The sequence below is a fragment of the Streptomyces sp. NPDC052052 genome (assembly GCF_040680455.1).
Classification (GTDB): domain Bacteria; phylum Actinomycetota; class Actinomycetes; order Streptomycetales; family Streptomycetaceae; genus Streptomyces.
Genome location: NZ_JBFAWU010000009.1, coordinates 55547 through 170889 on the forward strand (window position 1 = coordinate 55547; position 115343 = coordinate 170889).

Annotated in this window: 96 protein-coding genes, 1 tRNA gene and 3 pseudogenes (2 of these 100 running past the window's edge); 33 read left to right on the forward strand and 67 right to left on the reverse strand. The window is 70.4% G+C overall.

The genetic code is table 11. The annotated features are described in order from the left end of the window. On the forward strand, positions 1–513 hold the 3' portion of the coding sequence (locus AB0L71_RS12950; protein WP_365241706.1) for a hypothetical protein. Its footprint begins 423 nt before the window's first position; the window shows 513 of its 936 coding nt (coding positions 424–936); the start codon falls outside the window, past its left edge; its stop codon occupies positions 511–513. Between the two features lie 275 nt (positions 514–788). Here AB0L71_RS12950 and AB0L71_RS12955 read toward each other — a convergent pair whose 3' ends face one another. The 4 genes from AB0L71_RS12955 to AB0L71_RS12970 all read right to left on the reverse strand — a co-directional run bounded on the left by AB0L71_RS12955 (position 789) and on the right by AB0L71_RS12970 (position 4898). After that, on the reverse strand, positions 789–1049 hold the full coding sequence (locus AB0L71_RS12955; protein WP_365241709.1) for a hypothetical protein: 261 nt from the start codon (positions 1047–1049) through the stop codon (positions 789–791). Between the two features lie 613 nt (positions 1050–1662). After that, positions 1663–3111, reverse strand: coding sequence for a DUF6801 domain-containing protein (locus tag AB0L71_RS12960; protein WP_365241712.1), 1449 nt, complete (start codon positions 3109–3111; stop codon positions 1663–1665). A gap of 196 nt (positions 3112–3307) precedes the next feature. After that, positions 3308–3916, reverse strand: a complete 609-nt coding sequence (locus AB0L71_RS12965) for a hypothetical protein (protein WP_365241715.1) — start codon at positions 3914–3916, stop codon at positions 3308–3310. Positions 3917–4310: 394 nt separating this feature from the next. Next, entirely contained in the window at positions 4311–4898 is a 588-nt protein-coding gene (locus AB0L71_RS12970; protein WP_365241718.1) for a hypothetical protein, read from the reverse strand. Positions 4899–5708: 810 nt separating this feature from the next. Between AB0L71_RS12970 and AB0L71_RS12975 the strand changes: the two genes are divergently transcribed. From AB0L71_RS12975 to AB0L71_RS12990, 4 genes are all read left to right on the forward strand, one after another. Next, positions 5709–6923 (forward strand): helix-turn-helix domain-containing protein, encoded by a 1215-nt coding sequence (locus AB0L71_RS12975; RefSeq protein WP_365241721.1) that lies wholly within the window; start codon positions 5709–5711, stop codon positions 6921–6923. A 220-nt stretch (positions 6924–7143) separates the two neighbouring features. Next, positions 7144–7407, forward strand: a complete 264-nt coding sequence (locus AB0L71_RS12980; RefSeq protein WP_365241724.1) for a hypothetical protein — start codon at positions 7144–7146, stop codon at positions 7405–7407. A gap of 94 nt (positions 7408–7501) precedes the next feature. Continuing rightward, positions 7502–7975, forward strand: a complete 474-nt coding sequence (locus AB0L71_RS12985) for an SCP2 sterol-binding domain-containing protein (RefSeq protein WP_365241726.1) — start codon at positions 7502–7504, stop codon at positions 7973–7975. A 4-nt stretch (positions 7976–7979) separates the two neighbouring features. Continuing rightward, positions 7980–9194, forward strand: a complete 1215-nt coding sequence (locus tag AB0L71_RS12990; protein WP_365241729.1) for an acyl-CoA dehydrogenase family protein — start codon at positions 7980–7982, stop codon at positions 9192–9194. 141 nt (positions 9195–9335) lie between these two features. On the opposite strand, the gene AB0L71_RS12995 is transcribed toward AB0L71_RS12990, so the two are convergent. The 4 genes from AB0L71_RS12995 to AB0L71_RS13010 all read right to left on the reverse strand — a co-directional run bounded on the left by AB0L71_RS12995 (position 9336) and on the right by AB0L71_RS13010 (position 12069). Further along, positions 9336–9782, reverse strand: coding sequence for a YchJ family metal-binding protein (locus tag AB0L71_RS12995; RefSeq protein WP_365241732.1), 447 nt, complete (start codon positions 9780–9782; stop codon positions 9336–9338). 120 nt (positions 9783–9902) lie between these two features. Further along, on the reverse strand, positions 9903–10712 hold the full coding sequence (locus AB0L71_RS13000) for an SAM-dependent methyltransferase (RefSeq protein WP_365241735.1): 810 nt from the start codon (positions 10710–10712) through the stop codon (positions 9903–9905). 260 nt (positions 10713–10972) lie between these two features. Next, positions 10973–11209, reverse strand: coding sequence for a DUF397 domain-containing protein (locus AB0L71_RS13005; RefSeq protein ID WP_365241738.1), 237 nt, complete (start codon positions 11207–11209; stop codon positions 10973–10975). Further along, entirely contained in the window at positions 11209–12069 is an 861-nt protein-coding gene (locus tag AB0L71_RS13010) for a helix-turn-helix transcriptional regulator (protein ID WP_365241741.1), read from the reverse strand. The genes AB0L71_RS13005 and AB0L71_RS13010 overlap by 1 nt, the downstream gene beginning before the upstream one ends. Before the next feature lie 208 nt (positions 12070–12277). On the opposite strand from AB0L71_RS13010, the gene AB0L71_RS13015 reads away from it, so the two are divergent. From AB0L71_RS13015 to AB0L71_RS13025, 3 genes are all read left to right on the forward strand, one after another. Continuing rightward, positions 12278–12736, forward strand: a complete 459-nt coding sequence (locus AB0L71_RS13015) for an ATP-binding protein (protein ID WP_365241744.1) — start codon at positions 12278–12280, stop codon at positions 12734–12736. Further along, positions 12730–13170, forward strand: coding sequence for a hypothetical protein (locus AB0L71_RS13020; protein ID WP_365241747.1), 441 nt, complete (start codon positions 12730–12732; stop codon positions 13168–13170). The genes AB0L71_RS13015 and AB0L71_RS13020 overlap by 7 nt, the downstream gene beginning before the upstream one ends. Positions 13171–13562: 392 nt before the next feature. Beyond that, the gene (locus tag AB0L71_RS13025; RefSeq protein WP_365241750.1) at positions 13563–13862 is read left to right on the forward strand and encodes a hypothetical protein; all 300 of its coding nucleotides are present in this window, start codon (positions 13563–13565) and stop codon (positions 13860–13862) included. A 14-nt stretch (positions 13863–13876) separates the two neighbouring features. Here AB0L71_RS13025 and AB0L71_RS13030 read toward each other — a convergent pair. From AB0L71_RS13030 to AB0L71_RS13080, 11 genes and pseudogenes are all read right to left on the reverse strand, one after another. Continuing rightward, positions 13877–13996 (reverse strand): annotated as a pseudogene (locus AB0L71_RS13030) (IS5/IS1182 family transposase); the annotation flags it as partial. A gap of 22 nt (positions 13997–14018) precedes the next feature. Further along, entirely contained in the window at positions 14019–15365 is a 1347-nt protein-coding gene (locus AB0L71_RS13035) for a 6-phospho-beta-glucosidase (RefSeq protein WP_365241753.1), read from the reverse strand. A gap of 142 nt (positions 15366–15507) precedes the next feature. Further along, entirely contained in the window at positions 15508–17067 is a 1560-nt protein-coding gene (locus AB0L71_RS13040; RefSeq protein WP_365241756.1) for a cytochrome P450, read from the reverse strand. Positions 17068–17131: 64 nt separating this feature from the next. Continuing rightward, complete coding sequence (locus tag AB0L71_RS13045) at positions 17132–17746, reverse strand: ATP/GTP-binding protein (RefSeq protein ID WP_365241759.1); 615 nt, start codon at positions 17744–17746, stop codon at positions 17132–17134. Then, on the reverse strand, positions 17727–18098 hold the full coding sequence (locus tag AB0L71_RS13050) for a DUF742 domain-containing protein (protein WP_365241762.1): 372 nt from the start codon (positions 18096–18098) through the stop codon (positions 17727–17729). The genes AB0L71_RS13045 and AB0L71_RS13050 overlap by 20 nt, the downstream gene beginning before the upstream one ends. After that, a complete protein-coding gene (locus tag AB0L71_RS13055; protein ID WP_365241765.1) occupies positions 18095–18502 on the reverse strand; it encodes a roadblock/LC7 domain-containing protein in 408 nt (135 codons plus the stop codon). The genes AB0L71_RS13050 and AB0L71_RS13055 overlap by 4 nt, the downstream gene beginning before the upstream one ends. Further along, positions 18499–20151, reverse strand: a complete 1653-nt coding sequence (locus AB0L71_RS13060; RefSeq protein WP_365241768.1) for an ATP-binding protein — start codon at positions 20149–20151, stop codon at positions 18499–18501. Before AB0L71_RS13060 ends, AB0L71_RS13055 begins: the two co-directional genes overlap by 4 nt. A gap of 521 nt (positions 20152–20672) precedes the next feature. Next, positions 20673–21179, reverse strand: coding sequence for a GNAT family N-acetyltransferase (locus AB0L71_RS13065; RefSeq protein WP_365241771.1), 507 nt, complete (start codon positions 21177–21179; stop codon positions 20673–20675). Between the two features lie 218 nt (positions 21180–21397). Continuing rightward, a complete protein-coding gene (thrS, locus tag AB0L71_RS13070) occupies positions 21398–22693 on the reverse strand; it encodes a threonine--tRNA ligase (RefSeq protein WP_365242077.1) in 1296 nt (431 codons plus the stop codon). 142 nt (positions 22694–22835) lie between these two features. Next, positions 22836–23342 (reverse strand): MarR family transcriptional regulator, encoded by a 507-nt coding sequence (locus tag AB0L71_RS13075; protein WP_365241774.1) that lies wholly within the window; start codon positions 23340–23342, stop codon positions 22836–22838. Next, positions 23339–25045: an FUSC family protein gene (locus AB0L71_RS13080; RefSeq protein ID WP_365241777.1), complete on the reverse strand. Its 1707-nt coding sequence runs from the start codon at positions 25043–25045 to the stop codon at positions 23339–23341. The genes AB0L71_RS13075 and AB0L71_RS13080 overlap by 4 nt, the downstream gene beginning before the upstream one ends. Before the next feature lie 187 nt (positions 25046–25232). On the opposite strand from AB0L71_RS13080, the gene pcaB reads away from it, so the two are divergent. Continuing rightward, positions 25233–26600: a 3-carboxy-cis,cis-muconate cycloisomerase gene (pcaB, locus tag AB0L71_RS13085; protein ID WP_365241780.1), complete on the forward strand. Its 1368-nt coding sequence runs from the start codon at positions 25233–25235 to the stop codon at positions 26598–26600. A gap of 60 nt (positions 26601–26660) precedes the next feature. Here pcaB and AB0L71_RS13090 read toward each other — a convergent pair whose 3' ends face one another. Then, positions 26661–27269 carry a GNAT family protein gene (locus tag AB0L71_RS13090; RefSeq protein ID WP_365241784.1) on the reverse strand — a complete coding sequence of 203 codons (609 nt, stop codon included), beginning with the start codon at positions 27267–27269 and terminating at the stop codon, positions 26661–26663. 71 nt (positions 27270–27340) lie between these two features. Beyond that, complete coding sequence (locus AB0L71_RS13095; RefSeq protein WP_365241787.1) at positions 27341–28234, reverse strand: phospholipid scramblase-related protein; 894 nt, start codon at positions 28232–28234, stop codon at positions 27341–27343. Positions 28235–28336: 102 nt separating this feature from the next. On the opposite strand from AB0L71_RS13095, the gene AB0L71_RS13100 reads away from it, so the two are divergent. From AB0L71_RS13100 to AB0L71_RS13110, 3 genes are all read left to right on the forward strand, one after another. After that, positions 28337–28795: a hypothetical protein gene (locus tag AB0L71_RS13100; RefSeq protein WP_365241790.1), complete on the forward strand. Its 459-nt coding sequence runs from the start codon at positions 28337–28339 to the stop codon at positions 28793–28795. An 84-nt stretch (positions 28796–28879) separates the two neighbouring features. Next, complete coding sequence (locus AB0L71_RS13105; protein ID WP_365241793.1) at positions 28880–29530, forward strand: DUF3105 domain-containing protein; 651 nt, start codon at positions 28880–28882, stop codon at positions 29528–29530. Next, positions 29527–30171 carry a DUF305 domain-containing protein gene (locus tag AB0L71_RS13110; protein WP_365241796.1) on the forward strand — a complete coding sequence of 215 codons (645 nt, stop codon included), beginning with the start codon at positions 29527–29529 and terminating at the stop codon, positions 30169–30171. Before AB0L71_RS13105 ends, AB0L71_RS13110 begins: the two co-directional genes overlap by 4 nt. 165 nt (positions 30172–30336) lie before the next feature. On the opposite strand, the gene AB0L71_RS13115 is transcribed toward AB0L71_RS13110, so the two are convergent. From AB0L71_RS13115 to AB0L71_RS13130, 4 genes are read right to left on the reverse strand one after another with little or no spacing between them, the layout of a single operon-like run. Continuing rightward, positions 30337–31368, reverse strand: a complete 1032-nt coding sequence (locus AB0L71_RS13115; RefSeq protein WP_365241799.1) for an aliphatic sulfonate ABC transporter substrate-binding protein — start codon at positions 31366–31368, stop codon at positions 30337–30339. Then, on the reverse strand, positions 31365–32147 hold the full coding sequence (locus tag AB0L71_RS13120) for an ABC transporter ATP-binding protein (protein WP_365241802.1): 783 nt from the start codon (positions 32145–32147) through the stop codon (positions 31365–31367). The genes AB0L71_RS13115 and AB0L71_RS13120 overlap by 4 nt, the downstream gene beginning before the upstream one ends. 2 nt (positions 32148–32149) lie before the next feature. Beyond that, the gene (locus AB0L71_RS13125) at positions 32150–32992 is read right to left on the reverse strand and encodes an ABC transporter permease (protein ID WP_365241805.1); all 843 of its coding nucleotides are present in this window, start codon (positions 32990–32992) and stop codon (positions 32150–32152) included. After that, positions 32989–34476 carry a sulfatase-like hydrolase/transferase gene (locus AB0L71_RS13130; protein ID WP_365241807.1) on the reverse strand — a complete coding sequence of 496 codons (1488 nt, stop codon included), beginning with the start codon at positions 34474–34476 and terminating at the stop codon, positions 32989–32991. The genes AB0L71_RS13125 and AB0L71_RS13130 overlap by 4 nt, the downstream gene beginning before the upstream one ends. 213 nt (positions 34477–34689) lie before the next feature. On the opposite strand from AB0L71_RS13130, the gene AB0L71_RS13135 reads away from it, so the two are divergent. The 3 genes from AB0L71_RS13135 (at position 34690) to AB0L71_RS13145 (ending at position 38264) form a co-directional block, all read left to right on the forward strand. After that, the gene (locus AB0L71_RS13135) at positions 34690–35934 is read left to right on the forward strand and encodes an ROK family transcriptional regulator (protein WP_365241809.1); all 1245 of its coding nucleotides are present in this window, start codon (positions 34690–34692) and stop codon (positions 35932–35934) included. Next, the gene (locus AB0L71_RS13140) at positions 35931–36914 is read left to right on the forward strand and encodes a formylglycine-generating enzyme family protein (protein ID WP_365241812.1); all 984 of its coding nucleotides are present in this window, start codon (positions 35931–35933) and stop codon (positions 36912–36914) included. Before AB0L71_RS13135 ends, AB0L71_RS13140 begins: the two co-directional genes overlap by 4 nt. A gap of 102 nt (positions 36915–37016) precedes the next feature. Next, positions 37017–38264: an ROK family protein gene (locus tag AB0L71_RS13145; RefSeq protein ID WP_365241815.1), complete on the forward strand. Its 1248-nt coding sequence runs from the start codon at positions 37017–37019 to the stop codon at positions 38262–38264. A 122-nt stretch (positions 38265–38386) separates the two neighbouring features. Here AB0L71_RS13145 and xylA read toward each other — a convergent pair whose 3' ends face one another. Then, positions 38387–39556 (reverse strand): xylose isomerase, encoded by a 1170-nt coding sequence (gene xylA, locus AB0L71_RS13150; protein WP_365241818.1) that lies wholly within the window; start codon positions 39554–39556, stop codon positions 38387–38389. A gap of 291 nt (positions 39557–39847) precedes the next feature. Between xylA and xylB the strand changes: the two genes are divergently transcribed. The 5 genes from xylB to AB0L71_RS13175 all read left to right on the forward strand — a co-directional run bounded on the left by xylB (position 39848) and on the right by AB0L71_RS13175 (position 46058). Beyond that, positions 39848–41329, forward strand: coding sequence for a xylulokinase (xylB, locus tag AB0L71_RS13155; RefSeq protein WP_365241821.1), 1482 nt, complete (start codon positions 39848–39850; stop codon positions 41327–41329). 157 nt (positions 41330–41486) lie between these two features. After that, on the forward strand, positions 41487–42764 hold the full coding sequence (locus AB0L71_RS13160) for a VWA domain-containing protein (RefSeq protein WP_365241824.1): 1278 nt from the start codon (positions 41487–41489) through the stop codon (positions 42762–42764). A gap of 1 nt (position 42765) precedes the next feature. Then, a complete protein-coding gene (locus AB0L71_RS13165) occupies positions 42766–43623 on the forward strand; it encodes a hypothetical protein (protein WP_365241827.1) in 858 nt (285 codons plus the stop codon). A gap of 245 nt (positions 43624–43868) precedes the next feature. Beyond that, on the forward strand, positions 43869–45236 hold the full coding sequence (locus tag AB0L71_RS13170; protein WP_365241830.1) for a cytochrome P450: 1368 nt from the start codon (positions 43869–43871) through the stop codon (positions 45234–45236). A gap of 291 nt (positions 45237–45527) precedes the next feature. Beyond that, positions 45528–46058: a DUF4232 domain-containing protein gene (locus tag AB0L71_RS13175; RefSeq protein ID WP_365241833.1), complete on the forward strand. Its 531-nt coding sequence runs from the start codon at positions 45528–45530 to the stop codon at positions 46056–46058. A 69-nt stretch (positions 46059–46127) separates the two neighbouring features. Here AB0L71_RS13175 and yicI read toward each other — a convergent pair whose 3' ends face one another. Together yicI and AB0L71_RS13185 are read right to left on the reverse strand one after the other, a co-directional pair. Further along, complete coding sequence (yicI, locus tag AB0L71_RS13180; RefSeq protein WP_365241836.1) at positions 46128–48407, reverse strand: alpha-xylosidase; 2280 nt, start codon at positions 48405–48407, stop codon at positions 46128–46130. A 61-nt stretch (positions 48408–48468) separates the two neighbouring features. Beyond that, positions 48469–51378, reverse strand: coding sequence for a glycoside hydrolase family 3 C-terminal domain-containing protein (locus tag AB0L71_RS13185; RefSeq protein WP_365241839.1), 2910 nt, complete (start codon positions 51376–51378; stop codon positions 48469–48471). Positions 51379–51864: 486 nt separating this feature from the next. Between AB0L71_RS13185 and AB0L71_RS13190 the strand changes: the two genes are divergently transcribed. From AB0L71_RS13190 to AB0L71_RS13210, 5 genes are all read left to right on the forward strand, one after another. Further along, complete coding sequence (locus tag AB0L71_RS13190) at positions 51865–53532, forward strand: extracellular solute-binding protein (RefSeq protein WP_365241842.1); 1668 nt, start codon at positions 51865–51867, stop codon at positions 53530–53532. A 101-nt stretch (positions 53533–53633) separates the two neighbouring features. Further along, positions 53634–54722 carry an ABC transporter permease subunit gene (locus AB0L71_RS13195; RefSeq protein ID WP_365241844.1) on the forward strand — a complete coding sequence of 363 codons (1089 nt, stop codon included), beginning with the start codon at positions 53634–53636 and terminating at the stop codon, positions 54720–54722. After that, entirely contained in the window at positions 54719–55699 is a 981-nt protein-coding gene (locus AB0L71_RS13200; RefSeq protein WP_365241847.1) for a carbohydrate ABC transporter permease, read from the forward strand. Before AB0L71_RS13195 ends, AB0L71_RS13200 begins: the two co-directional genes overlap by 4 nt. Before the next feature lie 50 nt (positions 55700–55749). Further along, positions 55750–57729, forward strand: a complete 1980-nt coding sequence (locus tag AB0L71_RS13205) for a beta-galactosidase (RefSeq protein WP_365241849.1) — start codon at positions 55750–55752, stop codon at positions 57727–57729. Continuing rightward, a complete protein-coding gene (locus tag AB0L71_RS13210; RefSeq protein ID WP_365241851.1) occupies positions 57726–60080 on the forward strand; it encodes a glycoside hydrolase N-terminal domain-containing protein in 2355 nt (784 codons plus the stop codon). Before AB0L71_RS13205 ends, AB0L71_RS13210 begins: the two co-directional genes overlap by 4 nt. Positions 60081–60159: 79 nt before the next feature. Here AB0L71_RS13210 and AB0L71_RS13215 read toward each other — a convergent pair whose 3' ends face one another. Together AB0L71_RS13215 and AB0L71_RS13220 are read right to left on the reverse strand one after the other, a co-directional pair. After that, positions 60160–60903: a response regulator transcription factor gene (locus AB0L71_RS13215; protein WP_365241853.1), complete on the reverse strand. Its 744-nt coding sequence runs from the start codon at positions 60901–60903 to the stop codon at positions 60160–60162. Further along, entirely contained in the window at positions 60900–62210 is a 1311-nt protein-coding gene (locus tag AB0L71_RS13220) for a histidine kinase (RefSeq protein ID WP_365241855.1), read from the reverse strand. The genes AB0L71_RS13215 and AB0L71_RS13220 overlap by 4 nt, the downstream gene beginning before the upstream one ends. A 216-nt stretch (positions 62211–62426) precedes the next feature. Here AB0L71_RS13220 and AB0L71_RS13225 point away from each other — a divergent pair, with 216 nt between their 5' ends. The 3 genes from AB0L71_RS13225 (at position 62427) to AB0L71_RS13235 (ending at position 66117) form a co-directional block, all read left to right on the forward strand. Continuing rightward, a complete protein-coding gene (locus AB0L71_RS13225; RefSeq protein ID WP_365241857.1) occupies positions 62427–63134 on the forward strand; it encodes an ABC transporter ATP-binding protein in 708 nt (235 codons plus the stop codon). Continuing rightward, on the forward strand, positions 63131–65479 hold the full coding sequence (locus AB0L71_RS13230) for an FtsX-like permease family protein (RefSeq protein WP_365241859.1): 2349 nt from the start codon (positions 63131–63133) through the stop codon (positions 65477–65479). Before AB0L71_RS13225 ends, AB0L71_RS13230 begins: the two co-directional genes overlap by 4 nt. Before the next feature lie 326 nt (positions 65480–65805). Next, positions 65806–66117, forward strand: coding sequence for a hypothetical protein (locus tag AB0L71_RS13235; RefSeq protein ID WP_365241861.1), 312 nt, complete (start codon positions 65806–65808; stop codon positions 66115–66117). A 112-nt stretch (positions 66118–66229) separates the two neighbouring features. On the opposite strand, the gene AB0L71_RS13240 is transcribed toward AB0L71_RS13235, so the two are convergent. From AB0L71_RS13240 to AB0L71_RS13250, 3 genes are all read right to left on the reverse strand, one after another. Continuing rightward, entirely contained in the window at positions 66230–67240 is a 1011-nt protein-coding gene (locus AB0L71_RS13240) for a LacI family DNA-binding transcriptional regulator (RefSeq protein ID WP_365241862.1), read from the reverse strand. Positions 67241–67604: 364 nt separating this feature from the next. Next, positions 67605–68867, reverse strand: a complete 1263-nt coding sequence (locus AB0L71_RS13245) for a cytochrome P450 (protein WP_365241864.1) — start codon at positions 68865–68867, stop codon at positions 67605–67607. Beyond that, the gene (locus tag AB0L71_RS13250) at positions 68864–70171 is read right to left on the reverse strand and encodes a cytochrome P450 (RefSeq protein ID WP_365241865.1); all 1308 of its coding nucleotides are present in this window, start codon (positions 70169–70171) and stop codon (positions 68864–68866) included. The genes AB0L71_RS13245 and AB0L71_RS13250 overlap by 4 nt, the downstream gene beginning before the upstream one ends. Positions 70172–70462: 291 nt before the next feature. On the opposite strand from AB0L71_RS13250, the gene AB0L71_RS13255 reads away from it, so the two are divergent. After that, positions 70463–71335, forward strand: coding sequence for a sulfurtransferase (locus tag AB0L71_RS13255; protein WP_365241867.1), 873 nt, complete (start codon positions 70463–70465; stop codon positions 71333–71335). A 48-nt stretch (positions 71336–71383) separates the two neighbouring features. On the opposite strand, the gene AB0L71_RS13260 is transcribed toward AB0L71_RS13255, so the two are convergent. From AB0L71_RS13260 to AB0L71_RS13270, 3 genes are all read right to left on the reverse strand, one after another. After that, positions 71384–71875 carry a PH domain-containing protein gene (locus AB0L71_RS13260; RefSeq protein WP_365241868.1) on the reverse strand — a complete coding sequence of 164 codons (492 nt, stop codon included), beginning with the start codon at positions 71873–71875 and terminating at the stop codon, positions 71384–71386. A 331-nt stretch (positions 71876–72206) separates the two neighbouring features. Beyond that, entirely contained in the window at positions 72207–72854 is a 648-nt protein-coding gene (locus AB0L71_RS13265; RefSeq protein WP_365241869.1) for a class I SAM-dependent methyltransferase, read from the reverse strand. 79 nt (positions 72855–72933) lie between these two features. After that, positions 72934–73164 carry a hypothetical protein gene (locus AB0L71_RS13270; RefSeq protein ID WP_365241871.1) on the reverse strand — a complete coding sequence of 77 codons (231 nt, stop codon included), beginning with the start codon at positions 73162–73164 and terminating at the stop codon, positions 72934–72936. A gap of 288 nt (positions 73165–73452) precedes the next feature. Here AB0L71_RS13270 and AB0L71_RS13275 point away from each other — a divergent pair. After that, positions 73453–73644 (forward strand): annotated as a pseudogene (locus tag AB0L71_RS13275) (transposase); the annotation flags it as partial. Between the two features lie 12 nt (positions 73645–73656). Here AB0L71_RS13275 and AB0L71_RS13280 read toward each other — a convergent pair. The 4 genes from AB0L71_RS13280 to AB0L71_RS13295 all read right to left on the reverse strand — a co-directional run bounded on the left by AB0L71_RS13280 (position 73657) and on the right by AB0L71_RS13295 (position 76767). Continuing rightward, on the reverse strand, positions 73657–73995 hold the full coding sequence (locus AB0L71_RS13280; protein ID WP_365241873.1) for a hypothetical protein: 339 nt from the start codon (positions 73993–73995) through the stop codon (positions 73657–73659). Beyond that, positions 73992–74651, reverse strand: coding sequence for a DUF6232 family protein (locus AB0L71_RS13285; RefSeq protein ID WP_365241875.1), 660 nt, complete (start codon positions 74649–74651; stop codon positions 73992–73994). The genes AB0L71_RS13280 and AB0L71_RS13285 overlap by 4 nt, the downstream gene beginning before the upstream one ends. 95 nt (positions 74652–74746) lie before the next feature. Further along, positions 74747–75835, reverse strand: a complete 1089-nt coding sequence (locus AB0L71_RS13290; protein WP_365241877.1) for a P1 family peptidase — start codon at positions 75833–75835, stop codon at positions 74747–74749. Positions 75836–76146: 311 nt separating this feature from the next. Beyond that, positions 76147–76767, reverse strand: coding sequence for a Scr1 family TA system antitoxin-like transcriptional regulator (locus AB0L71_RS13295; RefSeq protein WP_365241878.1), 621 nt, complete (start codon positions 76765–76767; stop codon positions 76147–76149). A 236-nt stretch (positions 76768–77003) separates the two neighbouring features. On the opposite strand from AB0L71_RS13295, the gene AB0L71_RS13300 reads away from it, so the two are divergent. Beyond that, on the forward strand, positions 77004–77447 hold the full coding sequence (locus AB0L71_RS13300; RefSeq protein ID WP_365241880.1) for an ATP-binding protein: 444 nt from the start codon (positions 77004–77006) through the stop codon (positions 77445–77447). Positions 77448–77490: 43 nt separating this feature from the next. Here the strand turns inward: AB0L71_RS13300 and AB0L71_RS13305 are convergent, their stop codons facing one another. From AB0L71_RS13305 to AB0L71_RS13430, 26 genes and pseudogenes are all read right to left on the reverse strand, one after another. Then, positions 77491–79620, reverse strand: coding sequence for a BTAD domain-containing putative transcriptional regulator (locus tag AB0L71_RS13305; RefSeq protein WP_365241882.1), 2130 nt, complete (start codon positions 79618–79620; stop codon positions 77491–77493). A gap of 187 nt (positions 79621–79807) precedes the next feature. Further along, the gene (locus tag AB0L71_RS13310; RefSeq protein WP_365241884.1) at positions 79808–80353 is read right to left on the reverse strand and encodes a DUF3558 family protein; all 546 of its coding nucleotides are present in this window, start codon (positions 80351–80353) and stop codon (positions 79808–79810) included. Between the two features lie 237 nt (positions 80354–80590). Continuing rightward, the gene (locus tag AB0L71_RS13315; RefSeq protein WP_365241886.1) at positions 80591–84007 is read right to left on the reverse strand and encodes a S8 family peptidase; all 3417 of its coding nucleotides are present in this window, start codon (positions 84005–84007) and stop codon (positions 80591–80593) included. Beyond that, a complete protein-coding gene (locus tag AB0L71_RS13320; RefSeq protein WP_365241888.1) occupies positions 84004–84285 on the reverse strand; it encodes a hypothetical protein in 282 nt (93 codons plus the stop codon). Before AB0L71_RS13320 ends, AB0L71_RS13315 begins: the two co-directional genes overlap by 4 nt. Positions 84286–84403: 118 nt before the next feature. After that, entirely contained in the window at positions 84404–87499 is a 3096-nt protein-coding gene (locus AB0L71_RS13325) for an AAA family ATPase (RefSeq protein WP_365241890.1), read from the reverse strand. A gap of 199 nt (positions 87500–87698) precedes the next feature. Further along, positions 87699–88547, reverse strand: coding sequence for a helix-turn-helix transcriptional regulator (locus AB0L71_RS13330; RefSeq protein ID WP_365241892.1), 849 nt, complete (start codon positions 88545–88547; stop codon positions 87699–87701). Between the two features lie 15 nt (positions 88548–88562). Next, positions 88563–89078: a DUF6879 family protein gene (locus AB0L71_RS13335; RefSeq protein ID WP_365241894.1), complete on the reverse strand. Its 516-nt coding sequence runs from the start codon at positions 89076–89078 to the stop codon at positions 88563–88565. Beyond that, positions 89050–89304, reverse strand: a complete 255-nt coding sequence (locus AB0L71_RS13340; protein ID WP_365241896.1) for a hypothetical protein — start codon at positions 89302–89304, stop codon at positions 89050–89052. Before AB0L71_RS13340 ends, AB0L71_RS13335 begins: the two co-directional genes overlap by 29 nt. 535 nt (positions 89305–89839) lie before the next feature. Beyond that, entirely contained in the window at positions 89840–90424 is a 585-nt protein-coding gene (locus AB0L71_RS13345) for a GNAT family N-acetyltransferase (RefSeq protein ID WP_365242078.1), read from the reverse strand. 763 nt (positions 90425–91187) lie between these two features. Further along, positions 91188–91275: transfer RNA gene (locus AB0L71_RS13350), tRNA-Leu, on the reverse strand. Between the two features lie 193 nt (positions 91276–91468). Beyond that, positions 91469–92620, reverse strand: a complete 1152-nt coding sequence (locus tag AB0L71_RS13355; protein ID WP_365241898.1) for a sugar phosphate isomerase/epimerase family protein — start codon at positions 92618–92620, stop codon at positions 91469–91471. Continuing rightward, the gene (locus AB0L71_RS13360) at positions 92617–94080 is read right to left on the reverse strand and encodes a nucleotide pyrophosphatase/phosphodiesterase family protein (RefSeq protein ID WP_365241900.1); all 1464 of its coding nucleotides are present in this window, start codon (positions 94078–94080) and stop codon (positions 92617–92619) included. Before AB0L71_RS13360 ends, AB0L71_RS13355 begins: the two co-directional genes overlap by 4 nt. Next, on the reverse strand, positions 94077–95252 hold the full coding sequence (gene eboE, locus AB0L71_RS13365; protein WP_365241902.1) for a metabolite traffic protein EboE: 1176 nt from the start codon (positions 95250–95252) through the stop codon (positions 94077–94079). The genes AB0L71_RS13360 and eboE overlap by 4 nt, the downstream gene beginning before the upstream one ends. Before the next feature lie 4 nt (positions 95253–95256). Next, positions 95257–96105 (reverse strand): TatD family hydrolase, encoded by an 849-nt coding sequence (locus tag AB0L71_RS13370; RefSeq protein ID WP_365241904.1) that lies wholly within the window; start codon positions 96103–96105, stop codon positions 95257–95259. Next, positions 96105–96746 carry an EboA domain-containing protein gene (locus tag AB0L71_RS13375; RefSeq protein WP_365242080.1) on the reverse strand — a complete coding sequence of 214 codons (642 nt, stop codon included), beginning with the start codon at positions 96744–96746 and terminating at the stop codon, positions 96105–96107. The genes AB0L71_RS13370 and AB0L71_RS13375 overlap by 1 nt, the downstream gene beginning before the upstream one ends. A gap of 37 nt (positions 96747–96783) precedes the next feature. After that, entirely contained in the window at positions 96784–97641 is an 858-nt protein-coding gene (locus AB0L71_RS13380; protein WP_365241906.1) for a sugar phosphate isomerase/epimerase family protein, read from the reverse strand. After that, positions 97638–98603 carry an SCO3242 family prenyltransferase gene (locus tag AB0L71_RS13385; RefSeq protein ID WP_365241908.1) on the reverse strand — a complete coding sequence of 322 codons (966 nt, stop codon included), beginning with the start codon at positions 98601–98603 and terminating at the stop codon, positions 97638–97640. Before AB0L71_RS13385 ends, AB0L71_RS13380 begins: the two co-directional genes overlap by 4 nt. Further along, entirely contained in the window at positions 98600–99718 is a 1119-nt protein-coding gene (locus AB0L71_RS13390) for an inositol-3-phosphate synthase (protein WP_365241910.1), read from the reverse strand. The genes AB0L71_RS13385 and AB0L71_RS13390 overlap by 4 nt, the downstream gene beginning before the upstream one ends. Positions 99719–99927: 209 nt before the next feature. Next, positions 99928–103110, reverse strand: a pseudogene (locus AB0L71_RS13395) (ThuA domain-containing protein); the annotation flags it as partial. 289 nt (positions 103111–103399) lie between these two features. Beyond that, a complete protein-coding gene (locus AB0L71_RS13400) occupies positions 103400–104404 on the reverse strand; it encodes a sugar phosphate isomerase/epimerase family protein (RefSeq protein ID WP_365241912.1) in 1005 nt (334 codons plus the stop codon). A gap of 176 nt (positions 104405–104580) precedes the next feature. Further along, on the reverse strand, positions 104581–105819 hold the full coding sequence (locus AB0L71_RS13405) for a Gfo/Idh/MocA family oxidoreductase (RefSeq protein WP_365241914.1): 1239 nt from the start codon (positions 105817–105819) through the stop codon (positions 104581–104583). A 68-nt stretch (positions 105820–105887) separates the two neighbouring features. Then, on the reverse strand, positions 105888–106925 hold the full coding sequence (locus AB0L71_RS13410) for a substrate-binding domain-containing protein (protein ID WP_365241916.1): 1038 nt from the start codon (positions 106923–106925) through the stop codon (positions 105888–105890). Positions 106926–107013: 88 nt separating this feature from the next. Beyond that, a complete protein-coding gene (locus AB0L71_RS13415) occupies positions 107014–108063 on the reverse strand; it encodes an ABC transporter permease (RefSeq protein WP_365241918.1) in 1050 nt (349 codons plus the stop codon). After that, positions 108060–109586, reverse strand: a complete 1527-nt coding sequence (locus tag AB0L71_RS13420; RefSeq protein WP_365241920.1) for a sugar ABC transporter ATP-binding protein — start codon at positions 109584–109586, stop codon at positions 108060–108062. Before AB0L71_RS13420 ends, AB0L71_RS13415 begins: the two co-directional genes overlap by 4 nt. Before the next feature lie 180 nt (positions 109587–109766). Continuing rightward, a complete protein-coding gene (locus AB0L71_RS13425; protein ID WP_365241922.1) occupies positions 109767–110948 on the reverse strand; it encodes an ROK family transcriptional regulator in 1182 nt (393 codons plus the stop codon). 248 nt (positions 110949–111196) lie between these two features. Further along, positions 111197–112147 (reverse strand): beta-ketoacyl-ACP synthase III, encoded by a 951-nt coding sequence (locus AB0L71_RS13430; protein ID WP_365241924.1) that lies wholly within the window; start codon positions 112145–112147, stop codon positions 111197–111199. Between the two features lie 328 nt (positions 112148–112475). On the opposite strand from AB0L71_RS13430, the gene fdhD reads away from it, so the two are divergent. Then, positions 112476–113324 (forward strand): formate dehydrogenase accessory sulfurtransferase FdhD, encoded by an 849-nt coding sequence (gene fdhD / locus AB0L71_RS13435; RefSeq protein WP_365241926.1) that lies wholly within the window; start codon positions 112476–112478, stop codon positions 113322–113324. 30 nt (positions 113325–113354) lie between these two features. Here fdhD and AB0L71_RS13440 read toward each other — a convergent pair whose 3' ends face one another. Further along, entirely contained in the window at positions 113355–114383 is a 1029-nt protein-coding gene (locus AB0L71_RS13440) for a bile acid:sodium symporter family protein (RefSeq protein WP_365241928.1), read from the reverse strand. A 390-nt stretch (positions 114384–114773) separates the two neighbouring features. Here AB0L71_RS13440 and AB0L71_RS13445 point away from each other — a divergent pair, with 390 nt between their 5' ends. After that, on the forward strand, positions 114774–115343 hold the beginning of the coding sequence (locus tag AB0L71_RS13445) for a long-chain fatty acid--CoA ligase (RefSeq protein WP_365241930.1). The gene runs 1230 nt beyond the window's last position; only the first 570 of its 1800 coding nucleotides appear in the window; the start codon lies at positions 114774–114776; its stop codon lies beyond the right edge, outside the window.

A 115343-nucleotide genomic window follows, 5' to 3' on the forward strand; every position in this document is an offset into this window, starting at 1 on the left:
GCCAAGCTGAACCGAGTGACGGCCACCATCGAGTCCGTCAACAACCCCAGCAGCTTCTCGCTCGTGGCCGGATTCAGCGTCGGAAAGCCGATCGTCACGCTGCCGGTCCGGATCCACCTGGAGAACTCGTTCCTCGGTGACTCCTGCTACATCGGATCTGCTTCGGACCCGATCCTGCTCAACCCGGCGAACCTGACGCGTCCGACCTCCGTCAGCACCCAGAGGTTCGCCGGTGACGGCACCACCGACTCGACCGGCCCCATGGGCCGCATCAGCCTCCTGGGCGCCACCCAGAGCGACACGACGTACGCGGTCCCCGGAGCCACTGGATGCGGGCTGGGCCTGCTCAACTGGGCGGTGAACCTGAAGACCGACCTGCCCTCGGCCTCGGGCAACAACTACGTGAACCTCGACAACGCCCAGACGTACGTCGCGACGATCAACAGCCCCGGCAGCGTCGCCCCTGACGCGGGCAAGCTGCTGTCGCAGTACTGGCACTCGGCGGCCCAGTAACCACTGGCCGTCCGCATCCGACGCCCCGGTGGGGCCACGCTCCTGCGGGAACGTGGCCTTGCCGGGGCGTACAGGCGTGTCGGGCGAGCATCATGAGCTCCTTCCGGGCACGGCACCTGAGCGGATGACGGAGGCCGGATGTGCAACACAAGGCTCCCGTGCCGTCGAGCGAGATACTTGGCATCTCACCCGCCGGCACGGGAGCTTCGGCGGTTCCCTGTCCTGCCTCACTCGGTCTGCCGGGCGCTTTGGCCGAGTGGTCAGGGTGCTCGTCGTCAGTCGTAGCCGCGTGCCAGGCCGTTGAGGCCCCGCGCGCACGCAGAAAGTACCGAGGACGGCCGGCCTACGGGATGATGGTGTACGTCCCCCTCGGACGGGATGACGTCACCGTTGTCGATGAGCCCCAGGCAGCTGGCGTTGGACGCGACCAGGTCGCTCGGACACACCGTGAAAACATGGGTGGAGCTGTCGTACACGCCGGCGACCGTCCCCGTGATATCCGCGGAGCAGCCTATGCCGCTGAAGGGCATGCTCACGCCGGAGACCGTCGCGTAGGTCAACGTAGAGGTCTGTGACGTAACGAAGACGAACCAGGCCCCCCAGGAGGACGTCCACGTCGAGTCCGCCCATGCCACAGCCGTCGAAGCCGAAGGCATCGACGTAACCAGCCGTTCCGGCGTCATTCACCGTTGCACTGACATCAGAGGAGTAGCAGGAGAATCCACCGATTACCGCGTCGTGGAGCGGGCAGTGACGGCGCACCTGCGACCGCCTCCTGGACGTCCCGGACGGGGGTCACGCAGGCCGAGGCCGGCGTTGGGACAACAGCACCACTCACACCGAGAACTGTCATGAGGCTATCGGCGTTCCGCCGAGCCGATGTCTCGTCCTGCGCAAGATTCGCCCATTATCACATCACGGCCAAACAACCTGACGGCACGTCGATCACCCCGCCACCCGTACCCGAGCAACCATGAACCTGTCCGTTGGGTCAACTGGCGGGCTTTACCTCTCCGGAAGTGCTGGGGCTCCGGGCGACGTCGGCATCCGAATCTCGCCGTGCAACGCCCGGTCGGCCGGCGAACGTCGGGCGGAACAAGTGTCCTGCCCGACGTTCGCCGGCTGGGGGGAACGTCCGTGACGTGGTCGCTACTGCGTGCCGGGCATTTTCGGCATGGTCGGCGGGCAGGAGGTGTTCTGCTGTGACGGAACACAGGTCGTCCCCTGGTTCATGTTGATCAAGTTCCCAGGGCCTGAGATGGATGCCGTGAACAAGGCGTCGAGGTCTTCACCACCTGTTCCGCAGCCGGAAAACGGCGGGATATCGACTTCCCCTGAAAGGGGGCCCCCAAAGAAGACATTGGTGTACCCCGCCCCGCCATTAAGAACCACCTTGAACGGGGTTGCGGTCCTGCAGTTACTTCCCACATCCAGGGGCGTTCCGTTGATCTTCACGTCGTGAATACGCAAGGACTGCTTGAAATACACCGTGGCAAAGTTAGTTCGGTTGGGGATCCTACCGATACTCCCTGTGGAGACGGTGATCGGGCCGTTCTCGAATTCGACTTTTGCACTCACCGGCTGGAATCCAAATGCCATAAACGTTGATTCAGCATCCGGAAGCTTCAGATTTGCCAGCGAGTCGATGCGACTGTAGTAGCCGCCCTTTTGATTGGCATTGCGACCAGCTGTGTGCTTGGATGCAATGACGCTGATCAACGCCGGGGTACCTGCGGGATCATTAATGATCATGGCCCCATTCAGCTTACGTACATTGGCGAGCCCGATCGCATAAGCACAACCGAAGGTTCCGGGAAAATTGCCCTCCTTGAGGGGATCACCTTCAGGCGCCTGCGGCGCCTCGCTCCAGTCCATCTCCCCCGTAGGCGGCTCGACCGGACACGGATCGGCATCTTCGGCCGCGGTGTCCTCCGCCTCGACCATGATGCTTCTGGCGGACTTCTCGCCCGACTCTCCGCGCTCCTCCGTACCAGATGTCCCGGGCGCTTCGGCACCCGAGCCGCCTGACACCGCTGACACCGAAACGGTCGCAAGGCGTCCGTCCTGGCCTTCCGAGGGCTCGCAGGTCAGTGTCACCGGAGCCGATTCGCTCTCCTGGTCCAGCGCCGCCGCGGCGCGGAGTACGACCGTCAACTCCCTTGCGGTGAAAACGACGTCACCCGCACTCCCTAGCGTCACCGACGGGACTTCGCCCGAGTGGGCCATCCTCACCGCGCCGTCGGACGGAACTGGGGAGCTCGGAGCGCCGAGGTCCGCCCACTGCGCCTCGACCGACTGGCCGTTCTGCGCCACCTCCACCGTGAGCGTCGCCGTGCTCACCACTCCATCGACACCGGCCGGGAGCAGCCCGACGAGATCAGGCCGTGACAGGGCCACGGCGACCGTCGCAGACCCTGGTTGCACGGGTTGACCGACCTCGCCCGTGGCCGGGACGTCCACTGAGACTTCGGCCGTGACCGTGACCGCCTCAGTGCTGTCCTCCAGGCCGCAGTCGTACGCAAGGGTGACCGACTTCGTACCTTCGTCCGCAGCCGATCCAGGTCCGGACAGCAGCCCGGCAAGGAGCGCGACGCTCACGATCGAGGCAAGCCGTATCGACCGCCTCCCGCCTCTCACGGGTGACTTCATGTTCATCCCGAACCTGTCCTCCACCTTGCGCGTGCCGCAACTGATCTACTGCGGCGCTGTCCCACACCGCACTGGAAACGAGAAGGCCGGGCCGACGGCGGGAGCATCTGTTCGCCGTCGGCCCGTACCCGTGCACTGCTCAGTACTACGGGGTGCTGATCACCGGCGACGTGCCCGTCGATGTCACGTTCACGAGGTACGCGGCATTGAAGCTCGCCACGTCACCGTTGCTGATGAGACCGAGGCAGCTGGCGTTGGACGCGACCAGGCCGTTGCCCGTGCCGTCGATGACAAGCTCACCGGAGCTGTTGTCGTAGTGTCCGTTGACCGTACCCGTGAAGTCGGCGTCACAGCCGACCCCGGAGATGTGGGCCGAGATGGAACTCACCGTTCCGTCAACCCAGTTCGAGTTGGAGGCGTTGATCTGGTTGGCGTTGATCACCCACGGCGTCGCGTTCATCGTGACGTCGAACTCGATGCCGGCGACCTCGCAGTCAGTGAAGGTGATGGCGTCGATGTCGGCAACGGGGTTGCCGCCTGTCGCTTGGAGGGTTCCGGCCGTCACATCGGAGGACACACACTCCAGACCAATCGCCGGCACGTCCAGCGTGGGGTAGTCGGCGTGCGCGGTGTAGGCCCCCGCCGGGGTGACCGTCCACGTCGTCGGGCCGGCCGAGGCCGTCGACACCGTCATTCCGATGGCCGCGCCGAGGGCGGCGGCTACAACTGCGGCTCTGCGTGCAAGGGTGTTCACGGATCTGTATCCCTTCATGGGTGTGTGCCCCGCACCGCAGTTCGCCTCCGGCCGGTTTCGGCGGAACTTACGGGATGGGGTCACAGGACAGAGAAGTGGCAGTCCAACCTGACTGACTGCACGACCGCTTGCGTTCGACGATGACGCTACGGGCGGGTAACGTTCAGCCGCAACACTCCGGACGAAGAATCTCCAAAAGCGCCCTTCCCGGCCAATTTCTTATTCCGGGGCGAGTACGGGATCATGAAAACTTGTCCAGAAGTGAGTAGCACCTCGGGACCGGCTGAGGCGAGGGTGGACGGCCGCCGGACCGATCGATCCACGGCCCGCATCCCATCAGCTCCGCACGCCCCCTGCCGGACAGGGCCACCCCCGGTCGGCGTGCTGGTCGGCACTACGGGGTGCTGATCACCGGTGACGTGCCCGTCAATGTCACGCCCAAGTGGTAGGAAATCGAAATGCTCACCACGTCACCGTCGTTGATGAGACCTAGACAACTGGTGTTGGACGCGACCAGATCGGTACCCGTCCCGTCAATGACGAGGTCACCGGAGCTGTTGTCATAGTGCCCGTAGACCGTACCCGTGTAGTCGGCGTCGCAGCCGACTCCGGAGACGTGGCCCGATATGGAACTCACACTGACATCAAGCCAGTTCGAGTTGGTGGCGTTCGGCTGGAGGACGTTGATCACCCAGGGGGTCGCGTTCATCGTGTGGTCGAAGGTAATGCCAGCGAGTTCACAGCCAGCGAAGGTGATTTCGTCGATGTCGGCAATAGCGTTTCCGGTGGAGCTGGTTGCCTGGAACTCTCCAGCCGTCACATCGGAGGAAACGCATTCCCATCCTATCAACGGCACGTCCCATACGGGGTATTCGGCGTGCGCGGTGTAGGCCCCCGACGGCGTGACCGTCCACGTCGTCGTGGTGCCTGCTGAGGCCGTCGACACCGTCATCCCGAAGGCCGCACCGAGGGCGGCGGCCACCACTGCGACTCTACGCGCGAGAGATTTCACGGATCCATATCCCTTCATGGGTGTGTGACCGAACCGCACCATTCGCCTCCCGCCAGTTTCAGCGGAACCTGCGTAATGAGGTCATAGGCCGAAGAACAGGCGGTCCGGCCTGACAGGCTGCGCGACCGCTCGCGTTCGGCGAAGACACTACGGCTGAGCAATGTTGCACCGCCACACTTGAGAAGATGAATCTCCAAAAACAATCCACCCGGCGAATTTTCTTATTTCCAGGCGAGCAGGAGACGGTGAACCTTATCCAGAAGTAAGCAGTTCCAGACCGCCGACAACGGGGCGCACGCCCACCAGATCACCCGCTCCACGGCCGACCACCCCGCCAACTCCCCGCGTCACACACCCTGCCGCCAGACGGACCCACCCCCGGCAGGGGCCCGGCACAATCCGCGGACCGCAAAGCCCTTGACCTCACCGAACCCGCATCGGCGAGCCCTCCAGGAACCAGGTCGCTCTTTCCCCCCTCACCAGCAACCACCCACACCACAACCCCCAGGCGGCGCAACGAAAATCACCAGCCAGCCCGCACCGAACCCGACCGCACCCCTCCCCACGCCCACCCCAAGGACCCCCTGCCGGGCCCGGACACGGGAGACCCATCCCAGCCATGACGATCCGTGCCCCGTACATCTCGTGCTGTCACGACTGTGTTCCCAGGACCCCTGCTTCGACTATCTTCAACAGCCACGTTGGTACGCACCTGACGGCCTGGGAGCGCTCCTCCCACGGCCCACCCCCATCGGGCGCCGGAGAGCAAGGGGTACAGGAATGCCGGGAGTTGCACAACCCTCGGAGCTCGGAGAACCGTTAGGACCACTGCCGCAGGAGTTCGCCGCGATCGTGCGGCCCGAAGTCCCCAGCCTGATCAAGGAGATCGGGATGGAGGTGATCCGCGCCTACCCCGAGTACGCGCGTCTGCTCGACGGCCCCTACGGCCAGGGCATCCGGGTCGGTGTGGAACAGAGCATCTCCGTCTTCGTGGACCAGGTCGCCGAGCCGACCGCTCCCTCGACCCTGCGTGACGAGATGTGCCGGAGGTTCGGCCGGTTCGAGGCCTACGAGGGACGCAGCCTGGACCAGTTGCAGGGTGCGTACCGACTGGGCGCCCGGATCGCACTGCGCCGGGCCAAGAAGGTGGGCCGACGCTACAACCTTTCCCCCACGATGATGCTCACCTTCGCGGACGCCCTCTTCTCCTACGTCGACGAGCTCGAATCCCTGTCCCGCGAGGGCTACTTGGAGGTTCGCGCGGCCACCGGGGACCACACGGACACGCTCCGGCGGCGACTGCTCCATCTGATACTCGCCGGCCGGCCCGTGCCCCGTACCGCCATCGCCGAACTCTGTGAGCAGACCTGTTGGGCCCTGCCCGACGAGGTGACACTCGTCGCGGTGCGTCCCTCGGCGGACATCGGGCGGCTCGGCCTCGACCGTGACGTCCTCGTCGACTTCACCGATCCGCAGCCGCATTTACTGTTCCCGGGGCCGTTCGACGAGATGCGAAGACGCATGCTCGACCACGCGCTCCCGGGCACCCACGCCGCGGTCGGGCTGACCGTGCCCACCGCGCTGGCGTCGGACTCGATCCGCTGGGCCCGCCGGGTGCTGGAACTCGTCGATGCCGGAGTCATCGACGACGCGCCGGTGATCCTCTGCGAGGACCACCTCATCACCCTGTGGCTCCTCTCCGACCCGCCCCTGCTGGACCAGTTGGCGCGTCGTGAACTCGCGCCGGTCTCCGGCATCAGTGTCAACCGCCGGGAGCGGTTGATCGAAACCCTGCGGATCTGGCTCGACACCCGTGGGACCGCCGCCCAGATGGGCGAGCTGCTCGATGTGCACCCGCAGACCGTCCGGTACCGGATGCGCAACCTGGAATCAATCTTCGGTGAGCAACTCGTCGACCCGGAGTCCCGGTTCTCCACCGAGGCCGTGCTGCGTGCGATGCAACTGCGGGCCCGGAGCAACGACGCACCGCCCTGATCAGCGCGGCAACGTATCGGCCCCAGCACGCACCTCACACAGATTCAACTTACTTACGGGTAAAGAGAAAGAGCCGATCACTCTCGAACGGTTGCCACACGGAGACGTTCTCAACGATTAACCCGGAAGTACGTCCCGTAGACATGGAGGAGTCGGCCGCCCACCCGGCGGCCGCATCCAGCACCATCTCCAGGCCGACCACCCGAGAGGGAATCCCCCCATGACCGCCTCACACCTCCTCGTCCCCGTGCCGATCCCGGACCGGGTCGCCGCGCTGATCGGGGCCTGCACCCCGCCGCACATCCTCCAGGCGGAGTACGACGCCGCGTGCGCCGCGCGGGAGGTGCGCAGCTTCCGTGGCCCACGGCTCTGCGTCGAGGACCAGGCCGACCGCGAACAGGCCCTGGCCGAGCTGGCCCGCGCCAACAAGATCCTCGCGGCCCACCACCCGCTGCTGCCGGTCCACCCCGGCGCGCCCTGGTGATCCGCCGCACCCTCTCCCGCATCCGTCTTGCGAAGGGGGCGGCCCGACTCGTACCTTACTCAAAAGTAAGTTTACTCTGGAGTAAGGAACCGGCATGGCCGACAACCCCCGTGGCGCGCTCGTGGACGAACTGACCGGGCTCGACTTCACGGCCGTCTCCCCCACCGAATTCGCCCGCATCGTCAAGGGCCTGTCCGCCAAGCAGCTCGGCGAGGTCATGCACGGCGAACTGCGCTCGCGCATACTCGGCGAGGTCTTCGGCCGGATGAAGCAGCAGTTCCGCCCGGAGGCGGCGGGACAGCTGAAGGCGCTGATCCGCTGGAAGATCACCGGGGACAGCGACATGGTCTTCGAGACCGCGATCTCGGACGGCAGCTGCACCGTGACCGAGGGCCGTTCCGATGGCGAGCCCCGCACGACGCTGGTGATGGCGGACACCGAGTTCCTCAAACTGGTCTCCGGCAACGGCAATCCCGTGACCATGTTCATGATGCGCAAGCTGAAGGTCGCCGGAGACGTGTCGCTGGCCTCGGGACTGACCCGCTACTTCGACATCCCGAAGGCCTGAGCCGATGAGCTACTTCTCCCTCGCGCTCACCGAGGAACAGCAGGATCTGCGTGCCTGGGTGCACGGTTTCGCCGCCCAGGTCGTCCGCCCCGCGGCCGCGGAGTGGGACGCACGGGAGGAGACCCCGTGGCCCGTCATCCAGGAAGCCGCCCGGATCGGCCTGTACGGTTTCGAATCCCTCGCCGACATGTACGGCGACCCGTCCGGTCTCTCCCTGCAGATCGCCAACGAGGAGCTGTTCTGGGGCGACGCCGGCATCGGCATGGCGCTCTTCGGCACCTCCCTCGCCGTCGCCGGGATCTTCGCCTCCGGCACACCGGACCAGCTCGCCGAGTGGGTGCCGCAGTGCTACGGCGACGAGGACGACCCGAAGGTCGCCGCCTTCTGCGTCTCCGAACCGCAGGCCGGCTCCGACGTCTCCGCGATGACCACCCGGGCCCGTCACGACGAGGCCACCGACGAGTGGGTGCTGACCGGTCAGAAGGCCTGGATCACCAACGGCGGCATCGCCGAGGTCCATGTCGTCGTCGCGTCCGTCGACCCCTCGCTCGGCGCCCGCGGGCAGGCGGCGTTCATCGTGCCGCCCGGCACGAAGGGCCTGGCGGCGAGCCGCACCATCAAGAAGCTCGGCCTGCGCGCCTCGCACACCGCGGACGTCTTCCTGGACGACGTCCGCGTACCCGGACACTGTCTCCTCGGCGGAAAGGAGAAGCTGGAGGCCCGGCTGGCCCGGGCCCGCGAGGGGACGAACGCCAAGGGGCAGGCGGCGATGGCCACCTTCGAGGTGAGCCGCCCGACCGTCGGCGCCCAGGCCCTGGGCATCGCCCGTGCCGCGTACGAGTACGCGCTGGAGTACGCGGGCGAGCGCGAGGCGTTCGGCCGGCCGATCATCGAGAACCAGTCGATCGCCTTCGCACTGGCCGACCTCCGTACCGAGATCGAGGCCGTGCGGCTGCTGATCTGGCAGGCCGCGTGGATGGCCCGCAACGACCGGAGCTTCGACGCGGGCCAGGGTTCCATGTCCAAACTGCGCGCGGGCGAGCTCGCCGTCTCCGCGACCGAGAAGGCCGTACAGATCCTGGGCGGCGCCGGTTACAGCAGGGAGCATCCCGTGGAGCGGATGTACCGCGACGCCAAGATCTACACGATCTTCGAGGGGACGAGCGAGATCCAGCGCCTGGTGATCGCCCGGGCGATCTCCGGACGCCACATCCGCTGATCCCTCCCGGCGAGGCTGCCGGGCGCGCCTGTCCGTGCTCCCGGCACCTCGGACCTCCGGGCCGCTCGGCCAGTGTCTCTCGTCGAGCTCACACCTGTGCCGGTGCCGGCGGGCCCGGCCGGATCACGGACGCGAGGGACATCATTCGGCGAAGACGGCGGTCGCGTACACCCACGCGCCCTCGTGCCGGACGAAGCGGCTCTTCTCGTACAGCGCGTCCGGCCGGCCGTGGTCCGTGTAGTGCGCGCGGAAGGTGACGGTCCCCGTGGTGTGGAACGCGCTGCCCTCCGTCGTCTCCAGGATCTCCAGCCCCGTCCAGCGCAGCCCCGGATCGAAGTCCACGGCGGGCGGCCGGGTGTCGGGGTGCCAGGTGCGCAGCAGGTACGCCTCGTCCTGGACGACGAAGGCGGCGTACCGGGAGCGCATCAGTGCCTCGCAGCTCGGCGCGGTGGCGGCCGAGGCGTGCAGGCGGCCGCAGCAGTCGCCGTAGGTGGCGGGCAGACCGCATGGGCACGGCGACTGTGCGGTGATCGTGGCAGGCCGTGCTGCGGCGGCGGACCGCTTCGGCCGTGGGGTGCGTCGTGACATGCGCCCATTGTCTCCCGCGCTCCGGACCCCCTCCGCGCCTGCGGCCGGTTGACGGTGCGGGTGGGCGGGGGCGCCGTGCTCCGGGCCGAGGCATCGGAGCGACGGCGCCCGGCGGGGCGGTCAGGCCTTGCGGGCGACGCCCGCGTAGCCGGGGATGGGCTCGTCCCCGGGGACGTCGACGACCGGGCCGAGCTCCGGGTGCCAGTCGGCGGAGAGGGTGACTCCCGGCTCGACGAGTTCCAGTCCGCCGAAGAACGTGCTGAACTCGGCGTGCGAGCGCAGCCGCAGGGTCATTCCACGGGCCTTGTACAGCGCGGACGCCTTCTCCGCGCCCTCGGGGTCGAAGTCCCCGGTGGTCTGCGAGAGCACCAGGTAGCTGCCGGAGGGGAGCCGTTCGACCAGGCGGTCGACGAGGTCGGCGGCGCCGTCCTCGTCGTCCAGGAAGTGCAGCAGGGCCAGCAGCGACAGGGCGATGGGCTGGTCGAAGTCGAGGACCTGGCCGGCCCGTTCCAGGATGACTTCCGGATCACGGGCGTCGGCCTGGATGTACTCGGTGGCGCCCTGCGGGGTGGAGCGCAGCAGTGCCGCCGCGTGGGCGAGGACGATCGGGTCGTTGTCGCAGTAGACGATGCGGGCGTCGGGGGCGGTCCCCTGGGCTATCTGGTGAAGGTTCGGCTCGGTGGGGATACCGGTGCCGATGTCGAGGAACTGGCGGATGCCCTGCTCGGCCAGCCACCGGGTGGCGCGGTGCATGAAGGCCCGGTTGACCCGGGCCATGTCGCCCCCTCGGGCGTCGACGGAGAGCAGCTGCTTGGCCATCTCCTCGTCGACCGGGTAGTTGTCCTTGCCACCGAGGAACCAGTCGTACATCCGGGCGGGATGCGGCTTGCTCGTGTCGATCTCGATGGCGTGGGACTCCTGCCCGGTCATAGCGCGCTCCAGGGGTTCGTAAGGTCGGCGAACAAGAAGAGTGTGGACGGAGGCAGGGCTCCGGCGCTGGGGAATTGCAGGAAAGACGGTCGTGCCGCAGATGTTTTCAGGTGCTCAAGGGGCTTCAGTTGTGTCGGTAAGTGCAGGTGAGCCGGGTGATTCAAGGTGTTTCAGGCGTCTCTGACGTTTCAGGTGTGATGGGCGTCTCTGACGTCCCATGCGTCTTGGGCGTCGCAAGCGTCTTGGGCGTCTTGGGTGTCTCAGGCGAGGAGAAAGTCCGCTTGCCCGGACTTGGCGCCCTGGATGAAGGCGGCGATCTCGCGGTGGCTGTAGATCAGGGCAGGGCCGTCAGGATCGGCGGACTGGCGTACGGCGATCCTGCCGTCGGAGAGCTTCATGGCTTCGACGCAGTTGCCTCCGTTCCCACCGCTCCACGGCTTGTGCCAGCCCTCGGAGCCGAGATCACCGGCCGGCATGCCGTTGTAAATGGGTTCCATCACAGCTCCTTGCGGAATTCCCGGAGGATTTCCTTCGTGCGTTGTGCAGTTGCGGCCTGCGCCGCCATGCGGTCCATGACTTCGAGGTAGGAGGCCACCTCGGGACGCGCGTCGAAGTAGACGGCGCCGGTCAGGTACTCGCTGTAGACCATGTCGGGAAGTTCGGGGATGCTGAAGCGGAAGAGGACGAAGGGCCCGTACGTACCCGGGTGGTGACCGGTCGAGAATTCCGCGATCTGCAGCGTCACACGCGGCATCTCGACCGCTTCGAGCAGCCGGTCGATCTGACCGCGCATGATGTCGGCGCTGCCGACGGGACGGCGGAAGACCGTCTCGTCCATCACCACCCACAGCCTCGGCGGGTCCGGTCGGGTCAGCAGGGACTGCCGTTCCATCCGCAGCGCGACATGGCGCTCGATGTCCTCGGGTTTGGTCTGACCAATGGCCCCCGTACGCATCACCGAGCGCGCGTAGTCCTCGGTCTGGAGCAGTCCGGGCACAAAGTGCGGCTCGTACATGCGCAGGAGGCTCGCCGCCCCCTCCAGACTGACGTACATGCTGAACCAGTCGGGCAGCACATCATGGAAGCGCTGCCACCAGCCGGGTTTGTTGGCTTCCTCGGCCAGCTGGACGAAGGATTCGGCCTCGCCGTCGGCGACGCCGTACTCCTTCAGCAGCATCTGCACATAGGGGATCTTGAGCGCGACCTCGGCGGTCTCCATCCTGCGGATCGTCGCAGGGGCGACCCGCAGCACCTTGGCAGCCTGGTCACGGCCCAGCCCGACACTCTCCCGCAGGTCCTGCAGGCGCTTGCCGAGAACGACCTGCCCCACGGTCGGGGCGGACCGCGGTTCGCTCACTTCAGACCTCCCGATGCGCTGTTTGGCAGCAGTGTGCCATGCGCCGAACACTCAGAAAACTATCACTCTGAAATTTTCAGAGTGCCCCTTGCCAAGTGTCACCGACGGGTAGAGAGTTGTTCAGTGAACCAGTTCATGCGTTCACGGACCGTCCTCATGCGTATGAGGTCACGGAAAGTGACGCAGCTCCCACTGTGAGGAATCGGTTGTGGCACCTGGCAGCGCGCTTATCCCCCGGCTCATGGAACTCCGGCCGGGGACAGAAGCGCTCCGGTACTGCTTCGCGCTGCCCGCGCACCCGGAATCGGTGGCCGGTGCACGACGACTGGCGAAGGCCAGACTCGACGAGTGGCGGCTGGACGGGGACACCCTCGATGCCGCGGCCCTGATCGTCTCGGAGCTCGTCACCAACGCGGTGGTGCACACCGCCAGCGCCCGCGTCGTGTGCGAGCTGCGGCGGCTCGGGAGACGGCTGTGCATAGCCGTGCAGGACCAAGGACACCAACCCGGCGGACCTCAGTTGTGCCGTACCGCCGACGACGAGCACGGCCGTGGTCTGCTGCTCGTCGACGCGATGAGCAGCGCCTGGGGCTCCCGCGACGCGGTGGACGGCTCGGGGCGGATCGTCTGGGCGGAACTGACACACGGCTCGGAGTGGTCATGCTGAAGAGCGCGATGTACCAGCTGTTCGCGGCACGCCACCTCACCCGGCCCGCACGCACCGCCGACACGGACACGGTCCGGCTGTCGCTGCCTCCCTCGCTGTCGGCGAACCTGGGCTGCGACGCGGTGGGAGTGCCGTCCCAGCACGGTCTGCAGCTGCTGACGCATCTGCCGCGCATCGGCTGCGTCTTCGCGGACACCGACCGCTGGTGGTGGATCGTGCCCGCGGGATCCGACCTCGATCTGGACTGGCCCGCTCAGACCTCCTACGCGACAGGCGCGTACGTTCCGGCGGCACAGCACCGGCTGATCCACCATCCCGACACCCGCACGCCGTACACCCCACCGATCCCGCTGTTCCTGATGGTGTGTCAACTCACCGGTGTGCAGCCTTCATGGGCGCCCTCCGGCGGGACACCCGTCGTCTCCACTCCCTGACCTCGCCGACCGGCTCCCGGCCGGGCCGGCGGACCTGCTCGGACACCCGGGACTACCCCCGTATCCTCGCCGTCTTCACTGAGGCGACCGGATCGCTGCGAGCCCGGGAGTCTCTCCCGCCTCATCGACACCCTCGCAGCGGCCGGGGAGAAGGCCCTGCGGGCTATCGGTGCCGCGAAACAGCCTCCGTCCACGGCACGAAAACGGTCCACCGACTCCGTCGGCGGACCGTCACGAAACTTCGAGGCCAGAAGGGTTGTTGATCGTGGTTGAGCGCTGCTGGGCGCTCCGGGACAACCTATGATTTCGGCATGTCATCTCCCTGCGACACTTCGGATCGGCATCCCAGTGACGCACTACTTGGTCGCCGGACGTCTTCCAGAGTGGACCGGGTGAACACGGTGTTGTCGTGGTGGTGGATGGCCACTCCCCTTGTCTTCCTGACCCCTGCGATCGCGTTTGCGCTGGGAGCGCCGCAGGTTCGGGAGGAGATGGGCTGGATGTTCGCGCTGGCTGCCCTCATCAGTGCGGTGGCAGCGCCTGCCATGGGAATCGTGCTGGCGCATGTGGGGCGTCGACCGCAAGCTCGCCGACGCTTCACCATCATGGGAGCGGTGTCCAGCGCGCTGGTCCTCTTCTTCTGGGTCTTCGGAGTACTGCTCGCCGAGTGTCCTGATGGCTATCACTGTTAGCCTCGCGCTTTCATCCACCGTTTCGGCTGCGGCACGAACCGCTTGTCCTGCGGGTTGCGTTCGGCAATCTCGACGTCGATGCCCAGGCCGGCGCCGTACGCGACGACCTGGTTCTTGAACCCCTGGTCGACCAGTCAGGAGTGGTCTGGACCGCCCTCAGGGACGGTCCAGATAGCCGAGCCGGGGATGGACCTTCCGGTATCCGTCGAGGAGACGCCCGGCCACGGTCACCGAGTCGACCAGCGGGTGCAGCGCGAAGGCCTTCACCGCGGTGGCGCGTGAGCCGCTCTCCGCCGCGTCCAGGACCGCGCGTTCCACGGCCTTGACCGCGGTGACCAGCCCGACCGCGTGGTACGGAAGCGGGTCGACGGCGACCGGACGGGCGCCGTTCGCGTCGACCAGGCAGGGCACCTCGATGACGGCGTCCGCGTCGAACACGGACAGGGTGCCGCGGTTGCGGACGTTGAGGATGAGGCAGGTCCGTTCGTTGCGGGCGACAGCCCGCATGAGCGCGAGAGCCACCTGCTCGTAGCCGCCGGACTCCAGATCGCTCTCGTCCCGCTCGCCGACCCCGGCGACCTCCCGGTTCTCCGACATGTACGTGGCTTCGCGCTCGGCGCGGGTGCGGTCCCAGGCGGGCAGCGCGGGGACGCCCGGGTCCTTCACCCGGGCGTAGAAACCCTCCTGCTGCTCACGGAGGAAGGCTCCCCGGGTCTGCTCGGCGTCCTGGTAGGCGCGCACGGCTTCCCGGTTGAAGTAGTAGTAGTGCAGATACTCGTTGGGGACGGCGCCCAGCGACTGGAGCCAGTCGGCGCCGAAGAGTCTGCCCTCCTCGAAGGAGCCGAGGAGTTCCGGGTCCGCGAGCAGGCGCGGGAGTTCGTCGCGGCCGTCGACGTGCAGTCCGCGGACCCAGCCCAGGTGGTTGAGGCCGACGTAGTCGATCCGGGCCCGGTCGGGGTCGGCGCCGAGCACCCGGGCGATGCGGCGGCCGAGGCCCACCGGGGAGTCGCAGATGCCGATGACCCGGTCACCCAGGTGACGGGACATGGCCTCGGTGACCAGTCCGGCCGGGTTGGTGAAGTTGATGACCCAGGCGTCCGGGGCGAGCCGCGCGATACGGCGGGCGAGGTCGACGGCGACGGGCACGGTGCGCAGCCCGTACGCGATCCCGCCCGCCCCGACCGTCTCCTGGCCGAGGACGCCTTCGTCGAGGGCGATCCGTTCGTCGGCAGCCCGTCCTTCGAGGCCGCCGACCCGGATCGCGGAGAAGACGAAGTCGGCGCCGCGCAGCGCCTCGTCGAGGTCCCGGGTGGCGGTGACGGTGGGTGCGTCCGGGATGTTCGCGGCCTGTTCCGCGAGCACCCGGGCGATGGCGTCGAGCCGGTCGGCGTCGGTGTCGTAGAGGGTGACCGCGGTGACGCGGCCCTCGGCGTGATCGGCGAGCAGCGCCCCGTACACGAGGGGAACCCGGAATCCGCCACCGCCCAGAATTGTCAGCTTCACGCTTCCGCATGGTACGGGGGCCGGGCGGGCGGGGGCCCGAGCGACTCCGGACGGCGGCGCTCCCCCGGCGGCCGCGGGCCCAACCGCCCGCGGCCGCCGCACGGGGCCATGCCCCGTGCCGGCCCCCGGTCCGCGGGCCGGGTCAGGTGCCGGTCCACCACCGTGAGACGGCCCGCCAGACCCGTGCGGAGGCGGCCGGGCCGCGCTGCCCCGGGATCCGGCCGGAGGTGGGCGGGCCGGCGGGCCCGTCGCCGTCCGTCGCACCGCCCGTCGTCCCGCCTGTCGTGCCGTCGGCCTCCGCCGCGGCCGGTGCCGGGCCGGGAGCGGGGACGGTGGGCCGGCCGGTGGACTGCACCTCCCAGTCCTGGCGCTGCGGGTGGGGCCTGCCCATGGACGGCGGTTCCCTGTCGTCCTGCGGCGGACGGGCTGCGAAGTCCGCCGGAAGTTCCACCAGATGCCGTCCCAGGAGGTTCCCGATCCAGCGCAACTCGGTCTCGTCTACGGCGAGTTCTAGGTCGGGAAGCCGCATCAGCAGGGCGTCGACCCCGGCGTCCGCGATGGCCCGTCCGATGTCCTGCCCGGGGCATTCGTGGGGGCCGCCGCTGAAGGCGAGGTGGGCCCGGTTGCCCTCCATGTCGGCGTCCAGGTCGGGTCGTACCACCGGATCGGTGTTGGCCGGGGCGATGCCGACGATCAGGGCGTCGCCGGCGCTGATCCGCTTGCCGCCGAGCTCGGTGTCACCGACGGCCCAGCGGCCGAAGACTGCGGTGAACGGCGGTTCGTCCCACAGTGTCTGTTCGACCGCTTCGGGCACCGTCATATGGCCGCCGCTGAGCCTGGCCCGGAAGCGGGGGTCGGTGAGCACCATGCGCAGAACGTTGGCGATCAGGTTGGCGGTCGCCTCGTAGGAGGTGATGAGGATCAGCCGCAGGTGTTCGCTGACCTCCTGGTCGTTCAGTCCTGCCGGATGCTCGACGAGCCAGGTCGCGAAGTCGTCGGCGGGTTCGCGCCGACGGCGCCGGACGAGGCGCTTCAGCGCGTCCAGGACGTAGGCGTTGCTCGCGATGGCGGTCGGGGTGCCACGGGTCATGTCCCGGGCGGCCCGGACCAGTTGGTCGTTGTACTCCTCGGGCATGCCGAGGATCGCGCACATCACCATCATCGGCAGCCGTTCCGCGAACTGGCTGACCAGCTCGACGCGGCCTTCCTGGCAGAAGTCGTTGACGAGCCGGTTGCTGAAGCGGTTGATGTGGCGGCGTACTCCGCGGGTGTCGATGCGGCCGATGCAGTCGGTGACCGCGCCGCGCAGCCGTTCATGGGTGGCCCCGTCGGCGAAGACGCAGACCGGCTGCCAGCCGAAGACGGGGGTCAGGGGGTGGTCGGGGCCGACCGTTCCGTCGTCCAGCGCCCGCCATCGCCGGGAGTCGCGGGAGAACTGCGACGGGGTGCGGGTCATGTGCAGGTTCTCGCTGTGCCCGAGGACCAGCCAGGCGGGCACGTCCCCGTGCAGCAGTACCGGTGCCACGCTGCCGTGTTCGGCGCGCAGCTTCTCGTACAGCCCGTAGGGGTCCCGCTCGGCCTCCGGGCCGTACAGGCGGCGCACTCCGCCGGGGCCGGTGCCGCCGGGGCCGTGGGCCGGGCACCCGGGGGGCGGGACCGGCCCACGGGCCGCTGCGGGCTCGTAGGGATAGGGGGTTGTCACGATCGCTCCAGGGATCAGGGTTCCAGGGTCCACAGGGGTGGGACGCGTGGGGGCGGGGCCGTGGTCAGCCGAGCGGGAGGGCCAAGCGGTGCAGATAACGCATCAGCGTCATCAGTACGTCGCGGCTGGAGCCACGCAGTCGGGCGTCGCAGTCGATCATCGGGACCTCCTCGGGGAGGTCCAGGGCGGCGCGCAGCGCTTCGACGGGGTGTTTCGGGGCGCCGGGGAAGGTGTTGATGGCGACGACGAACGGCACGCCGCGCTCCTCCAGCCGGCCGATGACGTCGAAGCTGACTTCGAGCCGGCGGGTGTCGATCAGGACCACCGCACCGAGGGCGCCTTCGAACAGGCCGTTCCACAGGAACCAGAACCGTTCCTGGCCCGGGGTGCCGAACAGATAGAGGATCAGTTCCTCACTGAGGGAGATCCGTCCGAAGTCCATGGCGACGGTGGTGGCGGTCTTGCTCTCCACCCCGTAGTTGTCGTCCACGCCGACACCGGCCTGGGTCATGGTCTCTTCGGTGGTCAGGGGCCGGATCTCGCTGACGGATCCGACCATGGTCGTCTTGCCGACCCCGAACCCGCCGACGATCACGACCTTCACCGCGGCCGTGGCCGTGGTGGGAAGGACGTCCTCGCGCCGGGGGCCGGTGATCGTGTCAGAGCTTCTGAAGTCCATGCATCACCGCTTCGAGAAGGGACCTGTCGGGCAGCGCGGCCCGGACGACGGGCGCGCGCGACTCGACGAGTTCGGTCGCGAGAAGTTCGGTCAGGAGCGAGGTCACCATGCTGAACGGCAGACCGAGGTAGGCCGAGAGCTCGGCGACGGACAACGGCGCCTCGCAGAGCCGCAGGATCACGGCCTGCTCGGGCTGGACCGTGGGCGTCGGCGGCGCCTTCGCGACGACCATCGTGACCAGGTCGAGCGGTGCCCGCTCGCTGCCGTCGGGGTCGCCAGTGATCACGTACAGCCGTTCCGGGTCGCTCAGTGCCGGATCGGCCTCTCGGCGTTCGCGCCGGGGAGCGTTCATCCGAACTGCCCGCCGTGGCGCGGCGGGCTCGTCAGGTGCGCCCCGATCCTGACGACCATGTCGCGCATCCGTGAGCCGACGAGCCCCGCGTCGACCGTCTCACCGGCGAGAACGGCGAGGTACGCGCCGGTTCCGGCGGCCATCAGATAGAAGAAGCCGCCGGTGACTTCAATGACGACCAGGCGCATGAGGCCGTCGCTGTACGGGATTTCGGTGGCGACGGCGGCGGCCAGACTCTGCAGGCCCGCGCAGGCGGCCGCGAGGCGGTCGGCGACATCGGGGTCGCCGCCGTGCTGGGCGATGCGCAGTCCGTCGGCGGAGAGCACGACGATCTGGTGGATGTCCGGCACGTCGTCGGCCAGTTCCTTGAGCATCCAGTCCATGTTGCCCCGCTGCTGGATCACTTCAGGTCTCCCTTGTCCCGGGCGTCGTCAGAGTCTTCGTCGGTCTTCGGCTCCTGCGGCACACCGTTGACGGCGTTGGTGAAGGCCTCCAGCCAGAGCCCGGGGGGCTGCTCCCTGCCGCTGTCGCTCCCCTGTCCGGTGCCGTGGCCGTTGCCTTGCCCGTAGCTGGTGGTGGGGCTGGTGCGCGGTGCGGCGGTGGGGTCGGTGGCCTGTGCGGGGAGGTGGTGGGAGCCCAGGGGGGCGCGGCCGCGGCTGCGGCGTTGCGGGAGGCCGCCCGCGGTCCACTCGGTCACCACGGGGACGTCGTCCTCCATGGAGGCCATGGGGGTGGGCGGGGCGGGCGGGCGGCCGGCCGGTGCGACCGGTGCGACCGGTCCGGTGGCGGGGCGCTGGGCGACGGGGTTGCGGGGCTTGCGGCGGGCCGGCACGACGTGCTTCATGGCCGCGTGGTCGATGTCGCTGGTGGGCCTCGACGTGGCGCCGATGCCGTGGGCGATGCCGGGGGCCGGTCCGGTGGTGATCATGACGCGGGGCACGATGAGCACGGCGCGGACGCCCCCGTACGCGGACTGCCGCAGGGAGACCTGGAGGTCGTACATCCGGGAGAGCCGCCCGACGACCGCCATGCCGAGGCGCGGGGACTCACCGAGGTCGTTCATGCTGGAGCCGGCCTGTGCCCGGGCGAGCATGTTCTCGGCCCGCGCGCGGGCCTCCTCGCTGAGCGAGACCCCACCGTCCTCGATCTCGATGGCGATGCCGGTCTGCACCTCGACCGCGGTGACATGCACGCGGGTCTGCGGCGGCGAGTAGCGGGTGGCGTTGTCGAGGAGCTCGGCGCAGGCGTGGATGAGCGGTTCGACGGCCGTACCGATGATGGCGACCTTGGCGATCGCGTGCAGATCGACGCGCGGGTATTCCAGGATGCGCGACATGGCGCCGCGCAACACACTGAACAGCGGTACGGGCTTGGGCCATTGGCGACTGGGGCGGGCACCGCCGAGTACCGCGATGGAGTCGGCGAGACGGCCGATCAGCGCGGTGCCGTGGTCGATGCGGAGCAGGTCGTCGAAGACGTCGGGGTTACGCCCGTGGTGCTCCTCCATCTCCCGCAGTTCACTCGCCTGACGGTGGACGATCGCCTGGACGCGCCGGGCGACGTTGACGAAGGCGCGCTGCGCGGAGTCACGCGTCGCCTCCTCGTCGTCGATGATCCTCAGCACCGTCAGGACGAGGCTGCGCTGTGCGTCGGGCAGTTCGCGGTACTGCTCGTCCGCGTCGACGACGTCCCGGAGCACCTCTTCGGGCGAATTGCCCACGCGCAGCCGGTGGATGGCGGCCGGCAGGAGCTCCTTGCTGATCCGCACGGTCTCGTCGTCGTGCGCGGCGACCCGCCGCTCCAGGTCGGCGAAGCGCCGTTCGTACACCGCTCGTTGGGTACGCAGATCGCGCCCGCGGCGGGCGAGGCGGACATTGAGCGCGGCGACCACCACGGTGGCGAGCGCGCCGTACCAAGCCAGTGGTATCCGAACGGCCTCGGAGACCAGCACCACCGCGGCGGCGGTCGCACCGCCCATCAGGAGGAGGGGCAGCAACAGGGCACGGGCGATGGGGGTTTCTCGTTCGACCGGCGGTGATTCAACACGAACCATCTGGAACCTCTGGCGGTTGATGCGGGAGGTATGCACGCTTGCAGGACACTCAGGAACAAGCGCTCGAATTCATCTCAACTCGACTCCACTGCGCGTGAGCTTAGCCAGATCGCGTGAGTGCTCCCGCACCTTCAGCCGGCCCTCGGCACGGGTTCTGGCGCGGGCATGCACGCGCGGGTTTTTCGCACTCAGCGCTTCGTTGTGTGCGCGAGGCGGGACGATCGGGCGCCCCAGGTGCGCCCATCAGCGCTTCGGGTACCGCATAGGGGGTCGGGGCGACACCACGCCGGGGTGCCGGTTCGAGCGCCTGCGTGTCAGGAGTACGACGAGTGGAGATGTAAGCCGAACGGCTGAACGCCGCAATGAACCATCCACATCCCGCACATCCGTACGCGCGCACAGGCGATCGAAGCGGACCGGCTAGGGGGGCCGGGCGGAGAGCTTTCGCGCCACACCCCTCTCGACGGCTTCCGCGACAGGCCAGACTTTGACGCACCGGTCAACGTCGCAGAACAGGTCGCCTATCCCAGAGAGCGGCCATAGCGCAGCTTGTTCAGAGAGGCGCCGCCGGTGGTGTCTTCCACGGCCGCTCCGTCCGCGCGCCAACCGGCGGCCTCGTAGAAACGCCGGGCCCGTTGGTTGTCTTCCAGTACCCACAAGGTGGCTTGCGTGTAGTCGGCCTTTTCGAGAGCCGACAGCGTGGCCAGCATCAACTGCTTTCCCGCCCCAGTGCCCCAGACCTCGGGCAGCGCGTAGAGCGTGCCGATCTCAGCGATGGCAGGGCTCTCCTGAGACGGGCCGAAACTCGTGAACCCAACGACCCTCGCCTCGGTTTCGGCTGCCAGGACCCCTGACGACGGCCACCGAGTCTCCGCGATACGCGTCTTCCAACCGGACTCCTCACGGGCGGGGTCCATGGCATCGAGGTAATGCTGCGGAACCAGACCGGCAAAGGCCGCTCGCCACGAACGCACGTAGATGCCGGCAACCGCCGAGGCGTCACCAGGCCACGCCTGTCGAATCCGCATGACAGTCATTCTCCAAGGCCCTTCGAGCCGGGCCAAGTCCTTTTCCCGAGGCCGAAGTCGAGAGCTCGTCCGGCAGCGCCCGCGCGGAGTTCGCGTAGGCCGGTGGAGCGGGTGCGCCCCGTCCGACGTTGATCCCGTCCCAGCCCTGCGCCTCGCCCTCACCACCCGGGATGGCGAGGCGCAGGGGCAATCGAGCCTGCGATCCAGCGAGGCCGGGGTCAGTCCCACAGGTCGGTGCTGTGCTCCTCCACCAGCGCGACGATGCGGGCGAGGACGTCGGCCGCCGGTTGCGGGTCGGGCCGCCGGCCGTCGCGCAGGCGTAGCGCGATCCGGTCGTCGGCGGCTTCCCTGGGGCCGACGACGGCCTGGTACGGCACCAGGCGGGCCTCCCTGATGCGGGCACCGAGGGTGCCGCGTTCCGGGCCGGCGATCCTGGGCCGCAGCCCGAGGTCGGTGCATCGGAGGGCGAGCGCCTCGGCGTGCGGCAGCTGGGCCTCGGAGACCGGGAGGATCACCAGTTGGGTGGGGGCGAGCCAGGCGGGGAAGGCGCCGCCGTGTTCCTCGACGAGGTGGGCGACGGCTCGTTCCACGCTGCCGATGACGCTGCGGTGGATCATGACCGGTCGGTGCTTCGCGCCGTCCGCGCCGATGTAGTGCAGGCCGAACCGGTCCGGCTGGTGGAAGTCGACCTGGACGGTGGACAGGGTGGACTCCCGGCCCGCGCTGTCGCGCACCTGGACGTCGATCTTGGGGCCGTAGAACGCGGCCTCGCCGGCTGCCGCCTCGTAGGGCAGGCCGGAGCGGTCGAGCACCTCGGTCAGCAGAGCGGTGGAGCGCTGCCACATCTCGGGGGCGGCGACGTACTTTCCGCCGGGGCCCGGGAGGGAGAGGCGGTAGCGGGCCGGGCTGATGCCCAGGGCCGCGTACGCCCGGCGGATCAGCTCCAGTGCGGCCTCGGCCTCTTCGGCTACCTGGTCCAGGGTGCAGAAGATGTGCGCGTCGTTGAGCTGAATGGCCCGTACCCGGGTGAGTCCGCCGAGCACGCCGGAGAGTTCGGAGCGGTACATGCCTCCCAACTCCGCCATGCGCAGGGGAAGTTCCCGGTAGCTGTGGGGGCGGGAGCGGTAGATGACCGCATGGTGCGGGCACAGGCTGGGGCGGAGCACGACCTGTTCCCCGCCCAGGTCCATCGGCGGGAACATGTCGTCGCTGTAGTGGGACCAGTGGCCGGAGATCTCGTACAGCTCCCGTTTGCCGAGCACCGGGGAGTACACGTGCTGGTACCCGGCCCGTCGTTCGGCGGTGCGGATGTACTCCTCCAGGGTGTGGCGCACGGCTGCGCCGTCGGGCAGCCAGTACGGCAGTCCCGCGCCGATCAGCGGGTCGGTGTCGAACAGATCCAGTTCGCGGCCGAGTCTGCGGTGGTCGTGCATGGCGGTCTCCTCGCGGTGGTGGGACGAGTGACCACACGGCGAAGCCCCGGGGCACTCGCCCCGGGGCTTCGGACTGCACAGCTGTCAGCGCGCCGGGACACTCTCCGGCGTCGTCGTCATGGCAGCACGCTTCATGCGGTGGATGGTAGTGCCCGTCCCCGCACGGTGCACGCTGTTTTACGGGAGGACGTTGCCTGGCGGGGCACCGGCCGCAGGCTCCGGTTCAGTGCCTGGCGCCGCCGATGCGGCCCTCCAGCTGCACCAGCAACTCGCTGAGCTGGGCGCTGAGCCGGACCCGGGACTGCTCGTCGAGGCCGGAGAGCACTGTGCGTTCGTACTCCAGTTGCCGGGGCAGCAGCCGGTCCACCAGTTGGCGCCCCTCCTCGGTGAGGCCGACGTGGGCCACCCGGCGATCGCGGGCGTCGCTGCGGCGGGCCACGAGGCCGCGCTCCTGGAGGACGCGCAGGCGCTTGGTCACGGCGGCACCGGAGGAGAAGGTCTCCCGGGCCAGCTCGCCGGGGGTGAGCTCACGGTCGATGCGGCGGACGGCTCCGAGCAGGTCGAACTCGGCGCGGGTCAGTCCGGCCGCGCGCAGCGGGGCGTCCTCCGCCTGCTGGAGCAGGGCCGCGCAGCGGTTGATGCGGCCGATGAGTTCCATCGGTCCGGTGTCCAGCTCCGGGTTCACGGCCTGCCACTGCCGCACCACCGAGGCAACGATGTCGTCGCTCACACCGCTCCGTTCTCCTGGGCCGGGGCGATCAGCCCCTGCCGTTTCGCTGTCGCCGCGAGCGTACGGTGTCCGGCCTGCTCGGCTGCGAGGACCTGCTCCTGGGGCAGGGCACGCTGCCACCATTCGCCCGATGCGGTGTCGTCGGCCTCGCGGAGCTCGACGAGCGAGCCGGTCAGCCCGCGGCGGGCGGCGTCGAGGGCCGCGGGGGTGGGCTGCGCGGACGCGATCGTCGCCACCGCGTGGGTGCGTGCCCGGTCGGTGGCGGTCAGGGCCTTCTCCAGGCGTCCGGCGGCCCGGCGGTTGGGCACCAGCATGGCCGTGACGATGCCCACCGCGGCGCCGATCACGGTGTCCAGGACGCGGTCGCCGATGAGCTCACCGGCCGGGTGGGTGCCGCCGAACTCCATGACCAGCAGGGCCATCGGAGTGACGGCGATGGAGCCGAGCCAGTAGTTGCGGGTGATCAGGGCCTCGGCCGCGAAGTTGAAGCAGAGGCAGCAGGCGATCAGGGCCAGTGATCCGATACGGCTGACCGGGAGGACGGCCGCGAAGACGAGGACGCCGAGCAGATTGCCGAGGGTGCGCTGGAGGGCCCGGTTCCAGGACAGGCTCACATTGGCCTGGTAGAGGGAGGCGGCGGTGACGATCGCCCAGTACGGGCGGCCGACGCCGGCCGCCTGGGAGACGTAACCGGCCAGCGCGCAGCCGATGAGGGTGCGGATGCCGATGGGCAGCAGCGGGGAGTTCGGGCCCAGGCGGCGCAGGAGTGCGCGGCGGGCTTCGCGGCGGCTCGTGGCGCGGCGGGCGGCCCGTTCGGCGTCGATGCCGAACAGCGTCTCGTACGTGTCCGGGGTGGACGGCGGGGTGGGCACGGGGCCGCGGGCCCGGGTCTGCCGGGCCCAGGCGCGCAGCTGGGCGGGGTCGGTGGCGGGGGTGGCCGACTGGCCGCCGAGGGTGCTCTGGGCGAGGGCTGCCTCTGCGTGGACGACGAGGCGCTCCAGCCCCTGCCGCACCTCGGTGGGGCGTCCGACGGCGAGCAGCGCCTGCCAGGCGCCGTGCACCGCGGCGGCCGCGGCGTGCCGGGTGCGGTGGCCGGGGGCGGCGACGTAGGCCGCGGCAGCGTCGAGGGCCCGTGCGGTCGCCCGGCGCTCGGGGCCTTCCCTGCGGAGTGCCGCGGGGCCGACCGTGACGAGCCAGGAGAACACGCCTGCGGCCAGGGCGAGCGCGATATGGCCGGGGACCTGTCCGAGGTGCTGTGGGAAGAAGAGTGCGGCGGAGCTCACAAACGTGAAGATCACCGCTCCGGGCGGTCCGATGCGGGTCCCGTCGCAGACCATCTTCTGTCCGGCCGCGAGCAGTGCGCCCACCGCGATCAGCACGGCGGTGGATCCGGTGAGCGAGGCCGCGACCAGGGAGATCGCCAGGCTGAGGACCATGCCGACGACGACTCCGGCGACCGCGCGGATCCGGCGGACGTACGGGAGGTTGTGGCCGTACAGCGCACAGAGCGAACCAGCCATCGTGTACATGATCAGCTCGGTCCGGCCGAGCGCGAACAGCACCAGATCCGGTACGGCGGTGGCGACGACCACGCTGAGCGCCGGTTTGAACCACATGTCCGAGGGGCGGACGAGGCGCAGCGGGGCGGTCAGGGGGAGCCGGCGCACGGAGGGCTGACGGGATCGAATAGCTGTATCACTCACTCATATACTTTAGCAGGTATTACACCCGTAAAACAATTTCCCTCCTCATGACCCCGCTGCGCCGACGGCATCCCCCCTTCGCCACCCCCTAGCGTTCTTGGCTGAAGACGAAGATCGAAGACGAACCGGTGCACGCACCGGAGCAGGTCTCCACCGACGACGCAACAGCCTTCTGGGAGTCCATCCGATGTACGAGAGCGATGCCGGACTGCTCGCCCCCGGGCGGGTCGGCTCCCCCGCCGAGACCGCCACCGGCGACCTCGCCTTTCTGCAGGCGATGCTCGACGCCGAGGCGGCGCTCACCCGCGCCCACTGCGCCTGCGGGCTGGCCCCCGCCCGGGCCGGGCAGGCGGTCACGGCGGCGGCGGTGGCGGGCCGCTTCGATGTGCGGGACGTGGCGCTGCGCGCCCCCGCGAGCGGCAATCCGGTCACGCCGCTGGTCGCCGACCTGGTGGCCGCGGTCGACGAGGACGTCCGGCCGTACGTCCACCGCGGGGCCTCCAGCCAGGACATCCTCGACACCGCCGCCATGCTGGTCGCGACCCGGGCCCTGGCGCCGGTGCTCGATGATCTGGGCCGGTCCGCCGAGGCAGTGGCCCGGCTCGCCGCCGCCCACCGCAACACACCGATGCCGGGCCGTACGCTCACACAGCAGGCCGTGCCGACCACCTTCGGGCTGAAGGCGGCCGGATGGCGCGCGCTCCTCCTCGACGCACGGGACCGACTGACGGCCGTACGGGGTACGCTCCCCGTGCAGCTGGGCGGTGCGGCGGGGACGCTGGCCGTCTTCGACGTCTTCACCCCCGTCCGGGCGGCCGACGCCGCCGGGGCCGAGCCCCGGGGGCCGGCGATGCTCCGGGCATTCGCCGACGAACTCGGCCTGGCAGAACCGCTGTTGCCCTGGTCGAGCCTGCGCACCCCGATCGCCGATCTGGCGGGCGCGCTCGCCTTCACGGCAGGTGCGCTCGGCAAGGTGGCGGCCGATGTGCTCACCCTGTCCCGCACCGAGATCGGCGAGGTCTCGGAGGGCAAGGGCGGCGGTTCGTCCACCATGCCGCACAAGTCCAACCCGGTCCGCGCCACGCTGATGGCAGCGGCCGCCCGGCGCGCCCCCGGCCTGGCGGCGACGCTCTACGGTTCGCTCGCGGCCGACGACGAACGGCCGGCCGGGCCCTGGCACGCCGAGTGGGAGCCGCTGCGCGAACTGCTGAGGCTGGTCGGCGGGGCCGCGCACGACGCCGCCGAGCTCACCGAGGGACTGCGCGTCGTCCCGTACGCCATGTGGGAGAACCTCCAGCGGACCGACGGGCTGATCGTCTCGGAACGGCTGGCCGCCGTCTTCGCCGAACGGATCGGGCGCAGGCGCGCCAAGGAGGTGCTGCTGAACGCCGCCGCGCGAGCCCGTGCGGAGACCGCGGACCTGGGCGACGTACTCGGCGACATGCTGGACGAGGAGCCCGAACTCGCCGGTCTCGATCTCTCCGACCTGACCGAACCCGCCCGCTACACCGGCTGCGCGGGCCTGCTCACCGACCGTGCGCTGGAGCGCGAATGACCGCACCCGGTGCCCGCTCCGGTCTGCCCATCGCAGGCGCGGCAGGCGCGGTACCGGTGGTCAGGCCGTGGTGGCGTCCCCGCGGATCCGGGCGTGGACGTGCATGTCGTGCCAGCCGTCGGCGTGCAGATGGCCGCGGCGTCTGACGCCCTCCAGCGCGAAGCCCGCCTTGGCCGCCACCCGGCAGGACGCCTCGTTCCGCACGGAGTGGACGAGTTCGAGGCGCTCGAACCCGATCTCGTCGAAGGCCCAGCACGTCAGCACCGAGACCGCGCGGGGCGCGAGTCCGTACCCCCGGGCGGCCGGCAGCATCCAGTAGGCGCACTCGGCGTGACCGAGGGCCGGTGTCAACGAGCGGAGGGCGACCCGGCCCAGCACCTGCCCGGTTCCGCCGTCCTGGCTCGCGGGGCGGACGACCGCCCAGTGCGCTCCGGTCTCGCTGTACCAGGCGCTCCGCCAGGCGTCGATCCAGTCGCGCGCCTCGTCCTCGGAGTCGGCCCGGCGCAGGTGCCAGTGCTGGATGACCGGGTCGGTGAAGGCGGCGAGGACGGCCGGGGCGTCCGTTTCCCGCCACGGCCGCAGGAGCAGGTCGTCGCCGAGGGCCAGATCCGGTTGCGCAGAGTCCGCGAGACGCCCGGCGGGAATGAGGGGCGGCACCAGGTACGGCATGGCCGCATCTTCGCACGGCAGCCCCCTCGCACCCGGCTCTTCCGCCGTGCGAGGGGCTGCCGTCACCCGGGTCAGCCGAGGCCGCGGGCGTCCTGCTTGAGGGCGGTGTCCACGGTCAGTGCGGTGGCGACCACGAGGCTCAGCAGGGGCTCGGGCAGCTGGTAGTGGATCTGCAGCACATAGTTGTCCGCCGTGGTGAACAGCGTCTTCGCGAGGCCTTCCCAGGTCTTGGTGATCCGGGCTATCTCGGCGTCGTTGTGGTCGACGATCGCGAAGTTCCAGGCGCGCCAGTTCTCCGCCTTGATCGCGCCGATCTGCCGGCCGTCCGCCATGATCGCGAAGTTGATCTTGCCGATCGCGTTCTGCTGGACGATCTCCCCGACCGGCTGCCCGTCCGGGCGCTCCACGATGACCCTGGACTTGATGAACTTCGCCGGGCGGGTCAGCAGGAGCTGCGGCTGACCGTACGCGTCACGGATTTCGAGGCGGTGGGTCAGGTACTGGTCGACGCTGGTCAGGAAGCGCAGCACCTTGCGCAGCGCGCTCTGTCCGACCTGGACGACCGAACCGATGGTGTTGCCGTGCTGGTCGAAGACGCTGTACTCGTTCGTCACCTCGATCAGCTTGGCCTTCTGGTTCACGACCAGGACCTGCTGGTTGAAGAGCGAGCCCGCGCCCGGAGCGCCACCCTGCTGGGGCTGGTGGACCGCCTGCTGCGGGACCCCGGGCTGCTGCTGGACGGCCTGCTGATAACCGGCCTGCTGATGAGGAACGGCCTGCTGGTGCTGGGGAGCCGCCTGCGGCTGGGCAGACGCGGGCGTCGTCGGGACCGCGCCCTGGGCCTGCTGCCCACCGGCCGGGTTGGTGTGCTCGGTCCACTGGGAACCGTCCCAGTAGCGCAGCAGCTGGGGCGCGCCGTGCGGATCCGGATACCAGCCCGCAGATATGTTCGATTGCGTGGTCACCGGGGCACACTATCCCGCCACTTTCGCGACCGGGACCCCCTCGCGCGGATCCACAGCATCCACCTCTCATTGAAACTTCACACACCGCGTACGATGACGGGGATGAACAGGCTGAGCGAAGGAACGCCGCGACGGTGGCCGAGTGCCCACGCGGCCGTTTCCGGCTGGCTGTTCGTCCTGCTCACCCTGGTCGCCTGCTGCTCGCTCACGCCCTCGGCCCCGTCCGAGCACCGGACGACGGCTGACGCGGTATCGGTCTCGCAGCACTCCGCAGCGCACACCCTGGCCGCCGTCCCGGCTGTGGCAGCCGAGCATCCCGTGACCGACCGGACCGTCGTGGCAGATGCCCCGGACGACCGGGGCGCGGGCAGTTCCTGCCACGGGGCCACCGAGCACGCGGCGCCCGTCGTCCAGCCCGGCCAGGCCGCACCCGTGGCGCTGCCCGGTACGGCCGTCACGTCCCCCGTCGCCCCGCTCAGCGGCGGCGCCGCGATCCGCGGGCCGTCCAACGACGCCGCGCAGGACGTCGACCACCTCCGTCTCCAGGTTCAACGGGTGTAGGGCCGGGCCGCGTTCCTCGGGTCACCGAGGACGTTCCCTCGCATGCCCTCGACTCTCTCCCGTTGACACGAAGGACGATTCCCCATGGCCTCGGCCAAGAAGCAGAACACCGCTGCCGCCGCACGCCGCGCCAAGCTGGAGGAGGCCCGCCGCAAGGAGCGGGCCCGTGAGCGCCGCAGTCGCCTCATCACCCTCACCGCCTCCGTCGCCGTGATCGCGGCACTCGTGGCGGGCGGCGGCTATCTGATGTCCGCCGCCGACGACAAGGAGAAGGCGGAGAACGAGGCGAAGTCCGCGCCCGTGAAGGGCGAGCGGACCTGGGACAAGCTGTCCCAGAACCACGTCGAGAAGCAGGTCGACTACCCGATGAACCCGCCGGTCGGCGGCGATCACAACCCGGTGTGGATGAACTGCGACGCCGACGTCTACACCAAGGCGATACCGAACGAGAACGCCGTCCACTCCCTCGAACACGGCGCGGTCTGGGTCACGTACACCAGCAAGGCGAAGCCGGCCGACATCGAGAAGCTCGGCAAGCGGGTCGCATCGACGCCGTACTCGCTGATGAGCCCGGTGGAGGACCAGGCCGCCCCGCTCATGCTGAGCGCCTGGGGCAAGCAGGTGACGGTGACGAGCGCCACCGACGTACGCGTGGCGCAGTTCTTCACCAAGTACGTCCAGGGGCCGCAGACCCCGGAACCGGGAGCGGCCTGCACCGGCGGGGTCACCCAGTGACCTCCGCGGTCCGCACCTCCCGCCCGCTGGTGATGGCGGGAGGTGCGGTGCTGCTGCTGGCGCTGGGGCTGGTCGCGCTGATGCTGGTACGGCCGTCGTCCTCGGAGGGCTCATCGGGACGCGCGGCCGCGCCCTCGGACACGTCGGTCGATGTGGGGTTCGCGCGTGACATGTCGATCCACCACCAGCAGGCGGTGGAGATGTCGTTCCTCGTGCGGGACCGTACGTCCGACGACGCCGTGCGACGGCTCGCGTACGACATCATCAACACCCAGGCCAATCAGCGCGGCATGATGCTGGGCTGGCTGGAGATGTGGGGCCGGGCGAAGTCGTCCGAGGCGCCCCCGATGGCGTGGATGGGGCACACGGTCGAGTCCCGCGGCGACGGTTCCCTGATGCCGGGCATGGCGACCGACGCCGAACTCGACGCGCTGCGATCGGCGAAGGGCAGGGCCGCCGAGGTGCTGTTCCTGAAGCTGATGACCGTGCACCACCGCGCGGGTGCGGAGATGGCGCAGGCCGCGGCGACCGGGGCCACGACCGACGAGATCCGGAACCTGGCGGCGGGCATGGTCCGTGGGCAGCGGTCGGAGATCTCGCTCATGGCGGACATGCTCGAGGAGCGAGGTTCTCCGGTCTGACGCCGGTGACCTCCCGCCGTTCGCGGACCGCTGGAGCGGCCGGACGCCCCGGCACCCCGTGCGCGCGTGGCGCGGGGTGCCGGGACGCGGTCGGTACGGCGAGCCTCGGGTCGTCTCCTCACCCGGTGCCGTTCGTGGCCCGCCTGCCGGTCAGGTGCCGTCTGCCTACTTGCCCGGTGCCGGGGCCGCGGCGTACAGGTCGCCGAGGTAGTAGTCCTTGGCCTTGCCCGGGTTGGGCAGCTTGTCCATCTGGACGAAGACCTGGGCGAGTTCGTCGAACCAGCCGTTGACCGTGCCGTCCTTGCTGAGCTTCGTCAGCTCGTCGGACGGCAGGATCTTCACGTACGTGGTGGACCCGGCGAGCTGCTCGGCGGGCAGCTTGAGGAAGTCCGCGGCGACCTTCTCCGACTCCTCGGGGTGTGCGGCGATCCAGTCGCCGGCCGCCTTGAGGACCCCGGTCACCTTCTTGACCAGCTCCGGGTTCTTGGAGGCCAGCTTCGGCTGGGTGACGAAGGCGTTGGGGAAGGTCAGCTTGGGGTAGTAGTCCTCGGTCCGGCTGATCTCCTTGAGGTCGGGGACCTTCTTCTTCATCGTGTCGATCAGCGGGTACCAGGTGGCGGCCGCGTCGACCTGGCCGGAGGAGAACGCCGTGACGACGGTCGAGGCGTCCATGGCGACCTTCTTGACGTCGCTCGGCTTCAGCCCGGCCTCACGCAGCGCCAGGTTGAGGATCATGTCCCCGGAGGTGCCTTCGGCGACGGCGATCTTCTTGCCCTTGAGGTCGGCCGGGTCATTGATGCCGGAGTTCGGCCGGGCGATGACGCGGTCGGCGAGGCCGAGCATGTTGACGGAGACGATGGAGGCGCGGCCGGAGGCGGGCAGCCAGAGCGCGCCCGGGCCGACGTAGCCGAAGTCCAGGTCGCCGGAGCCGAGCGCCTGCACCTGGAGCGGGCCGTTGGTGAAGACCTTCAGCTCGGGGGTGATGCCGGCCTTCTTCCACAGCCCCTGCTTCTGGGCGACGGCGAGCGCGGCCGAGCCGCTGTAGTCGGCGATGTAGCCGAAGCGGACCTTCTGGCTCCCACTGCCCGAGGAGTCGTCGGTGGACGAGTCCCCGCCGCAGCCGGTGACGGCCGGGAGGAGAGCGAGGGCCAGCAGGAGCCCTGCGGCACGACGGCCGATGGCACGGTTCTTGTTCACGACGCTGTTCCTTCGAGGGGAGCGGGCTGATGGTGGACGGCCTGCCAGACCTGGGCGCGCAGTTCGGCGAACTCGGGCGACAGCCGGTGTTCCTCGGTGCGCGGGTAGGGCAGTGTGACGGGGATGATCGTGTGGATACGGCCCGGACGGGCGGCCATCACGACGACGCGGTTGGCGAGGTAGACCGCCTCGTCCACGTCATGGGTGATGAACATGACGGTGCGCCGGTCCCGGCTCCAGGTGTCGAGCAGGGAGTCCTGCATCCGGACCCGGGTCAGTGAGTCGAGGGCGCCGAAGGGTTCGTCCATGAGGAGGACCTTCGGGTCGACGGCGTAGGCGCGGGCGATGGCGCAGCGCTGCTTCATGCCGCCGGAGAGCGTCTTGGGCAGGGCGTCGGCGAAGTCGGTGAGGCCGACGAGTTCGATGATCTCCCGGGCCCGGCGGCGGCGTTCTGCCTTGCCGACCCCGGCGACCTTCAGTCCGTACTCGACGTTGCCGGCGACGGTCATCCAGGGGAAGAGGGCGTACTGCTGGAAGATGACGCCGCGTTCGGGGGACGGTCCGCGAACGGGTACGCCGTCGACGGTGACTTCCCCTCCGGTGGCGTCCAGGAGCCCCGCCGCGATGTTCATCAGGGTGCTCTTGCCGCAGCCGGACGGGCCGACGACGGTGACGAACTCGCCGTCCTCGATGTCGAGATCGACCCGGTCCAGGGCCAGGAACTCGCCGTCCTTGACGTCGAATCCCCGTGTCACGTCACGGAAGTTGATGGTGGGCATGATTACCGCCGTTCCTGCCAGTGGGTGAGCCGACGCTCGGCAAGCAGCAGCAGCCGGTCCATCACGAGGCCGATGGTGCCGATGGCGATGAGCTGGACGAAGATGGTGGGCAGGTCGTAGTAGAGCTGGGCCTGCTGCATCCGGAAGCCCAGTCCGCCCTGGGCCGCGATGAGTTCGGCGGCGACGACGGTCGCCCAGGAGGCGCCGAGGCCGATGCGCATGCCGACCAGGATGAAGGGGGTGGAGGCGGGAACGACGACGCCCAGGAAGACCTGCGGGTCGCGGGCTCCGAGCACCCTGGCCGCGTTGACGAGGGTGACGTCGACGGCGACGACGCCCTGGAAGGTGGAGACGACGCACGACAGGAACGACGCCAGGAAGATGACGAAGATCTTCGGGGTCTCGTCGATGCCCATGAGCACGATGGCGAGCGGGATGATCGCGAGGGGCGGCACCATGCGGAAGAACTGCAGCCACGGTTCGATCAGGCGGCGGACGACCGGGTACCAGCCCATCAGGAAGCCGACCGGGATCGCGAGGGCGACACCGAGGACGTAACCGATGAGGACGCGCTTCAGGCTCGCGCCCGCGTCGGAGAAGAGCGTCCCGTCACTGATGAGGGTGGCGGCCCGGCGGCCCACTTCGACGGGTCCGGGGAAGCCGTCGATGCCGCTGTTGGCGAGGACGAACCAGACGATCAGACCGAGCGCGAAGGAGGCGATTCCGAGCAGCACGGAGGTGATCCGGCCGGTCGTCTTCGTCTTCTTCCGTGGTGCCTTCACCGGTGCGTCCGGAGCGGGTGCGTCCTGGGTGGCGGCGGGATCGGGGAGCAGACCGGTCTTCATGCGACCTCCTCCGCGACTCCGTCGACGTCGGCCGCGCGGTCGCCGCCGATGTCCGCCATGTAGCTCATCCAGGTGTAGGCCGGGTCGCCGCGGCGCAGCAGCTCGCGGTAGAGACGCACGGTGAGGTCGCGCCGGACGCCCGCGTAGGCGGGTGCGTCGTAGACGTTGTGCAGTTCGTGCGGGTCGGAATCCAGGTCGTACAGCTCGTGCACGCTCTCCGGGTTGTGCACCAGCTTGTGGCGCCGGTCGCGGATCATGCGCTGGGAGTACGGGAAGTGGTGGCCGTGGAACTCGGCGACGATCTCGTCGCGCGGACTCGCGGGGCGATCGCCGTTCAGCACCGGCAACAGGCTCTCGCCGTCGCAGAGTTCGGGTACGGGTGCGCCGGCCAGGTCGAGGATGGTGGGGTTGAGGTCGATGAGGTTGGCGAAGTCGTCGTTGACCTGGGCGGGGCCGCCGGGGATGCGGGCGATGGTGGGGATCCGGTAGATGTCCTCGTACATCGCCGGGCCCTTGTCGTTGAGTCGGTGGGCGCCGGTGAACTCGCCGTGGTCGGCGGTGAAGAAGACGGCCGTGTCGTCCCAGAGCCCGTGCTCCTTCAGGGCGTCGGTGAGCCGTCCGACCTGATGGTCGATCATGGTGACGTAGCCCCAGTAGACGGCGATGAGCTTGCGCCAGGTCGCCGCGTCGAAGTCGTCCGATGACCAGTACGCGCTGTACTGGCGCTGCACTTCGGGCTTGCCCGCGAAGGTCTCCGCCATGGAGGCGGGCAACGGCACGTCGTCGGGGTCGTACATGTCGTAGTACTGGTCGGGGATCAGGTACGGCAGGTGCGGGCCGTACCAGTGGCAGGACAGCATGAACGGCCGTCCGCTCGCCTTCCAGTCGGCGGCGTAGCGGTCCAGCAGGGCGAGGCTCCGGTCGGTGAGGAAGGCCTCGATGGTGGCCTCGACGGGCTGCTGGAGCCGGCCGGCGATGAGGTGGCCGCGGCCGGTGCCGTTGGCGGCGGTGCCGAAGACCGGTTCGCGTACGGCGAAGGGCGGGAAGCCGTTGTCCTCCAGCCACTTCTCGTACGAGGGGTGGTGGACGGGGTTGAGCGCGCCGGGCAGGTGCTCGCCGTCGAGGCCGTAGAACTCGGGGCCGCGCTCGCGGCCGATGTGCCATTTGCCCGCGTGGCCGACCTGGTAGCCCTGCTCCATCAGCCCGCGCCAGAGCATCGGGGACTCGTCGGAGAGTTCGTCCTTGCTGCCGCCGTTGCGCTCGGGGTTGTTCAGCATGCCGTGGCGGAACGGGTGGAGGCCGGTGGCGAGCGAGGCGCGGGCCGGGGTGCAGATCGCGGTCGGGGTGTAGAAGCGGTCGAAGCGCGTCCCCTCGGCCGCCAGGGCGTCCAGGGCGGGCGTGTCGACGAGGGGGTTGCCGTAACAGCCCAGGGTGTCGACCCGGTGCTGGTCGGTCATCAGGAACAGGACGTTGCGCGGAGCCACTGGCTGGCCGCCCTTTCGATGGGTCGCTCACGGTGGTGGTGCCTACCGGTGGCTGGGCAGGGGCTCGGCCCTGTACCGAAACCGCTGCTCAGGCAGGCAAGTGACCGGAACTGTAAGGACGGCGGCTTTTTTTCGTCAACCCTCGGGAATAAACAGTTTGTGAATTATTCCGTGGCATTGACAGAAAGTCCCCGGCGCGTCGACCATGCCTGCATGACGGAACGCACCGATGCCTTGCAACGCCTGCGCAGGGCCAACGAAGCCGCCGTACTCGGGGAACTGCGCAGGTCGGGCGCCCTGAGCCGGGGCGAGCTCAAGGCAAGGGTCGGCCTCTCCCGTACCACGCTGTTCGCGATCGTCTCCGACCTCCTGGAGCGCAAGGCCGTCATCGAACAGCCGGCCCCCGACCCCGAGGAGCCGCGCCGCCGGGGCAGGCCCGCGCTGGAGATCGCGCTCAACGCGCGCGGCGCCGAACTGATCGGGATCGACGTCCAGCGGCGCCGGATCCATGTGGTCATGGCCAACTCCGCGCACGAGATCGTCGGCCGGTACAGCGTGCCCGTCCCGGCGGACAGCGGCGCGACCGAGCGCGCGGCCCACGCCATCGCAGCCGTGGAGGAACTGGCCGGACGTCAAAACATCAGCCTTGCCCCGGTGCAGGGCATCGGTCTCGGGCTTCCCGGATTCGTGCAGGACCCCGCCTCCGCCGACCCGCGCAACATGACCCCGTTCGCCGGGCATGTCGCCGCCGCACTCGGCCGGCACTTCGACGCCCCCGTGCTCACGGACAACAACTCCCGGCTCGCCGCGCTCGCCGAGGTCACCTGGGGCGCCGCCCGCGGCCTGGACAACACCGTCCACCTGGGCTGGTCCCAGGGCGTCGGCGGAGGTCTCGTCGTCAACGGGCAGCTGGTGCACGGCGCCCACGGCGTGGCCGGCGAGATCGGCCACACCAGCTGCGACCCCGAGGGCAAGCCCTGCCACTGCGGGGGCCGGGGCTGCCTGGAAGGGCTCATCAGCATGCCCGCCCTGATCGCCGCCTGCGCCGAGCGCGGGGTGACGGTCCAGGGCACCGCGGAACTGGTCGCACTCGCCGCCGAGGGCCGGCCGGAGGTCGCCGATGTGTTCCGCACCGCGGCCGTCACCGCGGGGCGGGTGCTCGCCTCGCTCGCCGCACAGGTCGACCCCGAGTGCGTCGTCATCTACGGGGAACCGGCCGCCCTGGACGACCTGGTCCTCGCCCCGATCCGGGAGGTGATCGCCGCCCTCTCGCTGCCGTCGGCCCTGCGGACCATCGAGGTGCGCGGCTCCGAGCTCGGCGCCGACGCGGCCGCGCTCGGCGCCGTGGCCCTGCTGCTGCGCACCACCGGCCAGGACCTGGCGGAACTGCTCGACCGGCCCGTCCCCGGCAGTGCCGTCGAGGACGGCGCACCGCTGACCACGGGAGCCGCACGATGAGCGCCTGCTGCGGGCCCGACCGGGCGAGCACCCCCGCCGAGGCAGTATCGGGGGCGGTGGAGCCGGCCTCCCCTCCCCCGGCCGATTTCGTCGTCCCGGAACGCCGGCCCGCCGACCTGCTCCGGGGCATGGTGGCCATCCCCGGCGGCCCGTTCCTGATGGGCGGTGAGGACGAGGACGCCTTCCCGGCCGACGGCGAGGGTCCCGTCCGGGAGGTGTTCGTCCGTCCCTTCCACATCGACGCCGCCTGTGTGACCAACGCCCAGTTCGCCGTGTTCGTGAAGGCCACCGGTTACCGCACCGAGGCCGAACTCCTCGGCTGGTCCTATGTGTTCGGCTCCTTCATACCTCCGCAGGCACGCCATGCCGTACAGCCCGGCATCGTGCCCGGCGCCCCGTGGTGGCGCGCGGTGAGCGGCGCGTACTGGCGGGCCCCCGAGGGGCCCGGCACCTCCATCGGCGACCGCCGGGACCACCCCGTGGTCCATATGTCGTGGCACGACGCGACGGCCTACGCCCGGTGGGCCGGCAAGCGGCTGCCGACCGAGGCGGAGTGGGAGAAGGCGGCCCGCGGCGGACTCCCACGCGCCCGCTTCCCGTGGGGCAACGAGCTGACCCCGCGGGGCAGGCACCGTTGCAACATCTGGCAGGGCGAGTTCCCGGTGCACAACACCGCCGAGGACGGCTTTGCCACCACCGCCCCCGTCAAGACCTACGCGGCCAACGGCTTCGGCCTGTACAACACGTCCGGCAATGTGTGGGAGTGGTGCGCCGACCGGTTCAGCGCCGACTGGCACGCCGCCGACCGGCCGGAGACGCGCATCGATCCCGTCGGGCCGCCCACCGGCGGGAACCGGGTACTGCGCGGCGGTTCGTACCTCTGTCACCGCTCCTACTGCAACCGTTACCGGGTCGCCGCACGCACCTCCAACACCCCGGACAGCACGACCGGCCACGGCGGGTTCCGCTGTGCGCTGTGACCCGCACCCGCCCCGGTGAGGCGCCCGCCCCCGTGACGCGCCTGCGGCCTCACCGGCTCACCCGGCGGCTCGCACAGGGGATCGCATAGGCTCGGCTCCGACATGAAGAGCAACCTCGCACCGCTGGGGCCCAAGGCCGACAAGGACACCGTGCGCCGCAGCAACCTCAGTCTGGTGCTGCGGGCGGTCCGTGACGAGGCCGAGGGCGAAGCGACCAGGGCCGGGGTCGCCGCACGGGTGGGACTGACCCGGGCCGCGGTCTCCTCGCTCGTCGAGCAGCTGCTCGACCTCGGGTTCCTCACCGAGTCCGGCAAGACCTTCAGCGGGCAGGCCGGGCGCCCCGGGACCGCGCTCAAGGTGGCACGCACCGGGCCCGCCGGACTCGGCGTCGAAGTCAACATCGACTACGTGTCGGTGTGTGTGGTCGACCTGGCGGGCACCGGCCGGGTACGGCTCACCGAACACCTCGACAACCGGGGCGCACCGCCCGCCCAGGTGCTGGCGCGGGCCGCCGCCATCACCGCGCGCACCCTGGAGTCGGCACGGGAACAGGAGCTGTTCCCGGTCGGGGTGGCCCTCGCGCTGCCCGGTCTGGTCTCCGGCGGTTCGGTGCGCCAGGCGCCCAACCTCGGCTGGAACCAGGTGCCGGCCGAGGAACTCTTCGCCGCCTCGCTGGCCGCGCAGTGTCCCGGTACCGGGGCGCTGCCGGTGAGTTCGGAGAACGAGGCGAATCTTGCGGCGCTGGCCGAGCTCTGGTTCGGCGGGCTCGACGCGGTCCGCAGCTTTCTGTACCTGACGGGCGAGATCGGCGTCGGCGGCGCCCTGGTCATCGACGGTGAACTGCTGCGCGGAGCACACGGATTCGCCGGGGAGATCGGCCATGTGGTGGTGGACCCGCAGGGGCCCGACTGCCGGTGCGGCTCGCGCGGCTGTCTGGAGCAGTACGCGGGACAGGCGGCGCTGCTGCGGGCCGCCGGCATCGAGGACTCCGCGGGCGGTTCCGGAGTGGCCGAACTGGAACGGCGCGCTCGGGACGGGGACGCGCGGGCGGTGGCCGCTGTCGCGGAGGCCGGCCGGATGCTGGGGCGGGTGCTGTCCGGGGCGGTGAATCTGCTCGACCCGGACGCGGTGGTGCTCGGCGGCATCTACCGCGGCCTGATGCCGTGGCTTTCGCCGTCCGCCGACGAGGAGCTGACGGCACGGGTGGTGTCCGGGCTCTGGTCCCCGGGGAGCGGGCGGCTGCGCGGCTCGTCCGTCGCGGGCGACGCGGCGCGGGGTGCCGCGGCGCTGGTGACGACGGGTGTGCTGGCCGATCCGGTGGCGTTCGCGGGCGGCCGGGCACAGAGCTGACCACTTGCGGTGCGGGTGCGGGTGCGGTTGCGGTTGCGGGCGTCGCCCGGCGCCGCGACGGGTGGGGGCCGGGCATCCGATGCCCGGCCCCCACCGTCACGCCGCTTCGTAGCGGGTCTCGGTCAGCGCACGCCCAGCAGGTGGTCCATCGCCAGCTGGTCCAGGACCTCGAACGCCATGCCGCGCTCGGCCGCCGCGTTCACGTCGAACCCCTCGAAGGCCGTACGGTCGGCGAGCAGTCCGGCCAGGCCGTCCTCCGCCGTCGGGCGGGCCAGTTCGTCGAGCCGGGACGCGCGCAGCGCCTCCTGCACGGCGGGGTCGGCGCGGAAGGCGGCGGCGCGCTCCTTGAGGATCAGGTAGTTACGCATGCAGCCCGCGGCCGAGGCCCAGACACCGTCGTAGTCCTCGGTCCGCGGCGGCTTGAAGTCGAAGTGCCGCGGCCCCTGGTAACCGGCCGTCTCCAGCAGGTCGACGAGCCAGAACGCCTGACGCAGATCGCCCGCCCCGAAGCGGAGGTCCTGGTCGTACTTGATGCCGGACTGACCGTTCAGGTCGATGTGGAAGAGCTTGCCGGCCCAGAGGGCCTGCGCGATGCCGTGCGGGAAGTTCAGCCCGGCCATCTGCTCGTGTCCGGTCTCCGGGTTGACGCCGACCAGCTCCGGGCGCTCCAGGCGCTCGATGAAGGCGAGGGCGTGGCCGATGGTCGGCAGGAGGATGTCGCCGCGCGGCTCGTTCGGCTTGGGCTCGATGGCGAACTTCAGGTCGTACCCCTGCTCGGTGACGTACGCGCCGAGCAGGTCGAAGGCTTCCTTCATCCGGTCGAGAGCGACCCGGATGTCCTTGGCGGCACCGGACTCGGAGCCCTCGCGGCCACCCCAGGCCACATAGGTGGTGGCGCCGAGCTCGACGGCGAGGTCGATGTTGCGCAGGGTCTTGCGCAGGGCGTAACGGCGCACGTCGCGGTCGTTGGCGGTGAACGCGCCATCCTTGAAGACCGGGTGGGTGAACAGGTTCGTCGTCGCCATGGGGACGACGAGTCCGGCCGCGTCCAGCGCCTGACGGAACCGCTTGACGATCCCTTCACGCTCGCTGTCCGTGGAGCCGAACGGAATCAGGTCGTCGTCGTGGAAGGTGACGCCGTACGCGCCGAGTTCGGCGAGCCGCTGGACGGAGTCGACGGGGTCGATCGCGGCACGGGTCGCGTCGCCGAAGGGGTCGCGACCCTGCCAGCCCACCGTCCACAGTCCGAAGGTGAACCTGTCCTCGGGGGAGGGGGTGAAGCGTTCCGTCATGGTGTGGCCGCCTTCGGTGCTGTCGGGTCCACTGACCGGCCGAGGCGGTCGAACCCTATTTGTTTACGGTCATGACTAATCTTGCACGGAGCCACCGCGAGACGTAACCCCTCAGCCGAGGAAAACCGCTGACGGGATCACCGGAACGGGCACTGTTCCAATCGGGGTCGATCACGTAATTTGTTTTCCGTACGATCAAATCACCGTGGCAGTCTCCCGGCAGCCACCCGCCACGGCGACGGCCGCCCGCGTCCGTCCCGCACGGTCCAGGAACCAGGAATGAGGTCGGCCATGCCGCCGCGTACCGTCGTCATCGGTGTGGACAGCTCCACCCAGTCCACCAAGGCCGCCTTCGTCGACGCCGGGACCGGCCGGCTTCTGGGCGTCGGCCGTGCACCACATGCCGTCACCGGCGAGGCGGGCGCCCGGGAGAGCGATCCGGAGATGTGGTGGCAGGCACTGCGCGACGCCGTCACCGCCGGGCTGAAGGAGTCCGGTGTCGCCGCCTCAGCGGTGGCGGGCATCGCGGTCGCCGGGCAGCAGCACGGGCTGGTCGTCCTCGACCGGTCGGGGCGGCCGCTGCGGCCCGCGATGCTGTGGAACGACACCCGCTCCGCACCCCAGGCAACCGCCCTCACCGAGGCGCTGGGCGGCCCGGACGCCTGGACGACGCGCACCGGTTCGGTGCCGGTGGCCTCCCTCACCGCGTCGAAGTGGCAGTGGCTGCGGGAGAACGAACCGGAGACCGCCGCCACGACCGCGGCCGTGCGCCTCCCCCACGACTTCCTGACCGAACGCCTCACCGGTGTTGCGGTCACCGATCCCGGCGACGCCTCGGGCACCGGCTGGTACTCCACCGCGACCGGCGCCTACGATCCCGAGCTGCTCGAACTTCTGGGCCTGGACGTCGCGTTGCTGCCCGAGGTGGCCGAGTCAGGCGCCACCCGGGCCGGTTCCCTGACCTCCGTAGCGGCCGAGGCGCTCGGGCTGCCCGCCGGTATCGCGGTGGCCGCGGGCACCGGGGACAACATGAGCGCCGCCGTCGGCCTCGGACTGGGCGGTGCCGGGCTGCTGGACCATCCGGTGCTGAGCCTCGGGACCTCGGGCACGGTCTTCGCCGCCTCCCGGACCAGGCCGGCTTCCAGGGCACTCTCCGGCTTCGCCGCGGCGGACGGCACCTACCTCCCGCTGGCCTGCACCCTCAACTGCACCCTCGCCGTGGACAAGGTCGCCGCACTGCTCGGCCTGGACCGCGAGGACGCCGCCCCGGGAGGCGAGGCGGTGCTCCTGCCCTACCTGGACGGCGAACGCACCCCCGATCTGCCCACCGCCTCCGGACTGCTCACCGGCCTGCGGCACGACACCACACCGCAGCAACTCCTGGGCGCCGCCTATGAGGGTGTGGTCTTCACCGTGCTGCGCGCCCTGGACGAACTCCTGTCGGCCTGTGGCCTCGACCCGGCGGACCCGGAGGTGGCTGCCCGACCACTGCGGCTGATCGGCGGTGGCGCCCAGGGGCGGACCTGGGTGGAGACGGTACGGCGCCTCTCCAGCCGGCCGGTGATCCTGCCCGGCAACGGCGAACTGGTGGCCCTGGGTGCGGCAGCGCTCGCCGCCGGGGCGGCCACCGGAGCGGACCCGGTCGCCATCGCGGCCGGATGGAACACCGGTGACGACACCGAACTGCCCGCCGTCCAGCGCGACTTGGCAACGTTGGAAAGGATCGAATCGGTGCTGGAGCGAGCCTCCGTCCCGCTACTGGGCGGGGTCTGACACGCGTACAGCCGTCCGGCGCCGGCCCGGTGTGCGAGGCAGGCCGGGGAACGACTTTCCGCACGATCTGCTGATCACTCGTCACCACCTGTGCCGGGTCCGGTCGATGATCCGGGCCGGTTTGGGGAAGCGGGGCGATTTTCACTAGGATCCGCCGATGATCATAAGAAGAAGGCTGACGGTAGGGGTGGGCGTTCTGCTCGCCACTCTGACCGCCGGACTCGGTACGGCGCTGCCCGCATCAGCCGACGAAACCCCTACCAAAGCCTCACCCAAGGTCGAACTGGTGCTCGATGTGAGTGGTTCCATGCGAACCCGCGACATCGACGGCCAGTCGCGCATGGCGGCGGCGAAGCAGGCGTTCAACGAGGTCCTGGACGCGGTGCCGGAGCAGGTCGAACTCGGCATCCGGACACTCGGTGCGGACTACCCGGGTGACGACCGGCAGGTGGGTTGCAAGGACACCAAGCAGCTCTACCCGGTCGGCCCGCTGGACCGCACGGAGGCGAAGACCGCCGTCGCCACACTGGCCCCCACCGGCTGGACCCCGATCGGCCCGGCCCTGCTGGGCGCCGCCGACGACCTGGAGGGCGGCGACTCCACCCGCAGGATCGTGCTGATCAGCGACGGCGAGGACACCTGCGGTCCGCTCGACCCGTGCGAGGTGGCACGCGACATCGCGGCCCGCGGCATCCACCTGGTCATCGACACGCTGGGCCTGGTGCCCAATGCAAAGATCCGCGAGCAGCTGACCTGTATCGCCGAGGCCACCGGCGGCACCTACACCGCCGTCCAGCACGCCGACGAACTCTCCGGCCGCGTCAAGCAGTTGGTCGACCGCGCCGCGGAACCCGTCATCACACCGGTGGCGACCGAGGGCGCCGACAGCTGCTCCGACGCACCCCAGCTCAAGGCCGGTCTGTACACCGACCGGGAGAAGTTCGGCGAGCACCGCTGGTACCGGGTCGACGTGCTGCCCGGTCAGGAACTGCGCGCCTCGGTCAGCGTCTCCGCCGACCGCGCCGTGAACAACGACTACGGCGTACTGCTGCGGGCCCTGACCGTGCACGGCCGGGAAATCGTCCGGGGTTCGGAATCGGGCACCGGCCGCACCGACGCGATCTCCGCCGGGCTGCGCTACCCGAAGCCCGAGCAGGACGACACGGACAGCGACGACCAGGCCGCCGCCGAGACCGTGTGCCTTCAGGTCTCCAATTCCTTCTCCGCCCCCGCGTCCGTGAAGACCACGCCGGGCATGCCCGTCGAGCTGACCGTGGATCTGGTGGACGCCCCGGACGACGCCGCCGATGTCGCCGCCTTCGGTCTCGGCCGCGGCTGGTGGCTGCTGGGCGTGCTGGTGCTCACCGGACTCGTCGCGGGTCTGCTGACCGGCTGGATCTCGCGCTGGCGCATCGCCGTCTGGAGGACCAACTGACATGCGTACCACACGTGTACTCGCGGGCGCGCTGCTCACCGGCCTCGCCCTGCTGACCTCGGCGGGCGCCGCCGCCGCCGACGACGCGTCGCCGAGCCCGAGCGCCTCCGCCGACGATTCCGCCCCCACCGAGGCCGGTACCACCTTCCGTACCGCCACGGCGATCCAGCAGAACCAGCGCGCCACCGCCGGGGCCTCCACGGGTGACTACCTGTACTGGGTGTTCCCCGCCGACGCGGGCCAGCGGGCCACCGTCAAGGCAAAGATCACCCTGCCGGAGAGCGCCACCCGGCACGGTGCCTCGACCTGGCAGGTCGATGTGTACGACGGGCTGCGCCGCCGCCAGGCCTGCATGTACGGCCGACAGACCGGGAAGGCCGCGGCCGACGCGTCGGCGGTCGAGCTGACCTGTGTGCTGCGGACCGTCCGCGCCTGGGCCGAGCCGTGGGCCAACGACCCGCTGCCGGGCAGCTACTACGTCCGCCTCACGGTCGTCGACCTGCCGTCGGCGGACCTCGGACTCCCGGTGCAGACCGAGGTCGAGGTCACGTCGGTCGACAAGGGCGGCGCCGGGGACGTCGACGGCACGCTCGCCAAGCCGCTGGTCCCCGGGGTGTCCTCCATCGAGCAGGCCTCGGACTCCTCTGCGTCCTCGGAATCCTCGGCCACGACCGATGAGGACGGGTCGGACGAGGTCAGGCTCGGCAGTGAGCCGGAGGACGGCTGGGCGTCCGGCTGGTGGACCGACCGCTGGCTGTGGACGATCGGCGGCGGGGTCCTCGGGTCCCTCGCGGCCGTGTTCGGCTACTCCCTCACCCGCGGCAGCGGCCGCCCGTCCCGCGTCCCGCCGGGCTACTGACCGCTCCGCCGGGCCGCACCGTCGGACGGGCTCATGTCCGAGCCCGTCCGGCGGCCGGCCCGCACCCCGCCCCGGACCGCCCGCGCCCCTCCCCGGACCGCCCGCCGCCCGCTCCCGGCGGACCGCTACCCTCGACAACTCGGCTACCGCACACGGGTGATGGGATCCTCCACACCGTGCGGCACCACCGAGACTCGGGTCGCGGCGCACCGCATCGGGTGTGCCACAAGGGAGCGGAGACATTCATGTCCACTCAGACCGGACCGGCCGTCGGAGCCGAGCCGCGAGGCCATACGATCGTGCCGGGCCCGAAGGGACTGCCCTTCCTCGGAAGTCTGCCCCAGTTCGGAAAGAATCCGCTCGCCTTCTTCGAGCAGTTGAGCAGCCACGGCGACATGGTCGGCTGGCGCTTCGGCCCCAACTCCTGCGTGTACCTTGCCGATCCGGAATGCATAGGCGAGCTGCTCACCGGGATGGAGGGCACCTTCGACCACCCTTCGCTGGGTATCGCCTTCCGTACCGTGATGGGAAACGGTGTGGCGGTCACCCGCGGAGCGGACTGGCGACGGAAGCGGTCGTTGGTCCAGCCGTCCGTGCGTCCCAAGCAGGTGCGGTCGTACGCGGCGACGATGACCGACAGCACGGTGGAGCTGGCGGACACCTGGTCCGACGGCCAACGCATCGACGTCAAACGGGAGATGGCGTCGCTGACCCAGCGGATCGCGGTCCGTACGATCTTCGGGGTCGACACCGCGGCCGACGCCGAGGCCATGGGCCGGGCAATGGATGTGGCGCAGCAGGAGATCGGCAAGGAGTTCGCCGGGATCGGTGCGATGTTGCCGGACTGGGTGCCGACACCGGGCCGGGCCAGGATCAGGAAGGCCGCGGCGGTCATCGACGCCGAGGTGGCCCGGGTCGTGGCCCGGCACCGCGACGGCGGTGAGGACCGCCCCGATCTGCTGAGCCGGCTACTGACGGCGGTCGACGAGACGGGGGCGCACCTCACGGACCGGGAGATCCGCGACGAGACGGTCACGCTGTACATCGGCGGGCACGAGACGACCAGTTCCGCTCTGGTGTGGGCCTGGTATCTGTTGTCCCGTACCCCTGGGGCGCGGGCCGCGCTCGCCGAGGAGCTGGAACGGGTACTGGGCGACCGGGAGCCGGAGTTCGACGACTTCGCCCGGCTGACGTACACGCAGGCGGTGGTCAAGGAGACCCTGCGCCTCTATCCGACGATCTGGCTGGTCACCGGTGTCGCCAAGGAGGGTGCGGAGGTCGGCGGTGTGCCGATCCCGGAGGGCACGCGGGTGTGGACCAGCCAGTGGTCGACGCAGCGCGACGCGCGGTGGTTCCCCGACCCCGAGGAGTTCCGTCCCGAGCGCTGGGACCCGGAGAGCGGCGACGACATCCCGGAGTACGCCTGGTTCCCGTTCGGCGGCGGCCCCCGGGTCTGTCTGGGTGCACGGTTCGCGATGGTCGAGGCGGTCCTGGTGCTGGCCGTCCTGGCGCGCCGTTTCGACCTGGAGGTGGACCCCGGGACTGTCAACCCGGTGCCGACGCTGACGTTGCAGCCGGACCGCGAGGTGATGGCGACGGTCCGGGCACGGTAGCGGCGGGACCGTCGCGGCCCCGGCCCGCCCTTGCACGGGTGGCCGGGATGCGCAACCGCGGGAGCCCGGGGTTGCCTGGCCTCGATACGGCCGGGCACCCCGGGCTCGTTCCCGTCCGTCGCCGGGCGCGCGCCGGGCGGGGCGCCGGATGTGCCTCCGGGCTCCCCACTCCGGCGGGTCGGATCTGTCGCGGGGACAAGGACATTCCGGTCACACTGGCGGTGTCGGCCTCACCGGCCGCCGGGCCGTCCGGCCGCATCCGCGGGCTCTCGATCGACCGGGAGAAACACCATGCGTCCTCGCTCCGCCCTCGTCTCCGCCCTCGCCGTCGCCGCCGCGCTGACGGCCACCGCTGCCTCGACGACGACCGGCACGGCACCCGCCGGGGCCGTGAACCTTCCGGGGATCTGCCCGGAGAAGAGCCTCGATGTGCGTGCCTCGCCCGGCGGGCAGCCCAACGTGGCCCGGATCAGCGTCACCAACCACGGCGACCGGAGCTGTGTCGTGGACCGGATCCCGACCATCACCTTCAGGGGCCTGGACGGCTCCGCCGAGGCGGTGCCACCGACGACGAGCGGGCCCTATGTCCTCGCGCGGGGCGCGCGTGCGTACGCCGCCGTCCGTACGGCGGACCCGAAGGCGGTCGAGGGGCATGTGGTCGGCAGCCTGTCCGTGTCGGCGGACCCCTCCCACCTGGGCGTCACCTTCCGTGCCGCCACCGTGGGCATGCCGGGCGGGATCCATGTGTGGATTCCGGTCACCACCCTGTGGCAGCACTCGCGGGCCGCGGCGGACCGTGCCCTGGCCGGTGCGCTGGGCTGAGGGGCGGGGCAGCCGGTCACCCCACCCCTCGGGGGCGCAGGAGCCGTTGTGGGCTCCCGCGCGGCACCCTCACCCCACCCGCACAGTCCCGGTGCCTTCGCCCGTCGCCCCGGTGTCCTCAAGGACCACCCGGTACGGCAGGTCCGTGCCCTCGGCGGTGACCTGTACGGCGGCCCCGTCCCGTACGACGCGGTAGGTCGCGGCGGGCGCACCCGTCCGGTCCGGCACCGTGACGCGTGTCCCGGCGGGGCCGGTCGTGGGCGCCGGGCCGAAGACCCGCAGGGTGAGGCCGTCCGGCCAGTCGCCGTCGGGGCGCTGGTCGTCGGCGCCCCAGGGAAGGACCGCACCGGGGCGGACCAGGATCGGCAGGCTGTCGAAGCCGTGGGTCTCATGGCGCCAGGCGGGGCCGGTGACCGTCTCACCGGTCAGCAGGGAGGTCCAGGTCCCTTCCGGGACGTAGAACTCCACGCGGCCGTCCTCCGTGAAGACCGGGGCGACCAGCAGGTCGGGGCCGAGCATGTACTGGCGGTCCAGCATCCGGGTGGTCGGGTCGTCCGGGAACTCCAGCAGCATGGGGCGCATCACCGGGATGCCGGTGCGGTGTGCCTCGGCCGCCGCCCCGTACAGGTAGGGCATCAGCCGGTGCTTGAGCAGGGTGAACGTGCGGGCGACGTCCACCGCCTCCTCGCCGAAGGCCCACGGCACCCGGTACGAGACGTTGCCGTGCAGCCGGCTGTGCGAGGACATCAGGCCGAAGGCGAGCCAGCGTTTGAAGACGGCCGGATCGGGGGTGCCCTCGAAGCCGCCGATGTCATGGCTCCAGAAGCCGAAGCCGGACAGGCTCAGCGACAGTCCCCCGCGCAGGGACTCGGCCATCGCGGTGAACGAGGCGAAGCAGTCGCCGCCCCAGTGGACGGGGAACTGCTGGCCGCCCGCGGTGGCCGAGCGGGCGAAGAGCACCGCCTCGCCGTGCCCGCGCTCCTTCTCCAGGAGCTCGAAGACCGCGCGGTTGTAGATCTGCGCGTAGTAGTTGTGCATGCGCTCGGGGTCCGAGCCGTCGTGCCACACCACGTCGGTGGGAACGCGCTCGCCGAAGTCCGTCTTGAACGAGTCCACGCCCTGGTCCAGCAGGACGCGCAGTTTGCCGGTGTACCAGTCGCGAGCGGCCGGGTTGGTGAAGTCGACGAGCGCCATGCCGGGCTGCCACAGGTCCCACTGCCAGATGTCACCGTTGGCCCGCCTCACCAGGTAGCCGTGTTCGGCTCCTTCGGCGAACAGCGCCGACTTCTGGGCGATGTAGGGGTTGATCCACATGCTGATGCGCAGACCGCGTTCCCTGAGTCTGGCCAGCATGCCTGCGGGGTCGGGGAAGACGTCCGGATCCCAGGTGAAGTCCGACCACTGGTACTCGCGCATCCAGAAGCAGTCGAAGTGGAACACACTGAGCGGGATCTCGCGTTCGGCCATCCCGTCGACGAACGAGGTGACCGTCTCCTCGTCGTACGAGGTGCAGAAGGACGTGGTCAGCCAGAGCCCGAAGGACCAGGCCGGCGGCAGCGCGGGGCGTCCGGTCAGCGCGGTGTAGCGGGAGAGGACGTCCTTCGGGGTCGGCCCGGCGACGACGTAGTACTCCAGCGACTGGTCCTCGACGCTGAACTGCACCTGCCCGACCGATTCGGAGCCGATCTCGAAGGAGACCTTGCCCGGGTGGTTGACGAAGACACCGTAGCCGCGCGAGGAGAGGTAGAACGGGATGTTCTTGTACGCCTGATCGCTGCTGGTGCCGCCGTCGGCCTGCCAGATGTCGACGGTCTGCCCGTTCTTGACGAACGGGGTGAAGCGTTCGCCGAGGCCGTAGACGTTCTCCCCGACGTCCAGGGCGAGTTGGGCGATCATGTGGTGCGCGCCGTCCGGGGTGGTGGCGAAGGCGGTGCCCTTGGCGTCGACACCGGTGAGCCGGCGGCCCTCGGCGTCGAGGAACGTCATGCCCCACGGGCCTTCGCCGTCGATGCGCAGGGTCAGCGGGCCGCTGGTCAGTTCGGTGACCGTGCCGTCGATGCGGGTGCGTGCACCGGCTGCCGCGGGGTCCAGTCCGGGGAGGGCGAAGTCCGGTCCGCGCTTGACCTTCCCAGCGTGGTGCGTGGCGCGGATGCCGATGACTCCCTCGGCCGGGGAGAAGCATTCGAGGGTGATCAGAGGGGTGTTGAGGGTGTCGCCGCGTTCCCTGACCCGTTTCACCGCTGCGTAGGCGGTGAAACGGTCGGGGTCGACGCGCAGATCACGGATCTCGGTGGCGTAGCAGGCGCGGACGCCCTCACGCATGAGCCAGAAGCCGTCGGTGAACTTCATGAGGACTCCTTGCCGTGGACAACGGGACGGTGAGGGACGGTGCTTCGTCGGGCGGCTGCGGTCACTCGGTGTTCCCGGTGAAGGAGATGCGGGCCAGGCGGACGGTTCCGCGCAGGGTGATGCGTACGTCGTGGACGCCGGAGGCGTTCAGCGGGGACTCCTGGGTGCGGTAGTCGTACGGTCCGGCCGTGGCCTGGACCGGGATGCCGACCGCGCGGCCGTCGACCGTGATGTCCACGGCCCCCTCCCCGGCCGCCGACACCGCGACGGCCCGTACACCGTCGGCGAAGTCGCAGCGCCGGAAGAGCAGTCCGTTCTCCGCGGTGCGGGACTCACCGGCTGCGCAGGCGGTGACCACGTCGCCGTCGGTCCTGGTGCGGTCGACGATCTCGGTGCCGAACTGCTCGTCGTAGTCGGCCGCTTCCAGGCCGTGCTCCAGGACCGGTCGGGGGCCGAGCGGTTCGCCGTCGACGGTGAGGGCGGCGATGAGCCGGATGTCCTGGCTGGAGGCTCCGGCCTGGATCTCGTACGTACCGGGCTCGACGGTCCACCGGCCGTGGGCCACGTCCCAGTGGCCGAGCTCGGCGACCGGGACGGTGAAGTCGACCCGCTGCCCGGCGCCCGGGGCGAGGTGCAGCCTTCGGTGGGCGACCAGTTGGCGCCGGGGCCGTACGGCGGACGGTGCCACGGCCCGTACGTAGAGCTGGGCGACCTCGTCGGCGGCGACGGAACCGGTGTTGGTGACGGTCAGCCGGACGTGCAGCAGGTCGCCCTCGCGCTCGGCCGCGAGGCCGGTGTAGGTGAACGCCGAGTACGACAGTCCGTGGCCGAACGGGAAGAGCGGGGTCCCCTCGTAGTAGAGGTACGTCTGCCGGGAGCCGATGATGTCGTAGTCCAGCAGGCCGGGCAGCTCCGCGTCGGAGGTGTGCCAGGTCTGCGGGAGCCGCCCGGCCGGGGAGACGTCGCCGGCCAGGACCCGGGCGAGTGCGGTGCCGGCCGCCTGGCCGCCGTGCGCGGTCCACACCAGGGCCGGGAGTGCGGCGGCGGCGTCGGTGAGGGCGTACGGGTAGGCGGAGGTGACCGCCAGCACGGTGCGCGGGTTCGCGGAGTGGGCGGCGCGCCAGAGGCGGTCCTGCTGGGCGGGCAGGTCGAGGGTGGTGCGGTCCTCGGTCTCCCGTCCGTTGATGTGCGGGTCGTTGCCGACCACGACGACCACGGTGTCGGCAGCGGCGGCGGCGCGGGCCACGGCGTCCTCGCCGCGCTCGGTCACCTCGATCTCGAAGACGGTCGCCCCAGCGGCGTCCGCCGCTCCGGACACTCCCTCGTCCACGGCGGCGACCTTGACCCCGTCGGGGGCGACGGAGACGTACCGGCCGGTGCCGAGGTGCAGGAGGCGGTGGCATCCCGGACAGTCCGCCACCTCTTCCCATCGGAAGGTCTCCTGGACGACCCAGCCGCCGGGCTCGTCCGCCGATGCCCGGACATAGCCGTCCTCGGCGACCGAGAGATACCGGCCGTCGGGGGCGCGGAGGGTGATGACCTCGTTGCCCCAGTCGATGAGTGCCAGCTCCGACGGGGTGTCGTCGCAGGTCAGCGGGGGCAGGTCGGTGCGGCCCGCGAGCAGGGCCGGGTCGAGTGCGCCCTCCGCGCCCCGTGCCGGGGCGTCCTCGCCGTCGGCGGCGGGAACCCGCAGCCAGCCGTCCGCACACCGGAGGCGGATGCGGTCGACGCCCTCCGCGAAGACGACGTGGTCCGCGCCGAACCGTTCCCGTATGCCGTCGAGCGGAGTGGACCGGTGGATGAGGGAGCCGCTGTACCAGTCGAGCTTGCAGACGTCGGCGAGCAGTCCGACGACGGCGACCGTCTTCCCCGCCCCGGGGTCGAGCGGCAGGATGCCGTCGTTCTTCAGCAGGACGACGGCCTGCTCGGCGGCTTCCTGGGCGAGCGCCCGGTGCTCCGGCGTGTCGATGAGCGCCGCCGCGCCGTCCGCCGTGACCGCGTAGGGGTCGTCCTGCGGGTCGAACTCGCCCAGCGAGAAGCGCAGTTCCAGCAGGCGTCGGACGGCCCTGTCGATGTCCTGTTCGTCGATCAGACCGCGTTCCAGCGCACGGCGGATGCGCCCGGTCATGACCGAGGAGTCCTCGCCGTGGTCGGTGAAGGAGTCGACCCCGGCCTTGAGCGAGGCCGCGGTGGCCTCCTCGTGGGTGTCGAAGTAGTGCTCGGAGTCGACGAGATTGGACGGCGCCCCGGCATCGGAGCAGACCACCAGGGACCGGTCGGTCCACTGCCTCAACTGCTGGGAGAGCAGCGGGGATACATGGTTGGGCCGTCCGTTGACCAGGTTGTACGCGGGCATCACTCCAGCCACCGCGCCGGCCTGTACGGCGTCCCGGAACGCCCTGAGGTCGTACTCGTGCAGGACGCGCGGGCGGACCGAGGAGGAGGTGATGTCCCGGCCGGTCTCGTTGTTGTGGGCGAGCCAGTGCTTGAGCACCGGGGCGGTGCGCCAGTAGTGGGGGTGGTCGCCGCGCAGCCCGCGGGTGTAGGCGACGGCGATGGCGGAGGTGAGTCCGGCGTCCTCCGAGTACCCCTCCTCCCCCCTGCCCCACAGCGGGTGGCGCAGCAGATTCACGGTCGGGGCCCAGACGTTGAGGCCGACCCGGTCGTCCTGGGCGCGCTTGGCGCGGGCCTCGGTGCCGACGGCCTCGCCGATCCTGCGGACCAGTTCCTCGTTCCAGGTGGCGCCGAGGCCGACTGCCTGGGGGAAGACGGTCGCGGGGCCCATCCAGGCCACGCCGTGCAGGGCCTCCTGGCCGGTACGGAAGGCGCCGAGCCCGAGCCGGTCCACCGGTGGCGCGAACTGGTGGAGCATCGCGGTCCGCTCGTCGAGGGTGAGCCGCTGCAGCAGGTCGTCGATGCGCTGGGTCAACGGCAGCTGCGGGTCGCGGAAGGGCTGCGATTGTTCCGTCACGTGCGGATCCCCTTGGAGAGGTGGGAGGTCTTTCGGAGCATGGGCTTCGACGGGTCCCGGAGGGCATCCAGAGAGGGCTCGACCGAGACGAGAAGGATCTTTCGAAGCGCTTCGATGCTCTGTGCAGCACCCCGTCACTGTCAAGGGCACATCCGACCATGCGTCAACCCCCTTCTCCGCCGCGTCAGGAAACAGTTGGGAAACACGGCGGAGGAATCTCGAAACGGACTCTTGTGCGACAGGGGCCCTTCACTTAACCTCGCTGCAACATCGAAGCGCTTCGACAGAGTTTCGAACAGGCACCCTCGCCCTTGGATCTCCGGGGCGGTGACCAGCGCTGTGACAGGCTGTGCCACCTCCCCCGTTGAACCGCTTCACCTGCGGCCGGTCGACCGGCTCAGCCAGCTACGCCTCACCTCAGACACAGGAGCCGATCGGCGGAAGTCCGCCGGGTGTCGTCCTGGTGCGCCTCGAAGGGTTGACGCAATGACGCCGAATTCCTCCCTCGCTTCCACCGCCCCGAGCCGGCGGGGCTTCCTGGCTTCGAGCGCTCTCGCAGCGGTCGCCGTGGCCGGTGGAGCACCGCTCCTCGCCGCGTGCGGCGGCTCCGGGGCCGGGGCCAAGGACGGCACGACGACGGGCAAGGCACTCAAGAAGATCCTCCCGGACCACATCCCGTCCAGCCTCGTCCAGCCGGATGTAGCGGGCGTCAACGGTTCGAGCCCCGGGTTCACCAAGCTGCCCGACCCGCTGGTCACCTCGGTGAAGTCGGCGCCGGGCAAGGGCTCCGAGTTCCGGATCATGACGCCGCTCTGGGGCACCGTCCCGAAGAAGAACAACCCGTACTACACGGCGGTGAACAAGGCGGTCGGCGCCACGCTGAACTTCGACCCGCAGGACGGCAACACCTACCAGGACAAGATCGGCGCGGTGCTGGCCGGCTCCGACATCCCGGACGTCATGACCATCCCCGGCTGGAACATGCAGGGCCAGATCCGCAACGCGATCACCGCCAAGTTCGCCGACCTCAGCCCGTACCTGGCGGGCGACGCGATCAAGAAGTACCCGAACCTGGCAAACATCCCGACCGGTGCCTGGCAGTACTCCGTCTTCGGCGGCAAGCTCCGCGGTCTGCCCATGCCGAACCCGATCCTGGGCAACGCGCTCTTCTACCGCAAGGACCTGATCGGCTCCGGCGCACTGCCGGGCAGCGCGGACGAACTGCTGGCCTTCGGCAAGGAGTACACCAACGCCAAGAAGAAGGTCTGGGCCTTCGACGACCTCTGGGTCTGCATCCAGATGATCTTCGGCGTGCTGCCCGACGCTCCGCACTACTGGCAGCTGGAGGACGGCAAGCTCGTCCACAAGATCGAGACCAAGGAGTACCGCGAGGCGCTCGCCTTCGCCCGCAAGCTCCACGACGGCGGCTACGTCCACCCGGACGCCGAGGCCGGCAAGGACGCCGACGCCAAGATCCGCTTCACCAGCGGACACACCATGATGTACAACGACGGCACCGGCGGCTGGAAGGGCATGGTCACGGAACAGCACGCCGCCAACACCGACTTCGACATGCAGGCGCTGGACTTCTTCAACCACGACGGCGGAGACCCCGTTCTGTGGCAGTCCGACCCGGCCGGCATCTTCACCTTCCTCAACAAGAAGCTGTCGAAGGAGAAGATCGAGGAGTTCCTCGGCATCGCCGACTTCGCCGCGGCGCCGTACGGCACCACGGAGTTCATGCTCACCAACTACGGCGTGGAGGGCACCCACTACACGATCAAGGACGGTGTGCCGACCTTCACCCCGAAGGGCATCCAGGAGGCACAGCCCTCCACCCTCCTGTTCGTGGCTTCGCCGCCGCACACCATCGCCTTCCCGGACGAGCCGCAGGTGGTGAAGGACTACGCGGGCTGGATGGCCCGGCAGGCCCCGTACGTCAAGAAGCCGCTCTTCTTCGGCATGCAGGTCGTCGAGCCGCAGCGCTACGCCTCCCTGTACACCCCCTTCGACGACCTGCAGAAGGACATCCGGCGCGGCCGCAAGAAGGTCAGCGACATCGAGGCCGCGGTCACCACCTGGAAGAAGAGCGGTGGCGACAAGCTGCGCGCCTGGTACCAGGACATCCTCGAGAAGAACGGCTCCGGCAACTGACACGTACGGCGGACACAGGCCGTACGCAGGACAGCGAGGCGGCCGCCGGGCGCAGGGACGCCCGGCGGCCAGGGCGGAGAGCACGACATGGGGAGCACAGGGTGAAGCCACGAGCCATCGTCGCCACCGGGACGGACCGTTCGGCCGACCGGGCCACGGACTCGATCGGTGCCGACGGGAGCAGCGACGAGGACGGCGACAACACATCGAGCCGTGCCCGCGGGAACAGCGGCAGAAAACGCGCCGTCGCGGGGAAGACCTCACCGGCGGCGAACGGCATCACCTGGCGGCTGCGACTGCGCCGGGACCGCACGCTGGTCCTGATGACGCTGCCCGCCATCGCCCTGCTGCTGATCTTCAACTACATCCCGCTGCTCGGGAACATCGTGGCCTTCCAGGACTACGACGTGTACGACCTGGGCATCACCGGCAGCCCCTTCGTCGGGTTCGACAACTTCACCCGGATCTTCGAGGACTACCGATTCTGGGACGTCCTCCTCAACACCCTGGTCATCTTCCTGACCCAGCTGATCCTCTTCTTCCCCATCCCGATCGCGATCGCCCTGCTGCTGAACACGATCATGAGTGCGCGGGTCCGGGCCTGGGTCCAGGCAGTGATCTATCTGCCGCACTTCTTCTCCTGGGTGCTCGTCGTCACCGTCTTCCAGCAGATGTTCGGCGGCGCCGGCCTGATCGCGCAGTGGCTGCGCGAACACGGCCACGAGGGCTTCGACCTGATGACCAATGCGAGCTTCTTCAAGTTCCTGGTCACCGCCCAGGCCATCTGGAAGGACGCGGGCTGGGGCGTGATCGTCTTCCTCGCCGCACTCGCCGCCGTCAACACCGATCTGTACGAGGCCGCGGCCGTCGACGGCGCGGGACGCTGGCGCCGCATGTGGCATGTCACCCTGCCCGCACTGCGCCCGGTCATCGCACTGCTGCTGGTCCTGCGGGTCGGCAGCGCGCTCAACCTCGACTTCGAGCAGATTCTGCTCCAGCGCGACCAGGTCGGACCGGGCGCCGCGGAAATCCTGGACACCTACATCTGGTGGACGGGCATCAAGACCGGTGACTTCGGCTACGCGGCCGCCGCCGGAATCTTCAAGGGACTGTTCAGCGTCGCCATGGTGCTGGGTGCCAACAAGGTCGCCCACATGCTGGGCGAGCAGGGGGTGTACTCCAAGAAATGACGACTCTCCTGGAACCGGCGAAGGACCCGGCACAAGCCGCCCCCGCCGCTGCCCCCGTGGAATCCCCGCTGCAGCGGGCCCTGCGCATGGAGCCCCGCCCCGTGTGGGAGGAGGAACCCACCAAGGCGGGCCTCGCCTTCAAGGGCTTCGGTCTCGTCGCGATCTGCGCGATCGTGCTGGTGCCGCTGTGGGTGGTGATCGTCACCAGCCTCTCCGACACCGAGACGATCAACGACGCGGGCGGCCTCGTCGTCTGGCCGAAGGGCATCACCTTCGTCGCGTACAAGGAACTCCTCAGCGGCGGCGCCGTCACCCGGGCCGCGCTGGTCAGCATCGGCCTGACCGTCGTCGGTACGGTGTTCAGCATGGTGGTCTCGGTGCTCTGCGCCTACGGACTGAGCCGGCGGGACTCCTTCGCGCACGGCAAGCTGCTGATGACGCTGATGGCGACGATGTTCTTCGGCGCCGGACTCATTCCGACCTATCTGCTGGTCACCGGCATCGGTCTGAGCGACAGCTACTGGTCGATGATCCTGCCCAGCGCGATCAGTGTCTTCAACATCCTGGTACTGCGCGGCTTCTTCATGGACACCGCACCGGAACTCATCGACGCGGCCCGGATCGACGGTGCCGGCGAGTGGCGCATCCTGCTGCAGATCATCATGCCGCTGTCCCGTGCGGTGATCGCCGTGATCTCGCTCTTCTACGCGGTCGGGTACTGGAGCCAGTGGTTCAACGCCATGCTCTACATCCAGGACAGCGAGAAGTACCCGCTCCAGATGATCCTGCGCCAGCTGGTCCTCCAGCACCAGGTGCCGCCGGGTGCCATGGGGGCCGCGGTGAGCAGCGGCCAGATCAACAGCCTCGCCGTACAGATGGCGGTCATGGTGCTGGCCCTGGTTCCGGTCGCGGTGCTGTCACCGTTCGTCCAGAAGCACTTCCAGAAGGGCATGCTGACGGGAGCCGTCAAGGGCTGACCCGACACCGGCCTTCCGCACACGGACCCGAACCGAGGAACAAGAGACCGATGCCTTCCCTGCACGACGCCACCGGTGGCCGCCTGCTCTTCGGTGGCGACTACAACCCCGAACAGTGGCCCGAGGAGGTGTGGGAGGACGACGTACGGCTGATGCGGGAGGCGGGGGTCAACTCCGTCACCCTCGGGGTCTTCTCCTGGGCGAAGATCGAACCTCGCCCCGGGGCCCGGGAGTTCGGCTGGCTCGACCGGCTGATGGACCTGATGCACACCCATGGCATCGGCGTCGTCCTGGCCACTCCCACCGCGTCCCCGCCCCCCTGGATGGGAGCGCGGCACCCCGAGACCCTGCCGCGCTCCGAGGACGGCTCGGTCGTCTGGTACGGATCGAGGCAGCAGTTCTGCGCGAGTTCACCGGTCTACCGCCGGTACGCCGCCGCGCTCACCGAGGACCTGGCGGCGCGGTACGCGAACCATCCGGCGCTCACCGTGTGGCACATCAACAACGAGTACTGCACGCACTGCTGGTGCGACGAGACGGCCGCCCACTTCCGCCGTTGGCTGGCGGACCGCTACGGCACGGTCGAGGCGCTCAACGAGGCGTGGGGCACCGCGTTCTGGAGTCAGCGCTACGACACCTGGTCGGAGATCCTGCCGCCCCGCACAGCGCAGTACATGAAGAACCCCACGCAGGTGCTGGACTTCAAGCGGTTCACCTCGGACGCGCTGCTTGAGTGCTATGTGGCGGAGCGCGACATCGTCGCCCGGCACACCCCGGACATCCCGGTGACCACCAACTTCATGCCGTTGTGGTCGGGGCAGGACGCCTGGGCGTGGTCGGCGGAGGAGGACGTCGTCTCCGTCGACATCTACCCGGATCCGACGGACCCGCAGGGCGGCCAGTACAACGCGATGCTGGCCGACATGACGCGTTCGCAGGCCGCGGGCCCGTGGATGCTGATGGAACAGGCGGCGAGCGCGGTCAACTGGCGGCCTGTCAACCACCCCAAGCCCGCAGGGCTGAACCGCCTCTGGTCCTTGCAGTCGGTGGCCCGCGGCGCCGATGCGATCTGCTACTTCCAGTGGCGGCAGTCCCGGCAGGGCTCGGAGAAGTTCCACTCGGCGATGCTCACCCACGCGGGCGAGGAGGGCCGCACGTTCCGGGAGGTGAAGCGCCTCGGTGCGGAACTGTCCACCCTCGGCCCCGAGGTCGGCGGCACGGACGTGCCCGCCGACGTCGCGATCCTGCACGACTGGGATGCCTGGTGGGCCGGGTCCCAGGAGGGCCGCCCGTCCAGCCTCCTCGACTACACCGACATCGTCCGCCGCTGGCACCGGGCCCTCTGGGAGAGCGGCATCGCCACGGATTTCGCCCGCCCCGATGCCGACCTGAGCCGGTTCAAGGCCGTGGCCGTACCGCATCTCTATCTGCTCACCGATGCCGCGATCGACAACCTGGTGGGCTATGTGCGCGGCGGCGGAACCCTGGTCTGCGGCTTCTTCAGCGGCGTGGCCGACATCGACGACCGGATCCGGCCGGGCGGCATGGACCCGCGGCTGCGTGAGCTCTTCGGCATTCGGACGCTCCATGAGTGGTGGCCGCTGGACGCGGACACCACGGTGGAGTGCGACGGGTTCCGGGCCGGACTCTGGTCCGAGGAACTGGAGCCGGAGCCGGGCACGGAGGTGGTGTCCGCCTACCGCGACGGCGAGCTGGCCGGGCTGCCCGCGGTGCTGCGCCGGGGCCGGGCCTGGTACGTGTCGACCCTGCCGGAGCCGGAAGCACTGCGCGCCCTGCTCGGCCGGGTGGCCGAAGAGGCCGGCGCACGCCCGGTGCTGGCCGGGCTGCCCGCCGGTGTGGAGGCGGTCCGCCGGGGCGAGCTGCTCTTCCTGCTGAACCACGGCCGGTCCCCCGTCTCCGTGCCCGTCCCCGGTGCGCACCTGGATCTGCTGACCGGCGCCGCGGTCACCGACCGTGCGGAACTGGGCCGCTACGGGGTGGCCGTGCTGCGCAGCGGCGCACCGCGATGAGCGGCGACGAGCGGGCAGGCGGTGGTCCGTACCCCATCGGCGCCGCGGGATCCCCCGCGGGCCCGTACCCCATCGGCGCCGCGGGACCCCCCGCCCACGGCACCTGGGAGCCTCGGCCGGCCGCCCGCTGGGAGGACGCCTTCCTCAGCGGCAACGGCCGGCACGGGGCGATGGTGTACGGCGATCCGGTGGACGACCGGGTCATCGTCACCCATCACACCCTGGTCCGCCCCAACGGCAGCGAGCACGCCCGCCCGCCCCGGCTCGCCGACCGGCTCGCGCGGCTCCAGGACGTGCTCCTGGCCGGGGACACCACGGCGGCGGAACGGTTCGGGGCGGACTACCCCCTGCTGTGGGTGCAGCCCTTCCACCCCGCGTTCCAGACCCGGATCCGCAGTGCGCCGCCGACGGTCGAGGAGGCCGGAGCGTCCCCGTACCGGCGCACGGTCGACTTCAGCACCGGCGAAACCGACGCGGTGCACGGGGACTGGCACAGCCGGACCTTCGTGTCCCGGGCCGATGACGTCATCGTCCAGTACGTCACCCGCTCCGGGATCACCTGCGCCGGGATCACCGCGGACCTGCTGCTCGACCCCGCCCTCCCCGGCGCCCCGTCGGGCCTGGCGATCGGCCGGAGCACCATACTGACTGCGGACGGCGCCCGGCTGGCGCTGCGGGTCGGCTATCCGGGTAGCGACCTCGCGTACACCGGCGTCACCGCGGTCCGGGTGGACGGCGGCACGGTGTCGGTGGCGGGCGACGGCATCCACGTCGAGGGCGCACGCGGTGTGCTGCTGCTGACCCGGGTGCGGCGTCACACCGGAGACCTGGATCCGGCGCGGGAAGGGGCCGCGCTGCCGCCTGTCGACTACCCGACGCTGCTCGCCCGGCATCAGGCGCTGCACCGCCCCGCCTTCGAACGGGCCTCGCTCACCCTCCACTGCGACGCCGAAGAACGCGCCCTGCCCGGAAGCGAGTTGATCCGAAGACCCGAGTCCCCCGCACTCCTCGAAAGGCTCTTCGCGGCGGGCAGGTACCACCTGCTCTCCTCGTCCGGAATGCTTCCGCCCCGGCTGACCGGGCTGTGGACCGGTGACTGGAACACCGCCTGGTCCGGGGCGTTCACCACGAACGCCAACCTCAATCTGCAGATCGCCTCCGCCGCCCCGGCCGCCCTTCCCGAGGTGACCGAGGCCCATGCCCGCCTGATCCACGGTCAGTTGGCGGACTGGCGCGACAACGCCCGGGAGATCTTCGGCGCGCGCGGGATCGTCGCCCCGTCCCACACCGACGGCGAGTCCGGCCACACCCGCCACTTCCAGCGCGCCTATCCGCTGCATCTATGGACGGCAGGTGCCGACTGGCTCCTACAACCGCTCGTCGAGCACGCCGAGACCAGCGGCACCACCGATCCCCGGCTGATCGACGCGCTCTGTGAAGTCGCCGTCTTCTACACGGACTTCCTCACCCGCAACGGCCCCGACGGCTGCGTCGCCGTCGTCCCCTCGTACTCGCCGGAGAACCGTCCGGCGAACGCGAGCTGGGGAACGGTCAACGCCACCATGGACATCGCGGCCGCCCACCATGCACTGACCACCGCGGCCGCGTTCTCCCGCGACCACCCCGACGCCGCCCACTGGCGGGCCCTGGCCGACCGACTCCCGCCGTACCGGGTCAACGAGGACGAAGCCCTCGCCGAATGGGCGTGGAACGGTCTCCATGAAACGTACGACCACCGCCACCTCAGCCACCTCTACCCGGTCTGGCCCCTCGACCGGATCAACCCGTACGACACCCCGCAGCTGGCGCGCGCCGCGCACCGCGCACTGGAGCTGCGCGGTGCCGAGAACGACTCGGCCCACGGATATCTGCACCACGCGCTGGTCGCGGCCCGGCTGCGGGACGGTGAACGCCTCTCCGCCGCGCTGAACGCCGTACTGGCGGGCGACTTCTTCCACGACTCACTGATGAGCGCGCACTATCCGTCCCGCGATGTCTACAACGCGGACGCGGCCCACACCCTGCCGTCCGTCGTCATCGAAGCGCTGGTCCAGTCGACCCCGAACCGATTGGTCCTGCTGCCCGCACGGCCTGCCACCCTCCCGTCCGGCGAACTGCGCGGCGTACGGACGAGGTTCGGCTCCCTCGTGGATCTGTTCTGGACCGACGACGGCCGCGCCACGGCGGTCCTGCATCCCACCCGTGACGCCCGGATCGACCTGCGCACCGGCACCGGTCTCACGCTCGTCGGTGAGGGCGCATCCTCCCCCGTCCCGGCCGGAGCGGGCGTCGCCTCGCTGGAGCTGACGGCCGGCGTGGATCGCGTGCTCGAACTGGGACCGTGTGGGTGATCCTCAGATCCGAAGCCGGTCGGGCCAACCCTTCCGCCGGGACAGGAACAGGCTCCAACTACCTTTCCCCAGCCCCTGATTAGTCCTCCACGTCCTCGGTGGACTGCCGGTCGGCCTCGCCTGCGCCCACACTCACCAGCCCTGTCTCGTAGGCGGCGATCACGGCCTGGACGCGGTCGCGGAGTCCGAGCTTGGCGAGGATGCGGGCGACATGCGTCTTGACGGTCGCCTCGGCCAGCTGGAGCCGGGTGGCGAGTTCGGCGTTGCTCAACCCTCGGGCCAGCAGGCCGAGAACCTCCAGTTCACGCGGGGTGAGTGCGGCGAGGTCCCGATGCAGGGCGGCGGTGTCGCTGCCGCGCCGGGTGAACCGCTGCACCAGACGGCGGGTGATGGCAGGTGCGAGGAGGGCGTCGCCGGTACGGACCGTGCGGACGGCCGCGGTCAGCTGCTCGGGAGTGACATCCTTGAGGAGGAAGCCGCTGGCCCCGGCGGACAGGGCCGCGTAGACGTACCGGTCGAGGTCGAAGGTGGTCAGGATGATGACACGGGGCCCGTCCGGGAACGGGCTCTCCCCCGCTCGAACGGGGTCGGGAGCCCGGTGACCGTCGAGGATGCGGCGGGTGGCCTCCAGGCCGTCCATCTCGGGCATCCGGATGTCCATCAGGACCACGTCGGGCCGGGTACGGCGGACCGCGTCGACGGCTTCGGCCCCGTTGGTCGCCTCGGCGACGACGTCGATGCCGTCGGCGCCGAGGATCATCCGGAATCCGGTACGGACCAGGGTCTGGTCGTCGGCGAGGAGCACGCGCAGCGGCTCGGTCACGGTGCCTCCAGAGGGATCAGGGCCTCCACACGGTAGCCGCGGGTCAGGCGTCGGCCGGTGTTCAGGGTTCCGCCATAGACGGCGAGGCGCTCGCGCAGGCCGATCAGTCCCCGGCCGTTTCCGCTGGGCGCGCCCACGCCCGGACTTCCACCGGTGTCGGTGACGTCCACCCGGAGCCGGTCCTGGCCGTATTCAACGGTCACGGCGGCGGTGGCGCCACAGGCGTGCTTCACGGTATTGGTCAGGGCCTCCTGGACCACGCGGTAGGCGGCGAGTTCGAGGCCGGGCGGAAGGGGACGGGGCGGTCCGGTCACGGTCAGCTCGACCGGCAGGCCGGCATCGCGGACCCGGCCGACCAGCGTCTCCAGCTGGTCCAGGCCGGGTTGCGGGGCCAGTTCCGCCGCCGTCCCGGGCAGGTCCGCATCGATGTCCGTCCCCTCGCCCTCCTCGCCCAGGGTGAGCAGCCCCATGACGTGCCTCAGCTCCGTCATGGCAGCACGCCCGCCCGCCTCGACGGCGAGCAGTGCCTCACCGGCCTGCTCAGGGGAAGTGGGCATGACCTTACGGGCGGCGCCCGCCTGGATGATCATCACGCTGACGTTGTGTGTGACGACGTCGTGCAGTTCGCGGGCGATCCTGGCGCGCTCGTGCTCGACGGCCCGGCGCAGTTCCTCGGCCTGTTCGCGTTCCAGGGCGGCGAGCCGGGCGCGTCCCTCGTCGGTCCGGAGTCTCCAGGTGCGCAGGCCGACGGCGGCCACCGCCATCGGGACCAGGATCAGCAAAGCGATGTACTGGTTGGGGACGATCGGTGTCACCGAGTTCCCCGAGGTGCCGACCAGGGCGACCGACACCGGCAGCGCCGCCAGCGTCGCGACCCGGTACGGGCTGTAGACGGCGGCGCTGTAGACGGCGATGACGAACGCGTAGAAGGTCAGCCGCATCACGCTCTGCGGTGTCGCCAGGGTCGCGGCCGTCACCCCGCACAGCACGGCGAGCGGGTAGCGGCGGCGCAGCGCCAGGGCACCGGAGGCGATGACCGCGAGGGTCACCATGAGGGCCAGGCCGCCGGTGCCGGACGGGCGCGGCACGGCGTACTGCACACCGGGTGCGATCTCGCGCACCACGATGTTGTCCGCGTTGTCGATGGCGTAATAGACCGTGGTGACGCCGAGGGCCAGCGCGACCAGCAGGTCGAACTGCCAGGCGCGACAGCTGAGTCGCAGCGGCGGACCGGTCGGGAACCAGCCGTCCCGGACCGCCTCGCGGGCCAGGACCCACAGCCTCTCCAGCGTCGTACGCACGGTCATCACCGGTTCATTGTGGCCGCCGTCCGAACCCGCGGAGTCCACCTCAGCGGTCGGTTCCCGGCACGGCGCATACATCGGGCGCCTACATCGCAGGGATGACGTCTCGACGGATCATCCCGATGCGGTACGGCAAGGGGTTCGGGCGGGCGACGCGCGGGGGCCGGGTGCGCTCCTAGCGTCCAGGGGGTCCGATGCACGCACCGAAGGAGATCTTTCATGACCACGCCGGTGATCGAACTGCGCGAGGTGACCCGCCGATACGACGACGGCCCACCCGCACTGCACGAGGCGTCGTTGACCGTGCTGCCCGGCGAGGCCGTTGCGATCCTCGGCCCCTCCGGCAGCGGCAAGTCGACCCTGCTCAATCTCCTTGCGGGCCTGGACCGGCCCGATGCGGGAACCGTCATCGTGGACGGGGTGCGGGTGGATCAGCTGGGCGAAGCCGGATCGGCGCTCTACCGGCGGTCGAAGGTCGGCATGGTCTTCCAGTTCTTCAACCTGCTCGACGATCTGACCGTCACCGACAATGTCGTCCTGCCCGCGCGCCTCGCGGGTATGGCACGAGGCGCGGCCGACCGCCGGGCGGTGGAACTCCTGGAGAGCCTCGGCATCGAACGGCACGCCCGCGCCTATCCGGGGCGGCTGTCCGGCGGCGAGCGGCAACGCGTCGCGGTGGCCCGGGCGTTGATGAACCGACCGCCCCTGCTCCTGGCCGACGAGCCGACCGGCGCTCTGGACACGGCCGCCGGACAGGACGTCAGCAGGCTGCTCACCGATCTCAACGCCGGGGGTCAGACCATCGTCGTGGTCACCCACGACCTGGCTCTGGCCCAGTCCTGCACCAGGCGCACGGTCCGGATCAGCGATGGCCGGATCACCGAAGACGTCCCCTCGCCGGCCGTGGCCGCGGAGGCCGTCCGATGAACACGCTCGGCACGGTGGTGCGCTCGGGGGTGGGACGACGCCGGGTGCAGACGCTGGTGATCGGGCTCGCCACGATGATGGCGGTGGCCGCCTCCCTCCTCGGCGGGTCGCTGCTGGTGGTCTCCGGCGCGCCCTTCGATGACGCCTTCGCCCAGCAGCACGGCGCGCACCTGTCCGTCCAGTTCGACGCGGGCAGGGTGAGTGCCGGGCAGTTGACGGAGTCCAAGGACGCCGAAGGGGTGAGCGGCGCGGCGGGGCCGTTCCGTACGACGACGGTCACCCCGCGGTCGGATGGGGCGAGCCCCGCGTGGCCGATGACCGTGGTCGGCCGGGGCGATCGCGGCCGGGGCGTGGACGAGGTGACCCTGTTCGACGGGCGGTGGCCCACACGCTCCGGCGAGATCGTGTTGTCCGCCGACGCCTGGCTCCTTCCGGACCTGGGCAGGAAACTCGCCTTCCCCGATCTGCCCGACCGTCCGACGCTGACGGTGGTCGGTGTGGCCCGCTCGGTCACCCAGACCGCTGACGCCTGGGTGGTTCCGTCCCAGGTGCCGGCACTCACCGCGCCCGGCAGCGGCGGCTACCAGATGCTCTACCGTTTCACCGACGCGGGCACCGCCGCACAGATCGCCGCGGGCGGCAGGGCCGTGACCGCATCCCTGCCGCCGGGATCGGCCGTCGGCCGGCAGTCATGGCTCACCGTCCAGAAGACCGCCGAGCGCGCCACCGCCCTCTATGTGCCCTTCCTCACCGCGTTCGGTGCCCTGGGCCTGGTCATGTCGGTCCTGGTCGTCGGCAACATCGTCGCGTCGGCCGCCGGCACGGGAACGCGCCGCATCGGCATCCTCAAGGCCGTCGGCTTCACCCCGGCCCAGGTCACGCGGGCCTACGTCGGCCAGGCACTGATCCCGGCCGGGGTGGGCACAGTCCTCGGTGTCCTCGCCGGCCACCTCCTCTCGGTCCCGGTCCTGGCCGAGACGGAGGAGGTCTACGGCACCTCGTCCCTGACCGTCGCCCCCTGGGTCGACCTGGCGGTGGTCAGCGGGATGCTCGCCCTGGTGGCGGCGACCGCGTGGGCCAGTGCCTGGCGGGCCGGGCGCTTGCGTACGGTCGACGCGCTCGCCGTCGGGCGCGGCGCCTCGACGGAGCGCGGCCGGTGGGCGGCCCATCTGGCCGGGCGGCTGCCGTTGCCGCGGCCGGTCGCCCTGGGCCTGGCCCGGCCGTTCGCGCGGCCCGCCCGCGCGCTGGCCATGGGCACGGCGGTGCTGTTCGGTGCCGCCGCCGTCACGTTCACCGTGGGGATGGGCGCCTCGCTCGGCCAGGTGATGAAGGCCAAGGCCCACGACGGAGCCGATGTCACCGTGCCCGCTCCCATGCCGGGCTTCGGAACCCGGGGACCTGCGCACGAAGAGCGTCCCAGGACCGATCCCGCCAAGGTCGCCGCCGCCATCACGGCCACCGCCGGAACCGGGAAGTACTTCAGCGCCGCGACGGTACGGACCACCGTGTCCGGTGTGACCGGCACCGTCAACACGATCGCCTTCACCGGGGACGCCTCCTGGGGCGGCCACGCCATGGTCTCGGGCCGCTGGATCGACAAGCCCGGCGAGGCCGTGGTCCCGACCCCCTTCCTGGCCGCCACCGGCACCCGCATCGGCGACACCGTCACCCTGAACGGCCTGGGCGCTCCGGTCCCGCTCCGGATCGTCGGCGAGATCCTCGATCCCCGCAACGGCGGCATGCAGGTCTTCACCGACGCGTCGTCCCTCACGGCCGCACATCCCGATCTGTCGGAGACGAGCCATCACATCGCGGTCACCTCAGGCACCGACGTCTCCGCGTACGTCGACGCGCTCAACAGGAACCTGGCACCGCTGGGGGTCACCGCCCGGGTCGGCGGGCTCGATGCCAACAGCAGCATGGTCGTCACACTCAACGCACTGTCCGCGACTCTCACACTGATGCTCGTCGCCGTCGCCGCGCTCGGTGTGCTCAACGGCGTGCTGATCGACACCCGCGAGCGCGTCCGGGAACTCGGTGTCCACAAGGCGCTCGGCATGACTCCCCGGCAGACCATCACGTTGGTCCTCACCTCGGTCGTGGTGACCGGCCTGGTCGCGGGCGCACTGGGCGTGCCGCTGGGCGTGGCCCTGCACGGCTGGGTGATCCCGGCGATGGGCGACAGCGTGGGACTCCGCTTCCCCTGTTCCGTCCTCGCCGTCTACCACGCCGCCGAACTGCTCCCGCTCGCATTCGGGGGCCTGCTCATCGCCACCCTGGGTGCCCTCCTGCCCGCCGGCTGGGCCGCCAGGGCCCGAACCGCGACGGCTCTGCGCACGGAATAGGGGGCGGGTTGGGGGCTCGTTCCTCCGGCCCCCACCGCACGGAGGACGCTGTTGTCGACTGGGGGACGAGCGTGACGTCGGCCTTCATGCCCCGTTGTGGTCGTGAAGGCCGACGTTGTGTCCGGCGAGGGTGTCGGTGTCGCTGCACGCCAGGCGGGAAGGCGGGGCTCCTGAGGAGACGGCCCGGGTGGCACGGGCCGCGTTTCCGAGGGGCAACCTGCCCATACGGATGCGCGTGCCGCAATGCCGGTCGCACGGCCTGCCAAAGTCCGGCTGCACCACCAGCTCGCCGCCGATCAGGGCGCGTCCACCAGTAGGCTCCGCCAATGACGAGAACCAGCACGCATGATGCTCACCTGAACCGGCTGTGGGGCGCCGCGTGCTCCTTCGCCGGGATCTTCCTCCTCCTATGGGCGCTGTCCTGGGTCAAGGCAAGCGTGCTCAACGAGGACCTGCAGAACCACTGCAGGTCTCTGCACACGGCCAGCTTTCCTTTCGAGAAGTCCTGTATGCATGAGGATGGCACGGTTGAGGGCGCGAACAGCTTGCTCTTCGAGGGAATCTTCTTCGGCTCGATGGCTTCGGCTGCAGCCTGCCTGACAGCTGCGTTCACGATCGAGGCGAGCCGGAGGACGTAGCACCGCGAGTGCGGCCCGGCGTCCAGCCGGCGCCCTGGCCGGAGGGGTACCCCCGCTCAGGGCACCGAAGGGCCTCAGCCCGGCAAGGAGCCGGTCCCCTCCCCCACGACCGTCACCCGACAGGCGCGGGCCCACTGCTCTCGCGCACCGTCAACTCGGGTGTGAGCAGTTCGACTTCGTCCGATTGGCGCCCGGCCAGCTTCGCGACGACCTGCTCCACGGCGCGGCGTCCCATCTCCTGCGCCGGAATGGCCACCGAGGTGAGCCGGACCGAGGCCTGCAAGGCCACCTGCTCGGGGCAGATGGCGACCACCGACACGTCCTCCGGCACGGCCCGGCCCTGCTGGCGCAGCAGGTTGAGCAGCGGTTCCACGGCGGACTCGTTCTGCACGATGAATCCCGTGGTGCCAGGCCGCTCGTCGAAGATCCGGGACAGGGTCTGGGCCATCGCCGGGTATCCGCCCTCGCAGGGCCGGTGCAGGACCCGCACACCGGACTCCTGCGCCTTCGCCCGCACCCCGTCGATGGTCCGCTCGGCGAATCCGGTGTGGCGCTCGTAGACGGCGGCTGCCTCGCCGATCACCGCGATCTCACGATGGCCGAGTCCGGCGAGGTGGTCCACACAGAGCGCCCCGGTCGCCTCGAAGTCGAGGTCCACGCAGGTGAGTCCGTTCGTATCGGCGGGCAGACCGATGAGCACCGCGATGCGGTCGCATTCGCGCAGCAGGGGCAGCCGTTCGTCGTGCAGTTCGACATCCATCAGGATCATGGCGTCGGCGAGCGAACTGCCCGCGATCCGCCGGACGGCGGCGGGTCCTTCCTCTCCCGTGAGGAGCAGGACGTCGTAGCCGTGGGTGCGGGCGGTCGTGGCGACCGCGATGGCGATCTCCATCATCACGGGCACGTACATGTCGGTGCGCAGGGGGACCATCAGCGCGATGATGTTCGACCTGCTGCTCGCGAGCGCCCGCGCGCCGGCATTGGGGTGGTATCCCAACTGCTGGATGCTGCGTTCGACCCGCTCACGGGTGGACACCGAGATGGATCGCTTGCCGCTGAGGACATAGCTCACCGTGCTCGCGGAGACTCCGGCATGCCGGGCGACCTCGGCAAGAGTGACCATTCGGGGTTCTCCCTCGCGGGACGACTTCGGACATCGGACGCATCCGCCCTGCACCGATCGAGCATGGCGAAGCGCTTCGAATTCGTCGACGGCCTCGGCGTCCGCATGGGTTCGGTTGGTGACATGGGCAGATGCTTCTGAGCCTAGACCTGCCGCTTCGGACTGTCCATAAGTCTGTCGAAGCGCTTCGACGCGCTTTTGTCGGCCAGTGCCCCGCCGTCGCACCGCGGTCGCGGCCCGGCCGCTGCGACCGGGCCCGGAAGGGTGTGTCCACCCTAGGCGGACGGGCCGGCGGAGCCGCAGTCCGGGCATGTCGAGGGCCGCCCGGCGGTCCGGGCGGCCCTCGGTGTCTCCTCGCTCCGCGTCAGCCGTGCAGCAGTACGGGGAAGGCTTCCATGTCGTTCTGCGTCATCACCGGCAGCTTGCGGATCTCCTCGTCCGCGATGGCCAGCCGCAGCTTCGGGAAGCGCTTGAACAGCGCGGGCAGGGCAATACCGGCCTCCACCCGGGAGAGTGCCGCCCCGGGGCAGATGTGCGGGCCGTGACCGAAGGTCATGTGCCGGATCGGGGTCGGCCGGGTGACGTCGAACTCGTCGGCGTCCGGCCCGTGCTGCTCGGTGTCACGGCCGATGACCCGGTAGGAGATCACCACGCCCTCGCCCTTGGCGATCACGTCGTCGCCGACCTGGATGTCCTCGGTGGCGAACCGCATCAGCAGATGGGTCGTGGGGGTGTCCCAGCGCAGGGTCTCCTCGATCACGGTCTCCCACGGGATCTCGCCGTCGAGAACCTTGCTCAACTGGTCGGGGCGGGCGAGCAGGGCGCGTACGGCGTTGAGGATCAGCCCGATGGTGGTCTCGTGCCCGGCCGCCACCATCGCCTTGAGGTTGCCCACCACCTCGTCCTCGGTGAGCGGCTCCCCGCCCTCCTCGGCGAGGATGAGCGCGCTGGTGAGGTCGTCGGTGGGCCGCGCCGTCTTCTCCCGTACGAGGGCGGCGTAGAACACGTCCAGCTCGGCCAGCAGGGCCAGGCGTTCCTCATGCGGGGTGAGCATGGAGAAGAACGCCTTGTACCGCTTCAGCAGCATGGGGTGCTCGGCCTCGTCCACCCCCATCAGCATGCCGACGACCAGCATGGGCAGCGGCTGGGCGAAAACGGACTTGAGGTCGACTACGCCGCCCTCGTTCGTCCCGGCCTGCTCGGAGAGGGAGTCGAGCAGTCCCTCGATGAACCTCTCGATCTCCGGCCGTATCTCCTCCAGTCGGCGCGGGGTCAGGGCCTGGGAGGTCTTGTTGCGCAGTCGTCGGTGCTCCGCCCCGTCCACGGTGAACATGGACCGCCCGGCGTCGATCATGCCGATCAGTGGCCACTCACGCGTGACGTCGCCGCGCTGCCAGAGCCCCCAGGCATCGATGTCCTTCACCAGCCGCGGGTCGACGAGCAGTTGGCGGGCGACGGCATGCCGGGTCACGGTCCAGGCCGGAACGCCGAGCAGTTCGATCCTGGCGAGCGGACCGGCGTCGCGCAGCCGCGCGGTCTCGCCGTCCAGGTCCTGGACCAGCGGGTCGATGACCACGGTCGCGCCGCCCGGAGCGGCTTCGCGGACGGCGGTGTGCGGGCACTTCACAAGAGATCTCCTGTCGGACGTACGGGAGTGAACCTGGCAGGAAGCACGGTCATGCCGCGCAGAAAGGCGGACTGCCGCCGGACGAGTGTCTGCGCGGGTACGGAAAGCTCCAGGTCGGGCAGCCGGTCGAGCAGTACCTCGATACCGGTACGGGCGATGACCTCCGCGATCTCCTGGGCGGGGAAGGGGCAGCGGTACTCGCCGTGGCTGAACGCCAGATGTGCGCTGTTGCCTCCCTGGACGGAGCCTCCTGGCAGGGTCGAGAGCTGCTGCCGGATGTGCGGGTCGGTATTGGCGGCGCCCAGTCCCAGCAGCACCATGTCGCCGGCCCGGATGCTCCTGCCCCCCAGTTGGGTGTCGCGGGCCGCCCAGCGGCCGGCGAGGATCTGGGTCGGCGCGTCCTCCCAGAGCACCTCGTTCATGGCCTCGGCGATGCTGTGCCGCCCGCCGGAGAGTGCGGTGGCGAACTGGGGGTCGGTGAGCATCAGCCGGAGCGAGTTGCCGATCCAGTCCGCGGTGGGGAGGTGCCCGGCGGCCGTGATGGCCATCAGGTCCAGCACGTACTCCTCATCGGTGAACACGCCGGGGTACGCCAGCATGCGGGACGTCACGTCGTCCCCCGGGGAGGCCCGCCGGGTGGCCAGCAGCCGCTGCATGTGCTCCCCGAACCGCAGATGAGCCTCCTGCGCGTCCGGCCCGCCGTCGGCCAGGTCCCTGAGCACCTCGGCGATCCGGGCCCCGTCCGCGTCAGGGAAGCCGATCAGACGGGCGAGGACGAGCACGGGCAGCGGTACGGCGAAGTCGGCGATCAGGTCCGCCGAACCGCGTTCGCAGAACCCGTCGATCAGGCGGTCGGCCAACTGCTCGCAGCCCTGCCGGATTTCGTACGGTTCGAACTCCTCCAGGGCCTGCCCCACCATCTCGGCGTGACGCCGGTGCTCGGCCCCCGCCGTGAAGTAGATGGACGGCATCGGCCGTCCGACCATCGGCAGCAGCGGCCAGTCCTCCGGGATGTGGTCCCACTGATTCCACAGCGCGACGTCCCGGGGGAACAACTCGCCGTCGCTGGTGACCTGGTGGAGTTCGCGATACCCGATCACCAGCCAGGCCGGGAACCCTCCGGGCAGCTCGACGGGCACGACGGGCCCATGCTCGCTCCGCATGGCGCGGAAGAGGACCTGGGGATCGGTGTGGAACTCGGGACCGCTGAGCGGGACGGCGGACTCGCCGGCACGAACCGGGCATCCTCCGCCGGACGTCTTCGCGGACGCGCGCTCGGGCACGGCGGATGCGGGCGTCGTCATCGTACGGAATCTCCTGTGCGGAAGGTCTCGCGCTTTGCGGGGTGCACGTTCAACGCGGCTTCACTATAGGGACGTTGAGTGGCCTCATCGACGCTAATCGCGATCATTTCCTTCACTTACATGGTCACCAGAGACCACTTCTGACACATTGCCGACGATAAGATCCATGAGGTCGGGAATGCGGCACAGTACGAGCGGGAGCACCGGCCGGGCTCCCGCGATGCCCTGGAACCGGGCGCGGTCTCGCCGTCACGACCGGTAGGCGCCCACCCCTTCCCCCGGAGGCATCGCATGAACACTCAGACTCCTTCCGACACGACGGTCGCGGGACTGCCCGGTCCGCTCGTCGGGACCGACTCGGTGGCCGCACGGCTCGCGGAGGGCCTGGTCCTCTTCGACGCCTCCGTCGGCGCCCACCGGGGCGCGGCCCCGCGCATCCCCGGGGCCCGTCCCTTCGACCTCGACGGAGAGCTGTCCGACCACACCTCCACGGTTCCGCACACCATGCCCGGCGCCCGGGAGTTCACCGAGGCACTGCGTGCGCTCGGCGTGCACGACACCGACACGGTCGTCGTCTACGACGCACAGGGCATCTACTCCAGCGCCCGCGCCTGGTGGATGCTGCGTGCCATGGGCTTCGACCGGGTCGCCGTCCTCGACGGCGGCCTGCCGGCCTGGACCGCGGCCGGCCACCCGGTCGAGCCCGTGCCCGCCGCCTACGACGGCCCGCACGGCACCTTCACCGCCCGGCCCCGGCCCGGCCTGATCGTGGACGCCGATGCCCTCGCAGCCGCCCTCGCCGACCCGCGTGCGGCCGTACTCGACGCACGCACCCGGGAGCGCTACGCGGGCACCGCGACCGAACCGCGCCCGGGGCTGCGCGGCGGCCACATGCCGGGTTCCGTCAACCTCCCGTTCGGTGACCTCCTGCAAAACGGCCGCTTGTTGCGCTCGTCGGACGCGTTGCGCACCGCGTTCGAGGCGGTGGCCGGGGACCGTGAGCAGCTGTACTTCAGCTGCGGCTCCGGCGTCACCGCCTGCGTCCTCGCGCTCGGCGCCACCCTGGCCGGCTACCGCGACCTCGCCGTGTACGACGGCTCGTGGAGCGAGTGGGGTCTGCCCTCCGACCGCCCGGTGGCCACCGGCGAGGGCGGTTCGCGGTGACGGCTCCCGCACGACGACACGTTGCTGACTCCGGACCGCATCGCCGGGCTACTGCTCCTCTGACCACCGAAGACCCTCAGCCGTGGGCCAGGGTGCGGTGGGGTCCGCCTCCAGAGCCGCCAGCAGCTCTGCGAAGCGCCGGTCCTGCGAGGTTCCCGCAGCCAGCTCGCTCAGCGCATAAGCCGTGGTCTTGAAGCCGTCTCCGTGGTGGAACTCCGCACCCCACGCACCAAGGCTCACCGAAGCCACCTCGTCCAGCCCCAGGCGGTGAGTCCCCCATGGATTGACCGCCACGATGCCCTCAGGGCCGACTTCAAGCCGGACCCTGAGAATCGCGCACCAAAAGAACAACGCAACGCCGACGGCCAACCCCGACCACAGCCCGGCCGGCCGTGCCGTATCCGCTCCCGGAGAAGAAGCCCACGCAACCCAACCGTTGAGCGCCTTCACGCCTACGACAGCCGGGATCGCATAGCCCGCCGGACGCGCCACCCCACCCACCCGCCACACCGGCACCGAGTCCCCACCCTGGTCATCCATGCCCGTAGTGTGTGCCACACAGACGACCGGCAGCAGCCCCTGTGGCGGGGCCGACGCAACACGGTGTACAACGGGCCATCCTGCGGACCTGGCCCGCTTCCTCACCGAGCACCGCGGCAAGGACGACTGGGCCTGGTCGACGTGCCCGACATCGAAGCCTTTCTGGCCGCCATAGCCAAGGCCCGCAAGCGCCGGCTGGTGGTGCCACGGAGGTTCTTCCGCTTCGCCCGTTCCCAACGAATCGTGCTGGTCAACCCGAACCGCACTCTGATCGTGCGTCCGCTACGAGGTGACCGAGCTGATCGCGACCATCAACGAGTGGCACTGACCGTTACCGCTTTCGGGCCAGCAACTGCACCGCCTGCGACCGGTGGCCGTGCATGGTGGCGACCTCGATCGGACGCTCGTCCACCAGGTCGAAGTCCGACAACAGAGCGCGCAGTTCCGCGATGTCATGGTGGCGACACACCGCACCGTCATCGGTGGCGAACAACCCGTACGGCGTGCCGGACTGCCGAGCATAGGCCGCGTAGCGGCTCCGGTTTCGCTCGTCATCCTGCAGGACCAGGTCGCTGACGTAGAGCACCCCGCCGGGCGCCAGGACGCGGTTCACCTCCTCAACCAGCGCCCGCTGGGCGTGGCCGTCGGGGACACAGGTCAGCACCGCGAACAGCAGGACGACATCGAAACTCCCCGAGGCGTCAGTCAGGTCCGGCGGGCACTCCAGGACTGCAAAGCGCAGGTCAGGCCACAACTGGCGGCCACGCTGAATCAGCGCGGGAGACAGGTCCACGCCGGATACGTCGCGGAAGCCGTGCTCGCTCAGTTCGGCCATGACACGGCCGTATCCACAGCCGTAGTCCAGGACCCGCGCATCCCGGCTCACCCCCGCCAGCCAGTTGAGATTCACCGGATGAGTGAACGTCTTCGTCGCTCCGACGCCGTCCCAGTATGCGATCTGACTACCAAGATGCTTCATGCGAGCGCAGCATACGGCCGCTCCCGGTTCGCAGGTCATCGCTTGATCTGCTTCTGAAACAGGACCCGACCTGGTTTCATTATCTTTGGCGGTCTGTGGCCGGGTAGGACGGACCCATGAAGGCGTCAAGATCGTCGATGATCTTGCGGAGTTCGCGGGCTCCGCGAGGCGACATTGCTCGGATCACACCGTCGAGTAGGGCGCGGCCTTCGAGTGGGTTGCCACAGCAGTACCAGTGCACGTTGCCGAACTCGTCGTCGTGCCAGAGCTCGCGTTCGGGCCGGTGGGCGTAGTCCTTCCACAGGCGCAATGCCTCGATGGTGTCGCCTGGTTGGAGATAGTTCCGCGTGCGTTCATGGCGAACGATCTCGGACAGTACTCCCGGGGAGAGGCGGTCGACGGCCAGCCGTGACTGCTTTCGGTCCGGGATTCGGGCCCGGATGTGTCCTGGCCGTCTACGCGGCATGGGCCTTTCGGTTGGTCGTCATGCCGTACATGGTGCCACGGTCTCGAACGGTGTCCCGAACGGGTTCGCTCGCCCGGGGATTCGCCGGACGTGGGGGCGGCCCCGGTCTGATCACGTGCTCTGCCGACTCCGGTTCGCCGCGGATTCAGGAACATCCGCCCCCACCTGCGCTCCCCCGCCCGCGTTCCCCAACCAACCGGAACCGGGCCTGGACGAGCCCGCGGATCAAAGTACCGCCGGCCCGCCACCCGCTACGACGTGGGCAGAACCATCAAACGCCCCGAGACCCTCAAGGCCATCGGCAAACGCGATCGGCCCAGGTAGATAAAGGACAAGCTAACGCCCGATGAGTTCGAGCGCGGCCCGCACAGATTCCAGAAGCGGCTGGCCGATCGACCCGACGGTGGCGGCAATGGCGGCGAGGGCCATCAGCGACCGGCGCCGGGTCGTTGGCTCGGCGGACGGGCCGTCCGCGAGGACGGGCAGCGCGCCGTCGATGGACGCCCGGTCCTCCTCGGGCACTTCACTGCGCAACGCCCGCGCCAGCTCGACGACGGTCCGGAGGGTCTCCTCCAGAGTGGGCTGCGGGGCGTGATGGTTGTGGGCGATTCCCGTGTGACCGCTACCGCCGTAGATGTTGACCTCGTCTCCGAAGTGGTAGTTCCCGCCCGTCACTTCGACACCCCCGTGTGTCCGTTACCGCCGTAGATGTTGACCGAGTCGCCGAAATGGTAGTTGCCGTAGTTCGTGATCGACAGCAACGTCACCGAGGCGTGGAACTCCGCGTCCGGCCGGTCGATCGCCAACGCGATCGAGTACACGAGCCCGTTCAGGTACGCGCGTTCTCCCGTCACCAGGGCCGTGGACCGGCCGTTCGTCTCGATGGCGAGGACGAAGTGGCTCGCGGCGAAGGCCACGGAAGCCATCTCGACGAAGAAGTAGATGAGCACGCAGGCGGCGACCGCCAGGAAGAACTGGATCAGGCCCGCGGAGCCGGAGGAGGAGGATGATCCGTACCCGGACGACCCACCCTGCTCATCGTCGATCCACATCAGGAGAAGGAGCAGGAGCAGGGTGAAGCCGCCCCGCTTCAGGAACCGCGCGAATGCCGCTCCGCGACGCGGCGTCAGCTCGAAGGTGTAGACGCGGACGATGTTCTCCAGCGGGTAGGCGGCCCCGTGCACCCAGAGCAGCCGCTTGCTGATGACCAGGCCCTCGCGGGGCGGGACTCCTGACGCGACAGGGGCCGGCGGCGCGACGGAGGATGACGGCGCTACAGGGGGCGGCGGCGCGTGCGTCGGCCTGGGCGGTGGTACTTCGGATGTTCCCATGCTTCCCCCGAGGTGGAACTGCTGTGGCATGGCACTCATTACGCACCCGAACCACGCGTCCCACAAGGCGAGTTCAGGTCTTCCGGATGGCTCCATTACGCCACGGTGCCACCTGGCGTCAGCAGTGTCGCAGGTTCCGCAAGGACTTCGAGCAACCGGTCCGCCGGCAGGCCCGGCAGGGTGCGGCCGCCGAAGCCCGTGGTCGTCGTCGCGGCAAGCAGAGAGTTGAGCACCGCCTCCTCGACCACGTCGAGGACTGCTTCGAACAGCGGCCCCAATGCGGCGTCCGCCACCGGGGCACCTGCTTCCGGCCGCGTACCGAAGGCGACGGCGTAGTCGCCGCTGCCGTGGCTGTAGGCAGCGCCCGTGCGGGCCAGAGCGAACACGGCACGCCGCGCGACGCGGGTGAGCTGCCGGGCGTCGAGAGGGGCGTCCGTGGCCACCACGATCATGCAGGAGCCCGCCTCCGCGACCGGTGCCGGGTCATCGACCAGGCCGAGGGACTGGGGGGTGACAGTGCGCCCGAGCACCCGCAGCGTGCCGCCGAAGTTCGCCTGTACCAGCACCCCGACCGTGGACCGCCGGCCTCCCAGATCCGGTGTGCGCGAGGCGGTTCCGATGCCTGCCTTGAACCCCAGGGCGCTGGTACCGGTTCCCGCGCCGACACACCCCTCGGCCACCGGCCCGCCGGACGCTCCGTCGAGTGCGGCCCGGACGTGTTCCTCGCGAACCGGTCGTGCGCGGATGTCGGACAGGAAGCCGTCGTTGCACTCGCCCACGACCGGGTTGAGGCTCAGCACCGCGTCGCATCCGGGCCGTTCGAGCATCCAACCGACCAGGGCGTCGGCAACCCGGAACGCCGACAGCGTCGAGGTCAGCAGCACCGGAGTCTCCAGCGTGCCGAGCTCGGTGAGCTGGGTCGCGCCGATGAGCTTCCCGTAGCCGTTGCCGGTGAACATTCCGGCGGGCAGCGGTGTGTGGGGGCCGACGGAGTCGGGCACGACTGCGGTCACTCCGCTGTGCACATCGGGGTGTTGGCGGACGGTGGTGTGCCCGACGCGGACGCCGGGTACGTCGGTGATCGCGTTCAGGGGGCCGGTATCGAACCCTCCGATGACGATACCGAGGTCACGGGCCCGGGGCCGGGTGCTCTGCGCGGGCTGGGTGCACGTCTTGGGTTCCATGCGGTGGAACGCTACACACCGTGCCAGGAACCGTGTCCTGGCACGGACGTCGCCGCTGAGGACACCGGCCGCCGGGTGACCGTCGGGAATGACCGCTGCCCCGCCCACCCGATAGGTTGGCGTCCATGCCCGGCCGTCTGCTCGAACTCCACGTGGAGAACTTCCGCAGTCTCCGTGACGTGACCGTTGGGAGTCCCAGGCCTGGCTACTCCTCTTCCCGGGCGCGTTTCCCCATGTCCGGCCGCGCTGGAAGGTACCCGCACAGTTACGCGGTAACGACACCGGGATGCTCAAGGACCCCAAGGAGACGCTCAAAACCAAGCTCGGCGCGCCTTCCTTCCGCGAGAGCGACGGCCCACTCCTCGCGAAAGCCGCGTACGAGCGAGGCCTGCTCTCCACCCCCAAGGGCCTCCGCCGATGCGTTTGTGGAGTACAGCCTCCTCGACTACGAAGCTCAGATTCGGGGCCGGACGTCGGTTGAAGATCTCCTGCCGTGCCATGCGAGATGCGCACCTCTGGTCGACAACTTCCTCGTCGAGAAAGGGTCGCCATTGCCTGAACACCGCCCGCGCGTACTCTTCGGTCTGCAACAAGCCCGGCATTGCCTGGTTTGCGTAGATGTGGAGCTCAACCGCACTCGTTTCCAGCTTCGCCGCATGTTGAAAGAACGACGGATACCGCGCCCGCGCCACCTCCTTCTTCATCGCGACCAGCAGCCCGCCCGCGCCCAGCACCACATCCGCCCGCTCGATCGTCTCCGGTTTCGGGATCCGCCGCCCCAGCTCCACCGAGGCGATCTGGTCCTCCCCGTACCCCAGCCGCGACCCCAGCTCGGCCCGCGTGAGGCCCTCCCGCTCCCGTAGCAGCCTCAACTGCATCCCGAAACACCGCAGGAAACCCACGGCCCCCTCGTCGCGTTCCGTCTCCGCCATCGTCCACCTCCGCCACCTGCACCGAAGCCACCCTGGCGTTCACGACGTTACGCACGACCACCAAGGCCCGGACGCGAATCAGCACCGCTCCCCCGAACGGGTAACCGCTCCTCCCCGTGCCCGCTCGCCCCGGTTGCTGTCAGCGGCGTACACGGGCCGAGGCCGCCCGTACAGTCCGCCGCCGTACAGGCGTTGCTGCTGGTGAGAGCGGTGACGATCCCGGCAGGCTCGCTCGCATGACCTCCCACACCGCCTCGCCCGAGGAAGAAGTAGCAAGCCCTGACCGCGAGTTCGTCATGCTCTTCAGCTCCACCCCGCGCGGCGCGCGCCTCGCCCGGCTCCTGGTCGGTGAACGGCCGGACGCCTGGGGCCACCCCTACCGTTCGCCCCTCCACGACGCGTTCTCGCTCATCGCCGCCGAACTGTGTGCCAACGCCGTGCAGCACGGCCACGTCCCGGGACGCAACTTCAGCGTCCGGCTGACGGAGACCGCCGGGGTCCTCCGTATCGGCGTAACCGACACCCGCACCGAGCGCCAACCCGACCGGGCGATGCCCTCCGTGCCGCTGCCTGACTGCGAAACCGGCCGCGGGCTCCTCCTCGTCGAGAGTCTGGCCAGGTGCTGGGGAGTCACACCGCGTGTCGGTGCCCCCGGGAAGACCGTCTGGGCCGAGTTGTGATCAAGACGGGAGGGGCACACGGAAGCCTGCCCCGACCGAGCCGTCACGCCGTGGGGAAGGGGACCGGGCGGACGTCGATCTCGCGCATGCGCTTGACGTAGTCGCCGTAGCGGCGGCGGGCTTCACCGTGCCGGCCCGCCGCGGAGAGGGCAGCGATCAGTCCGAGGTGAGCCGCCTCGTCGTAGCCGTCCTCGCCGATCAGGCGCAGGTACCAGCCGGCTGCCGCGTCGCAGCGGTCCAGCCGCAGGCAACGGCGGGCGAGGGTACGGACGACATCACGGTGCAGCTCCGCGAAGGCCGCGCGTGGGCGTTCGCTCCACTCCCCGGTGAGCTCGCCGTCGTCGCCGAAGTCGCCGGTGTACATGCCGACGACCACTTCCAGGCGCGCCACCGCGTCCAGGCCGACCGTCGTGTCCCGGCCGCCCTCGGCCGCGGCGTCCGCCGCGATGGCCGCACGGGCCGCGTCGTGGAACCGGACCGTGTCGAGGACGACGTGCTCCGTGTTGAGTCGCACGCTGGAGGGGTCGGTGACCAGGAATCGGTCGGCCGGATGCCGCCGTGCCGGGTCGAGGACCGCGCGCACCGTCGAAATCAGCACCGACAGACGGCGGTTGGCCACCTCCGAGGGTGTCCGGGGCCAGAGCAGGGCGGCGAGCGCGGTCCGGGTGACCGGTCTGCCCAGCTGTCCCGCCAGCACCTTGACGAGCTCACGGGCCTTCCGCGACTGCCATCCGGCCGGGGGTACGGGGGTTCCGGAGAGCAGTACCGTCAGGTGACCCAGGGTCTGCACGGCGACCTCGGGGACCGGCGGCGGGCCGATTGCCGCCAGCGGCCCGGCGATGTGCCAGACGTCGTCGCGCACCCCGAGCCGGTGCAGCCGCTGCCAGGCCACGTCCTCGGACAGCCGGTCGCCCGCGTGGCGTGCCCGCAGCAGCGCGTTGGTGGCCAGCGCCACCTCGTTGCCCGTATCGGCCCAGACCGCGGCCGCCTCCACCAGCCCGGCGGCACGGCGTGCGGCAGGGTGCCCCGGCACCGCGGCGGAATCGCGGCGGTACGCAGCGAGGGCGGCGAGTTCCATCGCCTCGGCCAGCCCGGCCGGGTCCCGGCGGCGGCCGGCCTCCGCGCGGACGTCTGCGGCGTGCCGGGCGGCCGAGGCGGTGTCTCTGCCGCACAGTGCGACCCAGCCGGCGGCCAGTTGGCCGGTGACCGGCCCGGCGGCGCTCGGCAGCGTGAGGGACAGCTCCGCGTACCGCGCCGCCTCGGCCGGATCGTCGGCGTAGCACGTGCGCGCCAGACCCGCCCATGCCTGCGCCACGATCTGGGCGTTGCCCTCCGGCTCGGCGATCGCCAGGGCCTCGCGGTAGGCCGCCGTCGCCTGCCAGGCGGAGCCCCGGGTCAGGTGCACTCTGGCGAGAGTCAGCAGTCCGAACGCGGCCAGCGGTGAGCCCTCTTGCTGCCACAGGGTGAGCGCACGGTCGGCGTCGGCGCGGGCGGCGTTGAGGTCGCTGAGCCCCAGCCAGGCCTCGGCGCGGTTGTGCAGGGCCAGTGCGAGCAGCGTCTGCTGGGAGGCGCCCTCACCGAGGCGGATCGCGTCGGTGAGGGCGTCGACCGCCTCGCGCGGACGCCCTTCCTCGACCAGGCGGGAGCCGATGTTGCAGCGGATCCGCAGCTGCATGCCCAGGTCCCCGGCTCGTTCGGCCGCCGCGAAGGCCCTGGCGTAGGCGTGGTCGTTGGCGGCGCGGTCGCCTTCGCTGAAGGCGGCCAGCGCCTGGGCGAGGTAGGCCGCCGCCAGCGCAGCATCGTCGCGGCTCTGCTCGGCAGCCTGCACCGCCTCGTCGGCGAGACTCCGCGCTCGCGCCCGGTCACCCCGGGCCCAGCGTGCTGCCGACCGGCCGGCCAGCAGCTGGGCCCGGTCCGCGCCGGTGTCCCCGGCATCGGCGGCCGCGCGTTCGTACAGCGACTCGGCGCCCTCGAACCTGCCCCGCTGGTGGAGTACCCGGCCGAGCCGCCACGCCAGTTCGGCAGGCAGCAACACGTCCGCCGGGAGTGTCGCGACATGCCGCAGCGCCTCGTCGAACTGGCCCTGTCGCAGGGCCGACTCCGCCAGTCGCGCGACGGGTTCGGGGTCGCGCATCCGGCCGGCGCCCGCAGCCCCTCCCCCGCCGGTGGTCACCGCGTCAGGATACTCATGACGAAGACGGACGGGTCGGGTGGTTTCGGGAAGTCCGGGAAGGTCCATCCGGGTCCAGTTTCCCGCGGACTCACTTCCTGACGAGCAGTTGCCCACCCCCGGCACGTGCCCCCGCCGACCGCGCGCCGCTCCCGTGGGTTGCGGGCCTGCGCGGGCCCGGCTGCTGGTGTCAGATGCGGGCGGCCACCGTCCGGGCGAGTTCGTTCAGCCGCCCGGCGTTGTCCGCCCGGTCCGCCACCACGGTCATCGCCACCCAGGTGCCCGACTTCCGGAAGAGCACGGCGAAGGTCCCGTGTTCGGAGGCGTCGTAGGAGTAGGCCTCCTCGCCCACGCCGGAGAGCGGCTTCTTGTGGGCTCCCGCGAGCATGTCGTCGGCGAAGGCCTTGGCTTCGTCGCCCTGTACGGTCGAGGAGATCAGCACCCCGTCGTGCGCGTACTCGCAACCTGTGGTGTTGAACTCGCTCGGCTTCGCCGTGACGGACGCGCCTCCCACCTGCTCGACCTCCTGGACGGAGATGAGTCCGCAGGGGTCCGTCGGCTGCTTCTTCGTGGGGGATCCGCCGCTGTCGCCCGTGCGGTCCGTGGCGTCCGACCGCGACCGGTCAGCGGCCCGGGGAGCCTCGTCGCCGGAGCCGCCGCACCCGGCAGCGGCAAGCGTCACGAGCAACGTCGCGGTCAGCAGTCGCGCCTGCCGCGAACGTCTTCGGGACATCATCAGCCAGACCTCCTTGTCACCACCGCCGCCGTCGAACCGGCGCCGTGCGAGGGCGGCGGATCAGGTCCCGTACCGTCCGGACCGGTCCACCGTTCTGGTCAGCATGGACGCAGGTGTTCGCGCCCGGTTAGGGAATTCTTCAGGTGACCAAAGGCGCCGCCCGCCGCCGACTCGGCGCAACGCGCCGGGCCCACACCCCGTGGTGGCGGTGTGGGCCCGGCGTCGTGCGGCAGATGATCAGGCGATCCGGTACACCCGGAGCACGGTCTGCTCGAAGGCGTTGCCGTCCTGGTCCTCGGCCTTGACGCGCAGGGCGACGAAACCGTTGCCCTCGCCCTCGGCGGGCGACTTGACCGCCACCGTCCGGGCGCTGCCGTGCAGGCCCTTGCCCGGGGTCGCGGCCCAGGTGGCGCCGTCGTCGTAGGAGAACTCGACGGTGAGCTTCTCGACCGGCGATTCGGCCGCTCCGGCGGGGCGCCGCACCGACACGGTGAGCGGAACGGCCTCGTGCGGGCGCACGGTACCGTCCAGTTGGACCTTCGGCAGGTCGTAGTCGACCGTCAGCATCGGCAGGACCTGGCTTGCGCCGTCGGCCGAGCGCTCCGAGGTGAAGGTCCATGCGGTGCGGGTGGAGGTGTTGCGGGTCCACCACTCCGCATTGCGGTCGACATCCAGCTCCAGCCGGTAGGTGGCCTTCTCCGCCGCGGCCGTGAAGGCCCCCCATGCCGCGGTGGTGGTGGCGGTCAGCTCGCCGTTGCGGTAGAGGCGGGCGCGGGACGTGTCGACGGTGCTCTTCGTGCGCGTGCGATGCGTGTCGGAGCCGTCGACCCACTCGGGCACGTTGATCCTCAGGCTGTCCTTGATGCGTGTCGGCACAAAGGTGCCGGTGATGTCGAGGGCCGGCCGTACGATCGGTCCCCCGAACTCGAGGTCGCGCCTCTCCCCCGGCGCATAGCTGTGCGTGGGCTCGGAGAACGACATCTGGGTGCGGCCGTCCGCATCCGCCAGCCAGAGCGAGTCCTGCCAGCCCACCTCCGCGCCGGCGGTGACGTACTCGGTCCTCTCCTGACCCATCGTCACCTGCCGGGAGAGGTAACCGACATAGGGGCCGGAGAGCAGCGCGAAGCGCGACAGGGTCTGCGGCTTGGCGGTCTCCGCTCCGCCCGGGGCGAAGTAGCGGGTGTGCAGGGTGGCGGTCTTGCTCGCGTCGGCCCGGTAGGAGAGCTTGCGCCCGACCTGATCGTGCTCGACGAACACCAGGTCGTAGGTGTAGCGAGCTGTCGCGGTGCCCTTCCCGGGCTCGGCCAGCAGCCACTGGCTGACCAGCTGGAACTCGCCCACGGTGACGGGCTGGTCGGTGGGCTGGACGTAGATCCTGGTGCTGGAGCCGAGGTCCAGGTCGTCGGTGAGGTACGAGCCCACGCCGAGGTTGCGGTTGAGGCCGATGGTTGCCCGCTCCCGCTCGGTGGGACGGTCGGCTCGAGCGGTCATCTCCACCGCGTCGTTGGCGTCGAAGTCCAGGGTGAAGGGGTCGTCGCCGACGGTCAGTTCGGGCAGGGGATGCAGACTGACGGCCTCGTCCGACCCGTCGGCGGCGGGGGTCACGGTCCAGGCCCAGAGGCTGTACCGGCCCGGGATCAGGTCCAGGTGAAGGGCGTGGCCCTCGAAGCGCGCCAGCTGGTAGGTCTCGGTGTCGAGGTTGAGGATCCGCACGCCGGAGTAGCCGGCGGCGGGTGCACCGGTGCGGTCCTCGGCGGTCGCCGTCAGCCTGGCCATCGGCTGCTGGACCACGGCGCCGACACCGGCGACGACCCTGAGGCCGCCGTCCGCGGTGGCGACCACCTGTCCGGCCCAGCTGCCCTGGTCCCCCGCCTGGGGCGTGAAGGTCGCGGTGACCTTGGCGTCACCGCCGGCCGGGACGGTGACCTCGTCGGCGGACAACCGCAGGAAGCCGTTCCCGGCGTCCGCGCCGGTGCGCTCGATCGTGCCGGCCAGCATCAGGGTCACCGGCTGGTCACCGTCGTTGCGGTAGACGAGGGTGCGCTCGTGGCTTCCGTACGGCTTGGCGTACGGAATCAGGCCGAACGAGACGTTCCCGTCCACGGTCACCTGCTGGCGTACCGCGCGGGCCACATCGACCCGCCCGGCGCCCTGCTGCCAGGCCGTCAGCTCGTCGCTGGGCTGCGCCGCGCTCATCAGAGCCGCCTTGAGCTGCGGCGCCTTCCACGACGGGTGCTCCTGGGCGAGCAGCGCTGCGGCGCCCGCGACATGCGGGGTGGCCATGGAGGTGCCGCTCAGACTCGTGTAGGAGCTGTCCACGGGTGTGCCCAGGCTGGTGCCGGCGGCACGCGCGGCGACGATGGACACGCCCGGGGCCGTGATGTCCGGCTTGACCGCGTTGTCACCGATGCGCGGGCCGAAGTTGGACCAGGACGCCTTGGCCTCGTTCTTGTCGACGGCGCCCACGGTCAGGGCGGCGTCGGCGATCCCAGGGGAGGAGACCGCGCCGCCGTCGTTGCCCGCGGCGATCACGAAGAGCGCTCCGCTGTCGGCGCTGATCTGGTTCACCGCCTCGACCAGCGGGTCGTAGACCTCGGAACTCGACGCCGGGCCACCGAGGCTCATGCTGATCAGCCGGGCCCCGGAGTCCGCGGCCCACTCCATACCGGCGATGATCCAGGACGTCTGACCGCTGCCGTCATTGCCCAGCACCTTGCCGGCGAGGATCTCGGCACCGGGCGCGACACCCTTGCGCGAACCGTCGGAGGCCGCCCCGCTGCCCGCCACGGTGGACGCCACATGGGTGCCGTGGCCCTGGTGGTCGACGGCGTCCTTGGCGGTGGTGAAGTTGCGGGTATCGACGACCGCGTCCTTCAGATCGGGGTGAGTGGTGTCGACGCCGGTGTCCAGCACCGCGACCTTGACCCCGCTGCCGTCGTAGCCGGCCTGCCAGGCCTCCGGGGCGCCGATCTGCGGGACGCTCTGATCCAGCGTCACCTGCACCTTGCGGTCGAGCCACACCCGGATGCCGCCGGCGGAGGAGACAGCGCGGGAGGTCGTGGTGGTGGACGTCGCGGTCAGGTCCTTCCACAGCTCGGCCGCGCCTGCGGAGTCGGTCGTGCCCGCCACCGCACCGATGCTGTCCAGGACCTGATCGGGCTCCAGACCGTCCGGTACGGGAACGGAACCGGCGGCCGGGACGGCGCTGCGGGAGCCGGTGGTGCCGGCGGTGCCGGCGGCTGAGGACTGGACGATCAGCGGCAGCTCCGCCCCGTCGGCATAGCCCTGCTCGATCAGCGAGCTGACGTTGAACAGCTCGGGGTCCACCTGTCCGGACTCCAGCAGCGGCAGCGCGTCGAACGGCACCACCGTGAGGTCGTCACCGTCCTGCGTGATCAGCGCATGGGTGCCCGCGCGGCCCGGTCCCGGATCCAGCTCCGCCGACTGCCGGCCGTCCGGCAACTGCCACACCCGCGCGGTGTCACCGGTGATCAACGGGACGGTCGTCATGGTCGCGTCGGCCGTTGCGGCGGCCCCGTCCTGCGACGCGGCGCCGGCGGCCGCGGGGCCGGCTCCGCTGATGACGGCGCTCGTCGTGACCACGGCAGCGAGCAGGGCGCCGGCGCGTATTCGTCTGCTGGTCGGGGATTTCATCGCAGCTCCGTGTGTGAGAGGCCGTCCTTGCTGATGCGGAACTCCGATGCGGCGCCGTCCCGTACACCGTGGTCCAGGGCGTGTCCGCGCTCCACGCACCACTGCGGCAGCGCTTGGCGCACTCCCGGGTCCGTGACGAGAAGCGCCAGTACGGCTGTCGCCGGCAGCTCCTCCAGCCGGCGGGCGAGCAACGGTGCGACCCGGTCCCAGGGTTCGCCACCGGCGTCGACGACCACCGCGGGGGAAGGGCCTTCGGCCGGCAAGTGGGGGGCGTGCACAGTGCTCCTCGCGATCGCATCGGGTTCCGGCCCGGCACCGTAGAGCAGCGGCATTACCCAACCGTTAACGCCCCCGTTACCCGTCGGCCCGCCCCGCCCAAGTCCCCGGTCACGCAGGTCAGGACGGTGCGGAGGAGGCTCTCGCCTGTGCGAGCTCCTGGGACAGGCGGCGTACGGCGTCGCGCACCTGGGCATCGCCGCCGTCTCCGGCGAGCCCGGCGCATTCGCGCAGCGCCGCGTCCGCGGCGTCCAGCTCACCGCAGCGGATCAGCACCTCCGCCAGGTGCGCGAGACCGAAGGCCAGACACCAGGAGACGCCGAACGGCCGTGCCAGCTCGACGGCGGCCGCAGCGCCCGCACGGGCCGCCGCCACATCCCCGGTGACCAGGTCGAGTTTGGCCAGGCTGCTCCGCTCGAAGGCGATCAGGGAGAGGTTTCCGCCGCGTTCGGCCAGAGCCAGCGACCGGGTGCGGAAGGCGCGGGCCTCATCGTGACGGCCGCCGTCCAGCGCGAACTCGCTGAGCATGGACAGCACGGTCGTCAGCAGGCTCATGTCGCCCGCCTCCTCGGCGTACCGCAGGGAGGTGCGCGACACCTCCTCCGCCTCGGCGTGCCGGCCGAGCATCGCCAGACACAGGGCACGGTTCCCCGTGGCACGGCCCAGCACCAGCGGAACGGAGTCGGTGCCGATGCCGAGGTCTGCGATCCGGATCGCGGCCTCCACGGCGGCGGCTGCCGTCAGGGAATCCTCGTACCGTCCGAGGTGGAAGTCGGTGACGCTGCCCGACAGTTGGCGCAGTGCCAGGGCGATGGATGACACGTCGTCGGCGGGCGCGCCGGCGCCGTCCAGCAGAGCCCGCGCCTCCTTGGCACGCCCCGCCTGGCACAGCACTTCGGCGAGGGCCGCGAGCGAACGCGTCGCCGCATCGTGGGCCCCCGCGCGCAGCCGGCTGTCGAGCGCGCTGCGCAGTTCCCGCTCCGCCTCCTGGTAGCGCGCGAGCCGGCGCAGTACCACGGCATGCTCGTGGCGGGCATCGGCGGCGCCCGGCTCGTCGCCAACTGCCATGAGCCGCGCCACCAGTTCGGTGTAGTAGCGGTCGGCGCTGTCGTTGGCGTAGAGCGCCGCGGCGCGCTCCGCGGCCCGCCGGAGCCAGAGGGTGGCGCGCGGGTCGTCCGCCCGTACGAGGTGGAAGGCGAGCGCGTCGACGGCATCCGGCCGGTGCCCGAGCACCGCGTCGGCGTAGGCGGAGTGCAGGGCTCGGCGGTGTGCCGCGGTCAGTTTTCCGTAGCTGGCCAGGCGGACCAGCGGATGGCGGAAGGCGTATCCGGGCACGCTCCGGCCGCCGGACACCACCTCGCGTTCCTCGATCAGTCCGGCGGACAGGATCCGGTCGGCGGCAGCGGCGAACCGCGGGGCGTCCAGCGGTGGATGCAGGCCCGACCGGGCCACATCGGCGGCCTCGGCCAGAGGCACGTCCCCTCCGGCCGCGGCCAGGACGTCGACCAGGGCGCGGGAAGGCCCGTCGAGGCGGCCCAGCCGGGTCTCGACCGCACCCAGGATCGTCTCCGGTACGGCGGCGGCCCCGAGCCCTTCCGCCGACGGCGAGGGCAGCCCGCTGCCGATCAGCCCGGCCAACTCGCAGGCGAACAGCGGGTTGCCGGCGGAGAGCCGGAAGACCTCCGCGGTCCGGTCGGCGGTCGAGCCGCTGCCGTCGCAGACCTGGGCCACCAGCCGGCCGCACTCCTGCTCGCTCAGCCGCATGAGTTCCAGGCGGCGCGCGATGCCCTGCCGCAGTGCCGCATGGACGATGTAGCGGCCCTCGGGGTCGGCGCCGAGCTCCTCCTCGCGGAACGTGGCGATGAACCGCCAGGGGTGCCCGTCGGCGCGGCGGGCCAGGTGGTAGAGCAGCTGCAGCGATCCGAGGTCGGCGGTGTGCAGGTCGTCCAGCACCACCAGGATGCCGCGGGCCGTGGTGCCCGCGAGCTCGTCCAGCAGGCCGCCGACCGCGTGGAAGAGCCGGGCACGCTCCTCCTCGGGTCCGGCGTGCGCCGCCGGTACCGGCCCGAGCGCGGGCAACAGCGCGGCGAGCGCCGGGTACCGTGCCGCCACGGCCGCCTGCTCGGTGGTCGGCCGGCCCGCGAACCAGGAGTCCAGGGCCTCGGCCCACAGACCGTACGGAGTCTGCCCCTCCGCCTCATGACCGGCACCCCACAGCACCGGTACACCCCCGCGATGGGCGGCCCTTGCGGCCTCGGCGGCCAGCCGGGTCTTCCCGATGCCTGCCTCACCCGCGACCAGGGTGAGCGGCGGCAGCCCCGGCTTCTCGGCCGTGAGCATCCGCAAGGCCTGCTCGCGGCCCACCAGCGGGGTGTGCGGGGCGTTGCGGATCGGGGCGGGCAGCGGCGGACGCGGGGCGGGCACGACCGGGCGGGCGGAGGCTGCGGCTGCGGCTGCCGTGCGGTACAGCTCCTCCAGTACGGCGCCGGGGCGGACGCCGAGCTCGGTACGGAACACCTCGCGGGCGTGCTGGTAGTGCAACAGGGCCTGTTGTGGCCGTCGCAGGGTCAGGTGGGCCCGGAGCAGCTCTTCGTGGGCCCGCTCGTCAAGGGGGTCCCGGGACAGGGACCACTCCAGGAGCGTGGCCGCGTCCTCTGGCCGGCCCTCGGCGAGGTGGGTCTCGGCGAGGGCGTGGACCACCCGGCGGCGCAGCAGGGCCAGCTCCGTACGGCGGGCTTCCAGCCACTCGGCGTACCGGTCCTCCGGCAGAAGCTCCGCCCCCAGCGCGTCCAGGACGGCCTTGAGCCGCGCGGCCCTGCCCGCTTCTGCCACAGGTTCCGCGAGCGCGGTGTGCGCCTGGGCCTCCACCTCGTCGGCATCGACGGTGACCAGGTCGGAGGAGAGAGCGATCAGCTGACCATCGGTCAGCAGATAGGCGGACTCCTCGCGCGGGCGCAGTTCCGGCTGGAGCGCATGCCGTGCGGTGTGCAGGGCCACCCGCAGACTGCTCATCGCGGCCTGCGGCGAGGCACCCGGAGAGTACACCTCCCTCACCTGCTCACGGTGCAGCCGGTGTCCGGGGGTGACCGCGAGCAGTTTGACCAGGTTCTGTGCCCCGGGCCGGCGCCAGCGCTCCAGCACCTGAGCGCCGTCGCGCTCGGCGCGGAAGCCGCCCAGCAGCCGTATCCGCAGCGGTGGGACCTGGTGGGTGATCACGGGGAGCACTGTAGATCAACGCTGTTGCCCGGATCGCCTCCTGTACGGATCGGCCTCACGACCGCACGGTAGGTGCCGGCACGGATTGAAGGAGCGGTAGCGGCCGAGTTGCAGTACCGGCTCGCCGTGGTTTTCTGCCCGTTCCTGGCCGCTGGTGGTCATACGGAGATCCCCTGGCCAACCGCTCAAGGACCCTCGCTCAGTCCAGGGATGCCAAAGCACCAGCTATCAGGGAACGCGCCGCAGCGCCTCGTGCGGCCCCGTGTGAAAGCCGCTCAAAGGCTCGGGCGTACAGCTCGACCTGGCTCGGCTGCGTGAGGGTGGACGCAGCGTCCAGCGTGTCCGCGTGCACCCTGGTGTCGTCGAAGATCGTGAAGGTCGACATGGGCCACACAGTCCGTTGCCCGGAGAACGGCACGATGCCTACGGCGACGTTGTGGAGATCCATGACCCCGAGCAAGTGGCCCAGCTGCGCCGCCATGGTCTCGGCGCTACACAGCCGGTACCACAACACCGACTCCTCCAGCACGAACGAGAACCGGTGTGCGCCCTTGCTCAGCACTGCGTTACGCCTCATGCGGGCCGCCACCGCATCACTCACGTCGTCCGGGGTCCCACGGAAGGCTGCGATGGATGACAAGAGGGCAGTGGCGTACCCCGGCGTCTGAAGGAATCCGGGGATCACGTCAGAGACGTACACCCTGAACATCGTTGTTTGTTGGTACAGGTCACCCGTGGACTCCTGCAGGCGACGGAGTCCGCTCCGCTGGAGTCGCCTCCACTGCACATGCGCATCGGCGGACTGCCTGTTGGCCGCGATCAGGTCGGCGGCCTGATCCTCACTGGCGCAGGCGCGGCACCACGCTTTGATGTCCGCGTCAGATGGAGGGGTCTTGGCATTCTCGATCCGAGACGACTTCGACTCTGACCAGCCGCAACTGACGGCCAGCTCCCGCGCGCTGATCCCCGCATCCTTCCGGATCTCGCGCAGACGGCCGGCCAGCTCTTCGCGGGCCTTCTGGACGCTCGAAGAGGGGGGTATGGGCATGGAGCCGGCTCTCGTTCAGATCGTGTACAGGTGGTGCGGGATCGCTCGCTCCCAGACCGCATCGAAGGCGGTAGAGCACAGCTTCACGGATTCCGGGTCAGCCGTTATCTCGTCTTCCACCACCACTCCATCACCTGAGAAGTGGTGCACCCGCAGCAGGGTGCCGTCGAAGAGCCAGAAGTCATTGCCCGGCAAGGGAATGCTCGTAGCCCGTCGCCGTGGCAGCCACCGTACTTCCTCGCCCGCCGTAACGTTGGCACGGGTGACGTAGTGCTCCCAACAGATGTAGTCCGATACAGGCTCAGATACCACCCGGGCCCGACGGATCGCCACACCCCGGGCCACCGTGTCCGTGATCAACTGGTCATAGGGATGCCACCAGGATTCGTGGTCCGCCCAGTCGATGAGCTCGCCCCGCTTCCACGCCTCGAACCGATCCGTCGGGGCGTAGGAATCGCGTAGTTCCAGATGCACGGCGGACCGCTCGCACTGGCCAAGCAGCTCAGCGAAGCTGGGCACGCTCGACGGCATCACACGTCTCCCTGATCAACGGGATCATCCGGGCCGGAATCATGACGATCGCTTCACCGTCGGGCACCGAGCCGTTTGCGGGGCTGCTCGCCTCACACTCCGCCTGAGTCTCGGTGCTCGGCTTCCACCCCTGCAACGAGATCTCCTGAGCTTCCCCGTCCGCCCACACAGTGGGGCAGTGGTCCCGATCCGTGTCGGGGTCGATTCCAATGAACTCTACGGCCATGGTCGGCTCCTTGGTCCAGCTGCTTGCTCAGGCTTGCATCAGCTTCCTTGAACTGCAGAGACAGCGTCAATACCGCAACGATTCGCACGAATTGGCGTGCAAGTCTGTGCAAGTTTGTGGAGCCCCGCACGACCCGGCTCCTAGCGTCGTCGCATCACGCAGAAGAGCCGGGGAGAAAGCAATGTCACAGAAGCCGCAGGGCTACCGTCTGACCGAGCTACGGGCTGAACCCTCCGCCGTACCTGGCTGCGCCGAGTGTCTGTCCCTCTGCGTCGCCAGACAGAATGCCCGCTCCAGGGGTGACTTCAGCGCCGTATCCGACACGAACGTAAAGCTGCGCAAGCATCACACGGAGGCTCACTCATCGTGAGTGGGAAACCCGGCGAGCAACGCTTCGCCGAACGGCCGTTGCTGACGCTTCGGGTCTCGCATGAGTCGCGACGCGATATGAGAAGCGCGGCTACGTCTTCCTCGGCACCATCACCATCGCAGTGCTCGTCGTCTGGCTACGTTCGTGATCGGATGACCGACAGGCTCAATCCCCACGGATTCGGGCGTGCAGATGCATGTCGTGCCGGCCGTCGTCATGCATGGCCGCACTGCGCTGGGTTCCTTCGAGCAGGTAGCCGGACTTGGCGGCAACCCCGCAGGAGGCATGGTTGCGCGTCGAATGCTCCAGGTACAGGCGGTGGAAGCCGATCTCATCCAGCGCCCAGGTTGAGAGTGTTGCCATCGCCGAGGTTGCAACACCGCGGCCGCGGGCAGTCGGGAGAACCCAGTAACTGACCTCGGCGACACCGTCGTTGAAGTCGAATCCGTGCAGCGCGATCCGGCCGAGGACCTCACCATCCTCGCGGGAGACAGCCCAGTGACCGCCCTTCTCGCTTCCCCAGTCCTGGTGGTAGGCATCGAACCATTCCAGGACGCGCGTCTCCGTCCGAGGGCGGCGCGTGTGCCAGCGGCAGATCTCATCGTCCTGGTAGGCGGAGAGGAACACCGGAGCGTCAGCCGGTTCCCAAGGTCGCAGCAACAGACCTTGAGCGGCGGGCAGAACGGGCTGAGGGGAGCTCGAGAGCAGACCGAAGGGAACTGCGGGCGGCGTCGACAATTCGCGAGTCACGAGCCATGATCGCCCGGCAGCGACGATACAAGTCAAGTCCAGCCGCGTCCCCACCGGACAAACCGTAGACAGTGATCGCCGGGACAGCTCCTCAGTCGGACGTCGTATCCTCCGATGCGGCGGATACGGCGGACAGGCTTCCACCTGGCACGGGTTGCTGCGCGAGCGGAAACGGCGTTCGGGCCAGAGTGTCCGCAGCGAGGCGTACGGCCCTGCCCCAGGCCCGGAGGTCCTGGGGGGCAGATAGTCGAGGCGCTGTCCTACGTCGACCAATCGGTCATGAACGTCCTGAAGTGACAGAGGGAGCGGCAGGACGCTGAGAAGGCACGCCATGGTTCCGCATGGGCCGATCACGACCCAGTGTTCGCCAGGGACAGTTTCAAGCTCTGTCAGGGCGAGGCCGGCGGCCCGCAGGCCCCGAGAAGATCTCGGCGCGCTGGCACACCCTCAGGAACCGTCTCCACCTGCCCGGCGACTTCCGGATTCACGACTGGAGGCATAGCAAGGTCACGAACGGTCTGGAGGCTGGAGAGATCCCGCTAAAGGTCTCCGCGAACGTCCGGAACCACTCGCCGGGCTACACCATGACCGAGCACAGCCACTCCCGTAAGGACGGAGCACGGAAGCTCGCCACCTCTGGTGCGGGCCGACTCGACAGCCCGTCCCCCTGGTCTCGCCTGGGGAATTCGGGGCTGCCGGTCGCGTGGTCGGTCGCACGACTGCCCAGAAAAGCAGAAAACCCCTGATGAACAGGGGTTTCAGCTGGTGTCCGAGGGGGGACTTGAACCCCCACGCCCGATAAAGGGCACTAGCACCTCAAGCTAGCGCGTCTGCCATTCCGCCACCCGGACAAGGTGTCTGTCTCGCGGGCCCTGCCCGTTCCGACATGGAAAACAATACCAGGGGTTCAGGGTGCCTCTCACCCGCATTTCCGGTGGTCAGTGCGGTGCACCGGTCGCTTCGGCGCGATCCGGTGCACCACACCCGGCCGTACGTACGTACCGTCGCCATGCGTGCACGCTGAGTACGCAAGGGGTGGTGGTGCTACTTACGCAGGGCCGCCAGGTTGTCGTAGCCGATCCGGGCATGGGCCAGGGACTGCGCGGGGACGGTGGAGCTCGGGGCGTTGTCCTGCTCGACCATGGGGTGGTGGTAGTTCTTCGCCCCGACGCGGCGGAAGAACGTGCGGTAGTCGATGACCCCGGTGCCGAACGGGACCATGTCGTAGCCGTTGCCGCTGCTGGTGTTGACGACGCCGTCCTTGGCGTGGAACAGCGGGTAACGCTTGGTGTGGGAGCGGACCAGTGCGGCCGGGTCGAAGAGGTTCTCCTGCTGCGATCCGTCGTGTGCGGTGTAGGTGTGGAACTTGTACTGGGCGACGTGCGCCCAGAAGATGTCCATCTCCAGCCATACCGACTTCGGGTCGGTGATCTGCAGGAAGTACTCCAGCTTGCGAATGCCGGAGCTGCGGGTGGGGCGGCCCGCCTCGTCCAGCGGGCCGCCGTCGAGGAGGAAGCCGTAGGCGGCGTCGTGGTTGTGGGTGTAGAGCTTGATGCCCGCGTCCTGGGCGATCCGCCCCAGGGTGTTCCACTTGTCGGCGGCGACGTCCCAGTCGGCACGGTAGGCGCTGCCGGTGGGGTCTCCGCCGGTGCCCATGTGCTTCATGCCGAGGATGTTCGCTATCTCGAGGTGGCGCTTGAACTGGTCCAGGTCGCTCTGGTTCAGCGGCCAGGAGGACGGGATGAAGCCGTGGTTGCCCTGGGCGCGCAGACCGTGGGCGTCCAGCCAGGAGCGCAGCAGCTTGGCGCCCTCCACCGTTTCGAGGTTGCTTCCGCCCGGTGCGTTGGGGTGCTGGCCGTATCCGGCGAACTCGACCTGCTGGTAGCCGTAGCGGGCCAGCTCACCGAAGACGTCGCGGAAGCCCGACGGCAGGTCGGTGCCGAGCGGGTCCCGGCCGGTGGCGTCGCGCACGGTGTACAGGATGATGCCGCGCTTGTCCGCCGGGACCAGGGCCTGGCCGACGCCCTGCCCCTGGCCAGCGGCGGTCTGGGCGAGGGCCGGGGAGGCACCGAAGGCGGGTGCGGCGATCGACGCTGCCGCGGCGGCGGTGCAGGTGCTCAGAAAACGGCGGCGGCTGACGCCGAGGCTGCGGCGCAGGGCGCCGTCCGTTCCGGATGCGTCGTGGTTCGCGGTCACGGTCTCTCTCCTTCTCGAGGATGCTCCGCCACGCTGTGCACGGACTGCTCTGATGCGAGACCGGCCAGGGTGAGGAGCAGGGACTTCACTTCGGTGGCCCGGACGGGTCCGGTGAACGCGTGGGGGGTGGAGCACAGGATGAGCGGACCTTCCTCGTCGCTCGGGGGAAGGCGGCCGTGGCTGCCGCGGATGGGGGTGGGGTCCAGCGGTACGACCGCCATCCGGTAGCGCATCCCGAGCTTCTTGCGGGCGACGGCCGCGGCGGCCTTGACCCTGACGTACGGGTCCTGCGGGTCCAGGAAGAGTTCGACGGGGTCGTAGCCGGGTTTGCGGTGGATCTCGACGAGCTGCGCGAAGTCGGGGGCGTGGGCGTCGTCGAGCCAGTAGTAGTACGTGAACCAGGCGTCGGGTTCCGCGACGGCGACCAGTTCGCCGGAGCGTGGGTGGTCGAGGCCGTGGGCCTTCTTGCCCTCGTCGTCGAGGAGCTGCTCGATGCCGCTCAGGTCCTGGAGGGCCTCACGGGTCGCGTCGAGGTCCTCGGGCCGGCGTACGTAGATGTGGGCGAGCTGGTGGTCGGCGACGGCGAAGGCGCGGGAGGCCATCGGGTCCAGGTACTCCATGCCGTCCTGGGTGTGGACCTCCAGGAGCCCGGCCCGGCGCAGGGCCCGGTTGATGTCGACGGGCCGGTCGACGCGGGTGATGCCGTATTCGGAGAGGGCGACGACGGTGCGGCCCTCGCGGTGTGCGTCGTCCAGGAGGGGGGCCACGGCCCGGTCGAGGTCGGCCGCGGCCCGGTACGCGCGCGGGTCGTCGGGGCCGTAGCGCTGCAGGTCGTAGTCGAGATGCGGGAGGTAGCACAGGGCCAGGTCGGGGTGGCGGGTGTCGAGGATGTGCCGGGTCGCGTCGATGATCCACCGGGAGGAGACGAGATCGGCACCGGGGCCCCAGAAGTGGAAGAGCGGGAAGGTGCCGAACTTCTCGGTGAGTTCGTCGTGCAGGGCGGGTGGCCGGGTGTAGCAATCGGGCTCCTTGCGGCCGTCGGCGTAGTAGACGGGGCGCGGGGTGACGGTGATGTCGGTGTCGGCCCCCATCGCGTACCACCAGCAGATGTTGGCGACGGTGTAGCCGGGGTGGGCGCGGCGGGCGGCGTCCCAGAGCTTGTCCCCGGCGACCAGGCCGTTGTGCTGGCGCCAGAGCAGGACGTCGCCGAGCTCGCGGAAGTACCAGCCGTTGGCGACGATGCCGTGTTCGGCGGGGGTGGTCCCGGTGAGGAAGGTGGACTGGGCCGCGCAGGTCACGGCGGGAAGCACGGTGCCGAGCGGAGCCTGGGTGCCGGACTGCCCCAGTGCCTTGAGGTGGGGCATGTGGTCGAGGAGCCGGGGGGTGAGGCCGACGACGTCGAGCACCAGAAGCGGAGTGGGAGGGGTGGCGGGTGCGGTGGTCCGTTCGGCTGGGGTCATGGCAGTTCCTTGAGGCCGAGATCGACCAGGAGGTCCCGGGCGAGGGCGAGTTCGGCGGCGATGCCGTCGGCGAGCTGGGCCCGGGTCCGGGGGCGCAGAGCGGCCGGCAGCGCCTGCCAGGTGTACGTCTCGACCTCCAGGTGCCTGGTGAGGGGACGGGGGCCGCCGACCAGTCGGGTCAGTGTGGAGATGAGCACGGGAAGGGTGGAGGTGAGCGGGGATGCGGGAGGTGCGTGCAGGGGGATGTGGAAGTGGGCGCGCCAGGGGGCGTCTTCGGGCAGGGCCCGGCCGTTGACCGCCTCGTCGAGGTCGTCGGTTCCGCGCAGCCCGGTGGCGGTGCGGGTGCGGGTCTGGTGGAGGAAGCGGGGCTCGGCGAAGGCGGCGAGTGCGGTGCGTACCTCGGGGAGGTGGGGGTGTTCGGCATGGAGTGCGGCGGAGAGCTGTGCCTTGGCGATGGGGATGCCGGCGGTGTCGAGGGCGTCGACGGCGGTGTCGGGGTCCTCGAAGGAGGTGGCGAGGTGGCAGGTGTCGATGCAGATGCCGATGCGTGGGTGTCCGACGGCGGTGAGCGGTGCGAGGGCGTCGCCGGTGGTCTCGATGGTGCAGCCCGGTTCGGGTTCGAGGCCGATGCGGAGGGACTTGCCGGTGAGTTCGGCCAGTGCGTCGAGGCGCCGGCCGAGGGTGGTGAGTGCGGTGTGGGCGCGCACGGTGGCTTCGGTGTCGGAGTCGTAGGGGGTGCGCCAGGCGATCGGGAGGGTGGAGATGGTTCCTTCGGTGACGTCGTCGGGCAGCAGTCCGGCCAGGAGCCGGGCGAGGTCGGTGGTGTGGGCGAGCCGTTCCGGGTCCGTCCAGTCCGGTCGGTAGACCCGGTACTTGACCTCGTCGGCGCCGAAGCCCTGGTAAGGGAAGCCGTTGAGGGTGACGACTTCCAGGCCGCGGCGGTCCAGTTCGGCGCGGAGCGCGCGCAGGTGGAACGGGTCGTCGACCAGGCTGCGGGCGGCGTCCCTGGCGAGCCAGAGGCCGATGCCCAGCCTGTCCCGGCCGAGGCGTCTGCGTACGGGTTCGCAGTGCTCGCGCAGTTGGGTGCGCACGCCGTCGAGCGTCTCGGCGGGGTGGACGTTGGTGCAGTACGCGAGGTGGACGGTGGAGCCGTCGGGGTGGCGGAAGCGCATCGCCTCACTCCCCGCCGCGCAGGATGGAGTTGCCCTCGTGGAGCGGTTCCGGTGCGGCGAGGTCGAGCTGGAGTCGGCCGCTCTGCCCGTAGAAGGTGACAGGGTTGCGCCAGAGCACCTGGTCGACGTCGTCCTCGTCGAACCCGGCCGCGAGCATGGCGTCGCCGACCCTGCGGGTCTTGAGCGGGTCGCTCCTGCCCCAGTCGGCGGCGGAGTTGACCAGGACCCGCTCGGTGCCGTGGGTTCTGAGGAGCGCGACCATGCGGTCCTCGTCCATCTTGGTGTCGGGGTAGATGGAGAAGCCGGCCCAGCAGCCGCTGTCGAGCGCGTCCCGCACGGTCGTCTCGTTGAGGTGGTCGAGCAGGACCCGCTCCGGGGCGAGTGCGGACTCGCGGACGACGTCGAGGGTGCGGTGCAGTCCGGCGAGTTTGTCGCGGTGCGGGGTGTGCACGAGGGCGGGAAGGGTGTGGTCGGCGGCGAGCTGGAGCTGTGCGGCCAGGGCGGTGTCCTCGGCCGGGGTCATGGAGTCGTAGCCGATCTCACCCACCGCGACGACGGAGTCCTTGACGAGATAGCGGGGCAGGGCGTCCAGGACCGGTGCGCAGCGGGGGTCGTTCGCCTCCTTGGGGTTGAGGGCGAGCGTGCAGTGGTGGGCGATGCCGTACTGGGCGGCGCGGAAGGGCTCCCAGCCGAGCAGGGCGTCGAAGTAGTCGAAGAAGCTGGCGGGCGAGGTGCGGGGCTGACCAAGCCAGAAGGAGGGTTCCACGAGGGCGCGGACACCCGCGTCGTACATCGCCTGGTAGTCGTCCGTGGTGCGGGAGGTCATATGGATGTGGGGGTCGAAGATGCGCATCAGGACTCCTCCGTGGGGGCGGCGGGGCCGGGCGTGGCGAGGGCGAGCACCCGGGTGAGGTCGGCGGGGACGCCGCGGCCCGCTGCGGTGCGTTCGACCGCGAAGTCGCCGAGCATGCGGGCGAGTTCGGCGTCGCCGCGGGCGCGCCGCGCCAGTTGGTCGACGGCTGCCACGGGCACTCCGGTGAACAGGCACTTGAGGACGGCGTGGCGCCACTGGTGGTCGTCCAGGTGGGCGGCGGTGTACGGGCCGACGGCGGCGGCGATCAGCCGGGTGTCATTGGTGCGCAGGGCGTCCTCGACGAGCGGGAGTGCGGTGGGGCCGAGGTCCAGCCGGTGCAGGGTGAGCAGGACGGCGCGCCGTTCGGCGGCGGCGCCCTGTGCGTACAGCCGGGTGAGGGCGGGCAGTCCGGCGTGGGCTTCGATGAGCAGCAGGGCGCGTACGGATTCGGCGTTCTCGATTCCGCAGTGCCGGCCGGCGGCGGCGTACCGCAGCTCCCACGACGGCACGGCGTAGGTGGCGCCGGGTGGTTCGGTGTCCGGGTGGGCGGCGGCGTGCCCGGCCTCGGCGAGGGCCTCGTCGAGCCAGGCGCGCGCGGCTCCGCCGAGCCGGGCGTCGAGTTCCTCGCGGCTCTGCAGCATGGGGGACATCGGCATGGCGTTGCTCCCTTCGGCGGTGTCAGCGGCTCGACGGACTGTGCTTGCGGAGGAACTCCATTGAGGTGCGGGCGAGTTCGGGGCCGGCGTGTGAATGGCGGGGCAGTTCGACGACCGTGAGGCCCTGGTAACCGGTCGCACCGAGGGTGTCGAGCGCTTCGAGTACGGGCGGGAAGTCGATCTCGCCGTCGCCGAACGGGAGGTGTTCGTGGATGCCCCGGCGCATGTCCTCGATCTGGACATGTCGCAGCCAGGGGGCGGCGGCGCGCACGCAGTCGGCGGGCGGGGCGGGTTCCAGGCACTGGCAGTGGCCGATGTCCAGGGTGAGTCCGAGCGGGGGTGGATCGCCGCTGAGCACGCGCAGGTGGTGGAAGCCCGCGAGGTCGGCGAGGAGGTGACCGGGCTCGGGTTCGATCGCCAGCGGGATGCCGGTGCGGTCGGCGGCGTCCAGGACGGGGGCGAGGGAGCCGAGGAGCCGCTGCCATGCGGTGCCGGTGGTGGTGTCCGGTGGGGTGATGCCGCTGAAGCAGTGCACGGCGTGGGCGCCGAGGTCGGCGGCGATGTCGAGGGCCCGGACGAGCAGTCGGGTCCGGGCGGCGCGGGCCTCCGGGTCCGGGTCGAGGAGGGACGGGCCGTGTTTGCGGCGGGGGTCGAGGACATAGCGGGCGCCGGTTTCGACGGTGACGCCGAGGCCCAGGTCCTGGAGCCGGGACGCCACCTGGCCGGTACGTGCGGCGAGGTCCGGGGCGAGGGGGTCGAGGTGCATGTGGTCGAGGGTCAGGCCCACCCCGTCGTAGCCGAGATCGGCGAGGAGTCCGAGGGCGTCGTCCAGGCGGAGGTCGGTGAGGCCGTTGGTGCCGTAGCCGAGGCGGATCGTCATGTGGGGCTCACCTTCCGGGCGAGGGTGCGGGCGAGCGGGACGAGGCCCATGAGGGCGAGGCCCGTACTGGCTGCTCCCTGCCGGGCGGCGAGAGCGGCCTGAAGCGGGATCATCGCCCGGATGCCTCCGGCGACAGCACGCTGAGTGAGCGGCGGGGACGGGTTGAGGGCGGCGTGGAGGAGAGGGGCCGCAGCGGTACGGAGATAGCTGCCGGTGAGCGCGGTGAGGAGGAGGCGGGGGATGGTGGGGGTGGCCGATGAGGGGCGCGGCAGGCGGGACGTCGCCGTCGGCTTTCCGCTGTGCGTTGCGGTCGTGGGTGCGGTGCCGGGCCCTGGCTGCCGTCGCAGGGCCGCGGCGCCGAGCATCGCGGTGGCTGCGAGTGCGGCGAGGGGTGCAGTGGTGGATCCGCCCTGCGCCTCGTGCCGGGAGACGGCGGTGACGGCGCAGGTGTGGGCCCCGAGCAGGCCGGCAGCCGGGAGGGCGCGGCGGACGGAGCCGGCCGAGGAAACGGAGCGCCCCGAAGACGCCGCGGCCCCGAGCAGCAGGTCCAGTGCGCGTGCCGCCGCCATCGCGGCCGGCCCTGCCGGGGTGTGCTTCAGGCGCAGGTCGTACGCCCAGACCGTGGCCGCCAGCCCGGTGGCGACGGCGAGGGCCGGGCGGCCGGCCCGGGCGGCGAGGCCCAGGCCCGCGGCCGTCAGGACGCCCGCCGCCGTGAGGGCCGCGCCGGGCGTGATACGGCCGGAGGGGATCGGGCGGTGCGGGCGGTCGACCGCGTCCTCGTCGCGGTCGGCCCAGTCGTTGAGGGCCATGCCCGCCTCGTACAGGCAGAGTGACGCTCCGACGGCGAGCGCGGTGCCACGGTCGGGACGGCGGCCCGCCGCCGCCGCGCCGGCGAGTGCGTCACCGGGGACGGTGAACAGCGCCGAGACCCGCAGCAGTTCGGCCCAGGCCCTGGTCGTCACTTCTCCCCCCGCAGGGTGTCGGCGAAGGCGAGCAGTGCCGTGTACTGCTCGTGGAGTGCCGCAGGGCCTCCGTCCGGGTCCTTGAAGTAGAAGCCGAGCTGGGGCAGGGGGCCGGTGAGCCCCTTCTCGTGGGCGCGGGCGACCAGCCGGGCCAGGTCCAGGACCAGGGGTGCGGCCAGTGCGGAGTCGCATCCCTGCCAGGTTGTCTGGAGCACCATGCGGGCCCCGAGGAATCCGTCGAACGCGATGTGGTCCCAGGCCGTCTTCCAGTCGCCGAGGGCCGGTACGTCGTCGATGTGCACCTCGCCCTCGGGTACGGTGCCGAGCGTGTCGGCCAGGACCCGTTCCTTGCCCGCGTTCTTGGCCGCTGCCGCCCCCGGGTCGGCCAGCGCCGCTCCGTCCCCGCCGCCCAGCAGGTTGGTGCCCGACCAGGCCCGTACCGGCAGGGCACGTTGCACGAACATCGGGGCGAGCACGGAGCGGAGCAGCGTCTGGCCGGTCTTGCCGTCGCGTCCCGCGTACGGAAGTCCGCAGTCCGCGACGGTGTCCTGGAGGGCGGGGGTGCGCAGTCCGGTGGAGGGGGTGAAGTTGATGTAGGGGCAGCCGGCCCGGAGCGCTGCCGCGGCGTACAGCGAACTGGCGGGGAGCCGTTGGTCGCCGGGGGCCGGTACGGGTTCGGTGGAGGCGACATTGATCACGACCGTCCGGGCCAGGTCGTTGCGGTGCCCGAAGTCCGTGAGGTCGGCGGCTAAGGCGTCGATCAGCTCCTGGTCGGTGCGGGTGTCGCCGGGGAGGGGGCCGCCGGGCCTGATCTCCGCATCGGCGGCGGCGAGTTCGGCGTGTACCGCCGGGGGCAGGCCGTGCGGCAGCACTCCCCCGGCGGCCAGTGCCTCGGCCCGTTTGGGCAACGGGCAGTCCATGATGTCGTGCCCGCCGAAGACGAGCGAGGCGAGGGCGGGCAGCCCACTGTCGGTGAACGGCGGTGCCTCGGTGACCATGCCCACCGCCGGGTGGAGCCCCGCCGCCACCGCCGCGCACCCCGCTGTCGCGGTGGTGGCGACGGAGCCGCGTGCTCCGATGAACCAGACTCCGGTACGGACGGCGGATGCTGACACGGGCTGCCTCCCTGGCTGGGATCCTGGCTGGGCCGAGCGAGTGGCGCTGTGCGACGCGTGGACCGGGTCGGGTGGCGACGGCGGGCGGGAAGGGGTGCCGCTTCGGGGTGCTTCCCACCCGCCGTCGCCGGGGGCCGCCCTATGCCGAGGGCAGCTGCCGCCCTATACCGAGGGCGGTTCCTTCACCTCGTTCAGGACGGGTTGCCGGTGCCCGGCGTGCAGTCGGCCCGCACCTGTCCGGCCGCGTACCGCAGGCCGCCGAGGAGGAGACCGCGGAACTCCGGTTCGGCGTAGGACTCCTTGGTGTGGCCGAGGCCGGTGTAGAAGGAGCGGCCGCCCTGGTACGTCTGGCACCAGGTGATCGGGTGGTCACCGTTCATGGTGCCGCCGGTGTAGGTCGACTCGTCGAGCGTGGCGAGCACCTTCACCTGGTCGCGCGGGTTGGTGCGGTAGTTGTACAGCTCGTCGGTCCGCTCCCAGGTGTCGCCGAGGTGCGCGGTGGCGGGGTGCTGGTGGTCCTCGACGCGGACGGTGACGGGCTGGATGGCGGGGTGGCTGGAGAAGTAGGCGCCGACGAGCCCTCCGTAGAACGGCCAGTCGTACTCGGTGTCGGCCGCCGCGTGGACCCCCAGGAAGCCGCCGCCGGCGGTGACGTACTGCTCGAAGGCCTGCTGCTGCTCGGCGTTGAGCACATCACCGGTCGTCGAGAGGAAGACGACCGCGTCGTAGCGCGCCAGGTTTCCGGCCGTGAACTGGCCGGCCTCCTCGGTCGCGTCGACGGTGATGTGGCTGTCCGCGCCGAGTTCCTTCAGCGCCGCGATGCCGTCGGGAATCGCGTCGTGGCGGAAGCCGGCCGTCTTGGAGAAGACCAGGACCCGCTTGGCGGTCGGGTCGGGAGCGCTGTCGGAGAGCTCGAAGTCGTCGATGTCGTACAACGCACCGTCGCCCCCCTTGAAGACGAGGAAGAGTTCGGTGGCCTTCTTCGGTACGTCGCGCAGGGTCACGTCGATGTCCTGGAAGGTCTCCCAGCCGCCGGTCACCGGCACCACCGAGGTGCCGAGGAGCTTGCCGGTGGCCGATCCCGACCGTACTTCGAGGAAGCCGCCCGCGCCGCCGGATGAGATCCGGGCGGTGAGGCTGGTCGATCCATCGAGGATGTACGGCTTGAAGGAGATCCAGTCGCCGTTGTGGATGTCGCCGACCGTCTTCCCGCCGTGGGCGGCGGTCTTGTCGTACAGCTGGACGCCGTTCGACGAGGTGAAGTGCTCGGCCTGCCGGTGGCGGGGCTGGAGCTGCGCCTGGTCGTGGCCGGACAGGGCCGCCTGGCCGCCGCCTCCGCCGTCCGTGTAGGAGGCGTCGATGACCCCGAAGATGTTGGCGTTGGGGTCGTGCCCGCCGTCCATGGTGGTGTCGATCGTGCCGGAGCATCCGTTGACGGTGGTGATGGGGTGCCCGTGACTGTCGTGACCGAGGACGAAGCGGACCTCGACCTTGGAGCAGTCGATCGTGCCGTCCTCGGGATCGGTGACCTTCACCTTGAACGGAACCTTGTCGCCGAAGGTGAACAGCTGCCCGTCACCGGGGAGTTGCAGCTTCACCGTGGGCGCCGTGTTGCCGACCGTCACATGGACGCTGGCCGATCCGGTGCGTCCGGTGGGGTCCTTGGCGGTCACCGTGGCGGTGTAGGTGCCGTTCTTCTTGTAGGTGTACGCGGGGTTGGCGGCCGTGGAGGTTCCGCCGTCGCCGAAGTCCCAGGAGTAGGTCAGCGCGTCGCCGTCGCTGTCCGTGGTGCCCGCGGAGGAGAACTTCACCCTGAGCGGTGCGGTGCCGGAGGTCCGGTCGACCGCCGCCTCGGCGATGGGTGAGCGTCCGCCGGTGGCGTTCTCGATGCGGTACAGCGCGGAGTTCTCGTCGCCGCCGAACCAGGAGAGGCCGTAGTCCAGGACGTACAGCGCCCCGTCGGGGCCGAAGGCCATGTCCATCACCTGGGTGCCGGACCACGGGATGTCGTTGATGGACTGGACGTTGCCGTCACTGTCCTGCTCGATGCGCTTGATCCAGCGCCGTCCGAACTCGCCCGCGAAGAAGTCCCCGTCGTACGCCTCGGGGAACTTCACCGGAGAGTCGAGATCGGCGTCGTAGTGGTAGACGGGTCCGCCCATCGGCGACTCGGAGCCGGAGCCGAACTCGGGCACGGAACCGCCGTCGTACGGGATCCAGGCGGGCTGCGCCGGCGGGAGGTCGACCAGGCCGGTGTTGTGCGGCGAGGTGTTCTTCGGGGCGGCGCAGTCGAAGGCGGCGCCGGAGGTCCGGGTGGCGAAGTCGTAGTCGACGTAAGGGTCGTTGGCGCCGGTGCAGAACGGCCAGCCGAAGTTGCCGGGCCCCGTCACCCGGGCGAACTCGACCTGTCCGGCCGGGCCGCGCTGGGGATCGGCCGCGCCCGCGTCCGGTCCGTAGTCGCCGACGTACAGGATGCCGGTGGCCTGGTCGACGCTGAAGCGGAACGGGTTGCGGAAGCCCATGGCGTAGATCTCGGGGCGGGTCTTGTCCGTGCCCGGTGCGAAGAGGTTGCCCTCCGGAATGGCGTACGAGCCGTCGTCGGCGACCTTGATCCTGAGGATCTTGCCGCGCAGGTCGTTGGTGTTGCCGGAGCTGCGCCGGGCGTCGAACGCCGGGTTGCGGTCGGGGCGCTCGTCGATGGGGGTGTAGCCGTCGGAGGCGAAGGGGTTGGAGTCGTCGCCGGTCGACAGGTACAGGTTGCCCTGGGCGTCGAAGTCGATGTCGCCGCCGACGTGGCAGCACATGCCGCGCGACGTCGTGACGTCGAGGACCTTCTTCTCGCTGCCGAGGTCGAGGGTGCCGTCCTCCTTCAGGACGAAGCGGGACAGCCGGTTCACCCCGTCGAACTTGGCGAAGTCGGCGGCGGTCCCGGTCTCCGGGGCGTCGCCCGCCGGGGTGTCCAGCGGGGGTGCGTAGTAGAGGTAGATCGCCCGGTTCTCGGCGAAGTCCGGGTCGATGCCGACGCCCTGGAGGCCTTCCTCGTCGTGCGAGTAGACGGGGAGGACGCCGGAGATCCTGGTGTTGCCGGCGCTGTCGGTGATCCGGAGCTCGCCGCTGCGCGAGGTGTGGAGCACGCTGCGGTCGGGGAGCACGGCCAGCGACATCGGCTCACCGGTCTCTGCCGCACCCTTGGCGAGGGTGACCTGTTGGAATTCCTCGGCCGCCGCGTCGGTGGCGGCCGCCGAGGACGGTGCCGCAGCGGTGGCCGCGGGCGAGGCGCCCAGGGTGAGCGTGGCCGCGGCGAGCAGACCTCCGGTGAGGAGGGCGAGGGATTTTCGGACGCGGACCCGGGATCTGCTCCCGGCTCCGGTACTGCTTCGGGTGATGAGCACGAGTGTCCTCCGGAGAGTGCCGGTTGTACGGGGCGAGTGCTGCCGTGCCGTGCTGCGCGGGGACTGCCGCGCAGGTCATACGGGGCCGGTGAGGCGCCGGTGACCGAAGGGATGTCATGTACGCGTCTTGGACGGTAGACCGGTTCGTCCGGGACGGAAAGCCCTTACGCGGCGGTCACCTTGAACTTTTTCCCTCGTCAGGACAAAGCGAGGTCAGGGCAGGGCTGAGCGCGGGGCGGCGGGCTCTCTCCCTGCCGCGCCCCGGCCCGGCGACCCTCTGGGCGACCCGTCAGTCGCCGCCCCCGAACGCCGCGTCGAACGAGGCGGACGGCGGATCGAAGTCGTACCGCTTCAGCGTGGCGAGCGCCTCGGGCGCACCCGTCAGCCGGTCCATCCCCGCGTCCTCCCACTCGACGGAGACCGGCCCCTCGTACCCGATGGACCGGAGCATCCGGAAGACGTCCTCCCAGGGCACGTTGCCGTGGCCGGCGGAGACGAAGTCCCAGCCACGCCGCGGGTCACCCCATGGCAGATGGGAGCCGAGCCGCCCGTTGCGGCCGTCCAGGCGCCTGCGGGCCTCCTTGCAGTCCACGTGGTAGATCCGGTCCCGGAAGTCGTACAGGAAGCCCACCGGGTCGAGGTCCTGCCAGACGAAGTGACTGGGGTCGAAGTTCAGCCCGAACGCGGCCCGGTGACCGACGGACTCCAGCGCCCGGTGCGTGGTCCAGTAGTCGTACGCGATCTCACTGGGGTGCACCTCGTGGGCGAACCGCACCCCCTCCGCGTCGAACACGTCCAGGATCGGGTTCCAGCGCTCGGCGAAGTCCTCGTAGCCCCGCTCGATCATGTGCGGCGGAACCGGCGGGAACATCGCGACGAGGTGCCAGATCGAGGAGCCGGTGAAGCCGATGACGGTACGCACCCCGAAGGCCGCGGCCGCGCGGGCGGTGTTCTTCATCTCCTCGGCGGCCCGGCGGCGCACCCCTTCGGGTTCGCCGTCGCCCCAGATCCGGGCCGGCAGGATCCCCTGGTGACGTTCGTCGATCGGATGGTCGCAGACGGCCTGGCCGACGAGATGGTTGGAGACCGCCCAGCACTTCAGACCGTACCGGTCGAGCAGTTTCCGCCGCCCGTCCAGATAGCCGGGGTCGTTCAGAGCCTTGTCGACCTCGAAGTGGTCGCCCCAGCAGGCGAGTTCGAGCCCGTCATAGCCGAAGTCCCGGGCGAGCCGGCAGACCTCCTCCAGGGGCAGGTCGGCCCACTGGCCGGTGAAGAGGGTGAAGGGTCGGGGCATGCGCAGGACCTCCTAGGGCCTGTATTGGGTTGTAGCGCGGGAGAAGGAGCGGGGCTGGGTGCGTGTGATCGCAAGGCGCCGGAGCGCTCTTGCAGCGGAGCTGCCAGGGCGTTTCGGCAACGCCGCGAGCGCGCGTGCCCAGCCCCGCGACGCCGCGGAACAACCCAATACAGGCCCTAGACGGCTACGGGGGTGTGTACGGAGTTCTTCCCGGCGCTCTCCTCCACCGCTGCGAGCACCCGCTGCACCTGCAGTCCGTCGGCGAACGACGGGGTGGGCGCGCTTCCTTCGGCGATCGTGTGGACCAGATCGCGGGCCTGGTGGGCGAAGGTGTGCTCGTAGCCCAGGGCATGGCCCGGCGGCCACCACGCCTCCAGGTACGGATGCAGGGGTTCGGTGACGAGGATGCGCCGGAACCCTGCCGTGGTGGCCGGTTCGGTGTGGTCGTGGAAGGAGAGTTCGTTGAGCCGTTCCAGATCGAAGGCGAGCGAGCCGCGCTCCCCGTTGATCTCCAGCCGTAGCGCGTTCTTCCGCCCGGCCGCCATTCTGGTCGCCTCGAACGAGGCCAGCGCGCCGGAGGCGAGTCGGCCCGTGAACAGGGTCGCGTCGTCGACGGTCACCTCCCCGCGCCCGGCAGCGTCCGCGGTGCCGGACAGTCCGGCCGACCGGCCGACGAGCAGGGGCCGTTCGCGTACGAACGTCTCGCTGACCGCGGAGACCCCGGTCACCGGCTCCCCGGCCAGATACTGGGCCAGGTCGACGATGTGTGCGCCCAGGTCGCCCAGGGCCCCCGAGCCCGCGCGTTCCCGCTCCAGCCGCCAGGTGAGCGGGGATTCGGGATCGACGAGCCAGTCCTGGAGGTAGGTGGCGCGAACATGGCGCAGGGTGCCGATCCGGCCCCCGGCGATCATCTGCCGGGCGTAGGCGATCGCCGGCACCCTGCGGTAGTTGAAGCCCACCATCGCCACCTGGCCGCGCGCGGCCGCGCGCTCGGCGGCCTCGGCCATGGCCTCGGCCTCGGCCACCGTGTTGGCGAGCGGCTTCTCGCACAGCACGTGCTTGCCCGCTTCCAGGGCGGCGATGGCGATCTCGGCGTGGCTGTCGCCGGGCGTGCAGATGTCGACGAGATGCACATCGTCCCGGGCGATCAGGGCGCGCCAGTCGGTCTCCGCCGCCGCCCAGCCGTGGCGGGCCGCCGCCTCGTCGACCGCCGCCCGGTCGCGTCCGCAGATCGCGGCGAGAGCCGGCTTCATCGGCAGTGCGAAGACGTGTCCCGCGGTGCGCCAGCCCTGCGAGTGGGCGGCGCCCATGAACGCGTATCCGACCATGCCGACTCCGAGCGGCGGCGCACTCGTCGTCGGCCGATGCGTCGGCGGGGCCGCGGCCTCCTGATCCGTCTCTTCCCTACGGGCCATCCGGACTTCCTCCTCGTCGGTCGTTCGGTGGGTGCGGCAGGAGGGTCAGCACCCTCCTGCGGGGCGGCTCAGCTGAAGCCCGTGGGCAGGTACTGGTCGATGTTCTCCTTGGTGACCACGGCGGAGTAGAGCGTGAGGCTGGTCGGGATCTCCAGTTCGGCCAGGCCGCCCACCCCCTTGCCCTGGCCGAGGGCCCGGGCCAGGTCGATGGCGGACGCGGCCATGGTCGGCGGGTAGAGGACGGTGGCCTTCAGCACGCTGTCGTCGGCCTTGATGGCGTCCATGGCGGACTTGGCCCCGGCGCCACCGACCATCAGGAACTCGTCGCGCCCCGCCTGCTGGATGGCGCGCAGAGCGCCCACGCCCTGGTCGTCGTCGTGGTTCCACAGGGCGTCGAACTTCTTCTGCGCCTGCAGCAGCTGCGCCATCTTCGCCTGGCCCGACTCGACGGTGAAGTCGGCTGCCTGACGGGCCACCAGTTCGATGTTGGGGTAGTTCTTCAGGGCGTCGGCGAAGCCCTGGCTGCGCTGCTTGGTGAGTTCCAGGTTGTCGATGCCGGCCAGCTCGACGACCTTGGCCTTGGCCTTGTCCTTGAGCTGCTCGCCGATGTACGTACCGGCGTTGAGGCCCATCCCGTAGTTGTCGCCGCCGACCCAGCAGCGGTAGGCCTGCGGGGAGGCGAAGATCCGGTCCAGGTTGACGACGGGGATACCCGCCCTCATGGCTTCCAGGCCGACCTGGGTGAGCGCCTTGCCGTCGGCGGGGAGGATGACGAGGACGTCGACCTTCTTGTTGATGAGGGTCTTGACCTGCCCGATCTGGGCGGCGGTGTCGTTGGAGCCCTCGGTGGTCTCCAGGGTCACATCGGAGTACTTCTTCGCCCGCGCCCTGGCGTTCTCGTTGATCGCGTTGAGCCAGCCGTGGTCGGCCTGCGGTCCCGCGAAGCCGATGGTGACGTGCTTGCCGGGGCTGTCGGCGGCGGCGGGCTGGTCGCTCTGCGCGGTCTGCGACTTCTTGGGCTCGTTGCTGGTGCAGGCGGTGAGGAGGGCGCCCGCGGAGACGGCTGCGGTGCCGAAGAGCAGGCCTCTGCGGCTGGTTTCTGGCATGGCTGTGTAACCCTTCATCCGGTGCGTGAGGTGTCGCGCTGGGGTACGGGGCGGTGGGTGGGCCGGAGTTGCCGCGGCTGCGCCGGGCTCAGGTCTCCCCGTGCGCCGAGGTGCGGCGCTGGACGAGGACGGCGGCGACGATGATCGCGCCCTTGGCGATCTGCTGGACATCGCTCTGCAGATTGTTGAGCGCGAAGATGTTGGTGATGGTGGTGAAGACGAGGACGCCGAGCACGGAGCCGACGATGGTGCCGCGTCCGCCGCTGAGCAGGGTTCCGCCGATGATCGCGGCCGCGATGGCGTCGAGCTCGTAGAGATTGCCGTTGGTGTTCTGTCCCGAACCGGACAGGATGATCAGCATGAAGGCGGCGATGCCGCAGCACAGCCCGGAGAGCAGATAGAGATAGAGCCGCTGTCGCCGTACGTCGATACCGGCCAGCCTGGCCGCCTCCGCGTTGCCGCCGACCGCGACCGTACGCCGACCGAAGGTCGTGCGGTTCAGCACCAGCCAGCCGATGACGGTCACCGCGGCGAACATCATGACCAGGGGCGGGACACCCAGGACGTAGGAGCCGGGCAGTCCCAGGTCGAGGACCGATCGGACGGTCACGATCTGGGTCCTGCCGTCGGTGATCTGGAGGGCGAGACCGCGGGCCGAGGCGAGCATGGCCAGCGTCGCGATGAACGGCACCATCCCGCCGTATGCGATGAGCACGCCGTTGACCAGCCCGGCGCCGAGTCCGACGAGCACGGCGGTGAACAGGATCCCGGCGAAGCCGTACTCCTGGGTGGCGAGCGTGGTCGCCCAGACCGAGGCCAGCGCCACCATCGCCCCGACCGACAGGTCGATGCCGCCACTGGTGATGACGAAGGTCATCCCGACGGTGACGACGCCGATGACGGACGACTGGGTCAGGATCAGCTGGAGGTTCCCGGTGTCCAGGAAGGCGTCGGGCTCGGTGATTCCGCCGACGGCGATCAGTACGGCGAGGACGCCGAGGAGCGAAAGGGTACGGACGTCCGCGCGCGGACCGAAGGTGCGCGCCGGTCCGTCCTTGCTCCGGGGTTCGGCGGCCGGGGCGGGGACGGATCCCTTCTCCGGCCCGCCGTGCTGCGCCGGGGAGACGGGCTGGGTCATGGCGTCGGGCTCCCTTCCATCACGAGGTCGAGTACGCGGTGCTCGTCGAGGTCCCGGGCGTCCGCCGCATGCACGACGCGGCCCTCCCGGAGCACCAGCACCCGGTCGGCGAGGCCGAGGACCTCGGGCACCTCGCTGGAGACGAGCAGGACGGCGAGGCCTTCGTCGGCCAGCCGGCGGATCACGGCGTAGAGCTCGGCGCGGGCGCCGACGTCGACACCGCGGGTGGGTTCGTCGAGCAGCAGGACCCGGCAGCCGCGCAGCAGCCAGCGGGCCAGGACCGCCTTCTGCTGGTTGCCGCCGGAGAGGGTGCGGACGGGCGTGTCCGGGTTGTCGGGGCGCAGGGAGAGCTCGCGGGTCGCGGCGCGGGCCGCCCGGCGTTCGGCCCCGTGGTTCATCCAGCCGGCCCGGGAGAAGCGGGCCATCGAGGAGACCGAGACGTTGCGGGTGACCGATTCGAGCATCAGCAGGGCCTGCGCCTTGCGTTCCTCGGGGGCCAGGCCGATGCCCGCGGCGACGGCGGCTCGGACGCTGCCGGGCCTCAGTCGTCGGCCGGCCACGGTGACCCGCCCGGCGTGCGGCTTGCGGGCACCGTAGACGGTCTCCAGGATCTCGGAGCGTCCCGAACCGACGAGCCCGGCCAGGCCGACGATCTCGCCGGGCCGCAACTCCAGGTCCACCGGCGCGAATTCGCCCTTTCTGGTCAGCCCTTCGACCTTCAGCACCGGCTCCGCCGCCGCCGTTGCCGTGCCGTCCGTGGCGCGCGGCGGGAAGACGTACTCGACGTCGCGACCGGTCATCAGGGCGACGATGTCGCGTGTCGGTGTGGACTTGGCGGGCAGTCCCACGGCCACGGCGCGGCCGTCCTTGAGCACGGTCACCCGGTCGCCCATCCGGCGGATCTCCTCCAGGCGGTGCGATATATAGACGACGGCGACCCCGTCGGCGGTGAGTGCGGCGACGATACGGAAGAGGTTGTCGACCTCGTCGGGGTCGAGTGCGGCGGACGGTTCATCCATCACGATGAGCCGTACGTCGTGCGAGAGGGCTCGCGCCATGGAGACGATCTGCTGCTGGGCGGCGGACAGTTCACCGACCGGACGGGCCGGGTCGATCTCCGGGTGGCCGAGGCGTTTCAGCAGTGCGGCCGCCGCCCTGCGGCCCTCCTGGGTGCGGACGACGAACCGGGCGGTGGTGGGTTCATGGCCGAGGAAGACGTTCTCGGCGACCGACAGGCCCTCGACCAGGTCGAGTTCCTGGTAGATGGTGGCGATGCCCAGGCGCATCGCGGCGATCGGCGACCTGAGGGCGACCGGTTCGCCGCGCCAGGTGATCTCGCCGCCGTCGGGCTGGTGGGCCCCGGCGAGCACCTTGATGAGGGTGGACTTGCCGGCGCCGTTCTGTCCGAGGAGACAGTGGACTTCGCCGGCCCGGACCTCCAGGTCCACCCCGGCGAGGGCGCGGACTCCGGGGAACGATTTGGTGATCCCGGACATGGTGAGCAGGGCTGGTTCTGGTGCCATCACGATCCCCTCGGCACATGGGGTCTCCCCTGCTCCGGCGCAGCCGGGAGCCTGGGGAAGGCCGGTGAGCGGACAGGGTTGTGCCAGGTGCGCTGGTGCGGGTGTTCTCGGCAGTCCCGGATGCCGGGGGATGCCGGGTCTCGTGGGTGGGGTGTGTGCCGTGCGCGGCCGGCCCGCGGATCAGACCGGTGAGAACAGGTGGTCGCTGATGAGCCGTGCGGCGCCGATGATTCCGGCGGCCGGCCCCAACTCGCCCAGCACGATGGGAAGGTTTCCGGTGGCCAGCGGCAGCGACTGCCGGTAGACCTGGGTCCGGACGCTGGCGAGGAGGGTGTGGCCGAGGCCGGTCACCCCGCCGCCGATCACCACCAGTCCGGGGTTGAAGAAGCTGACGAGTCCCGCGATGACCTGGCCGACGCGGTTGCCGCCTTCGCGGATCAGGTCGAGCGAGGTGGCGTCCCCGGCGGCCGCCGCGGCGGCCACGTCGACCGCGGTGAGCTTTCCGGCCGCCGCCAGCCGGGCCGCGAGCTCCGCCGACCGGCCGTCCCGCGCCGCGTCCTCGGCGTCGCGGGCGAGCGCGGCACCGCTGAAGTGGGCTTCCAGACAGCCCCGGTTGCCGCAGGCGCAGGGGCGCCCTTCGGGTGCGACCTGGATGTGGCCGATATCCCCGGCGCTGCCCGTCGTCCCCCGGTGGACCTCACCGCCGACGACGATGCCGCAGCCGATACCCGTACCGATCTTGACGCAGAGGAAGTCGCCCACGGAGCGGGCGACGCCCGCGTGCTGCTCCCCCATCGCCATCAGGTTCACATCGTTGTCGACCATCACGGGGCAACCCAGTTCCTGGCTGAGCGCCTCGCGGACCGGGAAGCCGTCCCAGCCGGGCATGATCGGCGGTGCGACCGGTACCCCTTCGGGGAAGCGGACCGGTCCCGGTACGCCGATGCCGGCGCCATCCAGGCCCTCGGCGATTCCGGAGGCCCGGAGTTCGGCCGCCATGGACAGCACCTGCTCGAAGACGGCGACGGGCCCTTCGCGTACGTCCATGGGGTGGTTGAGGTGTCCCAGAACCTCCAACTCGGGGTTGGTGACGGCCACATCGACGGATGTGGCCCCGATGTCGACGCCGAGGAAGCGCAGTTGCGGGGCGAGCCTGATGTTGTGCGAGCGACGTCCTCCGCGGGATGCGGCAAGTCCGTCGGCCACCACGAGTCCGGTCTCCAGCAGCCTGTCGACCTCGACGGCGAGCTTGGAGCGGGAGAGATCGACCTCGTCCCCCAGCTGCGCCCGTGAGTGCGGCCCGCCGTCGCGCAACAGCCGGAGCAGTCGCGCCTGATGTGCGTTCGCGGGTCGTGCCGTCATGCGTCTCACGCGCCCCTCCCGCCACATCGGCCTGTCCGTCGGGCTTTCGAGGGGAACGTAGCAGCGGATGCCGGGGCTGGGAAGAAGTTGCACAGGATTCCGCTACGACTTTCTCCACGCCGAGGACAAAGCCGTCCGGCTGGGCCACCAAAACATGGACTGACCGCCACATTCCGAACCCAGGACCTCGGCGCCGGTCCAGGGACGGACGCGCCCCGGGCGGGCCGCGGCCCCGATCGCGCCGCCGCTCAGGGGCAGCGGATCACCTGACCCGCGTACGAGAGATTGCCTCCGAAGCCGAAGAGCAGCGCCGGCTCTCCGCTGTGGACCTCGCCGCGTTCCACGAGCTTGGACAGAGCCATGGGGATGGACGCCGCGGAGGTGTTGCCGGAGTCCACGACATCCCGGGCGACGACGGCGTTGACCGCGCCGATCTTCCTGGCGACCGGTTCGATGATCCTCAGATTGGCCTGGTGCAGCACCACCGCGGCCAGGTCCTCGGGGCCGATCCCGGCCTTCTCGCACACCTTGCGCGCGATGGGCGGCAACTGTGTCGTGGCCCATCGGTACACCGACTGCCCCTCCTGCGCGAAGCGCGGGGGCGTCCCCTCGATCCGTACCGCGTTTCCCATCCCGGGCACCGAACCCCACAGCACCGGGCCGATTCCGGGCTGGTCACCGCCGCCCGGGTCCGCGACGACGACCGCCGCACCCGCCCCGTCACCGACCAGGACACAGGTGCTGCGGTCGGTCCAGTCCGCCACGTCCCCCATCTTGTCGGCGCCGATGACGAGGACGCGCGCCGCCGCACCCGCCCTGACCGCATGGTCGGCAGTGGCGAGGGCATGCGTGAAACCGGAACAGACGACATTGATGTCCATCACCGCGGGCGACCCCATGCCCAGCCGGGCGGCGACCCGCGCCGACATGCTGGGCGAACGGTCGATCGCGGTGGATGTGGCGACGAGCACCAGGTCGACGTCGGCGGGCTGCAGCCCCGCCGCCGCAAGCGCCTTGGCCCCCGCCTGGGCGGCCAGCTCGTCCACCGGCTCGTCAGGGCCTCCGATGCGACGGGTCCTGATGCCGACACGGCTGGTGATCCACGCGTCGCTGGTGTCCACCATGGCCGCCAGATCGTCGTTGGTGAGCTCCTTGGCGGGCTGATAGTGGCCGAGAGCCACGACTCGTGAACCGGTCATGTCCAGGTTCCCCTCACTACATATGGGCAGGAACGACCCAGTCTTGGTCGCTACCACCCGGTACGGGGACACGGGATCCCACAGGAATCGCCTCCGGACATTGGAGGCTCGGCCGCAACCCCGCGCAGCGGCGCCATGCGTGCCGTCCCCCACCGGCGCCGGTACGCGTACCGCGGCATCGGCTGCGACGTCGCCCCTCGGGTACCGGACACCTCGCGTACCGGACAATGAGACCGTCGAGTGCCGCCGTTGCCTGCTGCGGCACCGGTCACCGCCGTATCAAGGGCCGGTCCGGCTTCCACCACGTACAGAATCGGGTTCAACCGCTATGGGACGGGTCACCGAGCGCCGCCGCACCATCCGTATCCGGGACGGGGCCGTCTCCACGCGTCCCGACACCCTCGTCGCCGAGGAACCCCTGGAGATCCGGCTGAACGGCAAGCCGCTCGCCATCACGATGCGCACGCCGGGCGACGACTTCGCGCTGGCGGCGGGCTTCCTGGTGAGCGAGGGCGTGATCGGCGACGGCTCCGATGTGCAGTCCATCGTGTACTGCGCCGGGGCCACGGCGGACGGCGTCAACACGTACAACGTGGTGGATGTGAGGCTCTCGCCCGGTGTGGTGGTTCCCGACATCACACTCGAGCGCAATGTGTACACCACGTCCTCCTGCGGGATCTGCGGCAAGGCCGGGCTCGACGCGGTGCGCACCACGACCCGGCACCCGGTCGCCGACACTCCCCCACTGCGGGTCGAGCCCGCGCTGCTCTCCGCTCTCCCCGACCGGCTGCGCGCCCAGCAGCAGGTCTTCGACCGGACCGGGGGTCTGCACGCGGCGGCGCTGTTCTCCGAGGCGGGCGAGCTGCTCGACGTCCGGGAGGACGTCGGCCGGCACAACGCGGTGGACAAGCTGGTCGGCCGGGCCGTGACCGACCACCGGCTGCCGCTGTCCCGGGCGATTCTGCTGGTGTCGGGCCGAGCCTCGTTCGAGCTGGTCCAGAAGGCCGTGATGGCCGGGATCCCGATGCTCGCCTCGGTCTCGGCACCGTCGTCCCTCGCCGTCGACCTGGCGGCCGAGACCGGACTGACACTGGTCGGTTTCCTCCGGGGGCCCTCCATGAACGTGTACGCGGGCGAACACCGCATCGCCCTTCAGGCCCCGGCCGTCCGGGGCTGAGGCGTCCCGCCCCTCCGGCCGGGGCGACACTCAGCCCACCGCTGCGGGCTCCGGTGACACCGCGCCGTTCTCCCGGCTCTCCTCCAGCGGATCACGCGAGCGGCGCCTGGCGATCACCGCGCACACCATCAGCTGCATCTGGTGGAAGAGCATGAGCGGCAGGACGGCGAGGGATGCCTGCGCCCCGAACAGCACACTGGCCATCGGCAGCCCGGACGCCAGGCTCTTCTTCGAACCGGCGAACTGGATGGCGATCCGGTCCTCCCGGCCGAAGCCGAGCCGCTTCGCCCCGTACCAGGTCAGCGCCAGCATCAGGGCGAGCAGCAGCGCCTCGGCACCGAGCAGCGCACCGAGCCTGGCCGGGGTGACCTGGTGCCAGATGCCCGCGACCATGCCCTCGCTGAACGCCGTGTAGACCACGAGCAGGATCGAGCCACGGTCGACGTAGCCGAGGACCTTCCTGTGCCGGGTGATGAAGCCGCCGACCCAGCGGCGCAGCAGTTGCCCGGCGACGAACGGCAGCAGCAGCTGGACCACGATCCTCAGCAGTGCGCCGGCCGAGAACCCGCCCCCGTCGTTGCCCAGCAGTGCGGCGGCGAGCAGCGGGGTGAGGAAGATCCCGGCGATCGAGGAGAAGGAACCCGCACAGATGGCGGCGGGGACGTTGCCGCGGGCGATGGAGGTGAAGGCGATCGAGGACTGGATGGTCGAGGGGACGAGGCAGAGGAAGAGGAAACCGCTGTAGAGCTGGGGCGTCAGTACATACGGCACCAGTCCCTTCCCCGCCAGGCCGAGCAGCGGGAACACGACGAAGGTGCAGGCGAGGACCGTGAGGTGCAGCCGCCAGTGCGTGAGGCCGTCGAGCACCTGGTCGGTGGAGAGGCGGGCCCCGTACAGAAAGAAGAGGAGGGCGACGGCTCCCGTCGAGGCGCCGCCCGCCACCTCTGCCGCGCTGCCCGACGCGGGCAGGAGCGTAGCGAGCACGACCGTGCCGATCAGCGCGAGGATGTACGGGTCCAGCGGAAGCCAGGACGGCAGCTTGGGGGTGCGGCGGCTCATGTGCTCCACGTGTTCTCTCTGGTTCCGGTCGTGCCTGCTCCATCCTGCTCCCCCACACCGCGAACCGGGACAGCCGGGGCCTGATCCCGCCCGGCCCCGCCCCGCGGCCGGACCGGCTCCCACCTGCCGCGCGACACCTGCGCGTCCCTCCGCGGGGAGTGACGGCACCGTACAGATCCGGTGGAGATTCCGGTGCAGGCCTCTTGCGTCATGGTTCCAGCCATGCCCGGACCCGGTCGGTCTGGCCGGATTTCCGTGGAAGAGCTGTGCCTGTGCCGCGTTGTCCACCGTGCCGAGGCCCTCCCGCCACGCCGTCCGGTGGGGTAGCGTCACGGCGCCGTACGGAGCACCACAAGGAGCAGGTCATTGCGCGAGTTCACGGTCCCGCCCATGGCATCCGCGCCCCTTGTGGGCGGACTGGCCGATGTGGTGTTCAGCCATGCCGAAGAGGATCCGGACCGGGTCGCACTCGGCCACAAGGACGCGAGCGGACACTGGCGGGAAGTCACCTCGGCCGGGTTCCGCGACGAGGTGCTGGCACTCGCCAGGGGACTGATCGCGCACGGCGTCAGGTTCGGTGACCGGGTGGCTCTGATGTCGCGCACGTGCTACGAGTGGACACTCTTCGACTTCGCTCTGTGGGCGGTCGGCGCGCAGTCCGTGCCGGTCTATCCGACGTCCTCGGCCGAGCAGGTCCTCTGGATGCTGCACGATGCCGAGGTGTCCGCCATCGTGGTCGAGCACGAGGACCATGCGATGACGATCGCTTCGGTGATCGACCGGCTGCCGCAGCTCAAGCGGCTCTGGCAGTTGGACGCCGACGCGGTGACCGAACTCGTCGAGGCGGGCACCCACGTCGAGAGCGAGGTGGTGCACCGCCACCGACGCGCGGTGACCCCCGAGTCGGTGGCGACCGTCATCTACTCCTCGGGAACGACGGGCCGCCCCAAGGGCTGTGTG

Bases quoted from the DNA above. Each gene is read 5' to 3' on its own strand.
- AB0L71_RS13410 (WP_365241916.1), bottom strand. From the start codon at position 106,925: ATGCCAGAAACCAGCCGCAGAGGCCTGCTCTTCGGCACCGCAGCCGTC.
- AB0L71_RS13300 (WP_365241880.1), top strand. From the start codon at position 77,004: ATGACCTCCCACACCGCCTCGCCCGAGGAAGAAGTAGCAAGCCCTGAC.
- AB0L71_RS13265 (WP_365241869.1), bottom strand. From the start codon at position 72,854: ATGAAGCATCTTGGTAGTCAGATCGCATACTGGGACGGCGTCGGAGCG.
- AB0L71_RS13120 (WP_365241802.1), bottom strand. From the start codon at position 32,147: ATGCCCACCATCAACTTCCGTGACGTGACACGGGGATTCGACGTCAAG.
- AB0L71_RS12975 (WP_365241721.1), top strand. From the start codon at position 5,709: ATGCCGGGAGTTGCACAACCCTCGGAGCTCGGAGAACCGTTAGGACCA.
- AB0L71_RS13135 (WP_365241809.1), top strand. From the start codon at position 34,690: ATGACGGAACGCACCGATGCCTTGCAACGCCTGCGCAGGGCCAACGAA.
- AB0L71_RS13140 (WP_365241812.1), top strand. From the start codon at position 35,931: ATGAGCGCCTGCTGCGGGCCCGACCGGGCGAGCACCCCCGCCGAGGCA.
- AB0L71_RS13230 (WP_365241859.1), top strand. From the start codon at position 63,131: ATGAACACGCTCGGCACGGTGGTGCGCTCGGGGGTGGGACGACGCCGG.
- AB0L71_RS13105 (WP_365241793.1), top strand. From the start codon at position 28,880: ATGGCCTCGGCCAAGAAGCAGAACACCGCTGCCGCCGCACGCCGCGCC.
- AB0L71_RS12985 (WP_365241726.1), top strand. From the start codon at position 7,502: ATGGCCGACAACCCCCGTGGCGCGCTCGTGGACGAACTGACCGGGCTC.
- AB0L71_RS13240 (WP_365241862.1), bottom strand. From the start codon at position 67,240: ATGGTCACTCTTGCCGAGGTCGCCCGGCATGCCGGAGTCTCCGCGAGC.
- AB0L71_RS13400 (WP_365241912.1), bottom strand. From the start codon at position 104,404: ATGCCCCGACCCTTCACCCTCTTCACCGGCCAGTGGGCCGACCTGCCC.
- AB0L71_RS13295 (WP_365241878.1), bottom strand. From the start codon at position 76,767: ATGGCGGAGACGGAACGCGACGAGGGGGCCGTGGGTTTCCTGCGGTGT.
- pcaB (WP_365241780.1), top strand. From the start codon at position 25,233: ATGTACGAGAGCGATGCCGGACTGCTCGCCCCCGGGCGGGTCGGCTCC.
- xylB (WP_365241821.1), top strand. From the start codon at position 39,848: ATGCCGCCGCGTACCGTCGTCATCGGTGTGGACAGCTCCACCCAGTCC.
- AB0L71_RS13145 (WP_365241815.1), top strand. From the start codon at position 37,017: ATGAAGAGCAACCTCGCACCGCTGGGGCCCAAGGCCGACAAGGACACC.
- AB0L71_RS13220 (WP_365241855.1), bottom strand. From the start codon at position 62,210: ATGACCGTGCGTACGACGCTGGAGAGGCTGTGGGTCCTGGCCCGCGAG.
- AB0L71_RS13235 (WP_365241861.1), top strand. From the start codon at position 65,806: ATGACGAGAACCAGCACGCATGATGCTCACCTGAACCGGCTGTGGGGC.
- AB0L71_RS13210 (WP_365241851.1), top strand. From the start codon at position 57,726: ATGAGCGGCGACGAGCGGGCAGGCGGTGGTCCGTACCCCATCGGCGCC.
- AB0L71_RS13005 (WP_365241738.1), bottom strand. From the start codon at position 11,209: ATGGAACCCATTTACAACGGCATGCCGGCCGGTGATCTCGGCTCCGAG.
- AB0L71_RS13335 (WP_365241894.1), bottom strand. From the start codon at position 89,078: ATGCCGTCGAGCGTGCCCAGCTTCGCTGAGCTGCTTGGCCAGTGCGAG.
- AB0L71_RS12990 (WP_365241729.1), top strand. From the start codon at position 7,980: ATGAGCTACTTCTCCCTCGCGCTCACCGAGGAACAGCAGGATCTGCGT.
- AB0L71_RS13440 (WP_365241928.1), bottom strand. From the start codon at position 114,383: ATGAGCCGCCGCACCCCCAAGCTGCCGTCCTGGCTTCCGCTGGACCCG.
- AB0L71_RS13060 (WP_365241768.1), bottom strand. From the start codon at position 20,151: ATGGTTCGTGTTGAATCACCGCCGGTCGAACGAGAAACCCCCATCGCC.
- AB0L71_RS13310 (WP_365241884.1), bottom strand. From the start codon at position 80,353: ATGATGTCCCGAAGACGTTCGCGGCAGGCGCGACTGCTGACCGCGACG.
- eboE (WP_365241902.1), bottom strand. From the start codon at position 95,252: ATGCGCTTCCGCCACCCCGACGGCTCCACCGTCCACCTCGCGTACTGC.
- AB0L71_RS13370 (WP_365241904.1), bottom strand. From the start codon at position 96,105: ATGCGCATCTTCGACCCCCACATCCATATGACCTCCCGCACCACGGAC.
- AB0L71_RS13160 (WP_365241824.1), top strand. From the start codon at position 41,487: ATGATCATAAGAAGAAGGCTGACGGTAGGGGTGGGCGTTCTGCTCGCC.
- AB0L71_RS13225 (WP_365241857.1), top strand. From the start codon at position 62,427: ATGACCACGCCGGTGATCGAACTGCGCGAGGTGACCCGCCGATACGAC.
- AB0L71_RS13205 (WP_365241849.1), top strand. From the start codon at position 55,750: ATGCCTTCCCTGCACGACGCCACCGGTGGCCGCCTGCTCTTCGGTGGC.
- AB0L71_RS13415 (WP_365241918.1), bottom strand. From the start codon at position 108,063: ATGACCCAGCCCGTCTCCCCGGCGCAGCACGGCGGGCCGGAGAAGGGA.
- AB0L71_RS13100 (WP_365241790.1), top strand. From the start codon at position 28,337: ATGAACAGGCTGAGCGAAGGAACGCCGCGACGGTGGCCGAGTGCCCAC.
- AB0L71_RS13045 (WP_365241759.1), bottom strand. From the start codon at position 17,746: ATGGACTTCAGAAGCTCTGACACGATCACCGGCCCCCGGCGCGAGGAC.
- AB0L71_RS13020 (WP_365241747.1), top strand. From the start codon at position 12,730: ATGCTGAAGAGCGCGATGTACCAGCTGTTCGCGGCACGCCACCTCACC.
- AB0L71_RS13000 (WP_365241735.1), bottom strand. From the start codon at position 10,712: ATGACCGGGCAGGAGTCCCACGCCATCGAGATCGACACGAGCAAGCCG.
- AB0L71_RS13250 (WP_365241865.1), bottom strand. From the start codon at position 70,171: ATGACGACGCCCGCATCCGCCGTGCCCGAGCGCGCGTCCGCGAAGACG.
- AB0L71_RS13430 (WP_365241924.1), bottom strand. From the start codon at position 112,147: ATGACCGGTTCACGAGTCGTGGCTCTCGGCCACTATCAGCCCGCCAAG.
- AB0L71_RS13420 (WP_365241920.1), bottom strand. From the start codon at position 109,586: ATGGCACCAGAACCAGCCCTGCTCACCATGTCCGGGATCACCAAATCG.
- AB0L71_RS12995 (WP_365241732.1), bottom strand. From the start codon at position 9,782: ATGTCACGACGCACCCCACGGCCGAAGCGGTCCGCCGCCGCAGCACGG.
- AB0L71_RS13165 (WP_365241827.1), top strand. From the start codon at position 42,766: ATGCGTACCACACGTGTACTCGCGGGCGCGCTGCTCACCGGCCTCGCC.
- AB0L71_RS13200 (WP_365241847.1), top strand. From the start codon at position 54,719: ATGACGACTCTCCTGGAACCGGCGAAGGACCCGGCACAAGCCGCCCCC.
- AB0L71_RS13405 (WP_365241914.1), bottom strand. From the start codon at position 105,819: ATGGCCCGTAGGGAAGAGACGGATCAGGAGGCCGCGGCCCCGCCGACG.
- AB0L71_RS13260 (WP_365241868.1), bottom strand. From the start codon at position 71,875: ATGGATGACCAGGGTGGGGACTCGGTGCCGGTGTGGCGGGTGGGTGGG.
- AB0L71_RS13090 (WP_365241784.1), bottom strand. From the start codon at position 27,269: ATGCCGTACCTGGTGCCGCCCCTCATTCCCGCCGGGCGTCTCGCGGAC.
- AB0L71_RS13360 (WP_365241900.1), bottom strand. From the start codon at position 94,080: ATGACCCCAGCCGAACGGACCACCGCACCCGCCACCCCTCCCACTCCG.
- AB0L71_RS13065 (WP_365241771.1), bottom strand. From the start codon at position 21,179: ATGCGGATTCGACAGGCGTGGCCTGGTGACGCCTCGGCGGTTGCCGGC.
- AB0L71_RS13375 (WP_365242080.1), bottom strand. From the start codon at position 96,746: ATGCTGCAGAGCCGCGAGGAACTCGACGCCCGGCTCGGCGGAGCCGCG.
- xylA (WP_365241818.1), bottom strand. From the start codon at position 39,556: ATGACGGAACGCTTCACCCCCTCCCCCGAGGACAGGTTCACCTTCGGA.
- fdhD (WP_365241926.1), top strand. From the start codon at position 112,476: ATGGGACGGGTCACCGAGCGCCGCCGCACCATCCGTATCCGGGACGGG.
- AB0L71_RS13125 (WP_365241805.1), bottom strand. From the start codon at position 32,992: ATGAAGACCGGTCTGCTCCCCGATCCCGCCGCCACCCAGGACGCACCC.
- AB0L71_RS13425 (WP_365241922.1), bottom strand. From the start codon at position 110,948: ATGACGGCACGACCCGCGAACGCACATCAGGCGCGACTGCTCCGGCTG.
- AB0L71_RS13050 (WP_365241762.1), bottom strand. From the start codon at position 18,098: ATGAACGCTCCCCGGCGCGAACGCCGAGAGGCCGATCCGGCACTGAGC.
- AB0L71_RS13330 (WP_365241892.1), bottom strand. From the start codon at position 88,547: ATGCCCATACCCCCCTCTTCGAGCGTCCAGAAGGCCCGCGAAGAGCTG.
- AB0L71_RS13285 (WP_365241875.1), bottom strand. From the start codon at position 74,651: ATGGGAACATCCGAAGTACCACCGCCCAGGCCGACGCACGCGCCGCCG.
- yicI (WP_365241836.1), bottom strand. From the start codon at position 48,407: ATGAAGTTCACCGACGGCTTCTGGCTCATGCGTGAGGGCGTCCGCGCC.
- AB0L71_RS13255 (WP_365241867.1), top strand. From the start codon at position 70,463: ATGAACACTCAGACTCCTTCCGACACGACGGTCGCGGGACTGCCCGGT.
- AB0L71_RS13290 (WP_365241877.1), bottom strand. From the start codon at position 75,835: ATGGAACCCAAGACGTGCACCCAGCCCGCGCAGAGCACCCGGCCCCGG.
- AB0L71_RS13315 (WP_365241886.1), bottom strand. From the start codon at position 84,007: ATGAAATCCCCGACCAGCAGACGAATACGCGCCGGCGCCCTGCTCGCT.
- AB0L71_RS13190 (WP_365241842.1), top strand. From the start codon at position 51,865: ATGACGCCGAATTCCTCCCTCGCTTCCACCGCCCCGAGCCGGCGGGGC.
- AB0L71_RS13340 (WP_365241896.1), bottom strand. From the start codon at position 89,304: ATGGCCGTAGAGTTCATTGGAATCGACCCCGACACGGATCGGGACCAC.
- AB0L71_RS13170 (WP_365241830.1), top strand. From the start codon at position 43,869: ATGTCCACTCAGACCGGACCGGCCGTCGGAGCCGAGCCGCGAGGCCAT.
- AB0L71_RS13380 (WP_365241906.1), bottom strand. From the start codon at position 97,641: ATGACGATCCGCCTCGGCTACGGCACCAACGGCCTCACCGACCTCCGC.
- AB0L71_RS13175 (WP_365241833.1), top strand. From the start codon at position 45,528: ATGCGTCCTCGCTCCGCCCTCGTCTCCGCCCTCGCCGTCGCCGCCGCG.
- AB0L71_RS12980 (WP_365241724.1), top strand. From the start codon at position 7,144: ATGACCGCCTCACACCTCCTCGTCCCCGTGCCGATCCCGGACCGGGTC.